The sequence below is a fragment of the Phyllobacterium sp. SB3 genome (assembly GCF_040009165.1).
Lineage (GTDB): Bacteria > Pseudomonadota > Alphaproteobacteria > Rhizobiales > Rhizobiaceae > Phyllobacterium.
Map to the genome: position 1 here is coordinate 1 of NZ_JBDYKI010000005.1, position 112,760 is coordinate 112,760.

114 protein-coding genes, 4 tRNA genes and 1 riboswitch (1 of these 119 running past the window's edge) are annotated in these 112,760 nt (G+C 52.6%); of the genes, 68 read left to right on the top strand and 50 right to left on the bottom strand.

Going from position 1 to position 112,760, the window contains the following annotated elements; translation table 11 throughout:
* Positions 1–124: 124 nt before the first annotated feature.
* The 3 genes from ABKW30_RS18750 to ABKW30_RS18760 all read right to left on the bottom strand — a co-directional run bounded on the left by ABKW30_RS18750 (position 125) and on the right by ABKW30_RS18760 (position 2,498).
* Positions 125–652 carry a hypothetical protein gene (locus tag ABKW30_RS18750; RefSeq protein ID WP_348600449.1) on the bottom strand — a complete coding sequence of 176 codons (528 nt, stop codon included), beginning with the start codon at positions 650–652 and terminating at the stop codon, positions 125–127.
* A 245-nt stretch (positions 653–897) separates the two neighbouring features.
* A tRNA-Thr gene (locus ABKW30_RS18755) sits at positions 898–973 on the bottom strand.
* 562 nt (positions 974–1,535) lie between these two features.
* A complete protein-coding gene (locus ABKW30_RS18760; RefSeq protein WP_348600450.1) occupies positions 1,536–2,498 on the bottom strand; it encodes a nitronate monooxygenase family protein in 963 nt (320 codons plus the stop codon).
* Positions 2,499–2,876: 378 nt separating this feature from the next.
* On the opposite strand from ABKW30_RS18760, the gene ABKW30_RS18765 reads away from it, so the two are divergent.
* On the top strand, positions 2,877–3,956 hold the full coding sequence (locus ABKW30_RS18765) for a hypothetical protein (protein ID WP_348600451.1): 1,080 nt from the start codon (positions 2,877–2,879) through the stop codon (positions 3,954–3,956).
* A gap of 5 nt (positions 3,957–3,961) precedes the next feature.
* Entirely contained in the window at positions 3,962–4,876 is a 915-nt protein-coding gene (locus ABKW30_RS18770; RefSeq protein ID WP_348600452.1) for a methyltransferase domain-containing protein, read from the top strand.
* Positions 4,877–4,879: 3 nt separating this feature from the next.
* Here ABKW30_RS18770 and ABKW30_RS18775 read toward each other — a convergent pair whose 3' ends face one another.
* From ABKW30_RS18775 to ABKW30_RS18785, 3 genes are all read right to left on the bottom strand, one after another.
* Positions 4,880–5,674: a TIGR02186 family protein gene (locus ABKW30_RS18775; protein ID WP_348600453.1), complete on the bottom strand. Its 795-nt coding sequence runs from the start codon at positions 5,672–5,674 to the stop codon at positions 4,880–4,882.
* Entirely contained in the window at positions 5,671–6,603 is a 933-nt protein-coding gene (locus ABKW30_RS18780) for a sulfite exporter TauE/SafE family protein (RefSeq protein ID WP_348600454.1), read from the bottom strand. The genes ABKW30_RS18775 and ABKW30_RS18780 overlap by 4 nt, the downstream gene beginning before the upstream one ends.
* Before the next feature lie 206 nt (positions 6,604–6,809).
* Positions 6,810–9,977, bottom strand: a complete 3,168-nt coding sequence (locus ABKW30_RS18785) for an SEL1-like repeat protein (protein ID WP_348600455.1) — start codon at positions 9,975–9,977, stop codon at positions 6,810–6,812.
* A 313-nt stretch (positions 9,978–10,290) separates the two neighbouring features.
* Here ABKW30_RS18785 and ABKW30_RS18790 point away from each other — a divergent pair, with 313 nt between their 5' ends.
* From ABKW30_RS18790 to ABKW30_RS18820, 7 genes are all read left to right on the top strand, one after another.
* Positions 10,291–12,126 carry a glycoside hydrolase family 9 protein gene (locus ABKW30_RS18790; RefSeq protein ID WP_348600456.1) on the top strand — a complete coding sequence of 612 codons (1,836 nt, stop codon included), beginning with the start codon at positions 10,291–10,293 and terminating at the stop codon, positions 12,124–12,126.
* A gap of 183 nt (positions 12,127–12,309) precedes the next feature.
* A complete protein-coding gene (locus tag ABKW30_RS18795) occupies positions 12,310–14,103 on the top strand; it encodes an acyl-CoA dehydrogenase C-terminal domain-containing protein (protein ID WP_348600457.1) in 1,794 nt (597 codons plus the stop codon).
* Between the two features lie 67 nt (positions 14,104–14,170).
* A complete protein-coding gene (locus tag ABKW30_RS18800) occupies positions 14,171–15,343 on the top strand; it encodes an acyl-CoA dehydrogenase family protein (RefSeq protein ID WP_348600458.1) in 1,173 nt (390 codons plus the stop codon).
* A gap of 27 nt (positions 15,344–15,370) precedes the next feature.
* Entirely contained in the window at positions 15,371–16,579 is a 1,209-nt protein-coding gene (locus ABKW30_RS18805) for an acetyl-CoA C-acetyltransferase (RefSeq protein WP_348600459.1), read from the top strand.
* Between the two features lie 11 nt (positions 16,580–16,590).
* Positions 16,591–18,810, top strand: a complete 2,220-nt coding sequence (locus tag ABKW30_RS18810) for a 3-hydroxyacyl-CoA dehydrogenase NAD-binding domain-containing protein (protein ID WP_348600460.1) — start codon at positions 16,591–16,593, stop codon at positions 18,808–18,810.
* A 170-nt stretch (positions 18,811–18,980) separates the two neighbouring features.
* A complete protein-coding gene (locus ABKW30_RS18815; RefSeq protein WP_348600461.1) occupies positions 18,981–19,622 on the top strand; it encodes a helix-turn-helix transcriptional regulator in 642 nt (213 codons plus the stop codon).
* Positions 19,623–19,635: 13 nt separating this feature from the next.
* Positions 19,636–20,514 (top strand): thermonuclease family protein, encoded by an 879-nt coding sequence (locus ABKW30_RS18820; protein WP_348600462.1) that lies wholly within the window; start codon positions 19,636–19,638, stop codon positions 20,512–20,514.
* Between the two features lie 5 nt (positions 20,515–20,519).
* Here the strand turns inward: ABKW30_RS18820 and ABKW30_RS18825 are convergent, their stop codons facing one another.
* From ABKW30_RS18825 to ABKW30_RS18835, 3 genes are all read right to left on the bottom strand, one after another.
* Positions 20,520–20,903: a VOC family protein gene (locus ABKW30_RS18825; protein ID WP_348600463.1), complete on the bottom strand. Its 384-nt coding sequence runs from the start codon at positions 20,901–20,903 to the stop codon at positions 20,520–20,522.
* 22 nt (positions 20,904–20,925) lie between these two features.
* Positions 20,926–22,581, bottom strand: coding sequence for a lysine--tRNA ligase (locus ABKW30_RS18830; protein ID WP_348600464.1), 1,656 nt, complete (start codon positions 22,579–22,581; stop codon positions 20,926–20,928).
* Between the two features lie 118 nt (positions 22,582–22,699).
* Positions 22,700–23,539 (bottom strand): transporter substrate-binding domain-containing protein, encoded by an 840-nt coding sequence (locus ABKW30_RS18835; RefSeq protein ID WP_348600465.1) that lies wholly within the window; start codon positions 23,537–23,539, stop codon positions 22,700–22,702.
* Positions 23,540–24,105: 566 nt separating this feature from the next.
* On the opposite strand from ABKW30_RS18835, the gene ABKW30_RS18840 reads away from it, so the two are divergent.
* Positions 24,106–25,668, top strand: a complete 1,563-nt coding sequence (locus tag ABKW30_RS18840) for a glycosyltransferase (RefSeq protein WP_348600466.1) — start codon at positions 24,106–24,108, stop codon at positions 25,666–25,668.
* Here the strand turns inward: ABKW30_RS18840 and ppk2 are convergent.
* Positions 25,661–26,566 carry a polyphosphate kinase 2 gene (gene ppk2, locus ABKW30_RS18845; protein WP_348600467.1) on the bottom strand — a complete coding sequence of 302 codons (906 nt, stop codon included), beginning with the start codon at positions 26,564–26,566 and terminating at the stop codon, positions 25,661–25,663. The two genes, ABKW30_RS18840 and ppk2, sit on opposite strands and share 8 nt — an antisense overlap.
* A gap of 93 nt (positions 26,567–26,659) precedes the next feature.
* On the opposite strand from ppk2, the gene ABKW30_RS18850 reads away from it, so the two are divergent.
* Positions 26,660–27,925 carry an ATP-binding protein gene (locus tag ABKW30_RS18850; RefSeq protein WP_348600468.1) on the top strand — a complete coding sequence of 422 codons (1,266 nt, stop codon included), beginning with the start codon at positions 26,660–26,662 and terminating at the stop codon, positions 27,923–27,925.
* A 67-nt stretch (positions 27,926–27,992) separates the two neighbouring features.
* On the opposite strand, the gene ABKW30_RS18855 is transcribed toward ABKW30_RS18850, so the two are convergent.
* Positions 27,993–28,514, bottom strand: a complete 522-nt coding sequence (locus ABKW30_RS18855; RefSeq protein WP_348600469.1) for a GcrA family cell cycle regulator — start codon at positions 28,512–28,514, stop codon at positions 27,993–27,995.
* 498 nt (positions 28,515–29,012) lie between these two features.
* On the opposite strand from ABKW30_RS18855, the gene ABKW30_RS18860 reads away from it, so the two are divergent.
* Genes ABKW30_RS18860 through ABKW30_RS18875 form a run of 4 tightly spaced genes read left to right on the top strand, consistent with a single transcriptional unit; the run spans position 29,013 to position 32,388 of the window.
* On the top strand, positions 29,013–30,218 hold the full coding sequence (locus ABKW30_RS18860; protein ID WP_348600470.1) for an aspartate aminotransferase family protein: 1,206 nt from the start codon (positions 29,013–29,015) through the stop codon (positions 30,216–30,218).
* Between the two features lie 10 nt (positions 30,219–30,228).
* A complete protein-coding gene (gene argF, locus ABKW30_RS18865; protein ID WP_348600471.1) occupies positions 30,229–31,167 on the top strand; it encodes an ornithine carbamoyltransferase in 939 nt (312 codons plus the stop codon).
* Entirely contained in the window at positions 31,112–32,164 is a 1,053-nt protein-coding gene (locus ABKW30_RS18870; protein WP_348600815.1) for an Hsp33 family molecular chaperone, read from the top strand. Before argF ends, ABKW30_RS18870 begins: the two co-directional genes overlap by 56 nt.
* 2 nt (positions 32,165–32,166) lie before the next feature.
* Entirely contained in the window at positions 32,167–32,388 is a 222-nt protein-coding gene (locus ABKW30_RS18875) for an alkylphosphonate utilization protein (protein WP_348600816.1), read from the top strand.
* A 10-nt stretch (positions 32,389–32,398) separates the two neighbouring features.
* Here the strand turns inward: ABKW30_RS18875 and ABKW30_RS18880 are convergent, their stop codons facing one another.
* From ABKW30_RS18880 to ABKW30_RS18890, 3 genes are all read right to left on the bottom strand, one after another.
* Entirely contained in the window at positions 32,399–32,695 is a 297-nt protein-coding gene (locus tag ABKW30_RS18880) for a hypothetical protein (RefSeq protein ID WP_348600472.1), read from the bottom strand.
* 29 nt (positions 32,696–32,724) lie between these two features.
* The gene (gene apaG, locus ABKW30_RS18885; protein ID WP_348600473.1) at positions 32,725–33,129 is read right to left on the bottom strand and encodes a Co2+/Mg2+ efflux protein ApaG; all 405 of its coding nucleotides are present in this window, start codon (positions 33,127–33,129) and stop codon (positions 32,725–32,727) included.
* Between the two features lie 207 nt (positions 33,130–33,336).
* Positions 33,337–34,545: an O-succinylhomoserine sulfhydrylase gene (locus ABKW30_RS18890; protein ID WP_348600474.1), complete on the bottom strand. Its 1,209-nt coding sequence runs from the start codon at positions 34,543–34,545 to the stop codon at positions 33,337–33,339.
* A gap of 60 nt (positions 34,546–34,605) precedes the next feature.
* Positions 34,606–34,685: riboswitch (SAM riboswitch) on the bottom strand.
* 82 nt (positions 34,686–34,767) lie between these two features.
* Between ABKW30_RS18890 and ABKW30_RS18895 the strand changes: the two genes are divergently transcribed.
* Both ABKW30_RS18895 and ABKW30_RS18900 read left to right on the top strand, forming a co-directional pair.
* Complete coding sequence (locus tag ABKW30_RS18895; protein ID WP_348600475.1) at positions 34,768–35,859, top strand: 2'-deoxycytidine 5'-triphosphate deaminase; 1,092 nt, start codon at positions 34,768–34,770, stop codon at positions 35,857–35,859.
* A gap of 61 nt (positions 35,860–35,920) precedes the next feature.
* Positions 35,921–35,994 (top strand) — tRNA-Gly (locus ABKW30_RS18900).
* A gap of 61 nt (positions 35,995–36,055) precedes the next feature.
* Here ABKW30_RS18900 and ABKW30_RS18905 read toward each other — a convergent pair.
* The 4 genes from ABKW30_RS18905 to ABKW30_RS18920 form a co-directional block, all read right to left on the bottom strand.
* Positions 36,056–36,685, bottom strand: coding sequence for a hypothetical protein (locus ABKW30_RS18905; protein ID WP_348600476.1), 630 nt, complete (start codon positions 36,683–36,685; stop codon positions 36,056–36,058).
* 116 nt (positions 36,686–36,801) lie between these two features.
* The gene (locus ABKW30_RS18910; protein ID WP_348600477.1) at positions 36,802–38,655 is read right to left on the bottom strand and encodes an adenylate/guanylate cyclase domain-containing protein; all 1,854 of its coding nucleotides are present in this window, start codon (positions 38,653–38,655) and stop codon (positions 36,802–36,804) included.
* A 6-nt stretch (positions 38,656–38,661) separates the two neighbouring features.
* Positions 38,662–39,192, bottom strand: a complete 531-nt coding sequence (locus tag ABKW30_RS18915; RefSeq protein WP_348600478.1) for a FecR domain-containing protein — start codon at positions 39,190–39,192, stop codon at positions 38,662–38,664.
* Between the two features lie 140 nt (positions 39,193–39,332).
* Positions 39,333–40,712, bottom strand: a complete 1,380-nt coding sequence (locus ABKW30_RS18920) for a peptidase S41 (RefSeq protein ID WP_348600479.1) — start codon at positions 40,710–40,712, stop codon at positions 39,333–39,335.
* Between the two features lie 190 nt (positions 40,713–40,902).
* Between ABKW30_RS18920 and ABKW30_RS18925 the strand changes: the two genes are divergently transcribed.
* The 3 genes from ABKW30_RS18925 (at position 40,903) to ABKW30_RS18935 (ending at position 43,196) form a co-directional block, all read left to right on the top strand.
* Positions 40,903–41,169, top strand: a complete 267-nt coding sequence (locus tag ABKW30_RS18925) for a DUF6460 domain-containing protein (RefSeq protein ID WP_348600480.1) — start codon at positions 40,903–40,905, stop codon at positions 41,167–41,169.
* 86 nt (positions 41,170–41,255) lie between these two features.
* Positions 41,256–41,750 carry a CAP domain-containing protein gene (locus tag ABKW30_RS18930; protein ID WP_348600481.1) on the top strand — a complete coding sequence of 165 codons (495 nt, stop codon included), beginning with the start codon at positions 41,256–41,258 and terminating at the stop codon, positions 41,748–41,750.
* Between the two features lie 93 nt (positions 41,751–41,843).
* A complete protein-coding gene (locus tag ABKW30_RS18935; protein ID WP_348600482.1) occupies positions 41,844–43,196 on the top strand; it encodes an MATE family efflux transporter in 1,353 nt (450 codons plus the stop codon).
* On the opposite strand, the gene ABKW30_RS18940 is transcribed toward ABKW30_RS18935, so the two are convergent.
* Together ABKW30_RS18940 and ABKW30_RS18945 are read right to left on the bottom strand one after the other, a co-directional pair.
* Positions 43,193–44,290 (bottom strand): quinone-dependent dihydroorotate dehydrogenase, encoded by a 1,098-nt coding sequence (locus ABKW30_RS18940; RefSeq protein ID WP_348600483.1) that lies wholly within the window; start codon positions 44,288–44,290, stop codon positions 43,193–43,195. The two genes, ABKW30_RS18935 and ABKW30_RS18940, sit on opposite strands and share 4 nt — an antisense overlap.
* A complete protein-coding gene (locus tag ABKW30_RS18945) occupies positions 44,287–44,634 on the bottom strand; it encodes a DUF952 domain-containing protein (RefSeq protein WP_348600817.1) in 348 nt (115 codons plus the stop codon). The genes ABKW30_RS18940 and ABKW30_RS18945 overlap by 4 nt, the downstream gene beginning before the upstream one ends.
* Before the next feature lie 132 nt (positions 44,635–44,766).
* Here ABKW30_RS18945 and ABKW30_RS18950 point away from each other — a divergent pair, with 132 nt between their 5' ends.
* Both ABKW30_RS18950 and ABKW30_RS18955 read left to right on the top strand, forming a co-directional pair.
* The gene (locus ABKW30_RS18950) at positions 44,767–45,207 is read left to right on the top strand and encodes a hypothetical protein (protein WP_348600484.1); all 441 of its coding nucleotides are present in this window, start codon (positions 44,767–44,769) and stop codon (positions 45,205–45,207) included.
* 124 nt (positions 45,208–45,331) lie between these two features.
* Entirely contained in the window at positions 45,332–45,775 is a 444-nt protein-coding gene (locus tag ABKW30_RS18955; protein ID WP_348600485.1) for a VOC family protein, read from the top strand.
* Between the two features lie 35 nt (positions 45,776–45,810).
* On the opposite strand, the gene pip is transcribed toward ABKW30_RS18955, so the two are convergent.
* Entirely contained in the window at positions 45,811–46,764 is a 954-nt protein-coding gene (gene pip / locus ABKW30_RS18960; RefSeq protein ID WP_348600486.1) for a prolyl aminopeptidase, read from the bottom strand.
* 223 nt (positions 46,765–46,987) lie between these two features.
* On the opposite strand from pip, the gene ABKW30_RS18965 reads away from it, so the two are divergent.
* Entirely contained in the window at positions 46,988–47,659 is a 672-nt protein-coding gene (locus ABKW30_RS18965) for a response regulator transcription factor (RefSeq protein ID WP_348600487.1), read from the top strand.
* Here the strand turns inward: ABKW30_RS18965 and ABKW30_RS18970 are convergent, their stop codons facing one another.
* Positions 47,660–51,142 (bottom strand): PAS-domain containing protein, encoded by a 3,483-nt coding sequence (locus tag ABKW30_RS18970; protein ID WP_348600488.1) that lies wholly within the window; start codon positions 51,140–51,142, stop codon positions 47,660–47,662.
* Positions 51,143–51,348: 206 nt separating this feature from the next.
* On the opposite strand from ABKW30_RS18970, the gene mscL reads away from it, so the two are divergent.
* Positions 51,349–51,753 carry a large conductance mechanosensitive channel protein MscL gene (gene mscL, locus ABKW30_RS18975; protein WP_348600489.1) on the top strand — a complete coding sequence of 135 codons (405 nt, stop codon included), beginning with the start codon at positions 51,349–51,351 and terminating at the stop codon, positions 51,751–51,753.
* Between the two features lie 194 nt (positions 51,754–51,947).
* Complete coding sequence (locus ABKW30_RS18980; protein ID WP_348600490.1) at positions 51,948–53,114, top strand: pyridoxal phosphate-dependent aminotransferase; 1,167 nt, start codon at positions 51,948–51,950, stop codon at positions 53,112–53,114.
* A gap of 14 nt (positions 53,115–53,128) precedes the next feature.
* Here the strand turns inward: ABKW30_RS18980 and hemA are convergent, their stop codons facing one another.
* A complete protein-coding gene (gene hemA / locus ABKW30_RS18985) occupies positions 53,129–54,406 on the bottom strand; it encodes a 5-aminolevulinate synthase (protein ID WP_348600491.1) in 1,278 nt (425 codons plus the stop codon).
* Between the two features lie 233 nt (positions 54,407–54,639).
* Here hemA and galE point away from each other — a divergent pair, with 233 nt between their 5' ends.
* Positions 54,640–55,632, top strand: a complete 993-nt coding sequence (gene galE / locus ABKW30_RS18990; RefSeq protein ID WP_348600492.1) for a UDP-glucose 4-epimerase GalE — start codon at positions 54,640–54,642, stop codon at positions 55,630–55,632.
* A gap of 11 nt (positions 55,633–55,643) precedes the next feature.
* Here the strand turns inward: galE and ABKW30_RS18995 are convergent, their stop codons facing one another.
* Positions 55,644–56,090 (bottom strand): MgtC/SapB family protein, encoded by a 447-nt coding sequence (locus ABKW30_RS18995; protein ID WP_348600493.1) that lies wholly within the window; start codon positions 56,088–56,090, stop codon positions 55,644–55,646.
* A gap of 193 nt (positions 56,091–56,283) precedes the next feature.
* On the opposite strand from ABKW30_RS18995, the gene ABKW30_RS19000 reads away from it, so the two are divergent.
* On the top strand, positions 56,284–56,469 hold the full coding sequence (locus tag ABKW30_RS19000; RefSeq protein WP_348600494.1) for a hypothetical protein: 186 nt from the start codon (positions 56,284–56,286) through the stop codon (positions 56,467–56,469).
* Positions 56,470–56,544: 75 nt separating this feature from the next.
* Here ABKW30_RS19000 and ABKW30_RS19005 read toward each other — a convergent pair whose 3' ends face one another.
* On the bottom strand, positions 56,545–57,162 hold the full coding sequence (locus tag ABKW30_RS19005; RefSeq protein ID WP_348600495.1) for an FMN-dependent NADH-azoreductase: 618 nt from the start codon (positions 57,160–57,162) through the stop codon (positions 56,545–56,547).
* Positions 57,163–57,273: 111 nt separating this feature from the next.
* Here ABKW30_RS19005 and ABKW30_RS19010 point away from each other — a divergent pair, with 111 nt between their 5' ends.
* Together ABKW30_RS19010 and ABKW30_RS19015 are read left to right on the top strand one after the other, a co-directional pair.
* On the top strand, positions 57,274–58,176 hold the full coding sequence (locus ABKW30_RS19010; protein ID WP_348600496.1) for a LysR family transcriptional regulator: 903 nt from the start codon (positions 57,274–57,276) through the stop codon (positions 58,174–58,176).
* Between the two features lie 4 nt (positions 58,177–58,180).
* The gene (locus ABKW30_RS19015; protein WP_348600498.1) at positions 58,181–58,333 is read left to right on the top strand and encodes a hypothetical protein; all 153 of its coding nucleotides are present in this window, start codon (positions 58,181–58,183) and stop codon (positions 58,331–58,333) included.
* 24 nt (positions 58,334–58,357) lie between these two features.
* On the opposite strand, the gene ABKW30_RS19020 is transcribed toward ABKW30_RS19015, so the two are convergent.
* Positions 58,358–58,432 (bottom strand) — tRNA-Thr (locus tag ABKW30_RS19020).
* A 155-nt stretch (positions 58,433–58,587) separates the two neighbouring features.
* On the opposite strand from ABKW30_RS19020, the gene ABKW30_RS19025 reads away from it, so the two are divergent.
* The 9 genes from ABKW30_RS19025 (at position 58,588) to yacG (ending at position 64,346) form a co-directional block, all read left to right on the top strand.
* Positions 58,588–58,773 (top strand): hypothetical protein, encoded by a 186-nt coding sequence (locus ABKW30_RS19025; protein ID WP_348600499.1) that lies wholly within the window; start codon positions 58,588–58,590, stop codon positions 58,771–58,773.
* Positions 58,774–58,987: 214 nt separating this feature from the next.
* Positions 58,988–60,277, top strand: a complete 1,290-nt coding sequence (gene murA / locus ABKW30_RS19030; RefSeq protein ID WP_348600500.1) for a UDP-N-acetylglucosamine 1-carboxyvinyltransferase — start codon at positions 58,988–58,990, stop codon at positions 60,275–60,277.
* 128 nt (positions 60,278–60,405) lie between these two features.
* Positions 60,406–60,843 (top strand): DUF2948 family protein, encoded by a 438-nt coding sequence (locus tag ABKW30_RS19035; protein WP_348600501.1) that lies wholly within the window; start codon positions 60,406–60,408, stop codon positions 60,841–60,843.
* A gap of 12 nt (positions 60,844–60,855) precedes the next feature.
* The gene (hisD, locus tag ABKW30_RS19040) at positions 60,856–62,148 is read left to right on the top strand and encodes a histidinol dehydrogenase (protein ID WP_348600502.1); all 1,293 of its coding nucleotides are present in this window, start codon (positions 60,856–60,858) and stop codon (positions 62,146–62,148) included.
* A gap of 7 nt (positions 62,149–62,155) precedes the next feature.
* Positions 62,156–62,632 (top strand): UPF0262 family protein, encoded by a 477-nt coding sequence (locus ABKW30_RS19045; RefSeq protein ID WP_348600503.1) that lies wholly within the window; start codon positions 62,156–62,158, stop codon positions 62,630–62,632.
* A 41-nt stretch (positions 62,633–62,673) separates the two neighbouring features.
* Positions 62,674–63,117, top strand: a complete 444-nt coding sequence (locus ABKW30_RS19050) for a low molecular weight phosphatase family protein (RefSeq protein ID WP_348600504.1) — start codon at positions 62,674–62,676, stop codon at positions 63,115–63,117.
* Between the two features lie 127 nt (positions 63,118–63,244).
* A complete protein-coding gene (gene infA, locus ABKW30_RS19055) occupies positions 63,245–63,463 on the top strand; it encodes a translation initiation factor IF-1 (protein ID WP_008122731.1) in 219 nt (72 codons plus the stop codon).
* 33 nt (positions 63,464–63,496) lie between these two features.
* Positions 63,497–64,123, top strand: coding sequence for a Maf-like protein (locus tag ABKW30_RS19060; protein WP_348600505.1), 627 nt, complete (start codon positions 63,497–63,499; stop codon positions 64,121–64,123).
* Positions 64,095–64,346, top strand: a complete 252-nt coding sequence (yacG, locus tag ABKW30_RS19065) for a DNA gyrase inhibitor YacG (RefSeq protein WP_348600506.1) — start codon at positions 64,095–64,097, stop codon at positions 64,344–64,346. Before ABKW30_RS19060 ends, yacG begins: the two co-directional genes overlap by 29 nt.
* A gap of 14 nt (positions 64,347–64,360) precedes the next feature.
* Here yacG and ABKW30_RS19070 read toward each other — a convergent pair whose 3' ends face one another.
* Entirely contained in the window at positions 64,361–65,485 is a 1,125-nt protein-coding gene (locus ABKW30_RS19070) for a Gfo/Idh/MocA family oxidoreductase (RefSeq protein WP_348600507.1), read from the bottom strand.
* A gap of 145 nt (positions 65,486–65,630) precedes the next feature.
* On the opposite strand from ABKW30_RS19070, the gene ABKW30_RS19075 reads away from it, so the two are divergent.
* Positions 65,631–65,706: transfer RNA gene (locus ABKW30_RS19075), tRNA-Phe, on the top strand.
* 898 nt (positions 65,707–66,604) lie between these two features.
* On the opposite strand, the gene ABKW30_RS19080 is transcribed toward ABKW30_RS19075, so the two are convergent.
* The 4 genes from ABKW30_RS19080 to ABKW30_RS19095 form a co-directional block, all read right to left on the bottom strand.
* Entirely contained in the window at positions 66,605–66,910 is a 306-nt protein-coding gene (locus ABKW30_RS19080) for a hypothetical protein (protein WP_348600508.1), read from the bottom strand.
* Between the two features lie 262 nt (positions 66,911–67,172).
* Positions 67,173–68,495, bottom strand: coding sequence for an LLM class flavin-dependent oxidoreductase (locus tag ABKW30_RS19085; RefSeq protein ID WP_348600509.1), 1,323 nt, complete (start codon positions 68,493–68,495; stop codon positions 67,173–67,175).
* 89 nt (positions 68,496–68,584) lie between these two features.
* A complete protein-coding gene (locus ABKW30_RS19090) occupies positions 68,585–69,226 on the bottom strand; it encodes a glutathione S-transferase N-terminal domain-containing protein (RefSeq protein ID WP_348600510.1) in 642 nt (213 codons plus the stop codon).
* On the bottom strand, positions 69,223–69,594 hold the full coding sequence (locus ABKW30_RS19095) for a metalloregulator ArsR/SmtB family transcription factor (protein WP_348600511.1): 372 nt from the start codon (positions 69,592–69,594) through the stop codon (positions 69,223–69,225). The genes ABKW30_RS19090 and ABKW30_RS19095 overlap by 4 nt, the downstream gene beginning before the upstream one ends.
* Before the next feature lie 235 nt (positions 69,595–69,829).
* Here ABKW30_RS19095 and ABKW30_RS19100 point away from each other — a divergent pair, with 235 nt between their 5' ends.
* Genes ABKW30_RS19100 through ABKW30_RS19115 form a run of 4 tightly spaced genes read left to right on the top strand, consistent with a single transcriptional unit; the run spans position 69,830 to position 74,701 of the window.
* Positions 69,830–70,690 carry an ABC transporter substrate-binding protein gene (locus ABKW30_RS19100; RefSeq protein WP_348600512.1) on the top strand — a complete coding sequence of 287 codons (861 nt, stop codon included), beginning with the start codon at positions 69,830–69,832 and terminating at the stop codon, positions 70,688–70,690.
* Complete coding sequence (locus ABKW30_RS19105; RefSeq protein WP_348600513.1) at positions 70,687–71,850, top strand: LLM class flavin-dependent oxidoreductase; 1,164 nt, start codon at positions 70,687–70,689, stop codon at positions 71,848–71,850. The genes ABKW30_RS19100 and ABKW30_RS19105 overlap by 4 nt, the downstream gene beginning before the upstream one ends.
* A 5-nt stretch (positions 71,851–71,855) precedes the next feature.
* Positions 71,856–73,679: a TRAP transporter large permease subunit gene (locus ABKW30_RS19110; RefSeq protein WP_348600818.1), complete on the top strand. Its 1,824-nt coding sequence runs from the start codon at positions 71,856–71,858 to the stop codon at positions 73,677–73,679.
* A gap of 17 nt (positions 73,680–73,696) precedes the next feature.
* Entirely contained in the window at positions 73,697–74,701 is a 1,005-nt protein-coding gene (locus ABKW30_RS19115) for a TRAP transporter substrate-binding protein (RefSeq protein WP_348600515.1), read from the top strand.
* A gap of 114 nt (positions 74,702–74,815) precedes the next feature.
* Here ABKW30_RS19115 and ABKW30_RS19120 read toward each other — a convergent pair whose 3' ends face one another.
* From ABKW30_RS19120 to ABKW30_RS19130, 3 genes are all read right to left on the bottom strand, one after another.
* Positions 74,816–75,463, bottom strand: coding sequence for a uridine kinase (locus tag ABKW30_RS19120; RefSeq protein ID WP_348600516.1), 648 nt, complete (start codon positions 75,461–75,463; stop codon positions 74,816–74,818).
* Positions 75,464–75,494: 31 nt separating this feature from the next.
* Positions 75,495–75,647 carry a hypothetical protein gene (locus tag ABKW30_RS19125; RefSeq protein WP_348600517.1) on the bottom strand — a complete coding sequence of 51 codons (153 nt, stop codon included), beginning with the start codon at positions 75,645–75,647 and terminating at the stop codon, positions 75,495–75,497.
* 170 nt (positions 75,648–75,817) lie between these two features.
* Positions 75,818–76,003 (bottom strand): hypothetical protein, encoded by a 186-nt coding sequence (locus tag ABKW30_RS19130; RefSeq protein ID WP_348600518.1) that lies wholly within the window; start codon positions 76,001–76,003, stop codon positions 75,818–75,820.
* Positions 76,004–76,171: 168 nt separating this feature from the next.
* Between ABKW30_RS19130 and msuE the strand changes: the two genes are divergently transcribed.
* Both msuE and cysE read left to right on the top strand, forming a co-directional pair.
* Positions 76,172–76,735, top strand: coding sequence for an FMN reductase (gene msuE, locus ABKW30_RS19135; protein ID WP_348600519.1), 564 nt, complete (start codon positions 76,172–76,174; stop codon positions 76,733–76,735).
* 119 nt (positions 76,736–76,854) lie between these two features.
* Complete coding sequence (cysE, locus tag ABKW30_RS19140) at positions 76,855–77,649, top strand: serine O-acetyltransferase (RefSeq protein ID WP_348600520.1); 795 nt, start codon at positions 76,855–76,857, stop codon at positions 77,647–77,649.
* Positions 77,650–77,654: 5 nt separating this feature from the next.
* On the opposite strand, the gene ABKW30_RS19145 is transcribed toward cysE, so the two are convergent.
* Positions 77,655–77,867, bottom strand: coding sequence for a hypothetical protein (locus tag ABKW30_RS19145; RefSeq protein ID WP_348600521.1), 213 nt, complete (start codon positions 77,865–77,867; stop codon positions 77,655–77,657).
* Between the two features lie 382 nt (positions 77,868–78,249).
* Here ABKW30_RS19145 and ABKW30_RS19150 point away from each other — a divergent pair, with 382 nt between their 5' ends.
* The 6 genes from ABKW30_RS19150 (at position 78,250) to ABKW30_RS19175 (ending at position 84,413) form a co-directional block, all read left to right on the top strand.
* Complete coding sequence (locus ABKW30_RS19150) at positions 78,250–79,293, top strand: amino acid ABC transporter substrate-binding protein (protein ID WP_348600522.1); 1,044 nt, start codon at positions 78,250–78,252, stop codon at positions 79,291–79,293.
* A 20-nt stretch (positions 79,294–79,313) separates the two neighbouring features.
* The gene (locus tag ABKW30_RS19155) at positions 79,314–80,525 is read left to right on the top strand and encodes an ABC transporter permease subunit (protein ID WP_348600523.1); all 1,212 of its coding nucleotides are present in this window, start codon (positions 79,314–79,316) and stop codon (positions 80,523–80,525) included.
* Positions 80,522–81,595, top strand: a complete 1,074-nt coding sequence (locus tag ABKW30_RS19160; RefSeq protein WP_348600524.1) for an amino acid ABC transporter permease — start codon at positions 80,522–80,524, stop codon at positions 81,593–81,595. The genes ABKW30_RS19155 and ABKW30_RS19160 overlap by 4 nt, the downstream gene beginning before the upstream one ends.
* Before the next feature lie 200 nt (positions 81,596–81,795).
* Positions 81,796–82,764 carry a taurine ABC transporter substrate-binding protein gene (gene tauA / locus ABKW30_RS19165; protein WP_348600819.1) on the top strand — a complete coding sequence of 323 codons (969 nt, stop codon included), beginning with the start codon at positions 81,796–81,798 and terminating at the stop codon, positions 82,762–82,764.
* A 30-nt stretch (positions 82,765–82,794) separates the two neighbouring features.
* On the top strand, positions 82,795–83,568 hold the full coding sequence (locus ABKW30_RS19170; RefSeq protein ID WP_348600525.1) for a taurine ABC transporter ATP-binding protein: 774 nt from the start codon (positions 82,795–82,797) through the stop codon (positions 83,566–83,568).
* Between the two features lie 53 nt (positions 83,569–83,621).
* The gene (locus tag ABKW30_RS19175; protein ID WP_348600820.1) at positions 83,622–84,413 is read left to right on the top strand and encodes an ABC transporter permease subunit; all 792 of its coding nucleotides are present in this window, start codon (positions 83,622–83,624) and stop codon (positions 84,411–84,413) included.
* On the opposite strand, the gene ABKW30_RS19180 is transcribed toward ABKW30_RS19175, so the two are convergent.
* The 4 genes from ABKW30_RS19180 to ABKW30_RS19195 form a co-directional block, all read right to left on the bottom strand.
* A complete protein-coding gene (locus tag ABKW30_RS19180; RefSeq protein ID WP_348600526.1) occupies positions 84,387–84,740 on the bottom strand; it encodes a GNAT family N-acetyltransferase in 354 nt (117 codons plus the stop codon). The genes ABKW30_RS19175 and ABKW30_RS19180 overlap by 27 nt on opposite strands.
* A gap of 47 nt (positions 84,741–84,787) precedes the next feature.
* On the bottom strand, positions 84,788–85,489 hold the full coding sequence (locus ABKW30_RS19185) for a polysaccharide deacetylase family protein (RefSeq protein WP_348600527.1): 702 nt from the start codon (positions 85,487–85,489) through the stop codon (positions 84,788–84,790).
* Positions 85,490–85,491: 2 nt separating this feature from the next.
* Positions 85,492–86,217, bottom strand: coding sequence for a glycosyltransferase family 25 protein (locus tag ABKW30_RS19190; RefSeq protein WP_348600528.1), 726 nt, complete (start codon positions 86,215–86,217; stop codon positions 85,492–85,494).
* A 137-nt stretch (positions 86,218–86,354) separates the two neighbouring features.
* A complete protein-coding gene (locus ABKW30_RS19195; RefSeq protein ID WP_348600529.1) occupies positions 86,355–86,642 on the bottom strand; it encodes a hypothetical protein in 288 nt (95 codons plus the stop codon).
* 201 nt (positions 86,643–86,843) lie between these two features.
* Between ABKW30_RS19195 and ABKW30_RS19200 the strand changes: the two genes are divergently transcribed.
* The gene (locus ABKW30_RS19200; protein ID WP_348600530.1) at positions 86,844–87,161 is read left to right on the top strand and encodes a hypothetical protein; all 318 of its coding nucleotides are present in this window, start codon (positions 86,844–86,846) and stop codon (positions 87,159–87,161) included.
* Positions 87,162–87,231: 70 nt separating this feature from the next.
* On the opposite strand, the gene ABKW30_RS19205 is transcribed toward ABKW30_RS19200, so the two are convergent.
* Positions 87,232–87,375 (bottom strand): DUF1127 domain-containing protein, encoded by a 144-nt coding sequence (locus tag ABKW30_RS19205; RefSeq protein ID WP_348600531.1) that lies wholly within the window; start codon positions 87,373–87,375, stop codon positions 87,232–87,234.
* A 182-nt stretch (positions 87,376–87,557) separates the two neighbouring features.
* Between ABKW30_RS19205 and ABKW30_RS19210 the strand changes: the two genes are divergently transcribed.
* The 8 genes from ABKW30_RS19210 to ABKW30_RS19245 all read left to right on the top strand — a co-directional run bounded on the left by ABKW30_RS19210 (position 87,558) and on the right by ABKW30_RS19245 (position 93,839).
* On the top strand, positions 87,558–88,856 hold the full coding sequence (locus tag ABKW30_RS19210) for an amidase (protein WP_348600532.1): 1,299 nt from the start codon (positions 87,558–87,560) through the stop codon (positions 88,854–88,856).
* A 102-nt stretch (positions 88,857–88,958) separates the two neighbouring features.
* The gene (locus ABKW30_RS19215; RefSeq protein ID WP_348600533.1) at positions 88,959–89,270 is read left to right on the top strand and encodes a Dabb family protein; all 312 of its coding nucleotides are present in this window, start codon (positions 88,959–88,961) and stop codon (positions 89,268–89,270) included.
* The gene (locus ABKW30_RS19220; RefSeq protein WP_348600534.1) at positions 89,267–90,547 is read left to right on the top strand and encodes a glycerate kinase; all 1,281 of its coding nucleotides are present in this window, start codon (positions 89,267–89,269) and stop codon (positions 90,545–90,547) included. Before ABKW30_RS19215 ends, ABKW30_RS19220 begins: the two co-directional genes overlap by 4 nt.
* 98 nt (positions 90,548–90,645) lie before the next feature.
* A complete protein-coding gene (locus ABKW30_RS19225) occupies positions 90,646–90,855 on the top strand; it encodes a hypothetical protein (protein ID WP_348600535.1) in 210 nt (69 codons plus the stop codon).
* Positions 90,856–91,301: 446 nt separating this feature from the next.
* Positions 91,302–91,661, top strand: a complete 360-nt coding sequence (locus ABKW30_RS19230; protein WP_348600536.1) for a hypothetical protein — start codon at positions 91,302–91,304, stop codon at positions 91,659–91,661.
* A gap of 315 nt (positions 91,662–91,976) precedes the next feature.
* A complete protein-coding gene (locus ABKW30_RS19235; protein WP_348600537.1) occupies positions 91,977–92,183 on the top strand; it encodes a hypothetical protein in 207 nt (68 codons plus the stop codon).
* A 113-nt stretch (positions 92,184–92,296) separates the two neighbouring features.
* Positions 92,297–93,319 carry an LLM class flavin-dependent oxidoreductase gene (locus ABKW30_RS19240; RefSeq protein WP_348600821.1) on the top strand — a complete coding sequence of 341 codons (1,023 nt, stop codon included), beginning with the start codon at positions 92,297–92,299 and terminating at the stop codon, positions 93,317–93,319.
* 136 nt (positions 93,320–93,455) lie between these two features.
* Positions 93,456–93,839 carry a hypothetical protein gene (locus tag ABKW30_RS19245; RefSeq protein WP_348600538.1) on the top strand — a complete coding sequence of 128 codons (384 nt, stop codon included), beginning with the start codon at positions 93,456–93,458 and terminating at the stop codon, positions 93,837–93,839.
* A 70-nt stretch (positions 93,840–93,909) separates the two neighbouring features.
* On the opposite strand, the gene proC is transcribed toward ABKW30_RS19245, so the two are convergent.
* The 3 genes from proC to ABKW30_RS19260 all read right to left on the bottom strand — a co-directional run bounded on the left by proC (position 93,910) and on the right by ABKW30_RS19260 (position 97,069).
* Positions 93,910–94,728, bottom strand: a complete 819-nt coding sequence (proC, locus tag ABKW30_RS19250) for a pyrroline-5-carboxylate reductase (protein ID WP_348600539.1) — start codon at positions 94,726–94,728, stop codon at positions 93,910–93,912.
* A 72-nt stretch (positions 94,729–94,800) separates the two neighbouring features.
* Positions 94,801–96,105 carry an O-antigen ligase gene (locus tag ABKW30_RS19255; protein ID WP_348600540.1) on the bottom strand — a complete coding sequence of 435 codons (1,305 nt, stop codon included), beginning with the start codon at positions 96,103–96,105 and terminating at the stop codon, positions 94,801–94,803.
* Positions 96,074–97,069, bottom strand: a complete 996-nt coding sequence (locus ABKW30_RS19260; RefSeq protein WP_348600822.1) for a glycosyltransferase — start codon at positions 97,067–97,069, stop codon at positions 96,074–96,076. Before ABKW30_RS19260 ends, ABKW30_RS19255 begins: the two co-directional genes overlap by 32 nt.
* Positions 97,070–97,168: 99 nt before the next feature.
* On the opposite strand from ABKW30_RS19260, the gene ABKW30_RS19265 reads away from it, so the two are divergent.
* Genes ABKW30_RS19265 through ABKW30_RS19275 form a run of 3 tightly spaced genes read left to right on the top strand, consistent with a single transcriptional unit; the run spans position 97,169 to position 99,947 of the window.
* A complete protein-coding gene (locus ABKW30_RS19265; protein WP_348600541.1) occupies positions 97,169–98,338 on the top strand; it encodes a glycosyltransferase family 4 protein in 1,170 nt (389 codons plus the stop codon).
* The gene (locus ABKW30_RS19270; protein WP_348600542.1) at positions 98,335–99,090 is read left to right on the top strand and encodes a WecB/TagA/CpsF family glycosyltransferase; all 756 of its coding nucleotides are present in this window, start codon (positions 98,335–98,337) and stop codon (positions 99,088–99,090) included. The genes ABKW30_RS19265 and ABKW30_RS19270 overlap by 4 nt, the downstream gene beginning before the upstream one ends.
* A complete protein-coding gene (locus ABKW30_RS19275; protein WP_348600543.1) occupies positions 99,087–99,947 on the top strand; it encodes a DUF6492 family protein in 861 nt (286 codons plus the stop codon). The genes ABKW30_RS19270 and ABKW30_RS19275 overlap by 4 nt, the downstream gene beginning before the upstream one ends.
* On the opposite strand, the gene ABKW30_RS19280 is transcribed toward ABKW30_RS19275, so the two are convergent.
* A complete protein-coding gene (locus ABKW30_RS19280) occupies positions 99,944–101,197 on the bottom strand; it encodes a lipopolysaccharide biosynthesis protein (RefSeq protein ID WP_348600544.1) in 1,254 nt (417 codons plus the stop codon). The genes ABKW30_RS19275 and ABKW30_RS19280 overlap by 4 nt on opposite strands.
* Before the next feature lie 191 nt (positions 101,198–101,388).
* On the opposite strand from ABKW30_RS19280, the gene ABKW30_RS19285 reads away from it, so the two are divergent.
* The gene (locus tag ABKW30_RS19285; protein ID WP_348600545.1) at positions 101,389–101,946 is read left to right on the top strand and encodes a type II toxin-antitoxin system RelE/ParE family toxin; all 558 of its coding nucleotides are present in this window, start codon (positions 101,389–101,391) and stop codon (positions 101,944–101,946) included.
* A 120-nt stretch (positions 101,947–102,066) separates the two neighbouring features.
* Positions 102,067–104,253 carry a GumC family protein gene (locus ABKW30_RS19290; RefSeq protein WP_348600546.1) on the top strand — a complete coding sequence of 729 codons (2,187 nt, stop codon included), beginning with the start codon at positions 102,067–102,069 and terminating at the stop codon, positions 104,251–104,253.
* A gap of 12 nt (positions 104,254–104,265) precedes the next feature.
* On the opposite strand, the gene ABKW30_RS19295 is transcribed toward ABKW30_RS19290, so the two are convergent.
* Positions 104,266–105,519: a sarcosine oxidase subunit beta family protein gene (locus tag ABKW30_RS19295; RefSeq protein ID WP_348600547.1), complete on the bottom strand. Its 1,254-nt coding sequence runs from the start codon at positions 105,517–105,519 to the stop codon at positions 104,266–104,268.
* A 197-nt stretch (positions 105,520–105,716) separates the two neighbouring features.
* Here ABKW30_RS19295 and ABKW30_RS19300 point away from each other — a divergent pair, with 197 nt between their 5' ends.
* Together ABKW30_RS19300 and ABKW30_RS19305 are read left to right on the top strand one after the other, a co-directional pair.
* A complete protein-coding gene (locus ABKW30_RS19300; protein WP_348600548.1) occupies positions 105,717–106,616 on the top strand; it encodes a bifunctional methylenetetrahydrofolate dehydrogenase/methenyltetrahydrofolate cyclohydrolase in 900 nt (299 codons plus the stop codon).
* A gap of 38 nt (positions 106,617–106,654) precedes the next feature.
* Complete coding sequence (locus ABKW30_RS19305) at positions 106,655–107,617, top strand: GlxA family transcriptional regulator (protein ID WP_348600549.1); 963 nt, start codon at positions 106,655–106,657, stop codon at positions 107,615–107,617.
* On the opposite strand, the gene ABKW30_RS19310 is transcribed toward ABKW30_RS19305, so the two are convergent.
* The 5 genes from ABKW30_RS19310 to zwf all read right to left on the bottom strand — a co-directional run bounded on the left by ABKW30_RS19310 (position 107,611) and on the right by zwf (position 112,422).
* Positions 107,611–108,045, bottom strand: coding sequence for a type II toxin-antitoxin system VapC family toxin (locus ABKW30_RS19310; RefSeq protein ID WP_348600550.1), 435 nt, complete (start codon positions 108,043–108,045; stop codon positions 107,611–107,613). The genes ABKW30_RS19305 and ABKW30_RS19310 overlap by 7 nt on opposite strands.
* On the bottom strand, positions 108,045–108,284 hold the full coding sequence (locus tag ABKW30_RS19315) for a type II toxin-antitoxin system VapB family antitoxin (protein WP_348600551.1): 240 nt from the start codon (positions 108,282–108,284) through the stop codon (positions 108,045–108,047). The genes ABKW30_RS19310 and ABKW30_RS19315 overlap by 1 nt, the downstream gene beginning before the upstream one ends.
* Positions 108,285–108,341: 57 nt before the next feature.
* Complete coding sequence (gene edd, locus ABKW30_RS19320; protein WP_348600552.1) at positions 108,342–110,168, bottom strand: phosphogluconate dehydratase; 1,827 nt, start codon at positions 110,166–110,168, stop codon at positions 108,342–108,344.
* 66 nt (positions 110,169–110,234) lie between these two features.
* Positions 110,235–110,939 (bottom strand): 6-phosphogluconolactonase, encoded by a 705-nt coding sequence (gene pgl, locus ABKW30_RS19325; RefSeq protein ID WP_348600553.1) that lies wholly within the window; start codon positions 110,937–110,939, stop codon positions 110,235–110,237.
* Between the two features lie 10 nt (positions 110,940–110,949).
* Positions 110,950–112,422, bottom strand: coding sequence for a glucose-6-phosphate dehydrogenase (gene zwf / locus ABKW30_RS19330; protein ID WP_348600554.1), 1,473 nt, complete (start codon positions 112,420–112,422; stop codon positions 110,950–110,952).
* Positions 112,423–112,587: 165 nt separating this feature from the next.
* On the opposite strand from zwf, the gene ABKW30_RS19335 reads away from it, so the two are divergent.
* Positions 112,588–112,760, top strand: the start of a protein-coding gene (locus tag ABKW30_RS19335; protein WP_348600555.1) for an aldehyde dehydrogenase family protein. Its footprint extends 1,303 nt past the window's final position; 173 of the gene's 1,476 nt are visible here — the first part of the coding sequence; its start codon is at positions 112,588–112,590; its stop codon lies beyond the right edge, outside the window.

A 112,760-nucleotide genomic window follows, 5' to 3' on the forward strand; every position in this document is an offset into this window, starting at 1 on the left:
CTTCAAAATGAAGGCGATCTGCGCTTCTGTAAACTTCGTCTTCTTCATCGGTTTCTCCTCAGCCCGTAACCGGGGCATTATTGGAAAATTCCAGTTGAGAATGGACTAATTTAACGGGAGCACGTCATCGCCAGCGAGACAATAGGAGGCTTACTAACCCTTTGTCAGAAGATTGCGCATTTATATCGTGAATTGGAATTTCGGGCGAGGTCTGCCCGTGAAACTTATCTAATCGATGAATGGCTTCAATTGCAGGCGTAATGGCAACCAATCGGTTCATGTGGGGAGAAAGCATCCAAGGGTAAAGTGAAAAGGAATTTGAGTATATCGGTCCGGCATTCCTTCCGTACCGAAGCGTCTTCTGACGAGCTTCCAAAATGCAGCAAATCGATATCACGTCGCGAAATCCTGCGACCATGTCCATGTTCAAATCATCCTTAGCGATCGATGAGTGAGCAATGATAACGGACGGCTTTCGCACAATCCCATGTGCATCAGTGAATCTAGACAAAAAATCTTTGAGTTCTGGTTGCGCTGAAATGCAATCGCCGATGCGTGCATCCGAGATGCCGGCTACCGCAAGTTTATCGTTCCCGATTGCCTCGATGACTTGGACGTTCGCAAGGATGGCAATGGGACGCCATTCGTTCATTGGTTCACCTCGTGGGGTAGATTAATTCAAAAATGGATTCAGAATTGTAAGTAACAGGGTAAAATGGTTCATTGAATCTATTGATGTATGGGAGGCATCATAGCAATTCAATTTATTATGGATATTTTGAATGCATCTGCGCGCGAGCCATGAATTTGTTTAATTTTGCAATCGATCACCTGCGATATTGTCGCCAGACTCTGCAATCAGGAGTGTGCTCGATTATGCTAACTTATTGAAGGAACTGGTGCCGCTTGCAGGACTCGAACCTGCGACCCCATCATTACGAATGATGTGCTCTACCACCTGAGCTAAAGCGGCGTACCAAACGCAGAGCAACCTACTATCGCCCTACTATTTTATTCCTATACCCGCCAACGCACTGGTTTTGAACATCATTCTCGGGCGGACCCAATACTTACGAATGATATGCTCTGCCAACTGAGCTAAAGCGGCGGGAACGCTGGTTTCCCTGATCCAAAAGCGGTCAAACTTGATGGCCGTGGATGACGCGCCTGATACCGTCATTGCATGATAATTGCAAGCGTTGAGAGATGGCGTTCAGATTAATGGTATTCAAAAGTTGTATGTTTGTTGTGCGTGGTTCGCCCTTCGACAAGCTCAGGATGCTCACCGTGAGGAAGGTGGCGTGATTGCAAGCCTGCACATGGCCGGGGGTAGTTATTACTCCGCCGTCATCCTCGGGCTTGACCCGAGGATTCATTAAATGGGCTCTCGGTTTGCTCCGCTACAACGTTTATGTGGGTCCTCGGGTCAAGCCCGAGGATGACGGAGAGGTAGGTGAACTGCGTCGAACCACGCGCAATGATTATGCAATTGCATCTTGCCACCATTCCATAGTCGCGATTAGTAGCTGGATAACTCAGGCAGCGCAGAGAGCTTTCTTGGCTTCGTCATATTCCCGCTCGAGCCGTGCGACGAGTTCACCTGCCGGAACCACCTGTTTGATTGCGCCGATGCCTTGACCGCAGCCCCAGATATCTTTCCAGGCTTTCGCGCCGGTGGTTGCAGCTTCAAAATCCATCTTGGAAGGGTCGGCTTCCGGCAGGTGGTCCGGGTCCATGCCGGATTTAGCGATGGATGGCTTCAGGTAATTGCCGTGGATGCCGGTGAAATAGTTGGAATAGACGATATCGGAAGAGGCACTGTCGACGATCATCTTCTTATAGTCGTCAACGGCGCGGGCTTCTTCTGTCGCGATGAAGGAAGAGCCGATATAGGCAAGGTCTGCGCCCATGGCCTGTGCGGCGAGTACGGCCTTGCCCGTGGAAATAGCGCCGGAAAGCAGCAACGGGCCGTCGAACCATTCGCGGATTTCCTGTACCAGCGCGAAGGGTGAGAGCGGGCCTGCATGGCCGCCTGCACCGGCAGCAACGGCGATCAATCCATCAGCACCCTTTCGTATGGCGGAGTTTGCGTGGCGGTTGTTGATGATATCATGCAGGACAATGCCGCCATAGGAATGGATCGCGTCATTGACTTCGGGCACAGCGCCGAGCGACGAGATGACAATCGGCACCTTGTATTTGACGCACATGGTGAGGTCATGTTCGAGTCGCTTGTTGGAACGGTGGACGATCTGATTGACGGCAAAGGGGGCTGCGGGGCGGTCCGGTTTTTTCTCATTATGGTCGCGCAAAGTCTCGGTGATCTCGGCCAGCCATTCATCAAGCTGTGCTTCCGGGCGGGCATTGAGCGCGGGGAACGAGCCGACAACGCCAGCCTTGCACTGGGCAATAACCAGAGCTGGATGGGAAATGATAAACAGAGGCGCTCCAACAACCGGAATGCGCAGGTTTTTCTTCAGAATTTCCGGCAATGCCATGGCTACCTCCCGATAGAACAATTTTGACGTTTGCGTAAACGTAAGTCTTTTTATCATGCCTTTGTTTTTGAGCAAGTGAAAGCTGTTTGATGCAATGAACAATCTAATCAAAAACTATGGTCTGGCCATCATTGCGCCGCCACTATCTTGAATAAGCAGTCAGATAGGTTATGGCTAGTGGAGTGAATTTGACATTTGTATTCCGTCCGGTCATTGGCTCTCAGGCAAATGACAAATTCATAAACTCCACTAGAAACATAAACTTACTGGTGGTCTTCTTGATTTTATTATTCGCTGCAAGCGTGATTGAAACGGTGGGCGAATGTTAGAATCAGGCCACTAGCCACTGATTATGGCTGTTAAGGGATATTCGCCGGTTTGGAAGCGATCGAACAAGCAATCCGTAATGCGTTGGCGAAGGCTGATGCCAAGAACCCTGCAATACGGCAGAAAGTCTATGAATCCGCATGGGGGGCGCATGAGCGTTCGCTGGCAGCAAATGGCGCGTTGGATGATGCAGAGCGCAACGAGCGCCGCGAACGGCTGAAGATTGCCATTACCAGAATTGAAAAAGAGGCGCAGGTGACAGGCTCCGTGGTTCCCGCTGCACCTGCGCCAATTGTAGAGCCCCGCGAGCCTTCGCTCTCCGCTTCACGTGCAGAACCGCGCCGCAATGATGCACGTATTGAGCCAACAATCGACGCTCCTGCTGCACCTGAACTTGGTGCGCCGGAACTGGCAGCCGACAGGCCCTTCACCGCCGGAAACGAGCGGCCGGACTATGTGCAGAAGGACCGTTACCGGCGCGAGAAAAAGGAACGCACGGAGCGCAAGAAGGCGAAGGGGTTGACCAAGCTTCTCATCATTCTCGCCCTGCTGGTCGTGGCTATCGCTGTTTTGTGGATGGTGGCGACGGGTATTATCAATTCGAAGCCTTCTAGCGTACCGCCAAGCACGGGAAATCCGGCAGCAAGCGGCAGCCATGAGCCGCTCAAAGAGGGGCAACTGCCAACGGAAGGAACATGGATAGGCATCTTTGATCCGTCTGATACAACGCAGGTGTCTGTCTCGGGACGGGCCACAGCCAATATTGATGGTGATCAGGTACAGAAATATCTACGCATTAAATCTCCAAGCGAAGCCGACGAGATCAGCTTTCAGGTCGGCGAGGGCGTCTTGCAGCAACTGGCTGGCAAGACAGCGTTGTTCGATATCGTGGCAAGGACGCCAGACGGCACCTCGACACAAATGGCGGTGAGCTGCGATTTCGGTAATCTCGGCGATTGCGGGCGCAAGCGCTATGATGTCTCCGACGCCAGCAAGGAATATCTGGTACAAGTCGATTTCCCGGCGGACAAAAAGCCGTCAGGCAATGGCGTCATCAGGATCAATTCGGATATTTCCCAAGCCGGCAAGGTTGTCGATATCGTCGCCATCCGCGTTCAGATCACAAACTGACAATCGTGGCGAGAGCGTTCCACTCATCGGGTGATCTGATAGCGGACCGCCGCGCTTCGTACGCCGATATGCTGTTCGATAGTGGTGACCATGCTGCCGCTGCCGATCTCATGGCACAGGCGCTGGAGCTGGTGCCCGGCTGGACTGCCGGGCGGTTTCGTCTCGGAGAATTGCTGGAAGCTGCAGGACAGGCGGATGATGCCGCTGCGGCCTGGCGGGATGTGCTGGAGCGTGATCCCGAGGATCGTTTCGGCGCGGGCCTGAAGCTTGCTTCAACCGGCCGTGTCCCCGCACCGGCGATGCCCCCACTGGCCTATGTTGAAACCCTCTTCGATGCTTACGCGCCAACATTCGAAACCGCTTTGCTCGACAAGCTGGAATATCGTGTGCCTGGACTGCTGGCAGAGGCGATAGAAAAGCACGGCTCCGGGCGGCGTTATACCTCAGTGCTTGATGTTGGCTGCGGCACGGGCCTTATGGGGCCTTATGTACGACCGGTCGCTGACTATCTCGCCGGCATGGACCTCTCCGAAGTCATGTTGCAGAAGGCCGCAGAAAAGCAGGTCTATGACGATCTCGCCAAGGGTAATGTCAACGAGTTCGAGATGACGCTCCAGAGCGTTGATCTGGTGATTGCTGCGGATGTCTTTGTTTATGTGGGTGATCTTGATCGCGCCTTTGCAGCCATTGCAAAGTCACTGACCGTTGATGGGCTGTTTGTATTCTCGGTTGAAAATCAGGAAGGCAGCGATGAGCCTGTTCTACAGCCATCACTCCGGTACACCCATTCACAATCCTATATAGAGCGGCTTTTGGCCGTCCACGGCATGGCGCTGATTTCGCTTGCACGGGAAACAATCCGGCTTGATCGCGGAGAACCTCTGCAGGGTTTGATTGTTGTTGCCAAATTGGCAAATTGAAGATCAATCCTTGCGGAAGATCAAGCGGCCAGCCCAGCCTGTGATAACAGCCAGAAACACTGCGAAAATGCCATAAAGCAGGCTGTACTGGTTCGCGGCGCGATAGATGCGAAACTCAAGGCCAGCTTTCACAATATTGAGACTGGTAGCGTTCTCGCGAAGGAACTCACCATTGCGGAAGAGGAAAGCACGCGCCACATGCTTGCCCACAGGCACATTGGCCGGCAGGGACAGGGTTGCGCGAAAGAGCGTGGCGGAGAGAAACTGAACATCGCCGGGGCGTTGACTGTAGAGCTTTTGCTTGAGCTTCAACCGTGGCAGCTCGGGCGTGAATTCCTTTAGTGTCTGGCTCGAACCAAAACCATCAGGCATTGGTTCATAGAACATATTGTTGACGCCAAGACCGAGTTGCGCAAAAACTTTCGGCGTAGCTATATCCTGAAGGTTACGCGTAGAGGCGAGCGAATAGGATGCTGGAATATGCTGGAACGAGACCGATTCCGCATTTATCCAGATACCCAGATAGCGGTCCTTGCGACGGACGACAAAGCTGCGCTCAGGCCCTTCAAGAACCACCACGATATCATAGCGACCCTGCCTTTGAATAAGCGGGTCTGCATTGTCCAAAGCACCGAATACTGTCAGGTCCGTGCCGCGAAAACCGGATGTGATCGCAATCGTATCCGTCGAGAGCCCGATCTCCACGGTTTCGGTATTAACCGGTCGCTGCTGGGCATTCGCAGATTGAACGGCAAGGCAGACTGCAAGCATAAAGATCAAGCGCAGGGCGAGTGTCATGTGCCACCCGTTACGACTGCAAGACTGATCGAATAAAGATCGTCCGGTGTAACAAAAAGCTCAATCGCAAGGCGCAACCCGACGGCAAGGACCAGCATTGCCAACAGCGCCCGCAATTGCTCGCCGCGCAATTTCTGGCCGATGCGTGCACCATATTGCGCACCGATAACACCGCCGGACATCAGCAGGAATGCCAGCACAATATCGACGGACTGGTTGGTCGTGGCCTGCATGACGGTGGTAAAAGCTGTCACAAAAACAATCTGATAGAGCGATGTGCCAATAACGACGTTGGTTGGCATTTTGAGGAGATAGATCATTGCCGGAACCATGATGAAACCGCCGCCTACACCCATGATTGATGATAGGAAGCCAATCGCTGCACCCAGCACCAGAATAGGTATAATGCTGACGTAGATCTTCGAGGCTCGAAACCGCATCTTGAATGGCAGCCGGTGCACCCAATTATGCTGGCCCGGCTTTTTCAACGTTGCCAGTTGTCCTGCCTTGGTGCGGCGCATGGCCTGGATGCTCTCATAGAGCATCAGGCCGCCGATTGTGGACAGAAAGACCACATATAGCAGAGAAACGATCAAATCGAGCTGACCCAACTCGCGCAGGAGCACGAAGACATAAATACCGACACCTGCACCCAGGACGCCGCCTATTACCAGCAAGGACCCGAGTTTAACATCAAGCGTACCACGCTTAAAATGCGTGAGGGCACCACTGAAAGAGGAAGCAATAACCTGATTGGCACCTGTGGCAACGGCGACTGCCGGCGGAATGTTGTAAAAGATCAGCAGCGGGGTGATGAGAAATCCACCGCCAACGCCAAACATGCCCGACAGGAATCCTACCGCAGCTCCCATGCCGAAAAGCACGAAAATATTGACCGAAATCTCGGCTATTGGCAGGTAAATACCCAACTTTATCCAAACCCCATTATGGCGCTCAAGCACCACGATGACAGCAATTCTTTAAGGTTTATTGCTCGCTTGCGGGCTTTGTCAGAGTTTAGACTGCCATACCGGGTTTATATAGATTTAAACGCGAAACCCTTTGTCGCAATGGATTTTTTCGTATGCTGCGGTAATTATATCACGACAAAACGGATGGGTTGAGCTTTGAAAGCTCAACCGTTCTTCTTCAGCAGGCTCTGCACCAGATCATTGTCGATGCTGCCTGTCGGCTTCAGCCCATTATCCTTCTGGAATGCCATGATTGCCTCGCGGGTTTTCGTACCGATTCGCCCGTCGGACCCGCCAGCATCGTAGCCATTCTTGTTGAGAATCAACTGAATGTTGCGAACGGCCTTCTCCATGTCGAGAGAACCGGTTTTCACGGGTACTTCCTGCCATTGTTCAGGAATGTTCAACGCGTTGGCATCAGGATCCATTGCCTTTGGCTTCCATAACGCGGTAGCTGCTTTTGCCCGTGCGAGCTGATCCGCGGTCATTGCATGTGCAACATCATCACGTTTTGAACCCGCATCCTTGTCACCAGCCTCAGCTGCTATGGCGAACCACTTATAGCTTTCTTCCAGGTTTTGCTGCAGCCCGACGCCCTTTGCGGAAAGTATTGCAAGGTTGAACTGGCTGTCCTTGACGCCAAGCTCTGCCGCATTCGTAAACCAGCGTGCAGCGCCTTCATTGTCAGGTGTACCGCCAGCACCGGATGCCAGAAGAACCGCGAGATTATGCATGGCACTTGCATTGCCTTGATTGGCTGCAAGCTCGTACCAATGCTTTGCTTTGACTGCGTCCCGATCAACGCCGAGACCTTTTTCGTAGAAATTGCCGATTCTGTATTGTGCAGGCGCAAAACCGCGCTCAGCAGCGAGCCTGTACCACTCTGCTGCCTTGGCGTAGTCGCTCGTGAAGCCACGGCCATCCATATAGCGGTCGCCGATTTCGAATAGAGCCTTGTTGTCTCCAGAGGCGACGGCAGCATGCAACTCGTCTGGCAATCCTTCGGTGGGGATAGCAGGAATTGCCAGAGGGGCTGGTTCGGCCGCGGGTACGGATTGCGTGGTCGTGCTGTCAACAGCATCATTGACGGTTGATGGCATCTGCTGCTGCGCTGCAATGACGCTCTCTACACTGACTGGAGCCGGTCGGACTGCTGCGAGTTCGCGCGCTGGTGCCACCAGTGCTGGCTTTTCTACTGCCTTGGCAGGTGCTTTTGTAGCAGGCGCAACCGTAGAAGCGGTTGCCTGTGGCTTGGTTGGCTGATCCACGAATGCTGCCTTCAATTGCAATCCAGCAATGGCAATCATGATCGCACCGATGGCCAGCAGGATAGGCTTGCGCTGACGTGCAAGGAAGCTGCGCTTTGGTTGTTCCTCTCCGCTCAGTTCATCATTTATGGACGATGAATTTTGCTGGCTTTCCATTTCAAGTGCCGCTGCCTGCGCAGCGCGGCGTGCCGCAGCGATAAAATCCGCCTTGCCATCGCCGTTGTTGCCGGCAAGCTGCATCTCGCGACGGTCATCACGCACACGCTTAAGAATGGAATTCAGATCAGGCATGCCCGAGCCGGGTTCAAGCGGGCGATTGAGCAAGCTTGGATCAAGGTCGAGCTTCATGTCTGGCTCGTCCAGTTCCATCCCGATATCCGGGTCTTGAGGTGCAACCTCTTTGTTGCGTCCCTTGAACCCTCGGGTCAGGCCGCCAAATATTGAAGCTTTAGCGCGTGGCTCGGCATTGATCATCTCGCTGTCGTCAGCAGGTGCGACTTCGAGAGCGGTCTCTTCAGCTTTGGAAAAGACCGGGGCCGCGAAAGCAGGCTCGTTTATAGCCGGTTGTTCCACCGCATTGTCTGGAATTGGGCGATAAACTGGGACCGGCCCACTTTCCAGCGATGCCAGACGATCCACAATCTTCAGCAACGTGTCGTGTATTGCTTCGAATGTCTTGGTATTACGGTCTTCCGACTTGCGCGCAAGTGCTTCTAGTGTTTTCAGATCACCGGCAAGCTCCCGCGCTACAGCACTGTCGTGACTATTGTTGAAGTCGGCCATGTTACGGATGGCATCTGCCGCAGCATTTCGTGCGGTTTCAACAATGAAATCGCGGTTGGACGCAATTGATTCTTCTATTGCGTCGAGACGTGGAGGAATAGCGGCAATCTCGGCATAATGGTCATTGGACTTTGCAAGATGTTCGGCAAGCCCGGCAATCTGCAATTCAAGATTGTGGATAGCGTCTGAAGTCTTGTCCGTTTGCGGCGTGTTTTCAGCAATAAATCGAGCCATGTCATCGAAGCGTGATTCAATGCTATCCGTCAACCGGATGTCGCTGTGCTCGTTCATCTGGTGATGTTCATCGAGCCGCTGGGTAAGCTCGGCAAACCGCTGATCAACTGTGGCGGTGAAGAGAGGGTCATTGGCAGGCTGTTGTGGAAGCGTCTCCAGCTTGTTGATGACTTGCAATACGCGGTCCTCAAGGTCGCGGAAGTCTGAAATGCTGATTGCTGCCGGTGCATTCTGCAAATGGCGCGCTACGGCAGCAAGATGTTCCGACAAAGCATCAATATTGATGGCTGGACGCTTTGCCTGCTCGGTTAGGTGGTCGACGCGCTGTGCCAGTTCACCCATCCGCTGCAGGATCACGTCCGAGGTGCGAGCTGGTGCGGAGGCTTCAACGCTGCTTGCCAGCGACGCAATGCGCGCCTCAAGCCGTTCAAACACATCGGCTTCGGCAAAGCGTGCCGGTGTTTGATGAGAAGTTGCGACAATCGCCCGGCTTATCTCGTCAAGGCGATCATCAATCTGCTGCATGTAACGAACAGGCATTGGTCCGCTGTTAACAGGTGCATCGTTGCGGCTGAGTTTATATACGGCCTGCTTCAGCTCGTTCAGGTCGCCACGCAGCATGGAAAGGGTTTGTATCTCGTTGTCCGTCTGCGAGTTGCCAAAGTAATTGGTTGGTGCAGCCGACTGCTGCAGCCGGTTCAAAGCAGTGTTATGCAAAATTGAGGAATTGGACGCTTCCATTTCGTCGCTCATCTCGGTGCGCAACTGCTTCAGCTGCGCCGCAACGGCTGAAAGATCATGCTTGCTATTCTGTGACGGGCTCTCACGGCGAGGTGCAGACGCCAAACCGGCCCGTGAAGCCAAAGCGGCAAAACGATCAGCTATGTCATTACCCGCTAGCTCTGGCTCCGGGTTTTTCGGCTTCATGGCATTGCGCAATTGGCTTTCGAGTGCCTCAAGCGTGCGATTGAGATTATCCAGCGACGTAGCATCACGGCGGGCGCGATTGACATTGACCTGTTCCATTAGTGACCTCTGGTTCGTCATGGACGTCTGCTGCTCAAGTTGACATGCCAGTTACCTGGCAATTCAGATTCGGGTGCTCAAAGGGAAAGCCGAGGGCGCGTAGCGCGTCGGGGCCAAACCGGAGAGCCGGGGCCTATGCCCCATGCGATCCGACAAGCCGTGAAAAACAAATCACATATAGACACGGTTCACCGTCACGCTGACATTGGCGAAACGTGGTAAACAAGTGGTTAAGACCTTGGTCAAACGGCTAAAATAACAGCTCATTTCGTCGTCGGCATCTGATACAAACAATGAAAGCCTTTACGCCATCGCGTACTGCGGAGAATATCGAATGATACATCGCTGTCTGTTGATGCTATTGGCTACGATATTCGTCTCCATGGCGCCAACAGTCGGTCGGGCAGAAGAAATCTCTGTGCGCGTCAATCAGCTTGGCTATTTGCCGGATGGTCCAAAATTGGCAACGGTTGTGTCTTCCTTGGACGAGCTGTTGGAGTTTCAGCTTATCGATGACAAGGGCACTCCCATATTCAAAGGCATGACAAAACCTTTCGGCCCAGACCCCATGTCCGGTCTCAAGACTCAGCAGGCGAACTTCTCCGAGTATGAAAAGACAGGTGAAAACTATCGTCTGGCCATAGGCGAGAATTTCAGCGTACCGTTTTCTATAAAGCCCGACATCTATGATCGTTTGAGCGTCGATGCACAGTCCTGGTTTTATCTTGCCCGAAGCGGCATAGAAATCAGGAAGGATATTGTGGGCTCAGCCTATGCGCGACCAGCCGGACATATTGGCATCGCGCCGAACCTCGGAGATATAGCAGTTCCGTGTCTGGACAGTGAAGCCGCTGTAAAAATCTACCCGGAATTCAAATGGGCTTGCAGCTATTCGCTTGATGTTAGCGGTGGCTGGTATGATGCGGGCGATCAGGGCAAGTATGTTGTCAACGGCGGGATTGCAGTTTCCCAGCTTATGGACACCGTGGAGCGAGGCAGGCTTTTCGCACAAAATGCCAGGACTGTCTTGAGCGACAAGCGGTCACGTTTGCCGGAGCAGGGCAACGCAACTCCTGACATTCTCGATGAAGCGCGCTGGGAACTGGAGTTCATGCTGAAAATGGTGGTTCCGCCGGGTGATCCGTTCGCCGGTATGGTTCATCATAAAGTGCACGATACAAACTGGACCGGCGTACCAATGATGCCCCACAGTGATCCGCAGCCACGTGCGCTCTATGCACCTTCTACGGCGGCCACTCTCAACCTTGTGGCTGCTTCAGCTCAAGGGGCACGCCTTTTTAAAGACTATGACGCGCTATTCTCGAAACGATTACTGCTCGCCGCAAAACAGGCTTGGGCTGCCGCACAGGCACACCCCGATCTTATAGCGCCGTCTGGAAATTTCGACGGTGGTGGTGCCTATGGGGACGGCGATCTTGGTGATGAATTCTATTGGGCAACCAGCGAGCTTTATCTGGCGACAGGAGAGGCGGCCTATCTTTCTTCAATCAAAAGCTCGCCGCATTGGCGCGGCGACGTGTTCAGCCGGGAAGGGCATGGTGCTTTCGATTGGGCTAATACTGCCGGATTTGCCCGCTTGCATCTGGCTCTTTACGGCGAAAAATTGCTTCCCGCGAAGGAGTGGCTGACAATCAAAACTTCAGTGGTTCAGGCCGCCGAGGGCTTTATACGACTTCAGGAAAAGGAGCCATTCGGACAAATCTACCGCCCCGAAAATGGCAAATACGACTGGGGTAGCAATCACGCGATACTGCAGAACATGATCGTAGTGTCTGCCGCCTATGATCTGACGCACAGGCCGGAGTTTCTGAAAAGCGTTCGTGAAAGCGTTGACTATCTCCTTGGGCGTAATGCTATGAACATCTCGTACATTACCGGATATGGGACAGCTTTTTCAAAGAATCAGCATAGCCGCTGGTTTGCGCATCAAATTGAACAAGCGCTTCCAAACCCACCGCCCGGTTCTCTCGCAGGAGGTCCGAATTCATCGCTTGTCGATGATATTTCCAAGGCACGGCTTGCTGGCTGTGCCCCGCAACAATGTTATCTCGATGATATCGAAGCTTATGGCTCCAATGAAATTACGATCAACTGGAATGCTCCGCTGGTCTATATCGCCAACTTTCTCGACAATACCCGCAAGAAATAGTGACAATCGAGATTTGACATTGCTGATTTGAAAGCATGACATACATGCTCTTTAATCCCAAAAACGCTACAACCACTAATTTTGACGTTTACGGAAACGTCAAAATTTGTTATGAAGGACGAAATTCTGCGGCACGGATGTTCTGCGTGCTGTTTTTGCTCGTTTTTGTTTTGGAGGAAGCTGATGCCGAGTTACCGCGCACCTGTTGAAGACACGCTGTTTGTTCTCAATGATGTCCTGGGGTTTGAACGTTACAACAATCTTGAAGGTTTTGCGGATGCATCGCCGGATATTGTCGAAGCGATTCTGGGTGAAGGCGCAAAGCTGGCCGAGAACACGCTTTTTCCGATCAATCAATCCGGCGATCAAGAAGGTTGCGTGCGTCACGATGACGGCTCGGTAACAACGCCAAAGGGCTTCAAGCAGGCGTTCGATCAATATCGCGAAGGCGGATGGGTTGGTCTGGCTGTGCCACAGGAGTTTGGCGGGCAGGGCTTGCCCTATGCGCTTCATGTAGCGGTTGGCGAATATATGGCCTCGGCCAATATGGCGCTGGTCATGTATCCCGGCCTGACGCAGGGCGCGATTGCAGCCATTCTTACCCACGGCACGGATGAGCAGAAGCAGGCTTTTCTGCCGAAAATGGTCGATGGCACATGGACCGGAACAATGAACCTGACAGAGCCGCATTGCGGAACTGATCTCGGTCTGCTGCGCACCAAGGCCGTGCCGAATGGCGATGGTTCCTACAAGATTTCCGGCCAGAAGATTTTCATATCGGCCGGCGAGCACGACATGGCCGAGAACATTGTTCATCTGGTTCTGGCCCGTATTGAAGGCGCGCCTGAAGGCGTAAAGGGGATTTCCCTGTTCATCGTGCCGAAGTTCAATCTCGACGAAAGCGGTAACCCCGGGACGCGCAACGGCGTATCGTGCGGTTCGATAGAAGAAAAAATGGGCATCCATGCCAACTCGACCTGCGTCATGAATTATGACGAAGCTCAAGGTTTTCTCATCGGTGGTGAAAACAAGGGTCTGCGCGCCATGTTCACCATGATGAACGAGGCACGGCTTGGTGTGGCGCTGCAAGGACTTTCCATTGGCGAGATTGCCTATCAGAACGCTGCAATCTATGCGCGTGATCGCATTCAGGGTCGCTCACTGACTGGACCTAAGGCTCCGGACAAGAAAGCAGATCCACTTATTGTCCATCCCGATGTGCGCCGTATTCTTATGACAATCAAATCCTTCAATGAAGCGGGCCGGGCATTCATCCTGTGGTCTGCATTGAAGTCCGATGTGGCGCATCGCTCGGCAGATGAGGCGGAAAAGCAGCTGGCTGACGATATTCTCAGCCTCATGACTCCTGTGCTTAAGGGTGTTCTGACGGATAAGGGCTTTGAGCATGCCGTGATGGCGCAGCAGGTCTTTGGCGGCCACGGCTATATCGAAGAACATGGCATGAGCCAGTATGTGCGCGATGCCCGTATCGCTATGATTTACGAAGGTGCCAGTGGTGTTCAGGCGCTTGATCTGGTTGGCCGTAAGCTTGGTGCTAATGGTGGCCGTGCTATCATGGCTTTCTTCAAGGAAGTCGGCGACTTCTGTGATGAAAATCGCGGTGACGAGAAGCTCACCTTCTACACCAAACATTTGAAGAAGGGCCTCAATGATTTGCAGGCCGCAGCAATGTGGCTGATGCAGAATGGTATGGCCAATCCAGACAATGCAGGTGCTGCCTCGACCGATTTCATGCATCTCTTCGGTCTCGTGTCACTCGGATATATGTGGGCACAGATGGCCAAGGCGGCCAATAACAAGCTTGGCAACGGCGCAGATAACAAGGCTTTTTATGAAACCAAGCTGGTTACCGGCAAGTATTTCATGGAACGTGTAATGCCTGAAACATCGGCCCATCTGGCTCGTATCCAGACGGGTGCCGAGACAATGATGGCGCTGCCGGCAGAAGCATTCTAAGCTGAATGCAACGCAGCCATGGGCCGCGGTAGCGCGGCCTGTTTCAGGAAATCTCGGGAGGATTGTAATGGGTGTGCGACCGGAAGATGTATTGGGCGTTCCTAAGCCTGAGTGGAAAACCGACGATGTAGTGATGCTTCAGGAAATGGCCGCAAAGTTCCTTGAGGCCGAGGTACTGCCGCATTATGACCGATTTGAAAAACAAGAGATTTTTGATCGTTCCGTCTGGGAACTGGCGGGCGAAAATGGCCTTCTCTGTGCATCTATGCCGGAGGAGTATGGTGGTGCAGGCGGCACCTACGCGCATGAAAGCGCAATCCTCGAAGCAATCAGCCATGTCGGTGTCGATGGTTTCGGCATAGCCCTGCACAATTCCATCGTTGCTCCCTATATCCTGCATTATGGCTCCGAAGAGCAAAAGCAGAGGTGGCTGCCGAAAATGGCAACTGGCGAGCTTATTGGTGCAATCGCCATGACAGAACCCGGCGCAGGCTCCGACCTTCAGGGCGTTAAGACGAGTGCGAAAAAAGATGGCAACCATTATGTCATTAACGGCTCGAAGACCTTTATTACCAACGGACAGCTCGCCAATCTCGTCATTGTCGTCGCCAAGACCGATCCGGCCCAAGGGGCAAAAGGCACATCGCTGCTGATCGTTGAAACTGACGGACAGGAAGGCTTTGAGCGCGGGCGCAACCTCGATAAGGTTGGTCTCAAATCCAATGATACGTCCGAGCTATTTTTCAACGAAGTTCGCGTCCCAACATCCAACCTTCTGGGAACCGAGGAAGGTCAAGGCTTTGTACAATTGATGCAGCAATTGCCACAGGAGCGCTTGCAGATTGGCGGCACTGCCATTGCCATGGCGGAACGCGCCATTGCAATTACGAGCGACTATGTGAAGGAGCGCAAAGCCTTCGGTAAGGCCGTGATCGAGTTTCAGAACACTCAGTTCAAGCTGGCGGAATTGAAGACTGAAGCAACGATTGGCCGTGTGTTCTACAATCATTGTGTTGAGCGTCATGTGAATGGCGGGCTTGATCCGGTGACAGCCTCCATGGCCAAATACTGGCTGACCGACCTGCAAAACAAGGTCGTGGATGAATGCCTGCAACTGCACGGCGGCTATGGTTATATGAATGAATATCCGATTGCCCGCATGTTCCGCGACGCTCGCGTCCAGCGCATCTATGGTGGCACCAACGAAATCATGAAGCTTTTGATCGCCCGCAGCCTTTGAGCCTGCGGTAGCAACAGGGAGTATATTATGGCCGACGCTTATATTTATGATCACGTCCGCACACCACGCGGCAAGGGCAAGAAAGATGGCAGCCTGCATGAAGTGCCTGCCGTTCGCCTTGGCGCGCATGTTCTGGAAGCATTGCGTGACCGCAATGGTCTGGATACGGGTCTGGTTGACGACATTATTTACGGCTGTGTTGATCCTGTCGGTGAAGCCGGCGCGGTTATCCCGCGCTCTTCGGCTTTCGAGGCGGGGTATGACTTCAAAGCGCCGGGTATGCAGATCTCGCGCTTCTGCGCTTCGGGTCTTGATGCCGTGAACTTCGCTGCTGCCAAGATCGTACAGGGCGCGGATGATATCGTTATCGCTGGCGGTGTTGAATCCATGTCACGCGTCGGCATGGGTATGTCGGGCGGTGCCTGGTATATGGACCCGTCAGTCGGTCTGCCGGGCTACTTTATGCCTCAAGGTGTTTCCGCCGATCTGATCGCTACGAAGTACGGTTTCACGCGCGATGATGTGGACGCTTATGCGGTCGAGAGCCAGAAACGCGCGGGCGAGGCTTGGAAGAAGGGTTACTTCAAGAACTCGGTTCTGAATATCAAGGATGTAAACGGTCTTATGATCCTTGATCACGACGAGCATATGCGCCCCACGACTGATATGCAGGCATTGGCATCGCTCAATCCATCATTCGTTATGCCGGGCGAGATGGGCGGATTCAATGCTGTTGGCATTCAAGCCCACCCGGAAGTTGAGACCATCAATCATGTCCATCATGCGGGTAATTCATCCGGAATTGTTGATGGTGCTGCCGGTGTCCTGCTTGGCTCCAAGAGCGCAGGCAAGGCATTGTCGGCAAAGCCGCGCGCCCGTATCCGCGCATTTGCCAATATCGGCTCTGACCCGGCTTTGATGCTGACAGGTCCGGTTGATGTGACCGAGAAGCTGCTGAAGCGCGCCAAGATGAAAATCTCGGACATCGACCTGTTCGAACTGAATGAGGCCTTTGCCGCTGTTGTTCTGCGCTACATGCAGGCTTTCGATATTCCGCGTGACAAGATCAACGTCAATGGCGGCGCCATTGCCATGGGACACCCACTGGGTGCTACAGGTGCAATGATCCTCGGTACCGTTCTCGACGAACTTGAACGCCGCGATCTGAACACTGCACTTGTTACGCTATGCATCGGTGCTGGCATGGGCACTGCAACCATCATCGAACGCGTTTGAGGAGAGAGAAGATGACTTACACAAACTTCAAATTCGACGTCGATGCCGATGGTATTGCTCTCGTCACATGGGATATGCCTGACAAGTCCATGAACGTCTTCACGGAAGAGGTCATGAAGGAGCTGGACGCTATCGTCGATAAGGTTGCTGGCGATGCGGCAATCAAAGGCGCAGTTATCACATCCGGTAAAGACACTTTTTCCGGTGGCGCCGATCTGACCATGCTCAAGCGCATGTTCCAGCTTTTTCAGGACGAGAAGGCAAAAGACCCGCAGAAGGCCGTTGAGCTGCTCTTCGAAACGACCGGCAAGATGGGCGGACTTTTCCGCAAGCTGGAAACTTCCGGCAAGCCTTGGGTTTCGGCAATTAACGGCACCTGCATGGGCGGCGCTTTCGAAATGTCGCTTGCCTGCCACGGCCGCGTGGTTTCAGACGATCCTTCGGTCAAGATGGCCCTGCCAGAGGTCAAGGTCGGTATCTTTCCGGGCGCTGGTGGAACGCAGCGTGTCCCGCGCCTAACGAACCAGCAGGATGCATTGCAGATGATGACGACAGGTTCCAGCCTGACCGCATCGCGAGCCAAGGCAATGGGACTGGTGCATGAGATTGCCCCTGCGAAGAAGCTGGTTGAAGTCGCCAAGAAAATGATCAAGGACGGCTTGAAGCCGGTTCAGCCTTGGGACGAAAAAGGTTTCAAACTGCCGGGTGGAGCGATTTATTCGGCTGCCGGTGCCAATCTTTGGCCTGCTGCCACGGCTATTCTGCGCCGCGAGACCTATGGCAATTATCCGGGTGCGGCATCGATTCTCAAATCTGTTTATGAAGGTCTGCTCGTACCTTTCGACACCGCCCTCAAGATCGAACAGCGGTATTTCACCAAGATATTGCAGACAACTGAAGCGAGCATGATGATCCGCTCGCTGTTTATCTCCTTGCAGGAGTTGAACAAGGGCGCTCGTCGTCCAGCAGAGGTGAAGCCTACAAAATTCAAGAAGGTTGGTGTAGTCGGTGCCGGTTTCATGGGAGCAAGCATTGCCTACGTCACTGCGAAAGCGGGCATTCCGGTGGTACTTGTCGACCAGAGCGTTGAAGCTGCTGAGAAGGGCAAGGCTCACTCCGCCGATCTGATCACCAAGGAAGTGCAGAAAGGCAAGGCAACTGCCGAGGATAAGGAAACGCTGCTCGGCTTGATAACTGCTTCAGCTGATTATGCTGACCTTGATGGTGCCGACCTCGTAATCGAGGCGGTGTTCGAGGATCGTGAAGTCAAACGTGTAGTGACAGAAAAAGTAGAGGCCGTGCTGAAGCCGGGCGCAGTCTTCGCTTCAAACACGTCGACCCTGCCGATTACCGGACTTGCAAAGGTTTCTGTGCGGCCAAAGAATTTTATTGGCATCCATTTCTTCTCACCTGTCGACAAGATGATGCTGGTGGAAGTCATCATGGGCAAGAAGACCTCGGATAAGGCGCTTGCTGTGGCACTGGACTATGTGCGTGCAATCAAGAAGACCCCAATTGTGGTCAATGATACACGCGGGTTCTACGTTAATCGCTGCGTCCTGCGTTACATGTCTGAATCCTACAATATGCTGATCGAAGGCGTTCCTCCGGCAATGATCGAAAATGCTGCCCGCATGGCGGGAATGCCGGTAGGCCCATTGGCACTCGGCGATGAAACGGCAATCGATCTTGCTCAGAAAATCCTCAAAGCAACATTGGCAGATCTTGGGCCAAAGGCCGTTGATCCACGTCATGTGGAACTGATCAACACTTTGGTCGACAAATATGATCGTCGTGGCCGTAAGAATGGCAAAGGCTTCTACGACTATCCAGCCAAGCCGGCGAAGAAGCATTTGTGGCCGGAGTTGAAGACGCTCTATCCGCAACAGGATGCTGACAAGATCGACGTGGAAGTGCTCAAGCAGCGTTTCCTTGTGACAATCGCCTTGGAAGCCGCGCGTGTGATGGAGGAGGGCATTGTTACCGACCCGCGTGAAGCGGATGTCGGTTCCATTCTGGCCTTCGGTTTTGCCCCTTATACGGGCGGAACACTTTCCTATATTGATGGCATTGGAGCTGCACAGTTCGTGGAGATCGCCAAGAATCTGCAACGGAAATATGGTGCCCAGTTCAAGGCTCCGAAGCTGTTGCTTGATATGGCCGAAAAGGGTGACACGTTCTATGAGCGTTTCAATCCATATCCTGCGGAGAGCGCAAAGAAAGCTGCCTGACGGAAATGCGGGAGTTGTCCTGGACAGTTTCCGCATTTTTCCAAGTGATAGAAATCTGGCAATTGGAACTAACAAAATAAGAAAGTTTTCCGCGATTCTTCTCGACTTTTGTTAAATTGCTGCTTAAAATCATTGCCAAGGTATTTTTTCCTTCTGTTTGGAATATGTCCATGTTTTCACATGACCGCATTTGGGCGGCCATCGACGCGCTGGCTCAACGTCATTCGCTATCCGTTTCCGGATTGGCGAAGCGTGCTGGCCTCGATCCGACAACATTCAACAAATCCAAGCGCTATGCTGCAGACGGACGTGCACGCTGGCCTTCGACTGAATCGCTTGCAAAGATCATGGAAGCAACCGGCGCTTCTCTGGATGAATTCACAACACTGGTTCACGGCAAGGTTTCCAATGCTGCTGGAACAGCCATGCGGTCAATTCCACTGCTTGGTTTCGCTCAGGCTGGTGCGGGTGGTTTTTTCGACGATGGAGGCTTTCCTGTCGGGCAGGGGTGGGATGTCGTGGAGTTCCCCATTGGTCCCGGCGATACTGTCTACGCGCTTGAAGTGTCCGGGGACTCGATGTTGCCTCTGTATCGGGATGGCGACACAGTCATCGTTGCTCCAGGAGCGCCTGTGCGCCGGGGCGACCGCGTTGTCGTTCGAACCAAGGACGGCGAAGTCATGGCAAAAATTCTTTCCCGTCAAACACCTCGCACGATTGAATTGCAGTCGATGAACCCTGAACATACAAACAGGACTTTTGACGCAGTTCATATTGATTGGATTGCGCGTATCCTTTGGGCGAGCCAATAGGGATTCGCATCGCATGCGCCAGATACGGCTCTATGTTCTGACCGTTTTGGTCGCGCTCGCTCTGGCCTATTCGTTTATTGCGCCGTTTCATGGTGGTCTTGAAGCAACGATTGCATCAGATCAGGACGTAAGTGTCGTAGCTGAAGATTTCGAGTTGCCTGCAGAGATGCAGGATGCGGCACCTGAAGAACCAGCCCCCGCGCCAGTGCGGGAAGAGCCTCCGGCAACCACAAACAGGCTTCCTTTGCGCCAGGTCGACCCGGATGATGCACCAGCGCCCACGCAATTGGGCCCATTGCAGCGGATAGACCCACGCAAGCCATTGAGTGAACTCGGACAGGCCACGCTTCCAACTCCACCCCCTGCACCAGCACCAGTTGATAATACAGCAAAGCCGGTTCTGCTTTACCGACCGGTTGCAACGAGTGCAGGAAGCATCGAAGCGTCTGGATACAGAATATCTATTGAAGGCATCAATGCGCCGGGCGTTGAGGAAACGTGCAAGGCCGATGGTGTCGATTGGCCATGCGGCATGGCCGCACGCACTGCCCTGCGTAACTGGCTGCGTTCGCGCGCTATCGAATGCAATGTGCCGGGCCAATCCTCGGATGAACTGATCGCCACGCAATGTAAATTGGGTACCATGGACGTCGCCAGTTGGCTCGTCTCCAATGGGTGGGCACGCGCTCGGGATGGGGCGCCGTTGGCGGACATGATGAAGAAAGCTGAGGAGCAGAAGCTCGGCATTTTCGGTGGTGCACCACCGTCTTTGCCGGCAAGCGATGAGCTGCCCTTGCCTCAAGCGACCGAGACACCGGATGTTATTGAAGAGCCGCTAGCGCCGCCGCCGGTAACTTCGCCTGACGCGCCGTTCCCGCCAGCTCCGCAATAATGTCTTTAGGCTTCGTGGCAGACCGCTTCGATATTATGGCCATCCGCATCGTGCACATATGCGCCATAATAATTGGGATGATAGCGCGGGCGTAACCCCGGCTTCCCGTTATCAGCACCACCCGCTGCTAATCCGGCTTTATAAAATGCGTCGACGACATCAGGGCTATTGACCCGGAAGGCTACATGAAGCAGCGGCTTGTTTGGCGTGCCGCTTATAACCCAAAAATCAGGCTTACCATTCTCGCCAAACCCTGCAACGTTGGCACTGCCGGTAACTGAAGCCGGAAACTCGACAATCAGACTGTATCCGATTGCCCCGAGCGTTTGAGAATAGAACTTCTTACCCGCTTCGAAATCGCTGACTATTATCCCGGTATGATCGATCATTCCGTTCCTCCGAGCTGTTTGCTCAGAGTAACTCGCCAGCCAATGCTTTTGCAATCAGAGCGCGTGTCTCGTCTATGCCATACAATGCTACGAACGAACCGAAGCGTGGCCCCCGCTCTTGACCGATAAGAACTTCATAAAGCATCTGGAAGAATGACACAGCCACACCCGGGCCACCTTCGGGGCTCTTCTTCGTATGGTCCTGATAACGTTCGATAGCGCGTGCAACGTCCAGAATGGCATTCTGAATTGTGTTGCCGTCGGCGTCTGCGGGCAATGTTGCCAGCTTGTCCGACACTCCTTGCAGTGCAACGCGTTCCACATCGTCAGGCATACGGAATTTCTTGGTCGGCTTTACGAAATCGTTGAAGTAACGAATTGCGTACTTCACCAGCGCATCAAGCTCCGGATTCTTTTCCGGTGTGGCACCTGTGGCGTAACGCGAAATGAAGCCCCAGAGAACGCCGCTGTTTTCAGCATTTGATGCGCTGACCAGATTAAGCAAGAGAGCAAAGGGAACTGGCATATCAACGGCGGGAGGATTGCCGCTGTGGAGGTGCCAGACAGGATTGTTCAGCCGGTCCTTCCATGACTGGCGCTCATAGGCTGAGAGATAGGTAAAATACTCGTCCACTGCCTTCGGAATGACATCGAAGTAAAGGCGCTTTGCAGTTCTTGGCTTCTGGAACATATAAAGCCCCAAGCTCTCAGTTGGAGCGTATGTCAGCCATTCATCGATGCTGAGGCCATTTCCCTTCGACTTGGATATCTTTTGACCGATATCGTCCAGGAACAGCTCATAGACGAAGTGCTCCGGAGCGCGGCCACCCAAAATTTCGCAAATCCGATCGTAGATTATCGCATTCGTCTGATGGTCCTTCCCGAACATTTCGAAATCGACACCCAACGCAGCCCAGCGCATGCCGAAATCCGGCTTCCATTGCAGCTTTACGTTTCCGCCTGTTACGGACAGGGTTGTTTCCGTACCGTTCTCGTCATCGAACGTTATTGTACCGTTCTTCGCGTCAACATTCTTCATCGGGACATAAAGAACACGACCGCTTGTCGGTGATATTGGCAGGAATGGGCTATAAGTGGCCTGACGCTCCTCGCCGAGTGTGGGCAGCATTACTTTCATAATGTCGTCATAGCGCTCGACAGCCCGCAGCAGGACTTCGTCAAAGCGGCCCTGCTGATAGTATTGTGTAGCGCTGGCGAATTCGTAATCGAAGCCGAACGTGTCGAGGAAGCGGCACAGCATCACGTTGTTATGGTCAGCAAAGCTCTTGTAATCGCCGCCATAGGGATTAGGCACCGCCGAAAGCGGCTTGTGCAGATGTGGCACGAGGGAAGCGGGGTCCGGTACATTATCCGGAATCTTGCGCATGCCATCCATGTCGTCAGAGAAGCACAACAGTTTGGTCTTGACCGTATCGTTTGTCAGAATGCGGAAGGCATGGCGCACCATGGACGTACGCGCGACTTCGCCGAACGTGCCGATATGCGGAAGACCGGAGGGGCCATAGCCTGTTTCGAACAGGATTGTCTCAGGATACCCTGTCTTCTGATATCGCTTGACGATTTTCTGCGCCTCTTCGAAAGGCCACGCTTTGGCCTCTGCTGCCGCCGCGATCAATTCGGGGGTCAGTTCGATTTGGTTATTTGGGCGCGAAGTCATTCGTTTTTCCTGCTGTCTTGTGGAGCCGGCGGACACTATGGCGGCAGATATCCCGCGTCAATCATATGTATCGCGGCAATGGCGGGTCAGGGCCGATTTTTGCAGTTATTCGTCTGCATCAATAGAAATCGATAGGGAAATATCTCAAATACAGTTCCGATATCGTACCTTTTGCTTCCATTGATTTCAGCGCGAAATTGAAGCCATCGGCAAGATCGCTGTTTTGAAGCGTCGTAGCGATCATCAACCCATCGCCGAGAAACTGCGGAGCCGTATATGGGCGTCCGGCAAACACGCAACACTTTTCAGCATCCGGACTACCAATCCAGAAAGACAAATCCGAGCCATCGCCAAATACGGCATCAATCTTCTTTGCCTTCAGATCCTTGAGCATAAGCTCGCGCGTGGGATAACCGATCCAATGGGCCTTGGGGAAGTAATCGGCAAAAATTGCCTGATGTACCGAATCTGAGATCACACCGACATTCTTGTTCTCCAAGGTTTTGTCGATAGGGTCTGTCAGTTGGTGATCATTCAATGTGAGGAATCGCGCTGTTAGCCGCATGTAGGGTGCAGTAAAAGCATATTTTTGTCTGAGAGCAGTGGTTGGGCGAAGTCCTGCAAGGATGGCTTCCGCTTCACCGCTCTCGAGTGTAGCCTGTAACTCATTCCAAGGACGCGCTTCTATTTGACAGATCGCAGTTACATCCAGTTCAGCGCATATGGCGCGTGCCAGGTCGATATTGAAGCCTGATATGCGGCCCGCATTATCGATGAAATTGAATGGAGGGTAATCAACTGTCGTAACAAAGCGGATGCGCTTTACCGCTGTCAGATCAGGTTTGGAAACCCGTTCTCGACCATCCCAATAACGTGGAAAATCTGCTGCATGCGTCGCCTGCGCCATCATGAGCAGAGCGAGACTTAATAGAAAAATAGTGGTGGACCGAAAATGCATGGAGGCTCAGTGTGCAATTGATTTGCACAGAGGCTAACGCATCAGGCAGAAAACGGAAACTGCTATTTGGCGCGTATTCCGATAAGCCGCATTGTGAAGACATTATCATACTGCAAGTTGTAATCGGTAGAAGTGTAAAATAATATTTACACGATAAAAATAATTATTGACACAATATAAATTTATTCTCATTTATAAATAAAGTTGTTTAGATGAATTAATTATTACTTTAAATTGCGGGTGTGTATTTTGCAACCAGAAATATACTGTATAAATATTTTATATAGAGCAGAGGATCATTATCACGCTACGTTTTGGCGATGATGGAGCGTCAGTTCGAAATTTCGATCGCAACGCGGCTTGCGTCTACTGGCGTGGAAAAATCTGAAATAGTAGCTGCATTCAAGCGTTACCGATTTAATTGCACGTCATTCATCGATGAGCTTTACGCCGCTGATGGCATAGACCAGTCGCTGCTTACCCGCTGTCTGGCTGAAGAGGCGGGTCTGGTCTTCGAGGACATACCACCCGATATTCATGTCATTGCTCCGAGCGGCAAAGACTTCGTGAAACTGCGTCAGATACGTCATGTCGTTGCTGTCACTGCCGACCTTGCGATAAAGAAGTATATAGTGCCGACGTTATCGGACATTGCTCGTATCAAGCAAAACTTTTCAAGGAGTGATGCGGATACGACTAGCCTTAAAATAATCTCACCCTCCTCCTTGAACGAACTTCTTCTGTCGAAACATTCGAACTATCTCGCGGGCAATGCCGTGAACATGCTCGAGAATGGGCCAATTCACTCGGCTCGAATCGTTGCAAATGGCCGACAGGGCGTCATCATTGGAGTGGCGATTACAGTCTTCATATTCCTTGCAATGATTGCTCCAGGCGTTCTCTGGCCGGTACTGCACGTGTTTCTCTCTTCGCTTTTTATTGGCTGTATCGTTTTACGCCTGTTGGCCAGTCGGCATGCGGGCATCGCTCAAACCCAAGTGCTGGATGACACATCTGCCAGCGTCCCGATATATACCGTTATGATCGCTCTCTATAAGGAAGCTGAGGTAGTTCCCCAACTTGTAGAGGCCATCAAAGCGATTGATTGGCCCCACTCTCGTCTTGAAGTCCTTTTCCTTTGCGAAGCAGACGACCAATTTACGCTTGCAGCCTTCGAGCAAGAACTGTTGCCCGTCAGTTTCAAGGTGATTTCCGTTCCCGGAGTTGGTCCACGGACAAAACCAAAGGCGCTCAATTTTGGACTGCAACTCGCGTTGGGTGAATTCATCGGAGTTTATGATGCTGAGGACAGGCCGCATCCCGGTCAATTGCGTGAGGCGTGGCAAAGATTTTCTGTAGCCCCCGACACGCTGGCCTGCCTTCAAGCTCCGCTCGTCATTGCTAATGGTAATGATAGTTGGATCAGTCGACAATTTGCATTTGAGTATGCCGCCCAATTCAGAGGTCTTTTACCTTGGTTGGCGAGCGGCAGATTTGTCATTCCACTTGGTGGAACCTCCAATCATTTTCGTCGTGAGTGTTTGCTGGAAATTGGCGGCTGGGATCCCTTCAACGTCACTGAGGATGCAGAATTGGGCTCCAGGCTTGCGCGGCGTGGCTACTATGTTGAAATGCTTAGCCTTCCGACAGTCGAAGATGCACCCAATGACGTAAGGGTGTGGCTGAAACAAAGGACCCGGTGGCTAAAAGGCTGGATGCAAACATGGCTGGTTGAAATGCGGCAGCCTGAGGAAATGCTGAGGCGCGCCGGCCTGAAGCGTTTTTTGGTCTATCACATCCTGACGGTCGGACTGCTGATGTCTGCTCTGCTTTTTCCTGCAATGGTGATCTTCATCACTTATGCTTTGTTGAAGATCACTTTATTTAAGGACACTGGTTTTTACAGCCGCATCCTCATATTCGACCTGCTGAGCATTATATCGGGCTTCTTGTCGTTTCACCTGTTGGGGCGCGCGGCACTCAAAAAGGAGAACCTGTCAGGCCAGATCCTGTTAGGTTTGCCGTTTTACTGGGCATTGATCTCCGCAGCAGCATGGCGGGCCTTATGGCAATTACAGGTTGCTCCATTTCTTTGGGAAAAGACGCCGCATCGCCCCTCCTTCAAATAAAATCGGGGCCATTTCCTATAATCAGGGAGTCTTCGTTGCCAATGATCGTCAGATCACGATCAGCGTAAGGCAAGTTAAGCAAAATCCGACGGATGACGGCAATTCGTGCGCGACGCTTGTCGTTCGATCTGACGATAGTCCAAGGTGCGTGTGCCGTATGCGTCCGAGCCATCATTCCGTCGCGCGCTTTGGTGTATTCGTCCCATTTCTCTGCACCAGCAATGTCGATAGGTGAAAACTTCCAGTTCTTGAGCGGGCTATGTCGGCGATCGTGAAAACGTTTTAGTTGCATCGTTTGGCCTATGTTCAGCCAGAACTTGAAAAAATAGATGCCATCCGCAACGATCATACGCTCAAATCCGGGCGTTTCCTCCAAAAATGACTCATGTTGCTCTGGAGTGCAAAATCCCATGACAGGCTCAACGCCCCCGCGATTATACCAGGAACGATCGAAGGTTACGAACTCGCCCGCGCTTGGGAAATGTGAAACATAACGCTGGAAGTACCATTGGGTGCGCTCGATTTCGCTTGGTTTGGGTAGTGCAACATTGCGCGCGGAGCGCGGGTTCATATACTGGCGCAGGTTGAATATTGTCCCACCCTTACCTGCTGCGTCTCTTCCCTCGAACACCGAGATGACACGTCCGCCAGTTTCCTGAAGCCAGCTTTGCATCTTGACGAGTTCGATCTGCAACTTTTCAAGCGTATCTGCATACTCGTCTTTTGGCATTTTCTCAGTATATGGAAAGCCGCCTGATGTCAGATCTCCATCATCAATCCAGTCTGGCAGTTTTGGATTATTGATATCGAACTGGCGTTTCTTGCCGTCAATTTTCAGTTTGAGTGGCGCAATATCCGATTTGGATGATGTTGATTTCTTTTTTGAATCTTTGCCCAATGTGAACGTCCTCAATTGACATAAATCCATGTTATTGGGACAGCAGTGTATCGTCTAGTGGCTAAAAACACAGGCGGATCGGGAGCTTAGTGTATGAGCGTATTCGGGCAGGGTGGCAGCGGACTTCGGCGCAGGGCGTTGGAGCGCATTATTCGTTCGCGCTTCATACTTGCTGCGGCTGCCTTTATCACCGCTCTGATACTCGGCGTCAGTGAATCCTGGTGGCTGAGTTTCGTTGTTCTCATGCTTGTTCTCCTGACTGTCGTCGCCGTATCTGCAGCGTTGCCGCGGCAGGAAAACCCTGCAACCGTAGATCCTGGTGATCCAGCAATCTTTCATTTGTCAGGTCAGCAACTGGCAGCCCAGTTACCAGACCCGCTGATTATTTTCGATCATGAAGGTACTATTCTCTATGTGAACCCTGCGGCGAGCGGCGCGTTCAGGTCGGTGGAGCGAGGTGGCGTCTTAATGCTGCATTTCCGTGCGCCTGAAATGCAGACGCTTGTGCATTCGGTCATGACAGATGGTGTAGCCCGCTCCGTCGATTATTTTGAACGGGTACCTGTGGAGCGCTGGTACAGTGCGACAGTGCTCCTGCTTGATCAGGCAACCGCTGGTGATCGTCAATACCTCTTGTCGTTCCGCGATCAGACGGAAGCCCGCAGACTGGAACGAATGCGCTCAGATTTTATTGCCAATGCCAGCCACGAGTTACGTACGCCGCTTGCTTCGCTTACGGGCTTTATCGAGACATTGAGAGGACCAGCGCGCAAGGACGAGACAGCCCGGGATAATTTTCTGGAGATTATGCAAAAACAGGCTGAGCGGATGGCTCGGCTCATTGACGATCTTTTGTCCTTGTCCCGCATCGAAATGAAGGCGCATATTGCCGTAAAGGATCAGGTCGATCTTACAGCAGTCCTTAATCATGTCGCGGATTCACTTCGTCCGGTTGCGACGGATCTGGGCATTACTATCGAACGCGTTATCAGTCCCGGCCCGATCAATGTGCTTGGAGATCGCGACGAGCTTACGCAAGTGTTTCAAAATCTGTTGGAAAATGCTTGCAAGTACGGTCAGTCGGGTAAACGCGTTATTCTGGAACTCAAGCAGACTGGCGATGTGACCAAGGCAACGGTGCAGGATTTCGGTCCCGGTATTCCCGATGAGCATATCCCGCGTCTGACGGAGCGCTTTTATCGAATTAATGTAGAAACGAGCCGGGCCCAAAAAGGCACGGGGCTGGGCCTTGCCATTGTAAAGCACATTCTGACAAGGCATCGCGCGCGCTTGGTAATTCGTTCGCAGGTTGGAGAAGGCTCTTCCTTCACCGTCGTCTTCGGTCCGCAAAAGGTCTAGGCACGAAATCTTGCTAAAAATAAAGGCGCCGTTTGGCGCCTTTATTTTTCCATTCCGAAGGCAACAATTAGCGGCGGCGGCGGTCTGAAGCCGGCTGATAAGCAAGACGTGAGTGGTATGTGCAATATGGGCCACCTTCGCCAACATCATTGCCGCAGAAATTAAAGCCTGGCAGCAATGGATCGCCTACCGGCCATTTGCAGGTGCGCTCGCTCAACTCGACCAATTCAAGCTTACGAGAGATAGGCACAACCACATCTGTAACCGTCCGAGTAACCACAGGTACGATATCAGTGCTGTATTCAGCTTGTAGTGCAGTCGCGCCCACGCTGCGGTTTACAACACGGCTCGACATATGGCCGATAGTTCCGCCGCTGCTGCGCTGGCTGCTGGATGCGGTGGTATTGACCTTCTTGCTGCGCGTCTGAGAAGAAGTCGTCTTTCCGCGTCCGGACAGCTTCAGCCGGTGCACTTTGCCGATAACGGCATTACGGCTCACGCCGCCCAGTTGTGCTGCGATCTGGCTTGCACTCAGACCTTCGGCCCAAAGTTTTTTCAGCTGCTCTACGCGCTCATCTGTCCAGTTCATTGTTCCCTAGCTCCATATGGGGCTCTGTTTTGTACGGCTTTCAGACTGAATCCTTCCTCGCATCTGGATTGCTCCAGATTGTATCAGTACTATATCTATTCAGATGACGAGGACGCCGTACGAAATCTAGCTATTTCGTTTCTCAAGCTACAATATGCGATGACTCCGTGACAAGAGTCAGGCTTGGTTTGCAGGGGTGCTTTTTTTGGTTTTCCCCAACTTGCACGTTAAACTGTTGCAAAAATGACGTTTTACGGCTTTGTCGACAAACCAAATAATGCCGGCTTTTGAATAAGCCGCTTGCAATCAAATTACAGCAATATTTGTGATGTATCACTTTCGAACTGTTTATTTGACAATTGGAAACTGAATGATGATATTAACACCGTGTGGCCGCCCCCAAAAATGGCATTGTGGGGCGGCTTTTTGATTTAATCATTGCCGATTTCCTTTAAGGATCAGCAGTTTGGCAAATAGGGTTTTGGAGGCCCAGGAAAAATGACGGACGCAAACGCGCAACCGCTATACGACACTTATGCTCGTGCGGATCTGCGCTTTGAGCGAGGAGAGGGCGTATGGCTGACAACCGAGAGCGGCGAAGAATATCTTGATTTCGCTGCCGGTATCGCCGTGAACCTGCTTGGCTATTCGCATCCGCATCTGGTCGAGGCGCTGAAGACCCAGGCCGAAAAACTTTGGCATCTGTCCAACATCTATGAAATTCCGGGCCAAAAACGCTTGGGGCAGCGTCTTGTAGACAATACTTTTGCCGACAAGGTGTTTTTTACGAACTCTGGCGCCGAGGCACTTGAGTGTGCCATCAAGACAGCGCGCCGGTACCACTATGTGAACGGCAATCCGGAACGTTTCCACATCATCACTTTCGAGGGTGCATTCCACGGTCGGACGCTGGCGACTATTGCTGCAGGCGGTCAGGCCAAATATCTGGAAGGTTTTGGCCCCAAAGTCGAAGGATTCGACCAGGTTCCATTCGGTGACGAAAAGGCCTTGAAAGCAGCAATAGGTCCTCAGACGGCTGCTATCCTTATAGAACCAATTCAGGGCGAGGGCGGTGTGCGTCCCGTCGCCGACGAAGATTTGCGCGCCTTGCGCAAGCTTTGCGACGAGGAAGGCATTCTTCTCATCCTCGACGAAGTACAGTCGGGTATGGGTCGTACCGGCAAGCTTTTTGCTCATGAATGGTCAGGGATTACGCCGGACATCATGGCTGTAGCCAAAGGCATCGGCGGCGGCTTTCCACTCGGGGTATGCCTTGCCACGGCAGAAGCTGCAAAGGGCATGACCGCCGGTGTGCACGGCACAACCTATGGCGGTAATCCCTTGGCAATGGCCGTCGGCAATGCTGTCCTCGACATCGTTCTCGCGGACGGTTTTCTCGATCATGTGCAGAAGATGGCTCTGTTTATGAAGCAGGGACTGGCTTCTATCTCGGATCGCTATCCCGGCGTTATTTCCGAAGTGCGCGGCCGGGGTCTTCTTGTCGGGCTGAAAGCGGTTGTTCCTAATACGACGCTCGTGCAGGCACTGCGCGATGAACATCTTCTGACCGTGGGCGCTGGTGACAATGTCATTCGTCTTTTGCCACCCTTGGTTGTGAGTGAAGAGGAAATGCGCGACGCTCTTTCAAAGATTGAAGCTGCAGCAGAGCGCCTGGCTCCTGCATCCAGACAGAAGATCGCGTGAGGGCAATCCAATGACAATCAAGCAGGATCTCCGTCACTTTACGGATCTCTCGGCGCTTTCTTCAGGCGATCTCCGTCTCATTCTTGACGATGCGCGTGCCCGCAAAACACGCCTCAAAGCTGGTAACATCGAAAAACCATTTGCAGGCAAGGTGCTGGCGATGATTTTCGACAAACCCTCTACACGTACCCGCGTATCGTTCGATGTGGGCATGCGTCAGCTCGGCGGTGAAACGCTCATGCTTACGGGGTCGGAAATGCAACTTGGTCGCAGTGAGACAATTGCCGACACCGCGAAAGTATTGTCGCGTTACGTCGACATTATCATGATGCGTACCACGACACATGAACGGCTCATCGAAATGGCCGAGAATGCGACAGTGCCGGTTATCAATGCATTGACCGATGATACGCATCCTTGTCAGATCATGGCTGATATCATGACATTTGAGGAGCACCGTGGACCGGTTAAGGGTAAAACCTTTGCCTGGACGGGTGATGGCAACAATGTCTTGCACTCGCTGGTGGAAGCTGCCGCGCGCTTTGACTTCAATCTTAATATCGCCACGCCCGATGGCAGCGAGCCTGAACGCAAATATCTTGATTGGTCGAAAAACGCTGGCGGCAAAATCAAACTGACCACTGACCCGATTGCGGCTGTGGAAGGTGTGGACTGTATTGTCACCGACACGTGGGTTTCAATGGGGCAGGAAAACCGCGCCCGTGGCCATAATGTATTTATGCCGTATCAGGTCAATGATGCATTGATGAAACATGCCAACCCTGATGCATTGTTCATGCATTGCCTACCCGCGCATCGGGGCGAGGAAGTTACGGATTCTGTCATTGATGGACCGCATTCGGTGGTCTTCGATGAAGCGGAAAACCGGCTGCATGCTCAAAAAGCCATCCTTGCATGGTGTCTTGAAGGAGGACGCCCGGGTGTCTGAATCGTCAAGTTTTCCGGATGAGTATGTTTTCGCAGGCGATGATGCGGTTGTGCCGTTTCAGGTTCAGGAATTGGACGCGCGCGGCCGTGCGGTTCAGCTTGGGCCGACGCTTCATGAAATACTGAGCCGCCATGACTATCCGGAACCAGTTGCGAAGCTGCTCGCAGAAGCCATCGTTTTGACGGTTCTGCTAGGCACTTCATTGAAGTTCGATGGCAAGTTCATTTTTCAATCACAGTCTGATGGCCCGGTAGACATGCTGGTTGTCGATTTTCGTACGCCAAATTCAGTGCGCGCCTACGCCCGTTACGATGAAGAGCGGCTTGCGGATGCGATTGAGGCAGGTGAGCTTTCTCAGGTGGAGCTGATGGGCAGCGGAACGCTGGCATTCACCGTGGATCAGGGCGAGTATTCCCAGCGCTATCAAGGTATCGTCGCATTGGATGGCTCAAATCTCGAAGAGGTTGCAAAGACCTATTTTCGCCAGTCGGAGCAGATCCCGACCGACGTGCGTCTCTCCGTAGCAAAATTGATTGAACGTGGCGCAGACGGCAGGCCGGTCGAGCAGTGGCGCGCCGGTGGTCTGATTGTACAGTTTCTTCCCGAGTCCGAATTGCGTATGCGTCAGCGTGATTTGCCTGGTGGCGATGGGCCTGAAACAGAGTTGGATGCCAACGGGGAAATTGTTGAGGATGATGAGTGGGCCGAGGTCAAGGCTCTGGTTTCGACAATCGAAAGTTCGGAACTCACAGATCCGCAGGTTGGTGCGGAACGGTTGCTCTATCGCCTTTTCCATGAGCGCGGTGTCCGGGTTTTTGATGCGGTAGCGGTCAATGATGATTGTGCCTGCTCGCGCGATAAGATCGCCAGTGTCCTTGCAAATTTCACTGCCGAAGAAATCAATGACAGCATCGAAGAGGGCAAGATCAGCGTTACCTGCGAGTTCTGCTCCACACAATATGATTTTGACCCGGCCGAGTTTCGGCCGAAGAACTAAGGATTTCGCTTATGGAGATCAGAGATAGTAATGGCACTGAGTTGCATGATGGCGATTCCGTGACCCTGATTAAAGACCTGAAGGTCAAAGGTACATCAGAGACCATTAAGCGGGGAACCTTGGTCAAGAACATCCGCCTGAATGGCCGGGATGGCGAAATCGAATGCAATACCAAGCAGGTTAAAGGCTTGGTCTTGAAAACGGAATTCGTCAAGAAAGCCTGACCAGAGGGGCTTAGGCCCGAAACCCGGCCGTCATTTCATGTGCGATTGTTACGACAATCAATATGATGATAAAGGCGCTGATGATCAGCCATAGTGGCCAAGGCCGCATTGATTTCTTAGCCAGCAGTCCGACGATCAGCCCTGGAACTGCCGCAAGTGCTACGAGTTGACTTGCTGCTTCCGCATTGGTGGTAAAGCTTGGAAGCCGAAATCCAAAGAAAAGCGCTGCTAGCCCGGCAAGCAGAGCAACTGCCGAACAACTGAGTGCTTTGATGTAAGGAGACTGGGTTCGGTTGGTTTCCTGCATCGTTTCCCCCATGATCAATTCCCCCATAATCAATTCAATGTCCGCAATTGATCGGGAAGATCAAGCGAAAAGGCAGGAATCTCGATGTTGAATCGGTCACCGCCATTCGTCTGCATAACATAGTGTCCTACCATTACACCCGACGCGGTTTTCAACGGGCAACCGGATGAATATTGAAAGCTATCACCAGGATTCAACACCGGCTGTTCACCGATAACACCGGCACCGCTTACTTCTTCAACGTGACCATGTGCGTCCGTTATCTTCCAATGGCGTGATCGCAATTGAACTGTACGTTCAGACTCATTGGCGATGGTTATACGATACCCCCACACATAATGGTTTGCTGCCGGATCGGATTGCTCCTCCAGATAAAATGGTTCGACACTGACCTCTATATCGAGTGTGGTCGCTTTATAGGTTCCCGCTCTCATCGCGTGAGCATTCTCCATCTCATCCGGAAAGGGCCACGGGCAATCCGAAACAGCTCGCAACAATTACATTCTGACTTATGTACTTGATATCACGAGTCAAAGCCGTGACGTCAACCGTCTCGATCTAAATCATTTGTGATCACAGTCCGGAGAGCGGAAAACGAGACAAACCGCGCCGGATTTATTCCCGGCGCGACAGTTTTCAGCTTAAAGGCTGGCCTTCAATGCAATATCGAGATCTTCGATCAGATCGTCGGCATCTTCGAGCCCGACAGACAAGCGCAGCAATCCATCCGAGATTCCAAGTTCCGCACGGGCTTCGTCCGTGAGGTTCTTGTGTGTCGTCGTGGTAGGATGCGTAATAAGGCTCTTTGAATCACCGAGATTGTTGGAGATCAGGATGACTTCAAGCGCGTTCTCAAATTTAAACGCAGCCTTCTTGCCTCCCTTTACTTCGAACGCCAGCAGCGTCGAGCCACCCTTCATCTGCCGGGAAATAATGTCGGCCTGCGGGTGGTCTGCCCGGCCCGGATAGATGACTTTAGATATGGCCGAGTGACTGGAAAGGAAATCTGCAATTTTCGCCGCACTTTCCGTCTGTTGCCGCACACGTACGGACAATGTTTCCAGTCCCTTGAGCATGACCCATGAATTAAACGGGCTGAGGCCGGGGCCCGTATGCCGGAAATACTCATGAAGGTTTTCGTCGATCCAGGCCTTGTCGGAAAGGATCATGCCGCCAAGGCAACGGCCCTGTCCGTCAATGTGTTTGGTGGTTGAATAAACGACGATGTGCGCACCAAGCTCAAGGGGCTTCTGAAAAAGCGGTGTTGCAAAGACATTGTCCACGATGAGCTTCGCGCCGACCGAATTGGCGACATCAGCCACAGCACTGATATCGATGACTTCCAGCGTCGGATTTGTCGGGCTTTCGAGGAACAGTACCTTTGTGTTGGGGCGGATAGCATTCTGCCAGTTTTCGATTTTTGAACCATCGATCAGCGTAAAGTCCACGCCATAGCGAGGCAGGAGAGTCTCGATGATGTAGCGACAGGAGCCAAACATCGCGCGCGCTGCCAACACGTGATCGCCGGCTTTCACCTGACAGATAATGGCCGCTGCAACGGCTGCCATACCCGATGCTGTGGCCCGGGCATCTTCCGCACCTTCAAGTGCACACATACGTTTCTCGAACATGTCAGTCGTTGGATTGGCGTAACGCGAATAGATGAAACCGGGCTCTTCACCTTTGAAGCGAGCTTCCGCAGCCTCAGCGTTCGGATAAACGAAACCCTGTGTCAGAAACAGAGACTCGGATGTTTCGCCAAAACTGGAACGGAGGGTTCCTGCGTGAACGAGTTGAGTAGCGGGGCGGAACGTACGGATAGTCTTTCCGATTTTTGTATCTTCTGGCATCGTCTTCTCAATCTGCCTCATCAGGCAATAAAAAACCGGCCTTGCGTGAATCGCAAAAAGGCCGGACGATACCGGGCCTCTTTTAGCAAATTATTTTACGTGGCTGCAAGCCGGCCGGCCAAATCACCACGGGATAAAACTGCTTTAATCCTCTCTGGCGCTTGCGTCAACGGGGTGAAACGCTAAAGCTTTTGTGAGATTTTACAGGATTGAACGGCCAACATGAGCAGACACCAAGCGGGCATTCTCGCCGATAACGGTATCAAGGCATTATATCAGGCGGGATCGCTGAAGACTGCGCGGGATTTTGACAGCGATCAAATTCAACCGGCAAGTCTTGATCTGCGGCTTGGAACCAAGGCCTACCGGGTCCGAGCCAGTTTCATGCCGGGTCCGGGAACGCCGGTTTTGGCAAAGCTGGAACGTCTGAAGCTGCATGAGATTGATCTGAGTGAAGGCGCAGTGCTTGAGACGGGCTGCGTTTATATCGTCCCGCTTCTCGAAAGTCTGGACCTTCCAGACAATGTTTCGGCTTCCGCCAACCCAAAGAGTTCAACCGGCAGACTGGATATTTTCACGCGCGTCATCGTGGATGGTGCGCAGGAATTCGACAAAGTTCCGGCTGGATATAAGGGACCGCTTTATCTCGAAGTCAGCCCACGCACATTTCCTATTGTGGCGAGAGCAGGATCGCGTTTGTCGCAAATACGTTTTCGCACGGGTAGGGCTCAGCTGGAAGAGGCTGAACTGACAGCGCTCCATGCCAATGAAACATTGGTCGCCTCGGAGGTACCGAATATCTCCGGCGGTGGTATCGCTCTTTCCATTGATCTGACGGGTGACGCAAACGGACTCGTTGGCTATCGGGGCAAACACCATACGGGTGTCGTTGATGTCGACAAGCGCGGCGCTCACGACCTTTATGACTTCTGGGAACCGATCCATGATCGGGGCGCTCGCGAATTGGTGCTCGATCCTGATGAGTTCTATATCCTCGTTTCCCGCGAAGCCGTTCATGTGCCGCCTCTATATGCCGCTGAAATGACGCCATTTGATCCATTGGTTGGTGAGTTTCGTGTTCACTATGCCGGGTTCTTCGATCCTGGCTTTGGTCATACGGCCGCTGGAGGTACGGGAAGCCGTGCAGTGCTGGAAGTCCGGAGCCATGAAGTTCCTTTCATTCTTGAACATGGCCAGATCGTCGGAAGGTTGATCTACGAGCACATGCTGGAACGTCCTGGTGCACTCTACGGTACGGATTTGGGTTCAAACTATCAGGCTCAAGGCCTGAAACTCTCCAAGCATTTCAAGTGAACTGAAGAGGCTAAAGTCCGGCTTGACAAAGCCGGGCGCAATTGGTCCTGATAGGCAGTATGCGGGTGTAGCTCAATGGTAGAGCAGCAGCTTCCCAAGCTGAATACGAGGGTTCGATTCCCTTCACCCGCTCCAACAATCTTTTCAATGGGTTAGTGCCGGTTTGACGGCGTGTCTGTGGAAAAACGGCTCGAAATTATTCGCAGCTTATCTCAGATGGGGATGAGACGTAGTGTTCTGAAATACCTACTTTCCCATCGTAGCTATGTAATTGGAGGTATCTCTTTTCGCCATTCGGGAGATCAAAATTTGCATCAATGTTCGCCATGCTTGGTCTTAAAGAGACTACTTGCAGTTTTGGTTCGCCGAATTTTATGCTACGGAAGTTTATCAGCAAGGCAAACTCTGCGATTCCACCCTCATGCTGTGTGTTCAAGCTGGCAACCTTGCCTCCGCAGACAAAAATCGAAAAAGATTTGCCTTCTACAATAAAATTTGAGTCTAAGGGGGCTTTCATCTGCGTTAGCTTTGTGCCCAGTGCTGCGGCAGCTTTCTCAGCATCGGGCAACGTCATTGCGGACCGAAACCCGTTATACTCGAAGGCATTTGCACTGGTGTGGATGGATAGTACTGCACCCGCCAATAGAACGAGTTTAAAAAATCTACAAATCAAAATCATTGCTCCTAAAAATTTGTCAAAACACGTGCCTAACTGCCCAAGAGTAGGTAGGCGGCTTTGCCAATGAAGCCGACGATCACCAAGCTGCCAGCAGCAAAAAACAAAATCAGTCCAGCGGCTAAGCTTCTTGGTCTCTCGGTCTGCCATTCTTCCACTCGTTAAGAACCGTCTCCCTTAAATGCAATCTCATTATACGACGGATCAGGAAAAGCAGCCTTGTTTTCATAAAGCGCATAAAGTTCGCCTTTACCCGCTCTAGCTTTTTAAGCGTTGCGCCAGAGCCAGATCGTTATTGAACCGGAGCGCCCGCGAATTTCCGTTTCAACAGGACCAGTAAGCTGGCCTGATTTATGGGGCGCACTTTCAGGGCCAGCCACATGCAGTATCTCGGTACTCAATGCGAGTTCCGCCTTGTTGGCTGCAGCGACCTCCATCAAGCGGCTCGCTACATTCACTGTATCACCCGTAGCAGTGATCTGCTGACGTCCGCTGCCACCGAGACGGGATGCGATGACCGTGCCAAAATGAGCACCTGTTTTAAAGCCTATTCGCGAATTCGTTGATAATGGTAACGATGCGAGCCATAGGCGGGTGCGGTTGCAAAGATTGACGCTGCAACGGGTAGCATTTAGCGCATCGTTTGGAGAAGGTTGCGGGAGGCCAAACAAGATCATAGCGCCATCACCCATGTAACTGGTGATGGTGCCATTACAGGCGGCAACCTCTTCATCAACGAGTTTATAGAATGCGTTGAGAAGCTCGCGTGTCGAGTTGGGGCCCAGAGTTTCGCTCAGGCCGGTGAAACCCGAAAGGTCGATGAAGACTATTGCAGCATCCTGCCGGACCGGTTCTGACAGAAAATCTGGATTGCGCGCCAGCCAATGTCCAAGGCCGGGAGCCTGGACGCTCTGTAGCATCTTGCTTTGATCAGCGAAATGTTGGGCACGCCTGCGACCTAGAAAAAGCTGGACCGCACCGAATAACAGTACTGGCGGCCCAGCGGCAGTGATGGGCAAGGATGCACTCAGCCAAGTGCCGTTATTGAAGGCGAGGATATTGAACGCAACCCAGAGAGCGACTACTGCGGCCATGGCGCAAAGGCCGATGACACTGCGCTGCCAGGCAAGCAGCCCCACCAGTATCAGTGGAATACAGAATGCAAAAACGGCGTCGAGCATATGTGTCGAACGGTCTCGCACCAGCGTATCCCCGGCGGCCATTTGGGTAATCGCAGTGGAAATCACCTCCACGCCGGGCAAGACCTGATCGAATGGCGTCGGGAAAACATCGCCCCCACCGGTAACGGTAGTGCCAAACACGATTATTTTGCCCGTTACATCTTCAGCGGTTAATTGCCCGTTGAGCACTGCTACACCGCTTATCGTTTTGATTGTCCCGCGTGGCCCATAGAAGGTAATCGGTAAGGTCTGGCCCGCATCGGTCCGAATGAAACGGTCGCTTAATGAAATACCGCTGGCTTCGAACACCGGCTCGGCACCGGATGCCAGTGCCACTGCCCGTAGTGAGAATGATGCCTGTATCTCATCACCACTCTTGAACAGCATCGGAATATAGCGGGGTGTGCCGGATCGATCAGTGGCCACATTGACGATACCGACTGGAGCTACATCCGAAAACTGTTTCTGCGGCAAAAGAAAGCTTGCAGCGTCGGGCACCCTTTCCAGCGCGTCGGCACTATCATCGACCATTTGCTTTCCCTCAGGAAAGACTGCAGCACCAGCTATGAGAGATGGAGTACCAGACAAAGCGGCTGCCAAAGCCTTGTCTCCATCTATGGCACCCGGGTCGACGAAAAGCATATCGAGGGCGATGAGTTTTGGTTTAAGCCGCGCCACTTCTTCAACCATTGCCGCCAGTTTTGCGCGCGCGAGCGGATAGTTCCCGGCTTGCGCAACAGTGGCATCGTCAATCGCGATGATCCTCACCATATCCGGAGCGGGTTTCGTGCCGCGGATGATAGTTCTCAGGTCAGTAAGCGTCGCTTCGACGCGTTCAAGGAACCAGACATTGCCTCTCATATGCATAAGTCCGAGGCTGGTTCCCCAGATGCAGGTCAATATCAACGCGGTCAACGTTAGTGTCAGACGCTTGTTCATTGAGGCCTATTGTCCGAGCCGCGCCAGCAAGGCGGATGCACGGGCGGCTGGCCACCGCTTTACAACCAGTGATCCACTGCCATTATCCACATCGACACCTTCACCGGGGCGGAGCACAACGCCTTTCCCTGCTTGTGGACGTGACACCTCAACTGCGCCTCTGATCACGAAAACAGCCGTTGTTCCAGCACTTGTATCAACGGCCCACTTCGTTCCACGAACTGCGGCGATGGCTTGCGGTGTGATGACTTCAAATCCGGATGGCAATTTCGGCGCGTCGAGCAATATCGCTTTGCTTTGCAGGCGTGCTGCATCGACTTTGCCATCGCGGTTCCGGTCGAGCAGAGTGTATTTCGCGCCACGTTCAGGTGTGATCGTCAGTCCGTCACCACATTTGAGAACTTGGCGGGAAGTGCCGCCGATCTGTATCAGTACACAACTCGGCCTGCTTGATTGAGCCGGGGCGCTCGTAATGCCAGAGGCGCAAGCCCAGCCGAAAGCCGCTACACCCAAAATTAATCTGGCCGTTGAAACCATAAAAGCTATCCCCGTTCACCGCACCTGCCGGTTTGGTGCGGGTCAGTATAGCCCTATTGTAATGCCGTTCAAAGCGCTGGCAGGTAATGATTACTATTAAGAAAGGGGCGGAAAAAGCCGTCAAAGTCTTTCTGGTGGCATCACTTTGCCAGAGACAATGCTGTCTCAAGCACGGGATCGCGTCCGGCTGCATAGTCCGCGAATGTCACGTCAAGCCTTACCTCTGGTGTGAGTGAAATGCCCTTTGGCCCAAACGCGACCACTGCCCAAAAACATGTTGCAGGATCGGTACAGCCATTCTCATAATCTTCGAACTGATTGCTGTACTCAACGCCAATTTTCGAGTTGGGCAGTGGGATTGTTTCACCTTCAGACCAGAACTGGCCACTATCTCCCATGGTTTCGCCAACGAGCGTCACATTATCCAGTGATGCACCTTTCAGCATGGCTGCCGTAGAGATGCCTGCCGAAAAAGTTGCGCGGCTGACGAGAACCAGAATACGTCCCTTCGGCGTAACAAGCCTTGGCAATGATTGTGAAAAAAGGATTGTGTTGAAGAAGTCTCCACCACTGTTCAGGCGAAGATCGATCACTATAAATTTCGGGATTGACGGTAGTAGCGATTTTCGGAAGATGTCCGCAAATTTTTGGTCAAGTGGCGTATCATCAATACTCGAGACCGTGTCGAGCCGAATATAGAATACCTTCTTGTCCTCAAGCCAGGACGTCGTCACATCCGTGCGTTTTGTATAAAGCGGCGAGCGCTTTTTGATCGGATCCAGAACATGGTTCCAGCGGCCTTCCAGACTGAGCTCGTCAGGAACAAGTACGGTATAACCCCTGTTGATATTTTTACCCTTGTCGCCCGGATCAGGTGTCGAAGCAGCACCCAATTTGACTTCTTTTGTACTCCCGTCCGCAAGCCGTAATGTAAGAGGGATTTCCGGCCCGGAAGCAACACCGACATGTTCCAGTATATCAGGGCTGGTCAAAAGATTGGCGCTTAGAAAACGGATGCGCTGATCAGTGCCGGAAATGAATGGTGCGACTTTCGCAAGCGCTTCGTCAGCAGTGAAAGTGCCCAGTTTTTCGATACGCGCACTAATGAGGTGTGCAAGTTCCGGTTGCGCTTTGACAATATAAAGCCCGTCGGCAAACCACCATGCTTTGACCGGCATAGCGTTCATCATGTTGGCCGCTCGTGCAACCGTATGCCCGTTGCGGGCAAGTGCCACCGCGCGCATCACTTCCAGTGCGAAAGCTTTCTCGGAGAGTTGATCGGCAGCGGTCGCCGTTTCATCGACAATGCGCTCAAACTCAAGGCGCTGTACAGTTGTGAAACTCTTATCCTGCCGTGCCCAATCGCCCTTCAGGAATTTCAGATCTTCGCGCATTTGTGCGGGCGCCAAATCCGGAAGAACACTGGTTGAAGGGGTTTGTGCAAAGGCTGAGATACTTAGCAACAGAAAACTGGCCAATGCCGGGGTGCGGGACTTCCAGCGCGCCAAAGTAATGCACATCGATATCTCTCCCCCGATGTTGCGTGGAGACAACAGCAAAAATCTCTGTGTCACTCAACAGTTGAATCACCCAGTTCCAAACCCAACCTTACATGGCATAGAACGACTATCACGAACAGGTCGTAGCTTGCTCACGGCCCACAAAGGCCATAAGGGTATCGGCGATAAACAGCTAGCACCGGGAGTAAACATGTCAGATCGCACAAACCGTTTCTTGGGAGATACGCCGGGAAGGGTATTGCTGAAACTGATCGTCATCTCGCTGGTTGTTGGCGTCGTCATGAGTGCTTTCAACTGGTCGCCAATGGATATTGTTTATGGGATCGAAAACTTCATTCGACGTATCTGGAACCTCGGGTTTGGTGCGATTGAGGGATTCGCTTCCTATTTGTTGCTTGGAGCTGCCGTTGTTGTTCCCTGCTTCATCATTTTGCGGATTTTGAATTACCGCAGATAGAACAAAATTATCCGGCAGTCCTGCCGTAACGTGAAGCAGCCATAATTGAGCGCTACCCGCATGCGTTCAATATTCAAGAGTTGCTCATGCCAATAACCAATTTCGAAATTTCTCGCCGACGCTTCATCAGTTTCGCTGCCGTTGCTACCCTGCTACCAATGGCGGCTTGCCAGACAATCGGATCGGCTGGAAATGGTATCGGCGCCTCTGGTTCTGCCAACGCAAATATCAACAATATACGCACTGGCAACGGTCTTTCCGGGTTGGTAAGCGATTCAACTCTGGAACGCGCTGCCGGACAGCAGGCCGCCTATATGGCGAAAGCGGGACGCATGCTGCACACTACCGGTTGGGGAAAAAGTTTCGAAGCGCGGGTCAAGGACAACGAAATCCACGGCGCCGCCGCCGAAAACATTGCAATGGGGCGCATGGATATCGACCGGCTTTTTGCGATGTGGATGGCATCTCCACCGCATAGGCGCAACATGCTGGACGCTCGCTTCAAACGATATGGTTTGGCTTATGCCGAGGCTAAACTTGGCAGCGACGAGCGATATTGGGCGCTTGTTCTGGCAAGCTGAATACAGTCGTTTCATTTATTCTGGCAAGCTTCGCCGCGTAGTGGCATAGAGAGTTGGCAACTATCTCGGTTGCACTTGCCGGTGCCTTGCATAATGATCGATAATTCACCCGTCCTCAATTCAAAAACGGTTCGTCCTTTTGAGGTAACGAACCGTCTGATGCTGGCTATTACCATCCCGGTAATGCTGGCATCGCTGACAACGCCGCTTCTGGGCCTCGTCGATACTGCTGTTGTTGGACAGCTCGGCGATGCACATTTGCTAGGCGGTCTTGCGATTGGTGCGCTGGTCTTCGACTTCCTGTTTTCCACCATGAACTTCCTGCGCGCCGGCACTACCGGGCTCGTGGCTCAGGCAATGGGCCGGCACGACAGCGTGGAGCAACAGGCAGTCTTCTGGCGTGCGATCGGTATTGCCCTGATTGCCGGTGTGATCTTTATCGCGGCAATGCCGCTCATCATCGGCGCTACGATCAGCTTCATGAATCCAGACAAGGCGGTCGCTGATGCAATGTCGACATATGTGTCGATACGGCTTTTGTCTTCTCCCATGGCACTTGGAAATTTTGTTGTCCTTGGCTTGCTGTTGGGGCAGGGCAAAGCAATGCAGGGACTCTATCTCCAGTTTCTCCTGAACGGCGTGAACATCATCATGACGATCTGGTTCGGACTTGTTCTGGGTTGGGGCGTGGTAGGTATTGCGTGGGGCACGGTGCTCGGTGAGAGCGTCGCGCTGCTAGTCGGACTGACTATGATTTACAAGCAATTTCGAGCAGTGCCTAATCCGTCCCGTGCCCGGGTTTTCGACGTGCAGGAGATACGCAGGATGTTTGCTGTCAACAGAGACATTATGTTGCGTTCGTTTTTCCTGTTGATCGCCTATGCTTACTTTACGCGGGCAGGGACCGAAGCAGGCGCAATAACCCTTGCGACCAACGCAGTCCTCATGAATTTCCTGCTTGTTTCCGGATATTTGATCGACGGGGTTACTACGGCCGCCGAACAGATTTCAGGACGTGCCGTGGGCGCGCATTATCGCCCGGCATTTGACCGGGGTATCAGGTTGTCATTCCTTTGGGGGATGGTGTTGGCGTCAGTAATGGCGCTGTTTTTCCTCGTTTATGGAGATGCTATAGTTGCGTTGTTGATCAAGTCCCCCGAGGTACAGGCTTTGGCTGCGATCTATTTGCCTTGGGCAGCGCTCGCGCCAGTCGTGGGCTTGCTGGCTTTTCACATGGACGGCGTATTCATCGGCGCAACATGGTCACGTGACATGCGCAACATGATGATCCTATCGTTGATAGGATACTTTGTTGCCTACTTCATCCTGCCGAAATATTTCGGCAATCACGGGCTTTGGCTGGCCTTGCATCTGTTTCTCGGGTTGCGCGGCATTTCGCTGTTATGCATTCTGCCCAGCAGAGCCCGTTTGCAGTTCGCCCGCTAGTCGGCGGTAGTTCTGGACGCCCAATCGTTCACGTCCCGATCACGCAGCTCGGCAATGTTGGTAATGCCGTCACGCCTTAATGTCGCCGACAGGTCTTTGACGATTTGCCCCGGGAGACCCGGTCCACGATAGATCATACTGGTATAAAGCTGGACAAGATCTGCACCAGCGCGAATCTTGGCGATCGCTGTGGTGGCGCTGTCCACGCCACCCACGCCGATGATCGGAAGATTACCACCGATGCGTTGGCGCATCTTGGCTAGCACGATTGTCGAACGTTCAAATATGGGCCGACCTGAAAGACCACCAGCTTGGCTCGCGTTGGCTCTATTCTTCAAGCCTGCGCGAGCCAATGTCGTGTTGGAAATGATGAGCCCGTCAAGCGGGTGCAAGGCAATTTCCGCAGCGATGTCATCAAGGCTGGCGTCAGGCAAATCCGGCGCAATCTTCAGGAAAACAGGTCGTCTGGTTCCCGAGCGAGCCGCCAATTCGTCGCGAGTGTCCAATACCTTGCCCAGCAGTTCTCTGAGGCTGTCTCTTGCTTGCAAATCCCGCAATCCCGGTGTGTTGGGTGAGGAAATATTGACGGTAAAGTAGCTGGCAAGGTCATAGAACTTGCGGATACCGGCAACATAGTCGGCGAAGCGATCTGGGGAATCCTTGTTGGCTCCGATGTTGACGCCCACAATACCACCACGACCAAGCCGTTCGTTCAGCCGCTGAAATGCAGCATCGTGCCCACCATTATTAAAACCAAGCCGATTGATCACAGCTTCGTCTTCGACAAGCCGGAAAATGCGAGGTTTTGGATTGCCTGCCTGTGCCAGAGGGGTAAGCGTGCCGACCTCAGCAAAGCCAAAACCGAGCTTGAGCAAGGAATCTGGAATTTCAGCATTCTTGTCATAGCCCGCAGCCATGCCAAGAGGATTGGGAAAATCGAGGCCGGCGACAGTAACCCGCAACGCCGGATCATGGATTGGAGCACAAGTAGGAATAAGCCCGGTTTTCAATGCATTTATCGAAAGCCCATGGGCATCTTCCGGATTGAGTATGAACAGAAGCTTGCGACCGATAGATTGGAATAGATCGCTCATACCGCTAGGTCCGGGAATAAATGTTTGCCGTCGTTGTCGAGAGGCAAAGGTTTCACCCATTCGACCGCATCAAGGGGCAGGAATGCATAAAGATGTGGGAAGAGGGCACCGCCACGCGATACCTCGAATTTGAGAGCTTGACCAAGTTTGTCTGCGCGTACGGCAACCAGAAGCAAATCATCTTGTCCGGTAAAATGTTTCTCTGCGGTTTCCCGTGCTTGTTCTGCCGTTGAAAAATGGATGTAACCATCGGCATGGTCGATAGGCGCACCATCGAAAACACCTTTACTCTCTGCGATTTGCCAGAGCGAGCGCGGTACGATTTTATAGATCATTTGTGTCATCGCAGATTTACTAGACGCAAAACCGCCATGCGCAAAGCGTAGACTGCGATCGATAACAGAAATATCGGTCTGTTCCGGATTTTTGGCGTATTGTTTCCACATCATGGCCGAATGCAATGTTGGAGTATTTCAATGACACGCACACTCGTACCATTCGCGCTTCTTGCTGCGGCATCAGTTCTGATTGTACCCGCCATAGCGCAGGAGACAACGAATTATTCACTCGAAAAAACCTCTGATGGTTATGTCCGGATGAATAACAAGACAGGAGAAATGTCGATCTGTCATGAAAAGCTGGGCCAACTCGCCTGCAAGGTTGCAGCTGAAGAGCGCACGCTCTATGAGGAGGATATAGCCGATTTGAAAGCGCGTGTTGCCAAGTTGGAAGATACGGTTGCCGGTATAGGTAAACTTCCCCCGCTTGTTCGCGATAATCTCCCATCAGACGAGGATTTCGAAAAAGGTCTAAGCTATATGGAAAAATTCATGCGACGTTTCATGGGTTTAGCCAAAGAGTTTGAAGGTGATAACAAGGACGCAACGCCAAGTCCTTCCATACCGCAAAAGACCTGAGACTTCAGCGCTTTTTGACAGGAACTTGGCAGGAGGGACTCAGTGGGAAAGAGTAATTGTTCTTGATTTGTTCTTAGTTTTGAGGCATGATTTTCGCTCAGGATTCTTCTCTGGGAGCGATGATATGTTTGCCGTACCAACATTGATTGGAGAGGTTTCGATCAGGCTATTTGTTCGCCACGGCGATCAGCAGGATGCCCTCGATTTTTACGAGAATGTATTTGGCGCTAAGCTTGCGGGGCGTCCGTATTTACACGACGGAGTTATGATCGCTGCCGAAATCCGGATGGGTGAATCGCTCATTATGATTGTAGGAGCCAACCCCAAACGCGATGCAGACGCATCTTTGGGTGGCCCGCGTTCGGCTCATGCGATAGGCGCTACGCCTGTCATGCTAGACATCCATGTGGATGATGCGGACCGGGTAATGCATCATGCAGTTTCTGAGGGCGGAAATGTCCGCAATGAAGTGGAAACGCTCGAAAGCGGTGATCGTGCAGGTGTTCTGGTTGATCCGTTCGGCCATATCTGGGTGATCAAATCCCGGCGGAAGCATTTGGCGGCCTGACTTGAAGAGGCGGCCACAAATAGCCGCCTATCGTTTTATAGTGCAGCGAAACGTTTGGTCGCAGCAACAAGCTCATGCACTATTCCCGGCTCGCTTACCGCATGTCCCGCATCTTCGACGATGCGAAGGTCAACTTCCGGCCAGACTTTTTTCAGATGCCAGGCGTTCAGGAGAGGCGTGCACATATCATAGCGGCCATGCACAATAATACCCGGAATATCGCGGATCAGATATGCGTTGCGCAGGAGATGATCGTCGGTATCGAAAAAGCCCTTGTTCTGAAAATAATGACATTCGATACGGGCAAAGGCGATAGCGAAATGATCAGCGCTAAAGGCATCCGCCCGTGCGGGATCAGGCAGCAAGGAAAGCGCAGACCCTTCCCAGCGTGCCCAGAGTTTCGCCGCAGCAAGACGTACATCCTCATCGGGGTCGGTGAGACGCTTATAATAGGCGGCAATCATGTCGCCGCGCTCATCTTCAGGAATATGCTCCTGATATGACTCGAAGCGATCCGGATAAATAATGCTGGCGCCGTTGGAGTAGAACCAATCAATCTCAAAACGACGAATAAGGAATATACCGCGCAGGATCAGCTCGGTTACTTTGTCAGGATGGGTTTGCGAATAGGCCAGAGCGAGCGTCGAGCCCCACGAGCCACCGAACACCTGCCATTTCTCCACACCAAGATGAGTTCTGATGCGCTCCATATCGGCAACCAGATCCCAGGTCGTATTCTCATTCAACTCGGCATATGGCGTTGATTTTCCGCAACCACGCTGATCAAACAGAATTATGCGGTAAAGTTCGGGGTCATGCAGTCGACGCATGGTGGGGTTTATACCGCCACCCGGCCCGCCATGAATCATGATGACAGGTTTGCCATCAGGATTGCCGCATTCCTCCACGTGGATCGTATGCAACTCGGAAACTTGCAACATCTGTTCCGAATAAGGTTGCGTCTCAGGGTAGAGAGTATGTGTGATCATCCAATTCTACTTTCAAACTATTCCCCACTAATGGATAATCGCTTGGGATTAAGATTTTAACAAGGCATTTCCTTGGCTGGTCTATAGCTAATGGGAGCTGTGTTTAGTGAAACTTTATCATGCGTCAAAATCTAGTTGATATATCAGGGAAATTGGCGTTAGTCGTTAGCATTAGATATTTAGGATTATATCTGCTTTATTTTAGTATTAGGGACTTTTACCTATGAAATATACATTTATCATTGTTGATGATCACCCGTTGTTTAGGGGTGCATTAAAATTGGCTCTTTCATCTTCCACGGATGATATCGACATCATTGAAGTTGGTGATCTTGATGGTGCCAAGCAACTTATCAAGTCGTCGAGCGATATTGATCTGGTATTATTGGATTTATCCTTGAATGGCATTGGCGGAATGACAGGACTTATTTCTCTCAGGTCGCTTCAACCACTTGTTCCTATTGCAATTGTTTCGGCGACGGATGATCCGATAACAATTCGTGCGGCTCTCGGACTGGGCGCTTCCGGGTTCATATCCAAAGCTTCAACTCCGGACGTTATCAAAGCGGCGGTGCAAACCATACTTGATGGGGGTATCTGGTCTCCGTTGATTGGTGAGGAAGAGGGCGAACTGGATGCGGATTTGATTGATCTGATAAAGTGCATCCGCAAGCTGACGCCGCAGCAAGGTCGCGTTCTGGATTTGATGGCTGACGGGATGCTAAACAAGCAGATAGCTCATGATCTGAATGTTTCAGAAGCCACAATTAAAGCCCATGTGTCGGCGGTTCTTTATAAACTTGGCGTGGAAAGCCGCACTCAGGCAGTTATTAGACTTGCGCGTTTCAAGGACGAAGCGGTGCCCGCCGAAATGCCGACTGTTGCTCTTCAGTAGTCATTGCGCAGCGATATCCTGACGAAAGTGCGAAAGTAATGCTCTTAGGATTGCGGGCCTCACCGGCTTGTTAATTAATGAGGCTCCCAGTGCCGCCGCTTGCTGCTGCACCTCTTCGGAACGATCAGCAGTGATCAAAGCGGCATTTATATCTCTGTTATAATTGTTTCTGAAGAACTGTATTAGATCGAGACCATTCTCTTCATCGAGGTTGTAATCAGCGAGGATTGCGTCTGGCGCAGCTTCGCCATCAAGACAATACTGCCGCATGGCATTGCCTGTTCGTAACGCAACTACAACGCAGCCCCAAGTGCTCAGGAGTTCTTCCAATCCAGACAAAGAGTCGGCGTTGTCGTCGACACAAACTATGCGCATACCAGTGAGAGAACTCGCTGGGCGTAGAACCGGACTGTTTTCGGAAGACAGCGCTAAAGCATTGGAAAGTGGTATCGTCACGGAGAATACCGAACCTTTGCCGACAACAGAATCTACGCCAACGTCCAGATCGAGAATCTTGCCAATCCGCTCTACAATCGACAAGCCAAGCCCGAGACCGTCGGACTCCTTCATTCCTTCCACCAATCTGGCGAACTCATGAAAAATATAGTCCAGTTTTGATTGTGCGATACCTATCCCGGTATCGCAGACTTTCAACTGGATGAACTCGCCGCGTTTTCGACCTCCAATCAGTATTCGGCCATTGCGACTGTACTTGATGGCATTGGAAACAAGATTTTGTATCAGGCGTCTTAAGAGATTCCGGTCTGTAGTGACGATTGCAGAACTTGCAACAATGCGAAGGTCCAAACCTTTTTCCCGAGCGGCAGGAGCAAAATCTCTTCCTATTTGCTGGAGAAGGGAATCCAGACGGAATACGGATATGACTGGTTTTAACGCGCCCGTATCCAGCCGGGAAATGTCGAGGAGTGCACTGATTATTGACTCGACGGCTTCCAGTGATGAGTCGACGCTTTGCACGAGTTCTTTCTCACGCAGATCGCCCAGCCTTTCAATCAATGCGGAGGAGTATAGTCGGGCAGCATTGAGCGGTTGAAGAATATCGTGGCCTGCATCTGCAAGAAAACGTGTTTTCTCAATATTGGCCTCTTCAGCACGTTTTTGAGCCTTGGCCAGTTGCTGATTTGCCAATGTCAACTCGGTCGTGCGATCACGGACACGCTGCTCCAGTGACTCATTCGTTTGCCTCAGCAATTCGTCAGCATCAACGATCTCGCTTATATCAGTAAATGTCGTAACCAACCCACCATCGGGCATGGCATTGGAACGAATTTCGATTGTCCTGCCATTTTTTCTCAGCTTCACCCGCAGCGGCTCTGAAGAATTGATGAACACTGCTTTGGTTATTGGATGTCGCCGGTTGGAGACATCTCCATGGCGAAGCAGCGCAACCAGAATTCGGTCGAGTGACGTACCCATTCTCTGCTGTTCTCTGGGCAGTTCCAGAATGAGTTGAAATTGCAAATTCCAACAGCTGAGTCGATAGTTGCTATCGAAGACACCGATCGCCTGATCCATCTGATCTAGAGCAGTCTGCAAAAGTTGCCGGTTTTGTGAGAACGCGTCGGTGGCATGATCCAGCAGGATTTGCGCCTGCCGCTGTGCCGTACTGGTCGGGCCCATCGCAAGAGACAGGATCAGCCGTGCAGATGGGGGCCCAACAATACCTGATAGGAACTGTTCCGAAAAATGCACTGTATTGAAATCTGCAGGGTCGTCATCATTCGGGGTTATATTCGATTGTTTGTAGAAGTTATTGAATGCGAGTTCTGTCTGTGCACTGCCAATGTACTTCGCCAGCGTGGTTTTCAATTGTCTGACTGTTACATTGGCCTCCAGATTTTTTATAGCATTTTTTGATAGCGATTTATCCGTCAGGAATATTGATGCCTGAATACGCTCGCTGGGAGTAGCTGTGCGGGAAAGCGAGCCCACTACGAAAAGCGAGACGTTTACCAATAACGTCCAAAAAAGACCATTCACGAAATTTGACGCCTCAAGGCCAAACAAGGCTTGTGGCCGCAGTGCAGTCACCCCCAATGGTCCGATGGCAAGAAAGCTGGAATCAATTGGCACCAGACTTGGCAGAACCATTGTGTAGAACCACACAACCATGCCCCCGAATGTGCCGAGGAACACACCCCTTGCATTGGCGCCGCTCCAGAACATTCCGCCCAAAAAAGCTGGTGCCAGCTGTATCATCGCTGTAGCGGATATCAGGATCAGCGATGCAAAATCGACATGCACGGATATAACAAACTGATAACCGAACGCGGTCAGAAGGATTGCGAAAACAGCGGCACGGCGAAGCGTCAGGATAACTTTTGTGAAGTCTTTGGGCGGGCCTGTGCGAACGGACGTTCGTCTCAAAAGAATTGGTAGGAGCAAATCGTTTGAAATCATCACCGACAAGAGAATTGCCGGAAAGAGCATCATCGTAGCCGCCGCCGCCAATCCTCCGGCAAGGCCGATCATTGCCAACCAGGATTGCCCGGCAACAACAGGTAGAGCAAGGAAATAGAAGTCGACTGAGGTGTCCGATGGGAGAACGAGAGAGCCAATGACTGCCACAGGAAAGATAAGAATTCCAAGGATCAGCATAGTTGTTGGAATGAACCAACGTGCCATGCGCAGTTCGTTATCGTTCCGGTTTTGAACAACTATGAGATGAAATTGACTGGGTAGAAGAAATACAGACGAGATTCCGAGTACAACGAGGCTGGAGAAGTCTCCCAGGGAAAAATCCTGTTGAAGTGCAGGTATGCGATGTCGATTTGCTGAAATTGATTCAAGAATGTCTGACGGAGAGCCAAACAGCCAAGTGGCAGTCGCAATTCCAATACATGAAATCGCTGCATACTTGATCACGGTATCTAGCGCCAGGCTGTGAAAAATTCCGTTATAGCGCTCTGCCGAGGGATTGGACCGTCCGCTGTAAAAGACAATGAATATCGCAAACAGCCCGATAAACAGAAATGGAATTGCAAAGTGCCCGGTGTGATCATGTTCTGCATGCGGTGTATAAGCCCCAGCCAGAATATCGAAGAGGTAATGGATAGACGTCATCTGCAAGGCAAAATAGGGGATTAACCCTATGGCCATAATCGACGTCACGATGGCAGCTACCATAAAGCTCTTGCCGTACCGTGCACCAATCATATCGGAAATAGAAGTAATGCCCTCCGTCCCCGCCAGTTGGCGTAGTTTGAGCAGGAATGGAAAGCCGATCGTAAAGAAGAGAAGAATCCCCACGTAAAGGCCAATGAACTCAATGCCGTGAAGCGCAGCGTAACCTGTGGAGCCGTAATAGAGCCAGCTGCTACCGCTGGCTGCGATTGCAAGTGAATACAGTAATGGTCGCGGTCGGTTTATCGTGGCTTTGTTCTGTCGATCTGCAACGTGGATCGTCCAGAACTGGGTTGAGAAGTAGAGAAACGCGACGATTATCGCGATCCAGCTTGCCATTCGCTATATCCTCGCAGTTCGACCTGCCAATCAAATTGTCTGAATGGCTTCAAGCTGGAGCAAGCGCTGCAACGGGCCAGGCAACTGTATAAACATTTAATCGGTCTATTAATTAATGCAAAAATTCTGTTAGTGTCGCACGTGGACTACAGGCCATCTGGGACGGATGGTTCGCATTATCACACAATACTGGAGAGTGGTATATCATGCTAAAGGAATTCAAGGAATTTGCCTTAAAGGGAAACATGGTTGATCTTGCAATCGGTGTGATCATCGGTGGCGCTTTTGGCAAACTGGTAGAATCCATTGTGGCTGATCTATTAATGCCGGTCATCGGTCTTTTGACTAACGGCACGGATTTTTCAAATCTTTATATACAGCTATCAGGAGCCGCGGCACCAAACCTTGCCGCTGCACGCGAAGCCGGTGCCACCATTGCCTACGGTAATTTCATTACCCTGCTGATTAACTTCCTCATCATCGCATGGGTGTTGTTCATGGTTGTCAAGGCCATGAACCGCTTCAAGAAGAAGGAAGTCGCGGCTGATCCGGCACCAGCCAAAGAAGAGGTTCTCCTCACCGAAATCCGCGATCTGCTCGCGAAAAAGTAAGCTGACCAAAAAACCCCGGCCAACGAGCCGGGGTTTTTCTTTGTCAGGCACTGTCAGCAGCCCATCATTTGGACTGATGGAAACATCACAAATATCCGCGTGATAAAGGGCTGGCATTGCGTTAGGCCTTCTACTCAATGGTTTCTGCGGATAATCCGCAGGAAGCCTGCAAATATTGAGTGGGAACGCAACGCATGAGTTTGATAGAGCATCTCCGTCACGAAGCTGCGGTGGCGCCGGAAAGTGGCATCGTTGCCGTTATGAATCACGGCAGGAAGCAAGAAGGAGTTATTCCTCTTTGGGCCGGCGAAGGTGATCTCCCAACACCGGAATTCATCCGCAATGCGGCGGGTGAGGGGCTGGACAATGGTGAGACCTTTTATACGTGGCAGCGTGGTATTCCGGAACTGAGGCAAGCGCTGTCCGATTATTACAGGCGGCATTTTGCTGTTGATCTTCCCGTAGAGCATTTTTACGTCACGGGTTCCGGGATGCAATCCATCCAACTGGCCGTTCAAGCAACAGCCGGAGCAGGCGATGAAGTTATTTACCTTTCGCCTGCATGGCCAAATTTCGCGGCAGCCGCAGCAATCGCCGGAGCAACGCCTGTTGCGGTGACGCAGGATTTCACTGGAAATGGTTGGACTTTCGACCCGCAGAAAATTCGCGATGCCATTACGCCGAAAACCAAAGCATTATTCATCAATACGCCTTCCAATCCGTCCGGTTGGACCGCCGATATCGAGACATTGAAAGAGATACTCCATATTGCCCGCCAACACGGGCTGTGGATAGTGGCAGATGAAATTTACGCACATTTCTATTATGGCGCGCGGCGCGCCCCGTCGTTCCTTGATGTCATGGACCCGGATGATCGTATTATCTTCGTCAATAGCTTTTCAAAGAACTGGGCCATGACGGGGTGGCGGGTCGGCTGGCTTGTGGCGCATCCGTCTCTTGGTCAGACAATCGAAAATCTGATCCAGTACTCCACATCAGGCGTTGCCCAGTTCATGCAGCGTGGGGCCGTCGTCGCTTTGAATCAGGGCGACGACTTCATTCGTTCGCAAGTCGAGCGGGCACACAAAGCCCGGGATATTCTTTGTGCCAGGCTGGCAGCAACTGGCCGAGTGCATCTTTCGCCACCCGCCGGAGCGTTCTATCTCATGTTTGGAATTGAAGGCATCAGCGACTCTTATCGCGCCGCGTTCGATATTGTCGATCAGGCCAAGGTCGGACTGGCACCCGGTACCGCATTTGGTGACGGAGGAGAGGCTTTCCTGAGACTCTGCTTTGCACGTCGTCTGGATCAGGTCGAAGAAGCTGCGGGAAGGTTGGCAGAATGGATCAGCAAACGCTGATCCGAACACTTATCTCAGCCGCCTGCTTTCGAGACAGCGAGCGTAACCACGCGATTATTCGATTCGATGACAGGTGCGCTGTCCTTCGAAAAGGGAATGCCGAGCGCAGTCCACACTTCAACCAAGGCATCTTTCAACTCGACCACAAGCTCGTTTGAGTGGAAAGGCGTTGGCGTGATTCGTAGACGTTCTGTCCCACGAGGTACGGTCGGGTAGTTAATCGGCTGTATGTACAGGCCATGCTTCTCCAAAAGCCGGTCGCTGGCTTTCTTGCAAAGCTCCGGATCGCCGACGTGAACAGGCACGATGTGCGTTTCCGATGGCATCACCGGCAAATTTGCCTGCGCCAATACATCCTTGGTCAGTTGAGCCTGACACTGGTGCATTCGGCGTTCTTCTTGAGACACTTTGAGATGCCGGATCGACTCGGTCGACGCAGCTGCGATCACCGGGGGCAATGCCGTAGTGAAGATAAAGCCAGGGGCATAGGAGCGAACGGCATCGATAACGCTTTTCGAACCGGTAATATACCCCCCCAGCGTGCCGAAAGCCTTGGCCAGGGTGCCTTCGATAATATCGATCCGGTGCGACAGGCCTTCGCGGTCCGTAATACCACCACCACGATTGCCGTACATGCCAACGGCATGAACTTCGTCGATATAGGTCATGGCATTATACTTTTCAGCAAGATCGGCTATTGCTGCAATCGGCGCGATATCGCCGTCCATGGAATAAACAGATTCGAACACGATCAATTTGGCGCGTTCTTTACCAGCGGCCTTTAGCAGTTCCTCAAGATGGACGAGGTCGTTATGCCGGAAAATCTTCTTTTCGGCGCCCGAGCGGCTGACACCCTCAATCATGGATGCGTGATTTAGCTCGTCAGACAGAATGAGGCAGTTCGGCAGCAACTTGGCGATAGTTGAAATCGAAGCTTCATTGGATACGAAACCCGAAGTAAAAACGAGCCCGGCTTCCTTCCCGTGGAGGTCAGCCAACTCGGCTTCAAGTTCTACAAGCGGGTGGTTGTTGCCCGAAATGTTTCGCGTGCCGCCAGCGCCTGAACCCATCCGGCTCGAAGCGTCGTGCATTGCTGCAATAACTTTCGGATGTTGGCCCATGCCCAGGTAATCGTTCGAGCACCAAACCGTAATTTCACGCGTCTCATCCGCCGTGCGCCAAAGCGCACGCGGAAATTTTCCCACGATCCGTTCCAAATTAGCGAAGACCCGGTAGCGCTTTTCAGCATGCAGCTGGTCAATCGCGTCCTCGAAAAACCGACGATAGTCCATGAATTGCTCCTGTATCATGAACGTATTAGCTTTTTTGACTGTCGAAATCCATGACGGGAGCATGGGCAATTTGCCACGCTTGGTCACATTGCCGAGATGAACACATTGAGCCTGACACTGGGGAGCGAAGACCTGCTGGCGGTATATGTTTGATTTGTGGGGTTAAATTTTGCATACGGGTTAATGCGGTAAAATAACTGCTGATGAAACGGAATCTGTTGAGGGCTTCGACTATGACAGTGCTTGTGACCGGGGGAGCTGGCTATATTGGTAGTCATATGGTCTGGGATCTGCTTGACGCAGGTGAATCTGTTGTAGTTATCGATAAGCTGTCTACGGGTTTTGATTGGGCATTGCCAGCCGAAGCAAAGTTGGTTGTAGGCGATATTTCTGATCAAAGCTTGGTACGCCAGACAATCGAACGCAATTATGTAGATGCCGTCATCCATTTTGCCGGTTCTGTAGTGGTTCCGGACTCTGTCAAGGACCCGCTGGCCTATTACGAAAACAACACATCCAAATCGCGGGATCTCATCGATGCCGTGGTGAAGTCAGATGTAAAGAATTTCATTTTTTCCTCGACGGCAGCAGTCTATGGGGATGGTGGCATGATTCCGGTAACCGAGGACTTTGCCACCAGCCCGCAATCACCCTATGGCATGTCAAAGCTCATGACCGAGCGTATGCTTCTGGATACCGCTGCGGCGCATAATTTTCATTACACCGCCCTGCGCTATTTCAATGTCGCAGGCGCTGATCCGAATGGCCGTACAGGGCAGTCTACACGGGGCGCTACTCATCTGATCAAGGTCGCCTGTGAAACGGCGCTGGGCAAACGGCGCTACATGGAGATCTTTGGAAACGATTATCCCACACCGGATGGGACATGCGTGCGCGACTACATTCATGTGACCGATCTTGTTTTGGCGCATCGACTGGCGCTTGACCGTCTAAGGTCGGGTGGAAGCAGCATGGTTGCCAATTGCGGCTATGGGCGGGGTTTTTCCGTCAAGGAAGTTATAGCCAGTGTGGAACGTATCCATGGCGCTCCCATCGATGCACGCCCAACCACCGCACGTCCCGGCGATGCTCCTTCAATTGTTGCCGATAGCAGCAAGGCTCGCAATGAATTGGGCTGGGTGCCGAAGTTGGACGATCTCGATAGAATTGTCGAATCCGCGATGAAATGGGAAATTGCATTGCAGAAGCGGAATTCAAGTCGATAGTCCAAGGATAGTTATTTCTCTTTGGGTTCTTTTTTGAGCGGCAGCATCAAGCGCAGAGTCAGGAACGTAAACAGCGAAATGATGAAAGCCACATCATAACTTTCGAGTCCTACGGCAACACCGATTGCTCCTGTCGCCCATATGCTGGCAGCAGTTGCAGTTCCCCGTACTGAATCCTTCAGTTGCAGAATTGCGCCACCACCAATAAAACCAACGCCGGTTATCAGTCCCTCAACTATGCGGGCCAGAGCTTCGGGATTGTCGGTCACCAGCTGTTCTGCCCCTTGGATGAATCCGCAGCTAGCCATCGCAACAAGGGGGAAAGTTCTCACACCGGCGCTTCGCTCTTCGGCTTCCCGCTCCATCCCGATTGGGAATGCCAGAACGTAGGCAATGATCAGCGCAATCGCGTGAGGCACGACCGGCAAGGAATTGAGATAGTGAAACGTCTCTACCAATGAATTTCCTCTTGAAATGATTTGGCGGGTAACGTTCGGCACGACAAGACGTTCCGTAAACAGTTGAAAACTGACCGAGACTTTAGACTGCGGCGCAGCGACACATTGCGTTAACGGGTTGGAATGTAGGAGAAGAGGAACCTTCTTCGTAGAGAGCGGGTTTACAAGGACAAGTAAGTTGGAGTCTAAAACAATGGACGGCAGCAACCGGACCTACGAAAAACAGCTATCTCAAATATTGCGACGACATATATCGCAGTCATGTTACCGCTCGGCTATTCGCGCAGCCGGAATATACAAAGTAGAAGAAACCGTTCCTGAAAGTTTGCTTGATCAGTTGAAACGTCTGGATGATGCGGAACGGAACCGTCAGGAATAATTGCTTTACTCACATTAATTAAAGACCAAACAAAAAGCGGGCCATGGCCCGCTTTTGTTTTTTGTGGTTTGCCTATTACGCTGCGAGGGCAAAACCGTTGGTTTGTTCAATAGCTGACGAAATGGCTTTTGCCTCTGCATCAGGACCCATCGCGACACCTTCGATACGAATGAATTCAAGGTCGGTTATTCCAATGAAGCCGAGCGCCGTTTTCAGATATGGCGTTGCATGATCAAACGGTGTTGCAGGTCCCTCGGAGTAAACACCGCCGGAAGCGAGCACAACATACACCTTCTTGCCAGTCACGAGACCCTTCGGACCTTCTGCGCCGTAGCTGAACGTCTTGCCAGCCCGCATTACATGGTCGAGCCACGACTTAAGAGTCGATGAAATATTGAAGTTGATCATGCCTGTAGCAAGAATGATGGTATCCGCAGCAAACACTTCATCGATCACAACATCCGACACACCTACAACCTTGGCTTGAGGTGCGGTGCGGGCTTCATCCGGTGTGTAAATGCCGGCTGTATAATCAGAATCGATATGCGGAAGTGAATTGGCGGCCAGGTCACGTGTGACTAGAGTATTGCCCAGCTTGGCTGAAGCCAGCTTCTTGGCAAATTCAGTAGCAACGCGCGTGGAATGGGATGCTTCACCACGTGGGCTGGAAGTGATCAGAAGAATAGATGACATTTAATTGGTCCTTTCAGGAATGAAACTGATGGCCAATATTTGGTCCTAGACATCTATTAGGAAAACTGGGAAAATATCTATTGGACCCATCGATAAAGTAGATATTAAGTCATGCAGCCAAATCCGACGCTGGATCAACTACAAGTCTTTGTGGCGGTAGCCGAAACGGGGAGTTTTTCGGCTGCCGCTCGCCGGATGAACCGCTCGCAATCCGTCATCAGCTACACGATTGCCAATCTTGAAGCCCAGCTTGAACTCCAGCTCTTTGAGCGGGGTGGAACGCGGGAACCTCGTCTCACTGCGTCCGGTACTGCCATGCTGGAGGATGCAAGGCGCATGATATCAGTGCTCCAGAATCTGCGTTCGCGTGCCGAGGGATTGAAGCAGGGGCTTGAAGCAGAAATTGCTGTTGCGGTAGATGTCACATTGCCGTCTCCTGTGCTGATCGCAGTCCTTACTGCATTTCAATTGCAATTCCCGACAGTCAGCCTGCGGTTGCATGTTGGAGCTTTGGGCGTCGTATGGGATCTTGTACTCAAGAAGCGCGCTGATATCGGAATTGGAGGGCAGCCACTTGAGGCCTATGACGAGTTGATAATGTGCCGTTTAGGGCAGACTGCAATGATTCCGGTTGCTGCGCCGGAGCACCCTTTAGCCTTGTATGAAGGGCCTGTGCCGCTGGCCGTTATACGCGACCATATCCAATTGGTGATAACGGATCTGAGCGAACAGACAAAAGGCCGGGATTTCGGCGTTTTTGCTTACCGTACGTGGCGCTTGACTGATGTGGCAACGAAACATTCCCTGATGCTGGCTGGCCTTGGTTGGGGTGGTTTGCCCAAGTGGATGGTCAAGGATGATATTGCTGAGGGCAGACTTGTCCCGCTCGATCTGGAGCCCTATCCCGAGCAGGCTTATAATCTGGTGGCGCTTCATCCCGTTGAGGAAGCGGTGGGGCCAGCGGCCACGTGGATGATTGAGCGTTTTAAAGAGGAACTGGAGAAGTTCGGCTAGAAATATGACCGGCAACAAACCATTGAGCATAGGCGTTGGTGTTGCGATCGGGACAGCAATCGGAGTTGTCCTCGGCAATATAGTGATGGGTATTGGCATCGGGATAGCAATAGCCATTGCTATCAGCCTCATCCCAGACAAATCCGGGGACGAATGACTATCAATTGAATTGTTTGGGAACTGGTGCTGCGAGAGAGGATTGAACTCTCGACCTCTCCATTACCAATGGAGTGCTCTACCACTGAGCTACCGCAGCCGATTTGCGAACGCGGCGGACTTCTGGCATATCATTGCTTAAATCGCAAGCAAGCATTCGTAATCTCTTGGGTAAAATATCCAACAAGAGCAAAAAACACAGGTCAGCTGCCGGGAAAATGCCGGAACCGCTGGCAGAAATACCGGATAAGTCCAATGCCTTCTTCTTCAAAAAATCCCAGTCGGGAACAAGAGGAGCGTGAGAAACGCCGCTCGGAACAATTGCGCGCAAACCTTGCTCGCCGCAAACAACAGTCACGATCACGCCGGGCAGGCGCTGCCGATGATCGCGATGACGGATTAAAGGCGGCCGGCACGAACCCGGCTGGCGCTGAAGAATAAAGTGCATATTTACTGCGTGCAGTCGTTTTGACGTAGAATCGACGCACTCGCATTCAAGAACAAGAGAAACTGGCACGGCCGATTCGCAAAACTATTGTTATGCACAGTCAGCGAAAGCCTTTCTTGAACCAGAAGACGTGATGGTTTACATCAACCCGCTCTGCAAAGGGCCTTAACGACAGGACGGGTATATTCCCCGCGAAAGTGACAGATTATGGATCGCATCAAGATTGTTGGCGGTAATAAGCTTAATGGCATAATTCCGATCTCGGGTGCCAAGAATGCGGCCCTGCCGTTGATGATTGCGTCTCTTTTGACAGATGACACGCTGACGCTCGAAAATGTGCCGCATCTGGCAGATGTCGAGCAGCTTATTCGCATTCTTGGCAATCACGGTGTTGATTATTCGGTCAATGGCCGCCGTGAACGGCAGGATGGGGCTTATTCGCGTACGATCCATTTCACCGCCCGCAATATCGTAGACACCGTAGCTCCTTACGAACTCGTCTCGAAAATGCGTGCCAGTTTCTGGGTCATAGGCCCGCTGCTTGCCCGCATGGGTGTGGCTACGGTTTCGCTGCCGGGTGGTTGCGCGATTGGCACACGTCCGGTCGATCTGTTCATCGATGGTCTGCGCGCGCTGGGTGCCGATATCGAGATCGAAAATGGTTATGTCAAAGCCAGCGCCAAGGGCGGTCTGATCGGCGCTCGCTATGTGTTCCCCAAGGTTTCCGTTGGTGCGACGCATGTTTTGATGATGGCTGCGACGCTGGCCAAGGGCGAAACGATCATTGAAAATGCTGCTCAGGAGCCGGAAGTTGTCAATCTCGCCGAGTGCCTCAATGCTATGGGCGCCAAGGTCAGCGGTGCCGGTACGGCAACGATCACGATTGAAGGCGTAACCAGCCTTTCGGGCGCGCGTGTGCGTGTCATTCCGGATCGTATCGAGACAGGCACCTATGCCATGGCGGTTGCCATGACAGGTGGCGACGTCATTCTGGAAGGCGCTGATGCCAGCCTGTTGACTGCTGCACTTGCAACGCTCGGTCAGGCCGGTGCTGAAATATCGGAAACCAATTCAGGCTTGCGTGTTGTTCGTAACGGCCATGGTATCATGCCGGTCGATGTTACAACACAGCCATTCCCGGGCTTTCCGACTGATCTTCAAGCCCAGTTCATGGGCCTGATGACCAAAGCCAAAGGCACATCGCATATCACGGAGACCATTTTCGAAAACCGCTTCATGCATGTGCAGGAACTGGCACGCCTTGGTGCAAAGATTTCGCTGTCGGGGCAGACTGCAAAGATCGAAGGTGTTGAGCGCTTGCGCGGTGCGCCGGTCATGGCAACCGATTTGCGTGCATCGGTCTCGCTGGTGATCGCCGGTCTCGCGGCAGAAGGGGAAACAACGGTCAACCGCGTTTACCATCTCGACCGTGGTTTTGAACGTCTTGAAGAAAAGTTGACCCGCTGCGGTGCGGTGGTTGAACGTATCAGCGACTGAGAGTTCTGAATTTCCCCGTCGATTATGCGTTATGCATAATTCCATTTGGCTTCGCTTTCCTCTAACAGGGAGGGAGCGGGGTCTGCGAATGGAAACCCCGATCCTGTAAACTGAGGCAAAGGGCAGACATGGACACTCTCAAACTCATCGCCCTTGATGAGGAAGATCTTCAAATTCTGTCTGCGCACCTGCAGGATTCCGTGTTGAAGGTCGGTGATATCGACTATCTGGCAGCGGAAAAGAAATTGGTGCTTGGTGTCAATCGGTTCGTCTGGGAACAGGCAGCTGATGGCAAACGCCATCGCAGTTTCGAGCGCCGCCGTACAGCACTGTATTTTGGTCAGGTATCAAGTGTTAAAGCAACGGGTGTCGATCGGCACTACAAGGATGATATTCTTTCCATTCTGGCAATCCGCTTTATTGTTTCAGATGCCCCATCCGGCACCATTGAATTGGTGTTCTCGGCTAATAAAGCCCTGCGTCTGGAAGTTGAAGCCATCGAAGCACAGATGGCCGATCTGGGTCCTGCTTGGGAAACGCAATCCCGCCCGGAACATGAAGACTGAGGAATAAGTATTATGACATCGGTACTTAGACAGACCGACTCGGATTTTGAGCAAAAATTTTCAGCATTTCTTTCAACCAAGCGCGAAGTGTCGGAAGATGTGGATCGCGTGGTTGAAACCATCATTAGAAATGTACGCGCAAACGGTGACGCGGCTCTTGTCGATTATTCAAAGCAGTTTGACCGTATCGACCTGACAGAACATGGCATCGCTATTTCTGCCGCCGAGATCGATGCTGCCATGGCATCAGCGCCGCAAGCGACAGTCGAGGCTTTGACGCTCGCAAGGGATCGCATCCACTCGCACCATGCACGGCAAATGCCCAAGGATGACCATTATACGGATGCACTTGGTGTTGAACTCGGCTCACGCTGGACGGCAATTGATTCCGTAGGGCTCTACGTTCCTGGCGGCACGGCAAGCTATCCCAGCTCAGTGCTGATGAACGCAGTCCCGGCACAGGTGGCTGGTGTCGAACGTATCGTCATGGTGGTTCCATCTCCGGACGGCAATCTCAATCCGCTGGTTCTGGTGGCAGCGCGGCTTGCCGGTGTGTCCGAAATTTACCGCATTGGCGGTGCGCAGGCCATTGCAGCACTGGCCTATGGTACTGAAACCATTGCCCCGGTTGCCAAGATCGTCGGCCCCGGCAATGCCTATGTGGCGGCAGCGAAGCGACGGGTCTTCGGCACGGTCGGGATCGATATGATTGCCGGACCATCTGAAGTGCTGATCCTGGCCGATGCCGACAATAATCCGGAATGGATCGCCGCTGATCTGCTTGCGCAGGCCGAGCATGACAGCGCGGCGCAATCAATTCTCATAACTAACGATGAAGCGTTCGGCACGGATGTAGCTGCGGCCGTCGAACGTCAGCTCAAAACACTACCGCGCGGTCAGACCGCAAGCGAGAGCTGGCGGGATTACGGTGCGATTATTCTGGTCAATGACCTGCAATCAGCCTTGCCTCTGGTCAATCGCATCGCTCCGGAACACCTTGAGATATCGGCTGCCGATACAGACCAACTTCTGGCTGGCGTTCGCAACGCAGGAGCGATCTTTCTGGGCCGCTATACGCCTGAAGTCATCGGAGATTATGTTGGCGGTTCGAACCATGTATTGCCGACGGCGCGCTCAGCACGCTTTTCGTCGGGACTTTCCGTGCTTGACTATGTCAAACGAACCTCCATTCTGAGGTTGGGTGTCGAGCAACTCCGTGCTTTGGGACCCGCTGCGATTGAACTGGCTCGCGCAGAGGGACTTGATGCACATGGTAATTCAGTCGCAATCCGGTTGAACCTTTAGGATTCTGATGACGGCAAGCGATGCGAGATTGATAGATGTGGAGCTGGACGACACGATCGGCCGTTCGACACCCGACGTCGAGCATGAGCGTGCTGTCGCGATTTTCGATCTGATCGAAGAAAACCGTTTCCGTCCTGTCAGTGATGATGGCGCGGGCCCCTACAAGCTCAAGATTTCGCTGGTCGAATCGCGTTTGATTTTTGGGATTTCACGCGAAAGCGGCGATGAAGTCGTTACGCATATCCTCTCGCTCACGCCCTTGCGCAAGGTCATTAAAGACTATTTCCTCATCTGCGAAAGCTATTATGAAGCCATTCGCGCCTCCAGTCCCAGCAAGATCGAGGCTATCGATATGGGGCGGAGAGGGCTGCACAATGAGGGATCGCAAGCCTTGATGGATCGTCTTGGCGGCAAGATCGAGGTCGATTTCGATACCGCCCGCCGGTTGTTTACATTGGTATGTGTGCTGCATTGGCGGGGGTAGGCGCACCAGTGCCCGGATTGCCCGATTCCCTCCCAGATGAAATGGTAGGGGACAAACCGAGGATTCCGGGTGCAGTCCTGTTCATATGCGGCATGAACTCCATTCGCTCTCCCATGGCAGAAGCGATAGCGCGAAAAATCCTGCCGTCAAAGGTCTATGTAGCCTCAGCAGGTGTCGAGAAGGGTGAGCTTGATCCATTCGTTGATGCGGTTCTTGATGAAATTGGTCTGAAGCGGCTGTCGGCAACGCCGCGCACCTTTAAAGAGCTTGAGGATGATTATTTCGACCTGATCATTACATTATCCCCCAAGGCTCACCATATGGCGTTGGAGTTGACCAGAACAACGTCCGTACATGTCGAATATTGGCCTACTCCCGATCCAACACTCGTACGTGGCCGCCGAGATCAGATACTGGGTGCCTATCGCGACGTGCGCGATCATCTGAAACAACATATTGAGGATCGTTTCGGTCCATTGACTTGATACTCTTGTGCGCCCGCACAATTGGATCGAACTCCCTTGTTCACAAATGCCGCGCAATACTATAGGTTCCGCGCAAAATTGCGGTCGAACACGGCCGCAAATTCAATTTCTGGAGATAGAACTACGCATGGCGAAAGAAGAAGTACTGGAGTTTCCTGGCCTCGTGACGGAGCTGTTGCCCAACGCGATGTTCCGGGTAAAGCTCGAAAACGATCATGAAATTATTGCTCACACGGCTGGACGTATGCGCAAGAACCGTATTCGCGTTCTTGCCGGCGACAAAGTTCTTGTCGAAATGACCCCATACGATCTGACCAAGGGTCGCATCACCTACCGTTTCAAGTAAACGGCCCTCAGCCTGTCCGCAGGAATTCTCTTTATGAGCGATCAGCACAAATTAGTTCTTGCATCCGGTTCGCCGCGCCGCTTGTCGTTGCTCGGCCAAATCGGCATTGAACCGGATAGCTTGCTGCCTGCCGACGTGGACGAGACGCCGTTGCGGGCGGAGCATCCGCGTTCGCTGGCGCGTCGGCTTTCGCGTCTGAAAGCTGAAAAGGTTGCTGCGGAGTTGAAGGGTAGTGCTGACCTTGGGAAAGCCTATATTCTCAGCGCCGATACGGTTGTGGCCGTTGGACGACGCATTCTGCCAAAAGCGGAAATACTTGATGAAGCAACTGCCTGTTTACGGCTGTTGTCCGGCCGTTCGCACAGGGTTTATACCGGCCTTTGCCTGATAACGCCTGCCGGAAAACTGCGTCAGGATTTGATCGAAACGCGTGTTCGTTTCAAGCGGCTTTCGCGCGAGGAGCTTGAGAGCTATCTTGCTTCCGGCGAATGGCGCGGCAAAGCTGGTGGCTATGCGATTCAGGGTCTGGCCGGTAGCTTCGTGATCAAGCTGGTCGGCTCCTACAGCAATGTGGTGGGCCTGCCGCTTTACGAAACCTTGAACCTTTTGCAGGGAGAGGGGTTTCCTGTCTATGCCAATTGGCAAGCTTCAGGACAATAAACGGACTACGATTTTGACAGACGACAGAAACAATATGGCGAATGTCACGCCCCTGCGGCCGACACGCCCTTGCCCCGAATGCAAGCGACCCTCACAGCGTGAGCATTACCCTTTCTGCTCGTCGCGTTGCCGCAATGTTGATCTTAACAGGTGGCTGACAGGCGCTTACGTGTTGCCTGCCGTGGAAAGCGCCGAAGACAGTGACGGCGAAGAGGACATGTAGGCCTAAAGCCTACATTAAAGCTTTATCACGCGCTGTGTCGCGGCCTGCGCCAGTACAATATTGATGGCGCGCAATGCGCTGATACTATCAGCAATCGGCATCACATCAGAGTTCGTTTTGCCTTGATGTATCGCGTCCATGACCGCAATTGCCTCAAATTGCAGGCCGCTGCCTTCAAAGTCATATTCTTCGAAAGACCGGCCCGGTACGGGCAAATTATCCAACATTCTGCCGAGTGTTCCGCGTGGGCCTGACAAAGGACCGAAAAACGTTTGGCGCGAGAATCCCTTGTAGATGGTTAGTTTCTTGGCTTTCAAAAATGGCGCATCCAGGCGAATCGTACCGGTTGTGCCTTCAATGATGAAATGATTGGCTCCATCCCGATCAAAACCGCAGGAGAGCTCTGCTTGAGCATCATCGTAATGCAGCATTATCTCCGAACTCATGTCCACGCCGTTGGGAGCCGCATACCACAGGCCTGAAACCTTCTGCGGCTGACCGAGGAAATACATGGCCAGAGAAACGCAATAGATGCCGAGATCCAGACTGGCACCTCCGCCCAGGGATCTGCTGAAGAAGCGGTTTTTGGGGTCGTATGGGTGCTTATATGCCAATTCTGCGGTGATTTTACGAATTTCGCCGATTTCTCCTTTATTGATTTTTGTTTTCGCGGCGGTGACTGCGGGTAGGAACCTTGTCCATAGCGCTTCCATGGCAAAGACGTTTGCACGAGTGGCTTCTCGCTCAATGACAGAGGCTTCCGTATGGGAAGGGGCCAGCGGTTTTTCAGTCAGAATCGCCTTGCCAAAGCGGATGGCTTTCAGGGCCTGTGCCAAATGCATTGAGTTCGGTGTTGCGATGTAAACTGCATCAATCTGCGGATCGGCTACAAATGCATCGAGATCGGAATACGCGCGTACGGTGCCAAAGTTTTCATGAAACCGTTTTGCATTGGCTGCGGTGCGCGAGTAGTTGGCTAAAAGTGCAGCTCCCGGCGCCAGCGCCAGATCAGCGGCAAATTGTCCGGCGATTTGTCCGCTGCCAATGATTCCCCAGCCAAAAGACTTTGCTTTGGCGGCTTTATCCCCCGTATCAACCATATAAACCGAATCCTGTCTGTGACCCCACCAAGAACGCATCTATCTGTGCCCTTTGCAAGAGGCAGAAAAACGGCGAAAAATTCGTTAGTTGATGCTGGACAGCAGGATTTTTAGTGTTATAACCCACCCGCTTCCAACGAAAACCAACACGTCGGAATGGTCTGCCGGTCTGGCAGCCAAAAGTGCCCAGATAGCTCAGTTGGTAGAGCAGCGGATTGAAAATCCGCGTGTCCGTGGTTCGAATCCGCGTCTGGGCACCACTTCTTTTTCTCAGCATTTCTTTTGTGTTTTCATGGCATCTCACAAAAATGCCGTACGGAACGCGGTTGTAAGGTGGGCAAATGCAGGCTTCATTCCTTGCGCCACGAGCGTCCGCAAGGCTAACCTCCGGATAAGTGCCTACGGTCAGCGTCAGCCCGTGTCCGTGAAAAGGTGTAGTCATACCGCCATGACCGTTTTCAGGAAGGGCTAACGTTCGGGTAAAGACCGCCCATGTCTGTTATGCGATACGCAGCATCTTTTGCTTTGAGGGCTCGTAATCTGGGGTCAGTCAACGGCAAATAAAGCCAAGCATATCCGAGTTGTTGTAATGTTCGCGAGTCATAAATGTGACGAATCCAGAATGTTATTCTTAATCTCCCCTCGACTAGCGCGTCCTAACGGACTGGGCTGTCATTAATGGAGCCTGCGCCTGACGGGTTGTCTCCCGCCCTCCGGCTTTCCATCCCTCGCGCATTTCAACGCTGCCGGACGGCAGCCTCGGTGCTCTGCCCCGGGCGCGGTTCAAGGGTATCCTCGGTTTTCACGCTCGTCAGACCGGGTAATCCCACTCCCTTGAGTTATTGTACCCGCTTTCGAGCTATCACTAGAGCCCTTGGGTGCAATGGAGAGACCATCACGCCGCGACCTGCAGACGAACACTTACCAGACAGGTCAATGCCGCTATCGATGCCGACTCTCAGCGGACTGGCAGTTCTCGGAGAATCGCGAGCGCGGCTTCAAGGGCGGGAGTGACGGCCTCAAGCACCCATTGAGCCATTCATTCTATGATCGCCTGTCTAAGCATCATCTCCCAAAAAGTAGTAAGCCATAGTTCGTAGGTTAGTATTTGAGAAGCCGAATTCCTTCGGATTAGAATTGATGCCTACGAGGCGGGTCTTAAATTCCTGAACCGTCGAGCTGCTTGTCGTCTTTGCCTTCCCAAGGTGGGGGCATAAAGGTACGATCCAGATCAGCTGATGGCATCGGCATCCAGCACTTCAATTCCGGCTCGGCATACTCAATTATGCGGCCGGGTGAGGAATCAGAGGCGCGCCAACCCTCGGCCCCGAACTGGTCGCCACTAGACCAATATGCAAGATCAACTTCTGCCTGCCCCTGTTCGGATGGCCGGATGGTTACAAGAATTCGGCTGCCGTCTTTCGGCGCGCTCGCCATGTGGCGCCAGCGGCTTGACTCGTCCATGGTTTTTCCTCTTGCATTGCTATGGATTGAAATGTCGTCTCACCTTTGAAAGCCGTCAACACAAACTTTTTCGCAGCCATCCGCGAATTCGCTGCATACCGCAATTCAGCATTATGCGACTTCTGCCGCTTGGTGGTCTGCTGGTTTGCAGACCTTACGAATGGCTACTTGTAACACTCGCAGTACATTGCAATTGACATTTTGAGAAGTGTGTTCGACGCCTCGATGTTTAGAACTGCGCTGACGTCGCTATGCCGACGGTTCAAAAGAAGCGGTTATCAGGTCGGGGAAGTCCCAGGTTTTCACGCAATGTCGTACCCTGATACTCAGTTCTGAAAATGCCACGGCGCTGCAGTTCGGGAACAATCTTCTCAACGAAATCATCAAGACCGGCAGGTAGGTAGGGAAACATAATATTGAACCCGTCCGAACCTTCCGTATTAAGCCACTCCTCCATTTCATCAGCGATTGTGGATGGTGTGCCGACAAAGGCGAGGCCCGAATAACCGCCAAGTCTTTGGGCCAGTTGCCGAACCGTAAGGCCTTCACCTCTGGCCATGGTTACCACTCGTTCGAGCGCACTTTTGCTGGCATTTGTATCAGTAATCTCCGGAAGCGGTCCATCTGGATCAAAGAGCGAAGCATCTTGACCAATGGCAATGGATAGAGAGCCAATCGCGTTGGCGTAATGTACCAAACCGTCGAGAGCATCACGCTTTTCCCGCGCCTCCTCGACGCTGTCGCCTATCACCACAAATGCGCCGGGCAAGATTTTGAGATGATCGCGATTCCGGCCAATCTTTTCCATACGGCTTCTAACGTCAGCATAGAACATTTGGCTTTCGGCGAGATTTGACGATGCTGCAAAAACCACCTCGGCCGTTTCTGCGGCCAACTGTCGTCCGGGCTCGGACGCACCTGCCTGAACGATAACGGGCCAACCTTGTACAGGACGGGCAATATTCAGCGGACCCCGAACGGACAGAAACTCACCTTTGTGGTTGAGTGCATGCATTCGATCAGGATCGAAAAAAATGCCGCTTTCCGCATCGCGAATGAATGCGTCATCCGCGAAACTGTCCCAAAGCCCTGTTACCACATCATAGAATTCCCGCGCGCGCCTGTAGCGGTCACTATGGTCCATGTGATCATCAAGCCCGAAATTGAGTGCAGCATCCGGGTTGGAGGTCGTGACGATGTTCCATCCCGCACGACCGCCGCTGAGATGGTCAAGGGAGGCGAAGCGGCGCGCCACATGGTATGGCGCATCGAATGTCGTAGATGCTGTGGCTACAAGGCCGATATGTTCCGTCACGCCGGCAAGTGCGGAAAGTAACGTGAATGGTTCGAAGGAGGTGACGGTGTGGCTGCGCTTCAACGCTTCGATGGGCATATTCAGTACGGCGAGGTGATCGGCCATGAAGAACGCGTCAAACTTGCCTCTCTCAAGCGTCTGCGCAAAACGTTTTAGATGAACGAAGTTGAAGTTTGCGTCGGGAAATGCACCCGGATAGCGCCACGCACCGGTATGAATGGTGGACGGGCGCATGAATGCCCCGAGATGCAGTTGCTTTTGCCGGTTCATATGACAGACCTCAAACTTTTAAGACGTATTCGGGTTCGTGTTCTCGAGATGCAGCAGTTTTCTCTATGATGCCAAGCCACTTCAGCATTCTAGGGAACGGGAATTTCTCCGGTGATCACCGGCACGCGATAGCCGCGCTGCACTGCATCCCGCTTTGCAATATCGAGATACCAGCGGCGCACTTCCGGATAGTCATTCAGATCAATTTTATGGCGCTCGAAGCGAGAGACCCAAGGCCAGATAGCTATGTCAGCTATAGAGTAATCGTCTGACAGATAGCGGCGATCGCGGAGCGCTGCATCCAGTGTCCGATAAAGCCGCTGCGTGTCTTTGGCAAAAAGTTCCTCGGCAAAAGGTGCTTTGCCTGCATGATAAGTGAGGAAATGGTGCGCGTGACCAATTGTTGGTCCAAAGTTTCCTGTCTGCCAAATAAGCCACTCAAATGCGCGATACCGGCTTGGTCCATCCTTGGCGAGAAACCGTCCAGTTTTGTCTGCGAGATAAATCAGGATGGCAGAGGATTCTGTCAGGGTCATACCTGTACCGTGATCGACAATCGCCGGGATTTTGGCGCCGGGATTGATGGCGAGATAGGAAGGAGTGAACTGATCGCCTCTGGTTATATCAATAGTATGGGCCCGATATGGCAACCCAAACTCTTCGAGCGCAATGGACACCTTCAGCCCATTAGGCGTGATCCAGGTATAAAAATCGATATCGAGTGTGCTCAATCGAACATCATTTCGTCAACGGGAGTACCGTGAAAATTCATGCCGCGCTTGCTGGTTACATCGTCCAATCCGTTAAACAGATCACGCAATGTTTCGACTATCCGTTCAATTTTGTAATCCGCGACCTTGTAGATAACAGTCTTACCGTCACGGCGGCCCTCGATAACGCCTGCATCCCGTAATTCACTCAACTGTTGTGAAAGAGTCGGTTGCCGAATTCCAAGCTCTTCTTCCAGCGCATTGACGGAACATTCCTGTTCCATGAGGTAACATACAAGGGAAAGCCTGTTTGGATTTGCGATTAGCTTGAGCATCTCGCTTGCGTCCCTGACGCTGCGGCAAACCTTTATGGACATGGCTTTGGTCACATAAATCATCCTGCATTGTTTATAAAAACATAGATTGACCGTGAGTGTGTTTCAATGAGGAAACCGCTGCCAACCGAACTTTGAAAAGCCGTTCTCTTTTGAACGGATTATTCAGAAATCCAATGCGCTGGAATGCTGCCTTTTGGGATAGTCCTGTTTCCATAACAATTTATAAAAAAGTAAATTGATGTTCAAGTCCTTCATTCGTAGGGCTTGTTTCATGCGGGATAGTGGAATGAAAATCGGGGTTCATCCAAGCAATCTTCATTTGCGGTTGGCACAAGTCTGGCCGGGGGCATTTGCATTGCTTGATCCGGAGTTCGTCAATTACCCGGAAGGTCGTGATACAGCCCGGTTGCTAGAGAGCAAAGCGATTGACTTCGGCGGCACTGGCTCGACACCGCCTATTACGGCAGAAGCTGAGGGGCTAAACGTCGCTTATCTGGCTGCTTCCGCTCCGCGCCCCGCCAATGGCGGAATCATTGTTGCGAAGGACAGTCCGATCCGGAGTGTAAGCGATCTGCGAGGAAAGCGAATATCACTGATAGACGGTTCGTTTCACACATATCTGCTTGCCCGCAGCTTGGAAAGTGACGGTATTTTTCTTCCGGATGTTCATCGTGTCGAAACTGGAGCAAGTGACGGTTTGCCAGCGTTGCTTGAAGGGCGCGTAGATGCGTGGATCGCTATGGACCCTCGTCTGGAAAAAGCCCTTGGACGAAGTGATATCCGTCTGATTGTGCGTTGTGGCTCAACAATTCCGAACAGGTCATTGTTCTGGACACTTGATGAGAACGGTTTGGGCGAGGATATCCGGCAGCATATCGCAGCAGAGCTGAGCCGTATCGGAACCGAAGTTACAGCTGATCCCCGTCTTGCAGCATCCCGGCTTGCCGAAAGTGGCGGCGGCGATGCGGATATTGATGCATGGGAAAAGGTGGTCCGGTCACGCGATTTTTCGATTTTCCCCGCGGATGGCAACATTCTTTCCGAGCAGCAGGAAGAGGCCGACACGCTGTACCGCCACAAACATTTCAAGGCCCCTTTGCGACTGAAGCAAACAGGGCAAAGCATCCCGGCGGAGATTTTGCCATGAACGTTTTATGGTACATGTGCGCACCGGATGGGGCTTATCCGTGGCAGCCGGAAGGTTCACGACAGGTCGACTACAGTTATTACCGGCAATTGGCGCAGGCCTATGATCATCTTGGCTATACCGGTGCGCTGTTCGCCACCGGGGCTCATGATGTTTGGGTGCTTGCGGGGGCGCTTTTGCCCTATACCGAACGCATGAAATTCCTGGTGGCGGTGCATCCGGGTTTGATAGCACCGACCCTACTTGCAAAAATGGCAGCGACGTTTCAGGAGTTCTCCAAAGGCCGACTGCTGGTCAACATCGTTTCCGGCGATGCCAAGATGCTCGGCGCGTACGGTATGACGCTGCCACATGACGAACGATATGATATGGCTGACGAATATCTCAGTCTTTGGCATCGGCTGTTTTCCGGTGAAAGCGTTACATATCAAGGCAAATATTTTTCCACGGAAGGAGCAAAGCTTGCACTTCCCGTCGGAAGCAGTATTGCACCGCCGCCGCTATGGTTTGGCGGGTCGTCAGACAAGGCGCTAGACGTTGCTGCCAAGCATGTGGATGTCTATCTGTCATGGGGCGAGACGCCGGATCAGATTAAGCAGAAGATTGATGCCGTAAAGGAACGCGCTGCCCGTCTGGGTCGCACGCTGGAATACGGAATCCGGCTTTATGTCATTGTCAGGGACACTGACGCCAAGGCGTGGGAAGCTGCAAACGACCTCTACGCTCGGATGGACGAGGCGGCCATAGCCGCCAATCAACGGTTTGTATCCAAGAGCGACTCCGTAGGGCAGCAACGCATGAGTGCATTGCACGGTGGTTCGAAGCCCGATGATCTCCGTGACCTTGAGATCGCTCCCAATCTCTGGGCGGGAATAGGTTTGGTCCGCCCCGGACCAGGAACGGCCATTGTCGGTTCTCCCGATACGGTTCTTCGTACTCTCGAAGCTTATAAGCAGGCGGGCGTCTACACGTTTATATTGTCCGGCATGCCGCTTCTTGAAGAGGCTTATCGCTTTGGTGAAACTGTGCTCCCGCGCCTTGATGTCAATCGGGAGATTTCTCAAGCGAAACATTTCACATGGTCGACTTTGTTCGACAAGGATTTGTCCGGCTCCGACTCCAATGCCGCTGGTGTGATACCGGCAGGCGGTGAGCGGTGAGTGTCCTGAATGCTTCTGCCGGATTGGCGCTGCCCAGCACACTTGCCCGGACGGCTGCCTGCATACTTCGAAAACTAGAGGGCGGGCTCGGTGTTTTATGCGCGCTAATACTTGGTGTTCTGCTTGTCGTCGTGCTCACTACGGTCGTTATGCGTTATCTATTCAGCGCCGGGTTTATGGGATCGGAAGATTTGTCTGTATGGCTCAATGTGGCATTGATCGCATTTGGTGCCCCTCTCAGCCTCAACAGCACGCTTGCCATGCGCCTTGATGTATTCGCGCGCCTGCTTCCTCGGCGCGGGCAAGAGATAACCAGCATTACTGCGGATGTTTTTACCATTCTGTCAGGGTTGATCTTGAGCTTTGGCGGTGTGGAGATCATGACGATGCTTGGGGGAGTTTCGCCTACACTGGGTCTGCCGGAATGGATCCGGTTCGGCTTTCTGGGCGCAGGCGGCGCGCTTCTTATCATTGTACTTGCTTTACAGCGTCTATCTGAAGGGCGATCCCTTCAGATAATGGCCGCCGCCATCTTAGGATCAGGGTTATATTTCAGCATTCCCCATCTCGCCCTGTCGGCTGACTGGCCCCCAAGCATCGTGCTGGGATTGGTTGCAGCTCTCGGACTTATTGTTGCGGCGCCCTTGCCTCATGCATTTCTGGCCGCAGCCTATGTGGTCATTGCATTCGGCAGCACATTGCCGGAACCAGCAATTGTGGCATCAACAGTAACCGGCATGTCCAAATTTCTGTTGCTCGCCATTCCGTTCTTTCTGCTCGCGGGCGGACTGCTGACATCATCCGGCGTCGCCAATCAACTGGTTCGCTTTGCTTCGGCTCTCGTCGGCCACCGGCGGGCCGGGCTTGCGCAAACGACCTTGCTCACAAGTGTGCTGTTTTCCGGTGCATCCGGCTCGTCGGTTGCCAATGCTGCATTCGGAGCATCAACCTTTCAACCTGAACTCGTCAAACACGGTTATCCGCCCGCGCAAGCTGCGGCGATCATCGCCTCAACATCAGTCCTTGATAATATTATCCCACCTTCCGTCGCGTTCCTGATTCTAGCCGCCGCTACCAACCTGTCTGTCGGCTCGCTTCTCGTCGGCGGTTTTTTTGCAGGCGGCGTCATGGCTGTGTGTCTCGCCGTCGCGATCCATTTGACGGTGCACGAACAAACGCCATTGCCTCGGGCTGGAAGCCGTGAACGCTGGCGTTCCGCCGTGGCTGCCATTCCCGCTTTTGGCCTCGGCGTTATTGTCGTCGTTGGCATCAGGATGGGCGTGGTGACGACCACCGAGGCAGCTGCTCTGGCTGCCGCCTATACATTGGCTCTCGCCATCAGTGCACGGCTGCGCTTCAACACACTCTTTGCGGCATTCCGGCAGGCGGCGGCCGAAGCTTCGGCAATCGGGCTTTTGATTGGAACAGCCGGACCTTTTGCATTCCTGCTTGCGGTAGACAATGTATCCGGTTTCGTGACGGAATTAACCACTGTGCTTGGCGGAAGTGCGCTGGCGGTTCTCCTGCTTTCAAACCTCATTTTGCTGGCTGTGGGACTGGTTCTTGATATCGGCGCAGCAATTCTGCTCTTCGGTCCAATATTGCTGCCAGCCGCCGTGGCTGCGGGTATTGATCCGATTCATTTTGGCGTCATCATTGTCGTCAACCTGATGATCCATGGCCTGACACCGCCACTCGGAGTGCTGATTTTCGTCGTTAGCGGTGTCACCCGGTTACCTGCATCGGCGCTGTTTCGCGCTGTCCTTCCCTATCTCTTCGCGCTTCTGGTTTCCCTCGCAATCATATGCGCATGGGCCCTCATCTTCTAACTGACAGGAACAACGCCATGACCATTTTGCACCGCCGAGCCTTTCTGAAAACAGCAGCTATTGCCGGAACTACGGCATTCGCACTGCCGGCACTCGTCCGGCATGCATCGGCCCAAACGCGAACGCTGACCGTTGCCTCGCTTTTCGGAGATGACAAGCCGGAGACAAAAATCTGGTTCAAGATACGCGATCTCGTCGAAGCCAAACTGCCCGAGCAGTTCAAATTCAACATCGTCAAAAATGGTGCACTCGGCGGCGAAAAAGAAGTGGCGGAAGGCGTGCGGCTTGGCTCAATTCAAGCCAGTCAGTCCACCGTATCATGGCTGTCCGGATGGGTTCCTGAATTGCAACTGCTCGATCTGCCGTTTCTCTTCCGGGATGCGGGTCACGTGCAAAAAGTCGTCGAAGGAAACGTTGGTAGCGACCTGCGGCAAAAACTGTTGGCGCAGAATTTCGTGGTCGGCGGATACATAAATTATGGCGCTCGGCACCTTTTGACGAAAGAGCCGATTACACGGCCTGAGCAACTCAAAGGGAAACGAATTCGCGTGATCCAAAGCCCTCTCCATACCAAGCTCTGGAGTGCGTTTGGCACAACGCCGATCGGCATCCCGATCACTGAGACTTATAACGCCCTATCGACCGGCGTTGCCGATGCGATGGATTTGACAGAATCGGCTTATGCCGGTTTCAAGCTTTACGAAGTCGTGCCCTATCTTACGGAGACTGGACACATTTGGGCTTCGGGTGTCGTTTATTACTCCACAGCGTTCTGGGATGGTCTCAATGATGAACAGAAGGCAGTCTTTCTGGAGGCCTCGGAAGAGGGAGCCCGTTATTTCAGCCAGCTGATTGTAGAGGATGAAGCAGGGTCAGTTGCGATTGCATCCCAGCATGGAGGCCACGTATTGCAGCCGGAAGAAAGAGACAAATGGGAAGCCGGAGCGCATGGAGTTTGGAACGAGTTTGCCCCAATCGTTGGCGGGCTTGAAAAAATCAAGACGATCCAGGCAACCGTTTAGATATTGTCGATCTGATCGGATAGTGTGTCCATTCAGCAGCCGGTGAACGTCTGGATCAATATGGCTGTAATGGATTTGGCCGCTCCAGCGTGACGTTGTTATCCAACGGCATCGTCATAAAATACGTGGTACATCAAGACTGGAATTGTCGATCACAAGCGTAGCGCGAGCTTTCGGGCTACACTCTCTTAGATAAAGGTGCTGTCCTTTGAGGTAGCGGTGATTCTCTGGTGCAAAGGGATCTATATTCGAGCCATCCCGAACGGCCATTCGCGCATAGGTAATATGGAAAGCAACATCGAGGAACAGGCTCAAATCCCATAAGCCATACAGTTCATCGCGATGAAGGAAAATACCGTCGAACACCAGTATCGTGCGCTTTTCCGAAACCGTGAAGGTTGATAGGATTTCCTGATCCGTCCTGTGATCGAAATGCGCGGTGTTTATCTGATCCCTTCCTGAGAGAAACGGTATCAGCAAATCATTTTTGAGCGTTTCGTAGTTGTAAGAATCAAGGAAATAACCTTCCGGATTATCTTTGCCTCGCAGATACCGGACATTCCTTGGGTTATGAAATCCATCCACGCTGGCTCTGATCACCGCCTGTCCCTGAGCTTTCAGGGTTGCTGCCAGTTCATTGGCAAATATTGTCTTTCCGCTGCCATCAACGCCATCAATCGCGACGATGGTACGGTCATTTTCAAGACTGGATGCCGCGCGTGCTATGCGTTCCAGAAGCTGAATTCTCCCAGATTGGTTCATGAATTACCCTCGATGGTTTTCGTGGAAAAACTCAAGCTCCGCACCGATTTATTAGTTCAACGATCATCACAGCAAGCGCAAAGCCCAGAGCGATGACAGTCAGGTATCGTATCGGACATGAGTGACAGTGCCACGCTGCCTCATCATCCTCGCTCAAATCATCGTAAGTTGATGTATCGTTCATGCGCGGCTTCGTTCATCGGGAGTTTGCCAAATGAATATTCCTTCAAGATTCGATATGACGAGGATAGTTTTGATTGGAAGGACTACAACGCAGGCAGTTCTTCGAACCGGCAAAGGCTGCGATAATTGTTTCAAAGATCAGCGCTTACCCGCAGCCATTTTCTACAGAGGTCATTTACGGTTCGATGGGGATGGAAGGCGCGGAAGTGCGTCAAGCAGTTTGCGCGTGTACTCCGACCGGGGAGCATCAAACACGCTCTCGACACTACCGCTTTCAACGATCACACCGTCTTTCATCACGGCTATGCGATGACTGATATGCTGGACGACGCCGAGATCATGCGAAATGAAAATCATGGCGAGCTGCAAGCACTGCTTGACCCGTCCCAGGTTGTGTTTGTCGAAATCGGAGAAAAATATACTACAATCATGACGCACTTCAGCGTCAGTTTCCTTTTTTATGGTGGCAGCTTTGGTAACGTTTGCTGATAGCCGCTCAATGCGAACTTACCAAGGATCTTGATGATGTCCAATCCGACCGTTGTTGGCCTCTCGGGCAACTTTTCCCGCCCTTCAAAGACAAAGTCTCTCGTCACAAGCGTAGTCAGCCGCATCAGCGATAGTTACGGTCTGACGCACGAAGTTTACGATCTTATAGACATCGGCGATTCACTTGGTGCTGCGAGGCATATAAATGAACTCAGCCCAGCCGCGAGCAACATTCTGGAAAACGTACTGGCCGCTGACATTCTTGTAGTCGGAACTCCAACCTACAAGGGCAGCTATACCGGTTTGTTTAAACACTTCATCGATTTGATCGACGCTCGTGCCCTGCAGGGAAAGCCTGTTGTCTTGACAGCCACAGGAGCGGGCGACCGGCACGCTCTCATCATAGAACATCAGCTACGACCACTCTTCGGATTTTTCGCGGCGCACACCTTGCCGACCGGCATTTATGCGATAGATCGAGATTTTCAAAACCACGAAGTTGCAGCGGCACACATCAATTCGCAAATTGACCAGGTCGTAAGTGAAGTACGACCATTATTGGTCAATCAAAAGCCGACCGTTGCAAGCGCTGCGGAATAATAAGCACTCTCGTGATACGGGTGCGGTAGTTTTCAGTCTCTGCAGGCTGGTTTAAAATCCTTGAACTGTTTCATGTGATGTCTGCTACACATCTGTCCGATAGTTTCAAAGGTTAAACCATGCCTTCCACCACTGGAGTAATTTGGCGACAGATAGTCGCCCACGCCGAACAAGTGGCAAATTCGGAACCATGGCTTGCGTCATTTCTTGAGGAAGCTGTATTTCAGTTTGATAATCTGGAAGATGCACTTTGCCGCGTGTTGTCAGAACTACTGGCGAACGGATCCTTATCGAGCAGCCGATTAATAGAGCTGTTTGATAGTATAAGGGCTGAGGAGCCACGGCTTCTTCACGGGCTTGCGCGCGATATCCGGGCAGTACTTGAACGAGACCCTGCTGCCACCCGACCGCTTCATGTTCTCTTATATCTCAAAGGCTTTCACGCTATCCAAATTCACCGTTTCGCAAACCATCTTTGGCAAACGGGGCGGCTGGATCTTGCAATGTATTTGCAATCACGATCTTCCCGAGTTTTACAGGTCGATATACATCCCGCTGTTAAACTGGGCGTTGGAGTTTTCTTTGACCACGCCACAGGCATTGTCATCGGGGAAACTGCAGTCATTGAGGATAATGTTTCAATTCTGCAAGGCGTTACCCTTGGGGGCACCGGAAAAGATACCGGCGATCGTCACCCGAAGATAAGACACGGTGTTCTCATCGGTGCGGGAGCCACCATTTTGGGAAACATTGATATCGGCATCAACTCACGGATTGGCGCAGGTTCCGTCGTACTGAAAGCTGTGGAAGCCCGCAAAACGGTTGCTGGGGTGCCTGCTCGGGTCGTTGGAGGCGTTAAAGAGAAGGAACCAGCCAAGACTATGAATCATATGCTCTTTGATGTCGGTCTGTAAGCCCGTCAGGGACCCAGTCTTGGGTCGAGCAGGGGTGGATTGTCGTTAGCTGTCGGTGTGGCCTCTGTGTAACGCAGCCGCGAGATAGAGAACTCCAGTGTATTTCGCACGATGTCAAGCTCGCGTTGACCAGCAAACGTATCGCCGTCGGCCTCCTTGATTACGTCGAGGATATGCCTGAACTGCGCGATTATTTCCGTCCGGGTAAGCATCGTCATTCAAATATCCATTACAACGTTCCTTGGCTGGATTCTGACTAACGAATTAGACCCGCGCAACGCACGCTAAAGTATGGTTTTGGCGCTGAAACGAAAAGCTTTGCTCTTGCTTTCGAAAAAAGAAGAAACGTGTTCCGCTGACGCAGTATTATAGTCTGCCGCACATCACTTTGACGACTGGAGAGGAAGAATTTCCGTTGAGAAATTAAACCGCCAATGCACTTTATTTGAGCAAGATACTACAAACTCCCTCTCGCATTAGCAAAACGATGTCTCCTTTAAGTCTGCCAATTCAATAGTCTTTTCGTGGGGCTAGCAGGGGGATCGCACGATCCAGACTTATCTGACCCGTGGAACGAACTTCATCAGGAGAATTTGGATTATGCGAGCAGAAAAAAACCGGCCACATGGCTGGAGAACCAAGATTGCTGCTGGTCTTGTGGCCGCCGCGACACTGTTCACGGGCTTTGCCCACGCCGGGCCAACACTCGACAAAATCAAGCAGCGCGGCACCATCAAGGTTGGAGTTGGCACCTCGCCAGGCTTCTTCGCGCCAGACGGAAGCGGCAAATGGCAAGGCTTCTTCGTTGAGTTCGGCAGGGCACTCGCCATCACTGTTTTCAACGATCCGGATAAAGTCGAGTTTACCTCTTCTTCGCCGCAACAGCGATTGCCTGCACTTCAGTCCGGCGAATTCGACATCCTGCTTTCTGGCGTGACCGTAACGATAACACGCGCGTTTAAGCTAGGATTTCACTTCGGACCGACGATTTTTTACGACGGACAGGGTCTGCTCGTGAATAAATCACTGGGAGTAACCAAGGGCAGCGATTTGGATGGCGCAACCATCGGTGTTCAGAGCGGAACGACAGGCGAGTTGAATATTGCCGACTTCTTCCGCAAATCTGATCATAAATTCACTCCAGTCACAATCGAAGACAGCAATGAGTTCCTCAAGGCACTCGAATCCGGCCGTGTTGATGCGTTGACTCAAGATGCTTCGGATCTGGCATTGAGACGCACCCTTTTGAAAAATCCTGACGACTACATATTGCTGCCGGAACGCCTGTCAAAAGAGCCGTTGGCTCCAGCAATTGCTGCCGGTGATGACCGTTGGCTCGAAATCGTCAACTGGACAGTCAATGCGACCATCCAAGCCGAAGAATTCGGGATAACCAAGGACAATATCGATACGTTCCTGACGAGCGAAGACCCGGCCATCAAGCGGTTCCTTGGCACGGACCCATCGCTCGGTGAAGCGATCGGGCTGGATCCGAAGTTTGCCTATAATATCGTCAAGACACTTGGCAATTACGGCGAAATATTCGAACGGACAATCGGTAAGGGATCACCAGTTGGCTTCGAGCGCGGTTACAACCAGCCTTGGACGCAGGGTGGTCTGCTTTATTCGCCACCATTCCGCTGAGGCTAACGGTTTCCGGTGAAATGTCCGTGAGTGGAATAACATCAAAGCCGTTACCAATACCGGGCTCACCAAAGCCCGGTATTGGTTATTTCATACGTGAATGGTGGGGAAGCTATCCTGTCACACAGCTGGCAGTGCTGATCGGTCTGATCGGTATATTTTGGGTTATGGGATCGAATATGGTGCAAACCATGCACCGGCTTGGAATTCAGCCGGGCTTTGCATTCCTGAGCCAGAGTGCCAATTTCGCTATTGGCGAGAGTCTGATCGCCTATTTACCCAGCGACACGTTCGGAAGAGCAGCAATAGTAGGCTTGCTGAACACGATAGCGATTGCTGTTTCCGGCTGTTTTTTGGCAACGCTTCTTGGCGTTTCTCTGGGAATAGCACGCCTTTCCGGAAACATGCTGCTTTCAGGCTTGGTGCGCTGGTATATCGAAATCATTCGCAATACGCCTCTGCTTCTGCAATTGTTTTTCTGGAGCGCTGTTACGCACGCGCTTCCGGCTCCGCGTCAGGCGTTCAATCCAATCGGAATTCTTTATCTGAGCAATCGCGGTGTCTCGATTCCCGCATTGCGGTTGCATGAATTGTCATTGACTACACTGGCCATATCAGGCGTGTGCATTGCCGCAATCTTCGCGTTTTATATGGTGCGCCGCAAACGGGGCATACAGCATGGCATTACTGAGTTTTCCGCAATGGGCCTGCTTGCTGTTCTGGGAATTGGCCTCGCGCTGCGCCTGAGTGGGGCGAGTGTTGCGCTTGAACTGCCATTGCTGCGCGGATTCAATATAGCTGGCGGATTTAACCTGACACCTGAATTTGCAGCATTGCTGATCGGTCTGGTTGTCAATTCATCCGCAACTATAGCTGAAATCGTCAGAAGCGGTATTCAATCCGTGCCGTCCGGGCAGTGGGAGTCGGCGCGGTCTCTCGGGTTGCAACCCGGGCGTATTATGCGGCTGGTAATTCTACCGCAGGCTTTGCGGGTCATCGTGCCGTTAATGACTTCAAGCTACCTTGATCTGACTAAAAATTCGAGCCTTGCCGTGGCAATCGGGTTCCCCGACCTCGTTAGTGTTCTGAACACCACAGCAAACCAAAGCGGTCAGGCTCTTGAAGCGCTGGCGATAATCGTTTTGTCTTATCTGGCACTTAACCTGTCTGTGTCAGCGGTCATGAATAAATACAACAAACGTATCGAACAACGTGGATTTCTGCCGCGATGACTGCATTATTTTATACTGGAAGCGCTCGCCCGGTATCCCCGGAGCATTGGCAAAAATGGCGTCACGGTCTGTTTGGAACGCGATTGAATACGTTCATTACGTTGGCCACCGCTGGCTTCCTGCTTTGGATAATTCCCCCCTTGTTTCGTTGGCTTTTACTTGATGCGACATGGACCGGAAGTGCCAAGGATTGTGCAGCAGCAACCGGCGCATGCTGGGCATTTATCGGGGCAAAGCTGCGCTTCATATTGTTTGCACTCTATCCGCCGGAACTGGATTGGCGTCCCGCGCTCACAATTGGACTGATAGCACTTTTACTTGTGATCACGGGAACGCCCAGATTTTGGTCTCGGCATCTCGTTCTGTTGTGGATCGGGACAGTCGTAACTGTCTGGATGCTGATGGCCGGGACTATCATTGGACCGTCAGTGCCAACGGGGCGCTGGGGAGGATTGGCGCTGACTTTACTGATTTCGGTTGTCGGCTTTGCCTGTGCTTTTCCTGTCGCTGTGCTTCTTGCTTTGGCCAGACGTTCGAAGATGGCAGGTCTTCGGACTGTGTCGATCATCTTCATCGAGGTGGTGCGCGGCGTGCCGATGATCGCGATTCTTTATGTTGCCATGCTGCTTGTGCCCATGATGCTGCCCGGACTTTCGCCGGAGGCCTTTGTCCGCGCACAGATTGGCCTGACGCTCTTTGTCTCGGCTTATCTGGCAGAGGTCATACGTGCAGGGCTTCAGTCTGTGGCGTATGGTCAGGCGGAAGCTGCCGCATCGCTAGGATTTGGTTATTGGACCACATTGCGGCTGATTATATTGCCGCAAGCGCTACGCTCGGTGATTCCTGCACTCGTTAATTTGGCAATCGGGATATTATTGAACTCCACCTTGATAGCAGTGATTGGAATTTTTGATCTGCTGAACGCCGCAAAGAATGCTGCAAATGACCCGGTCTGGCTGGGCTTCTACGACGAGAGCTATGTCTTTGTCGGTCTGATTTATTTTGCACTTTGCTATTCGGCATCGCGCTACAGCCTCTGGCTTGAACGGCACTTGCGCGCAGCAAAGTAAGTCTCGACAATGTCATTGAGCTTCCAAAAGTATCTGGTAGCGTCCATCGTAGACGCCGAAATTAAATTCCGGTCTTTTGCCTAAACTTGGCAGAACATATCTCTACAATCCGGTTGAGATGGCCAAAATTGGTAGCAGGTTTCAACAAGGATCGGCTCTCAATGCTAAATCGTCGCCAATTGTTTCTTGCAAGCACCGTCATGCTGGTTGTCGGAGGGTTCGGCCCTGCCCAGGCCGAAGATCTAAAATTTACCATTGCCTATCAGACAGTCGTAGAGCCATCAAAAGTGCCGCAGGCTGATGGCAGTTATGAGAAAGTCACCGGCGCAAAAATCGACTGGCGAAAGTTCGATTCCGGCGCGGATGTTATCACGGCTGTAGCTTCGGGCTCGGTTGACATCGGATATGTCGGGTCCAGTCCGCTGGCTGCTGCCGCCAGTCGTGAACTGCCAATTCAGACAATTCTCGTAGTTGGGCTAATCGGCGAGTCTGAAGCGCTGGTCGCGCGCAATGGTTCCGGTGTTTCGAAGATTGCTGATTTGGCTGGAAAGAAAGTGGCGGTACCGTTTGTCTCCACGACGCATTACAGTCTGTTGGCCGCCCTGAAACATGAGAATGTTGATCCGAAAACTGTAGATATTCTCAATTTGCGTCCGCCGGAAATTGCCGCAGCATGGGAGCGCGGTGATATCGACGCCGCATATGTGTGGGACCCCGCGCTGGGGCAAATTCGCACAAATGGCACCATCATAGTGGATTCCGCTAAAGTCGCGGAGTGGGGTGCGCCTACCTTTGATGCTTGGATTGTCCGGACAGAATTCGCAGAGAAACACCCGGATGCAGTCCGTGATTTTGTCAAGACTACAGGTCAGGCATACGCCGATTATCTGGCAAAGCCGGAAGCCTGGTCGGCTTCCTCTCCTCAAGCTGAAAAGATCGGCCGTTTGACGGGAGCGAAACTGGATGAGGTACCGTCGCTGCTTAAAGGTTACGTTTTCCCGACCTTGGCAGAGCAGGCATCGGACAAGTTCCTTGGAGGCGATACCGTAAAGGCTATTGCGGCAACGTCGGAGTTCCTCAAGGAACAGGGCAAGATCGACGCTGTCCTGCCTGACTATAGCGGCTATGTCACAACGAAATATGTCAAAGAGGCAGCAGTTTCCAATTAATGGAACCGCGAGCGGGTCAATTGGAAAATTATGCCTCATCTTGCCGTTGAGAATATTTCTGTTCATTATTCCGGCCAGCAATGGCCGGCTCTGGTTCATGCGTCCACTTCTGTAAAGTCCGGCGAATTCGTTGTGCTGGTCGGTCGTTCCGGTTGCGGAAAGACTACACTGCTCAATGTCGTTGCAGGCTTGATGAAGCCAACAGATGGCACCGTCAGGGTCGATGGCAAACTTGTAACCCATCCCGGTGCGGACCGGGCCTTGGTATTCCAAAACGACGCCCTCTTTCCTTGGCTCAATGCTCGCGAGAATGTGGCGTTTGCACTCAAACTACGTGGCATCTCCCGCAAGGAGCGCGGCGAGATTGCAGACAGACTGCTTGGTCTGGTCAAGCTCGACGGGTTTGGAGACAAATCGATCTGGGAGTTGTCGGGCGGTATGCGGCAACGGGTTGGGCTTGCCCGGGCTCTGGCGGCACAGCCTGCTTTCCTGCTCATGGATGAACCTTTAGGTGCCCTTGATGCATTGACAAGGGAGCGCATGCAAACGCTGCTTCTGGACATATGGGTAGAAAGTAAAACTGGCGTTCTCATGGTCACGCACGGGATTGATGAAGCACTATTGCTTGCTACGCGTATTGTGATTCTGGCACCGGGACCCGGCCGCATCGTTCGCGAGATCGAAGTCGGGTTTGGGCGGCGCTATGCTAAGGGCGAAACAGTGCGATCAATCAAAGCCGATCCCGCTTTTGCGCGAGCGCGCGCAGAGATTGAAGACTCAATCTTCGATGGAGAAACAGTGTGACGCTCTCCATTGAAACCCAACACGACATCGCTGAACTTAAACCGGCGTCGCCGGTGACGCCGCGCGCAAAGGTGAACGAGCTTTGGAGCACACGGGCAATCAGCATTGCCACTATACTCATATTCTTCCTGGCATGGTCCCTTAGCGCATATTTCAAGCTTGTGTCTCCGGTTTTCCTTCCTTCGCCGCTGGCCGTGCTCTGGAAGTTTTATAGTGTAGCCGTGAACGGCTTTGTCGATGCAACGCTTTGGCAGCATTTAAGCGCAAGCTTGATCCGGGTGTTCGCTGCCCTGTTCTTTTCGCTGCTGGTCGCTATCCCCATTGGTATCGCCATTGGCGTGAGTAGTATCGGGAGAGGTATTTTCGATCCCATACTTGAATTCCTGAGACCAATCCCTCCACTCGCATATCTGCCTCTGGTGATCATCTGGTTCGGTATTGGCGAGTCGTCTAAAATACTTGTCATTGCGATTGCCATGCTGGCGCCCATTGCCATCTCGACTGCATCAGGTGTTCGCGGCGTTTCGCATGACCGTATCAACGCAGCAAAGACGCTTGGCGCCAGCCGCATTCAACTGGTGCTGAATGTCATTCTACCCAGTGCAACTCCCTCAATTCTGACTGGGTTGCGCATTGCGCTGGGTACGGGCTGGACAACGCTCGTCGCTGCCGAACTCGTAGCAGCGACGCGCGGCTTAGGATTCATGATTCAATCGGCCGCGCAATTTCTTGTCACCGATGTGGTGATCATGGGCATATTCACCATTGCCATTATAGCTTTCATTCTTGAAGTCGGGCTGCGACGGCTTGAGCGTTGGCTAGTGCCTTGGTCTGGCCGTGAGTAATGCTTTATAGTCGTCGGCTATCCAAATTCCACCACCACCGGTTCCGGCTTTCCAGTCTATCTTATTGAGACTGACGCCTCCGATCACTTTTCGCTCGGGTTTGAGTTCAACCGCAAATTCGTAGGCAACCGGCCGACTGCCTGCATTTGAAATTTCCTGGCATCGCTTGACCCAGTCTTTGACGTTTGATGTCGAGTAGGGGTGAGGGACGAAAGCCAGCCATTTTGCGAGCTTGAGATCGTTCAAGCCTAGCGTGAGTTGTTCGATGTCTTCCTCACGCCAAGGTCGGAGGGTAAGGCGCGAAGTTTCGATTTTGATGTCCGCCACGATACAGCCTCCTTCGTCCCGAAAGCATCACAAGCAGCCGCCAAGACTCAGCGCAGCAGGCACTTTGCTACGAAATGCAGCCACGTATCATCCCGGCGGATCGTCAGCCTCGGCAGGTTCATCAAATCGTCTTGGCTTGTTGCGCGTCGCCGTTCAGTGCCGCCAGCTACGGTATAACCTGCCTGACGCACGAGTTCCCGTACTTGGTCGTTATGATCGCCGTAAGGGTATGCAAAGGAATCGACAACATCGCCAGTGATCGCTTGCAACGCTTCCTTGCAAAGCGAGAGCTGCTCAAATGCCTGCTTTTCCGAAAGCTGGCTTAAATGCACATGGTCCATCGTATGCGCGCCCACTTCGTGGCCTGCCGAAAGCCATTGCCTGACCTGATCCATATCCATGCAGGGCGCTGGTAAAACGCCGAGTGGCTGATCCCATTCGTTCGATCCGCCGATTTGGTTGCTGACAAAAAAGTTTGTCGCGGTAAAGCCAAACTCGTGCAGGATGGGCATGGCGTTCTGATAAACATTGGTGAAGCCGTCATCGAAGGTTATAGCGGCTACCTTCCCGGTTTTCCGGCCGGTGATGTATGGCATGCATTCGCGCATCGAGAGCCCCTGAAAGCCAAGTCGTTTGAGCCATGCCATCTGACGTCTGAATGCTTCCGGACTGACGAGCATGCTTCGATAGGGAGTCTTGTGGCCCGGGGGTGTCGCGATCTGGTGATAGAGGAGGATAGGGACGGCCATGGTCACTTCCCCTCCTGACGGGAATAAGCTTTGACCCGCATGCGGTAAATCGGCCGCAATATCTCGCGCTGCAGTTTTTCAAGCAAAGGTTTTTGCTGCTGGATCGTACTGCCGCCAAGTTGCGACGAAACTTCTTTGACACCGCCGGGAACAACCGCAAGTGGCGATAGTCCGGTTATCCAATTCATCTGCAATGTCGTGTCTACCGGACGGTCAAAGGTTTCGGTGACCGCCAGCAATTGTTTGGCCGCATCGTGGCCGACAAGTTGCATCACCATTCCCAGTCCCACAGGTTTGGCCCGCAATATTCGCGTACTACCTGCGGCAAATATCTCTGGTCCGTTTTCCCGGTGCGGGCGGAAAGGGAAGCGGATAAAATCCTCGGGCCGGACAAACTCGGCAGCAGCGGCGTAAGCCTTGGCAAAATCCGGCGTTAAAGCGACATCATCTTCAAGCACCAGCCCCGCCGTGAGCTTCTGATCCACGATAGCTTGCCAGGCTTTCCGATGAGACAGGAAGCATGCGATCTCCCTGATATTGAGAGCAAACGGATAGCGCGGCGCATACAGCCCGGGCTTGTAGACACGTTGAACATCCTCGTCGGTCAAGTTTCGGGCATCCACAGCGTCGATCACGTCTGTCGGAACAGGAAGCGTTTGACTGAGCAGATCGACCTGCTGCTGCCTGTCCTTGGATCGCGACAGATGAATGATGAATGCTTTGATCACTTTGTAATCTTCACTTTAGATTTGGATTCTGCTGAATCATGGTGCCGCGACCGCAGCGCAGCCACATGGTTAGTATCGGTTTGGAAAGCTCCGTGCAACGTGAGGCTGGAGTGTTGGAAGTGTGCATTGTCGTCAACTCACTGCGGCGATGTACCGTCATCTTTCCATTCAAGGGGCGGGGTGAAAGCAACTTCAATGCCGCGCAGTGAGAATTCTTTACGCAGCCGCATCGCTTCCATTGCAGTTAGGTCTTCGGCTATGGGTTTGCCCTCATTCATCCGCTCTCTGGTATCGGCGACGCTAATGTTCAGAACTGCCGAAAGGTCAATGATTGCCTCCTTTCGGAGGAAGGGCATTGGTACCAGACGCACGGTATATTCTGTTTGGTCGAAAGCGGCGTGATCCTGATTTGTAGTCGAAACCATCCAACTGCAATTACTGCAAGTCACGTTCAGGCTCAGGCCTTGAACTGTACTTGTTAACGTATGACCGCATTCTGGACAGGACATGGTTGGAAATGTGCCATCTATGTCTTGTCAGTCAAGTGTGGCATTTGCCTGCAATCAGGCTGTATATATGAATTTCATGGGATACAGACCGCAACGCCCATACTCCGAGGTATTTTGTTGAACAACCCGATCGTCCTTTCGCCAGCGGAAAGTCGGAGCACCAGTTCCCCTGCTTTGGCGATTTTATCGCTTCTCGCTCCGATAGGCGGCGTATTGGCCGCCGTGTTGTTTGCGAGCGTAGCTGATGGCCTCGCTGTTATTGGAGGGATTGTCATTGCCATGGTCGGATCAGGCGTCTGCGGTGCCGCGCTCGCTGTCGGTTCACTTATCCGGAAAGAGCGCTGGCGCCTGTTGGGCGTTCTTGGGTTGCTGGTAAACACCGTTCCATCAATTGGGCTTTTTATCGCGATTTTGATTCAGCGGTCGCAAATGTGAGCAGGCATTCCACAAACGAAAAAGCGCCGGAGCAAAGCTCACGGCGCCTTTCTTGAATTATGCAGTCTGATCAGTTGCAGGCCGTCCAGGCAATCTGGCGGATATCTGCGCGGGAAATTCCAAGATCAGCAAGGTTGCGATCGCTGCAAAGACGCAGCTCGTGGAGATTCTGGCGGTACTGACGGTATTTCTGGATGCGATTGCGAAGGCTCATGGTTTTTACCCCTTTTATCGTGATCCTCCCTGTGACACAGCTTGCTTCAAATAATATCGATTTAAAACTGCGAATGTTGCAACGCACCATTGCGCCCACTGCATGGCACGTTACCGGGCTTTAATCGTTAATGCCTTCGCGCTATAGAAGTGTAACTGCAACATTTCCAGCGGGATACTCTCTTGTCAAAGCCAAACCTGACAACCCTGCAAAGGCTTGAGCAAATACTTGCGCATTTGAAGGAACGCCAGTCGGATGAGCGGGTTTTTACGCGGGTCTACGCTAATTCTGCGCGCCGGGAAGCTGAAGCTTCCGACAAGCGAATTCGAGGGAATAAAACACTCGGTCCGCTGGATGGGCGAATTGTTTCCATCAAAGACCTTTTCGATATTACCGGCGAGGTCACATTGGCCGGCTCCGTTATACGCAATACGGCTTTAGCGGCGGGCGAGGACGCGCTCATTGTACAAAGATTGCGTGCTGCGGGTGCCGTGATTGTCGGTAAAACACTGATGACCGAATTCGCGTTTACTGCCGTTGGTTTAAACCCGCATCATCCGGTTGCCGGCAATGCAATTGATCCTTTGCGCATTGCCGGAGGTTCTTCGACAGGCGCTGGAATATCTGTTGCCGAAGGTACGAGCGAAATTTCAATTGGCTCAGATACCGGCGGCTCGATCCGAATTCCCGCAGCTTTGAACGGCGTTACAGGTTTCAAGCCAACTGCCAAGCGTGTGCCTTTGCAAGGCGCTTTTCCGCTTTCGCCCAGTCTGGATTCCGTAGGGCCTTTGGCACGCAACGTGTCGGACTGCGCGATCACCGATTCGGTCCTGGCTGGCGAGCATCCACGGATGCTCGATAGTGTTTCCCTGGCAAATCTCCGTATCGGCGTGCCCCATGGTGTTTTGTTCGAAAACATGGAGCCGGAGGTTGAAAAGGCATTCGCCTCAGGCCTGCGGGCTTGCGAGAAAGCTGGAGCGGTTATCGTCGAGTGCTCGATAGATGATCTGATTGACGCAATGGCTCAGGCAACGTCGATAGGCTCGATTGCCGGCATTGAAGCCAGCAGGATTCATGCGGGATGGTTGCATGACAATACGCTGGATGTAGATCAGCGCGTGCAACGTCCGCTGGTGCGAAGGCTTGAGATATCCGAGTCTGACTACATAGAAATCATGATGAAGCGCCAATTGCTGGTGCGTGACATGGACCAGAGGATCAAGGCGTATGATCTCCTGGCCTTGCCAACCGTTCCGATCTTGGCGCCAACTGTCGAAGCTGTCGCCGAGCAGGAATTCTATCGCGAAACCGAGTCATTGCTTTTGCGCAATACGCAGGTTGCCAACCAGTTTGATTTGACTGCCATAAGTCTTCCGATGCCGGGATTGGCGATACCCGCAGGACTAATGTTGATGGGACAGCACGGCACGGACCGGCGTCTTCTCGCTATGGCGCTGTCTGTTGAGCGTATTCTGAGCTGATGTTTGCGGGAAGAAATACTATAAAATGAGCGGAAATATTACTCGCAATTTTCAGCGATCCAGTCAGGATGCGCATCCAATATCTTGAAGGAAGGCTTCGCCATGATCCGGCATTGTGTGTTTATTCATTTTCGTGACGACGTGCCCACGTCCGAGCGACAGGCTTGTTATGATGATCTAGACAAACTCTGTAAGCGCTTGCCGGGCGCTCTAAGTTTCAAATCCGGTGTCAATGTCAGTCCCGAGGCTGGGATGGATAAGGATTATTCCGAGGGTTTCATTCTCGATTTCACGGATGGTGCAGCGCGGGATGCATATCTCGTTGATCCTGAACATCAGGCAATTGGCGGACGCATCGTATCTTCAGCTGTCGGTGGCCCGTCCGGTGTTTTCGTATTCGATCTGGAAGTTTGACACCTATGTGCGACAGGGAATTTTTCACGAAGCTATTTGAGGCAGCGGTTAATGCTGCCGATCCCGAACGAACGATTGCATCGCACCTTCCGCCAAGACCGAAAGGCCGGACAATCGTCATCGGTGCGGGTAAAGGCTCTGCGCAAATGGCGAGTGCTTTCGAAAAGGCTTGGGCAGTTAAACACCCCGGAGCGGATGTCGAGGGTCTCGTGGTGACCCGCTATGGTTTTGGCGCTGCCTGCAAACACATCGAGATCATCGAGGCTTCCCATCCGGTGCCTGATGCTGCCGGACTTATCGCCTCGAAGCGACTTCTGGAAAGCGTATCCGGTCTGACCGCAGATGATCTCGTCATTGCACTTGTATCGGGGGGCGGGTCTGCATTACTGCCTTCACCGCCGAAAGGCATGACCATTGATGACGAGATTGCCGTCAACAAGGTGCTTCTGGCTTCGGGCGCGCCTATTTCTGCGATGAATGCGGTGCGCAAGCATCTTTCCACGATCAAGGGCGGGCGTCTTGCTGCCGCTGCGTATCCAGCCCGTGTCTATTCGCTTATCGTGTCCGATATTCCGGGCGACAACCCAGCTTTTGTGGCTTCCGGCCCAACGGTTCCTGATGAGACAACACGTGAAGAAGCGCTGGCAATTGTCAAACGTTATAGTCTCGACTTACCGCCAGCGGCTCTTAACCATCTGGGCTCCCCTGCTGCGGATGCTCCAAAGCCGGGTGATGCAGTTTTCAACAATCACGAACGCCATGTTATTGCCTCTGCCGGCGTGTCGCTGGAAGCGGCTGCCAATGTGGCCAGAGAGAATGGTGTAGCCGCGGTTATCCTTTCTGATGCCATCGAGGGGGAGGCGCGGGAGGTTGCCCATGTTCATGCAGCGTTGGCAAAGCATGTGCTTGCAAAAAACCAGCCCTTTACAAAGCCGGTGGTGATCCTTTCCGGCGGCGAGACTACGGTTACGGTGCGTGGCAAGGGCAAAGGCGGTCGCAACACCGAGTTTCTGCTGTCACTTGCGATGGATATAGACGGTGCGACCGGTATCACTGCCTTTGCAGCCGATACGGACGGTATCGATGGCTCTGAAGACAATGCCGGTGCATTTGCAGACAGTACGAGCGTAGAACGCCTGCTACGTAAGGGACATGACGCATCAGCCTATCTCAATGGCAACAATGCCTGGACGGCATTCAATGCAATAGACGATTTATTCGTGCCGGGACCGACTGGAACAAACGTCAATGATTTGCGGGCAATTCTTGTCCGTTGACGCGCTATCGCCATTATTCGATGGTCAACCGCTATCATAATGCGTCGCGTTTGATCGCCCGGCGCTGCTCAACGGCGTTTCATGCAAAGGAAAGTTGAATGCGAGTTGCATCTACCCTGATTATCCTGTCAGCAATCGTCGTAGCCGGTTGCACTAGTCCGACAAGCAGTGTTCCTGCCAACTCGCCGGTCAAGGATTTCTCTTTCGTGCCGCCGCCAAAGTCACTGACCGAACGTGCCAAGCCAGAAAAGAAGCTGACGCTCGAAGAAAGCGTGGCAAGACGCAAAGTAGAAACAGGCAAACAATAATTCGCCTGACGTTTCAATAATTTCAATGCCGTTTCATTTCGCAAGGAGTGAAGCGGCATTTTTGTTTTCGGTAACGAAAGAGGCCTTGAAACAACAAAACCCACCGCGGGAGGAGGTGCGGTGGGTTTCGTTGGTTATGGAGGGCCTTCTGGGAGGAGAAGAGACCGTCCGTTTCGACAGGGTCGGGAGGAGGTGACGCTGTCGAAAATTCCTGATTTGAAGATAACTCAACCGCCGTGATTTAATACAGACAATATTGCATAGCAGCATTGCAATTGGTGCAATGCAGCATTTCCCTTTCACTTGATCGTCAAGTGAGACTGCATCACAGCCAGTTGAAGAGGATCACGGAACACAAGCGGGCGATTATCGTTTATAATGCATTAACGAAGCTGAAAACGGCGAAAATCGCCGCGCTTTGAAAGAATGGTTGGAAAGGGCGTATCATGCACTTTTTAAGATCATCAATGATTGTTGCAACAGTCGCGTTCGTTATGCTCGCTCCCGTAACCGCTGGTCACGCTTTCAGCATAAAGGGAGCGGTCGAGACGGAAGGTGAGAGCGCCGATATCAGCAATAAGAAGTTCCAGAAAGCGGCCGTTTTGGAGGCCAAAGCTTATATCTGCGGTACCGGTACAGAGGGTAGCGAAGCGGCTATGCGGGCAGGAATGGCTGAAACCGGGTTACCTGAAGATATCGCCATCGAAGTCGTTTCAGATCTTGCATCGGGTATTATCGATCATGCAACAAAGACTGGATCAAAAAAGATGTGCGGAAAGCCAGAAGTGCAGATGTCCAGCTTCTAGACAAGAAAAGTAAGTTATTGAATGAAGTCACAGGGTTGCATGTATTCCCATAAAAATTTAAATTAATTTTATGTTAAAGCGTATATATTGAAAGAAGATCAGGCAATTTTTGATCTTTTCAAAACGTTAAATTTGGTATTAGTGTCCCGCTGGAAAATACCATCTGATTCAATGCGATAAATTTACAATTAATGACAGGTCCGCGACAGTATCGTTGGATCAATTGCTATGCTGGCAGCGGGATGTTCAATTTCTGCTGCGGTCGAGGGTTAATAGAACGTCGTGACGTTCTCTGAGATTGTGGGAGAGGAATGCATGAACAAGAGGACCAAGACATTGGAAGTTCTTAAAACAGAACTTTCCAGATTGTGCGCTCTTGCCGATGATGAAGGCTTTGAAATGATTGCTTATTTCATCGAGACTGCTATCCGCGAATCCGACGAACAGCTTTCGCAGGAAATGCGCCCGGTTGTCGGTATGGAATTACGCTTGGCTACCTCACGTACCGGGACGGCCGGATAGTTTCCTCCATCTACAGAACGACAAAATCCAAATTCAATCGACGTTCAATTTTTGTGAATCGTGAAACTACATAGCCTCATTGTGCGCCGCCTGCGGCTGCCTATATGAAGAGCATGATCCCATTATCCGTACTCGACCTTTCACCGATTGCAGCAGGCAGCAACGCTGCGCAGTCCCTTAGTAACTCACTCGATCTCGCGCAGAATGCCGAGCGCCTTGGCTATAACCGCCTCTGGCTTGCCGAGCATCACAGTATGCGTGGCATAGCCAGTGCGGCGACGGCTGTTGTCATAGCGCATGTTGCGGCGGGCACTTCGAAGATTCGCCTCGGTGCCGGGGGCATCATGTTGCCCAATCACTCGCCGTTGATGGTGGCTGAGGCTTTTGGCACGCTTGCCTCGTTGCATCCGGGCCGCATTGATCTTGGCGTTGGGCGCGCTCCCGGTACGGACCAGATCACGGCTCAGGCGCTGCGCCGCAATCTCAATCAGGACATTAATGGATTTCCGCAGGATGTGGTCGAGTTACTGGGTTATTTCAGCGAACCTCAGGTTGGACAGCACGTTATTGCGGTTCCGGGCGCCGGGCTTGAAGTCCCTGTCTGGATATTGGGTTCCAGTCTTTTCGGTGCGCAGCTTGCTGCTGCATTGGGTCTGCCTTACGCCTTCGCATCGCATTTCGCTCCAGCGGAAATGGAGCGGGCTATCGAGATTTACCGGGCGCGTTTTGAGCCTTCCCGATATCTCGACAAGCCCTATGTGATGCTCGGTCTGAATGTATTCGCTGCCGATAGTGATGATGAAGCGCGGCTTCTGCAAACATCCCAGCAGCAGGCATTTGTAAATCTGCGTACCGGAAATCCCGGTCCATTGCCTGCTCCTGTTGAAAATTACGAAGAAACTCTGGATTTGCATGCGAAGGCAATCTTGCGCCAGTCCTTATCGTGCTCGGTAGTCGGTGCAGCTCCCGCAATAAAAACAGGGGTCGAGGAGTTTATTCATCGTACCGGAGCGGACGAACTTATGATCACAGGTCATATTTTCGATCATACGGCACGCGTTCGATCATATGAAATTCTGGCAAATACAATGATCGGGCAGAGTGCAGCTTCTGCGGCCGTGAGCATGCCGGTGTGAATGTGTTTGCCACATTTATGCCATTATATTGCCCTGAAAAAACCCGATCATCGACCGGTTGAGATCGAATTTCGCAGGTGAAGTGGCGCGCATCATCAGTAGATGATCGTTCGCCAATCATCTGAAAGGAAAAACGATGCGAAAGATGATAGTGCTCGCGCTCTGCGCGGCATTCCCCTTGGCCACTTCGGCCGCCTATGCCCAGACTGCCCCGCAGACACCTCCAAGCGCTGCAGAAACAACGCCGTCTGGTGAAGCTCCGGCTCAAACCGGTGCACCGCAGATCACGACGATCAATATCGTCGATATCAATGAATTGCCCGATGCAACCAAGACACAGGTTAATGATGCGGTTGCCCAGCGAAGCGATGGCGACGTAGAGAAACTGCGTTCTTCCATCGACAAGTCGCCGGAAGTAACCGCCGCCTTGAAGGAAAAGGGCCTGACATCTGAGGCGGTGGTGATTGCCAGCCTGGATTCAAAAGGCCTTCTGACACTCGTTACCAAAAAGCCGAGTTAAACAGTTCCAGAGAATGTTCTTTGCCTCCAGCAAAGCAAGTAAATGCGGCCGGTAGTTTCCGGCCGTATTTCTATGCCTGATTGCCGAGTTCGACAGCCCGTCTATGTGCAGCAGCAACCGCTTCTGATACCAGCTTTTTTAGCCTGTCATCGCCCATCAGCACATCCAATGCAGCGGCGGTTGTTCCCTTGGGACTTGTCACCTGTTCGCGAAGCCTGGTTGGTGTATCCTCGCTCGAAGCAGCCAGTGCACCGGCACCGAAAACGGTCTGCATCGCCAGTATTTCCGCAGTCTTTCGCTCAAGGCCGGCATCAACAGCTGCTTCGGTCAAAGCTTCGATGAAATGGAACACGTAAGCCGGTCCAGATCCTGAAACGGCCGTGGCAGCATCAATCAGGCTTTCATCATCTACTGCGGCAACAGCCCCGCTGGTTTCAAGCAGCTTGTCGACAAAAACTGCATCACTGTCTTTCACGTGCGCGTTGCGGAATGTGACGATCATCCCTTTGCCAATTGCAGCCGGTGTATTGGGTATCGTGCGAATGATCGCCGCGTTAGCGCCAAGATGCTCTTCGAAGAACGCAACCTTTATGCCTGCGGCTACGCTGACAAATGTGGAAGTGCCAGTAAATCGCTCATAGGCCGGGAGCACGTCGCGCATCACTTGAGGCTTTACTGCGACTAGAATAATGCGCGGTGCCAGATCATCTTCGATCCTTGACGCATCGGCTACGGCATTCACACCGAGCGTTGCGGCGCGCTCAAGCAGTGTTGGCGTGGGCTCGACAACAGTGACTTGGCCCGGTTGCAATATACCAGCGTCCAGCCAGCCCTTGAGCATGGCAAAACCCATATTGCCGCAACCAACCAGAACCACATTGTCAACCATTGTCTCTCTCCATTTGAACAGGCGGCACTTTGATCCGGTCGCAAGCGCCGGGTCAACAGTCTTCAATCAAAATCAGGTGCGTGAGGGCAGTGGAATCCGTGCTGTCATGCGCAGGCCAAAACACGCCATGACCACCAGCAACCAGACCGGATCGGCCCGGCGAAAGAAGAAGCTTTCAAGAAACGCGTTCATCAGCGAGAAAGTCAGGCACATCATGAAGAAGTCGGAGAGGTAGATATTCTCACGTTTTCTCAATGTTCGGACATAGTCCACAAGCGGCAGCAATACGAGGACGATTATCGCGCAGACCAGTGCGGGGACACCCATTGCAATGGCAATATCGAGATAACCATTATGAGCATGCACGATACCGCGCACGTCCCAATCAAGATAATATGGTGTTTCCGCCTGCCGCACGACTGGTGCTTCCCAGAAACTTTCGAGACCATAACCGCGCCACGGCGTCTCACTGAGCTTCTCAAGCCCGAATTGCCAGATTGATGTACGCCCGGTGAAGGTCGCATCGGCACCCATTTGCAGCAATAGGTCGTGTGTAGGAGGAAAAAACAGCGTTCCAATGGTGAAAAAGAAAAATCCGGCAAGTGCCGCCGCAATGAGCAGGGCAGTCAATATCCGTAACCCGAACAGGCCGGGCAGCATGACAAGCAGAATGACCATTGGAACGAGTGCCGTCGAGGTCTTCGACCCGGTATGAGCAACGAACAACAATGCGAATGCAAGAATAGCAATGCCGCTGTTTCGCCAGCCACGCCGGATGAGATAAATGCCGCCAAACGAAAATGCAGCCATCACTGGCCCGGCAACATTCTTATGGGCGAAAATGCCCCGCCACAGTCCGGCATGTTCTGATTCAATTTCACTGGCGGTGTGCTTGGCCAGATCGGGGAAGATGACGAGGCCTATGTAGGAAAGGGCAAGAACGGCTGTCGCGGCAATGACCAGCGCCAGCGAAAATCCGTCCATGTCAGGTGGTAGCGAAAGAACCGCTATGACACAAAGGACGCCAATCACCGTAAAAATCACAGCGCGTTGTGCAGCGCCGGGATCAACGGCGACCATGGTAGAGAGAAACAGGAAGCCGAACATGACGATCCACATAGGGCTTAATAGCGCCCAGAGACGTTGCGGATTGGCGAACAGGATCATTGCAAGGATCGAGATGCCTCCCAATGCTCCGAATCCAAGCTGATTAACGACGTCGCCGCCGCCGCCCGCTATGGCAGTGCTTGCCGGCTGGAAAGGCCGGAATGAAACGAGCAGGATGCATAGGATAAGCGCGGCGAGCAGACTCGCCGCCAGTCGTGTCGGAATCACCAAAGAGGTATCAGTTCTTTTCAGGTTGCCGATATTGCTCATTCGAATATCCGAATTCTGCCAAAACGCGGCCAAGCCCAATGTAAATCTGATAAACGCCGATGGACAGAGAACCCGTTTGCACCGTCTTCATCACTGCACGAAATGGCGAAACAGCGAGAAGAGCCAAGCTCTTCAAAACCGTCTTCAATTTACCGAAAGGCTCATTGGCGCGTTTGCGTTTTTCAATAAGGCTTGAAATAACGCCGTTACGCAAAGCCCTTGCTCTGATCCAGTTGGCTTCGACGCGCCGCGCAGGGACGGTCTCGTACACCGGCGCTTCCGCGCACCAAGCGATTTTAAAGCCCTTTACCACGCTGCGACTGATGAAATCTGAATCGCCGCCGCCCATGAAGTTGAAAGTGAGGTCGAGAAAAGGGAAAGGCATTGCCTCAAGCACATTGCGCCCAACCAGCAGGTTCCCCGATGAGTAGATGATTGGCACACGTCCGGTAGTGTCATAATGCGGGCTGAACACAGGGTGACTGGCCCATATCTGATGTTCCGGCTTCGCGAACATCGGGATTTGAGGGCCGCCAACAAAATCGACGCTGTATAGCTCACGTGTCTTGCAGAGATTCTCAAGCCAATGCGGGTCCGCGATCTCATCATCGTCGATCACCACCAATGATTTGAAGTTCGGAAATATTTGGAGCGCTGTCTGCCACCCTGCATTGTAAGCATTACAATTGCCGCGATCATGGGCAATGATCAGCAAACCACGATATTCACCGCTTTCGAACAATGGCGCGGCAGCCGCTGCACCTTCGCGCTTCTCAGCCTCGTTCTCCATGACGATGATCGCAAAAGCCCGATCTGTGATCTGTGCTTTCAGCGAAGTCAGGGTCTTCAGCAGATGATCGGGCCGCTTGAATGTTGGCAGCGTGACAACAACCTCGACCGCTTCCGGCGATAGGCCGGGCGACTGTGTAACGATGGTTATGTTGTCGTGGCCGCTTAATTTCATCACAGAACTATTTATCCGTTAATTACTATAAGAAGATATAGAGGACACTTGTTCAATATTTCATTACGTTTGGGACAGAAAACCCGATAATGAGTCTGCATGCACATAGTTTTTGTCACCTCTATCGTCCCCGACGGTAAACCGGCCACTGGATACGAGATCGCCAACAAGGCAATTATCGATGGGCTGAGGCGTGCTGGTGTGAAAGTCACTGTAATAGGCTTTGTCTGGCCCGGAAGCGCACCTCTCGACCCGGAGAATACCATCCTTTTAGGTGAGGTCGACGTCCGCAACGACACGGCAAGTTTCAGTCAGAAACTGCGTTGGCTGGGTAAAGCCGTGCTCGCTGGCTTGACCGTATCTTCAGTCAAGTTGCGCATTATCACCAAAGAAAAATTCAAGGAAGCACTGGCTTCGGCTGAGCCGTTTGATGCCTATGTGCTGAATGGCGTTGCTCTCGCAGGTGCTTTCGAGGATTGCTTTACGGGTAAGCCGCAAATATTCATCGCACATAATGTCGAGCACCGCTCGGCACGCGAAAATGCCGATGCAGCTACAAGTATTGTGCAGAAATATCTGTTCAGTCGTGAGTCCCGGCTTTTGGCCGGATTGGAAAAGCGCCTGTGCGACAGCGCATCATTTGTCTTTACCTTGGCCGACGAAGACATCACGGCGTTGCAACTTGAGACAACCGGACGTGCAACAGCCCTACCGCTGGTGACAGAAGCAGACACCACCAAAATGTCAGATCGCAAGATTGAACGTGATCTCGGATTGATCGGCACATGGACATGGCAACCCAATCGGATCGGCCTGGAATGGTTTTTGCGCGAGGTTGCACCGCACCTCGACAAGGATATTGGCATAACGGTTGCAGGTAGTACTCCAGCCGATCTTAAAGCTGCATGGCCAAAGGTCAATTTTGCGGGACGCGTGCCGGATGCAACGGATTTCGTTCGCAGTTGTGCGGTGATCCCGCTCATCAGCCGCGCGGGGACCGGCGTGCAGTTAAAGACAATCGAAACTTTCGAACTTGGCCTGCCAAGTGTTGCAACGGCGCTTTCCGTGCGCGGTATTGCCGATGTGCCGGATAATTGCGTTGTGGCGGATGATCCGGTTGCCTTCGCCAAAGCTGTCAATCAAATGGTTGATAGAGTTCGGGGTGGTGAGGATATGACCCGCTCCGGTGAGGCCTTCCGGGCGGCACAGCGTGCGCGGTTTGATCGCCAGATCAAACTTGGCCTCGACCGGGTTCAGACGGGGAAATGAGCGAAACCGCCCCGCTCATCCGCCGCTCCATTCTCGGCGTTCCTGTCGTTGCTCTGCCATGGCAGGATGCCATTGATCTGATGCGCAATCGTATTTCAGACAAGAAATTCACACTGGTCACCTGGCTTAATGCCCATAACGCAAATGTTGCCCAGACGGACGCCGGGTTTCGCAAAGCGCTGGAAAGTTTTCTGGTTCTTCCCGATGGTATCGGTGTCGATATCGCTTCAAAAATTCTGCATGGCTCGTCGTTTCCAGCCAATTTGAACGGTACGGATTTCACCCCCGCCATATTGCAAGCCGAAACCAATCCGCTGCGTGTCGGGCTTATTGGTGCGAAACCGGATGTCGTTCAAAAAGCAGCAGACAGGTTCAAGGAAATTGCTCCACAGCATGACATTCGCGTGATTAGCGACGGGTTTTTTAGTGCGAACAATGAGTCGGATGTTCTGCAATCATTGAAAGACTTCGCTCCTCACATCCTTCTTGTGGCGATGGGCGTTCCGCGTCAGGAAATGTTCATGGCGCAAAGGCTTTCGCCAGAGCACTGCACGCTTGCCTTTGGCGTTGGTGCATTGTTTGATTTCATGGCTGGTGTCGTGCCGCGCGCGCCACCTCTTGTCCAAAAACTACGCTTTGAATGGCTTTATCGTCTGGCTCAGGAGCCGGCACGTTTATGGCGGCGCTATATTGTAGGCAACCCGCTTTTTCTGTTACGCGTTATGCGAGCAAAATTGAGGGGTCGCAATTGAAGAATGCATTGGTCACAGCAAGTTATGCGCCGGATTTTCGGCGCTGCCAATTGCTGTGCGAGACCATTGACCGTTTTGTGACGGGCTATACCAAGCATTACATTCTTGTCGAACATCGCGATGTTGCCTTGTTTAAACAACTCGAAACGTCCAATCGCATCGTTATTGACGAAAGTGATCTGTTGCCGGGTTGGATAAGGCCATTTCCAGACCCGACGAATTTCGGTCGCCGGCGTATCTGGCTGTCGCCAAGAACCATGCCACTACGCGGCTGGCACATGCAGCAGTTCCGGCGTATCGCAATCGCCAAACATACGGACGACGATGCACTTATCTACATCGATTCCGATGTGACTTTTCTCAAGCCATTCGATTGCTCGCAATTCTGGCATGAAGAAGAAATGCGTCTGTTTCGCCGCGATGGCGACCTCCTGCGACCGGTTCCCGGTGATCAACTCATCTGGTCGGGAAACGCCGGAAATCTGCTCGGGATTACTCCAGTCAATCCTGCCGGGCACGATTACATCGGAACGTTGATTGCCTGGCGGCGCGATTCCGTAATTGGCATGTGTGATCTCATAGAAAAGCGTAGTGGCAGGCATTGGGTGGCTGCCATCGGCCGCACACGCAAGTTTTCAGAATGCATGATTTATGGCCGCTATGTAGATGAAGTATTGAAGGTCAAAGGCCATTATCATGATGGCAGGGAGTTCTGCCGAATCCATTGGTCAGCACCTGCACCGACCGATGCCGAATTGGTAAAGTTCGTTGAGGAAATGGCGCCTTATCAGGTTGCCATTGGCATCCAGTCATTTCTCGGTGACGGCACGGATCGTATACGCAAGCTGTTCTTCTAAACCCGGCGTGCTGGTTTTTTGATAGCTCTGTAGGTGAGTAGCGTAGAAGCAAAGTAGATGACAGCAAACATGGCGTTCAGCCAGATCAGCCAGTCATTTACCTCCAGAAATGTCACCAATAGCCAGGATAACAGCCCGGCTTTTATAATTCCGAGCACTGCAAGATTGATAGCCCGTAAACCAGACTGACCGCGCGCGTACAAAATTTCGGCTTGATATTCGATGAGATTGCGCAAGCCGGGCACAAGTAAAACCAGCGGCAGAAGGGCAACGACAGATGCAACATTGTCGCCCAACGCTCGCGGAAAAATATGCAGGAAGAGCGCAAGCGCTGCCAGCCCCAAAGTAGACACAAGAAATACACCGAATTCCAGCCCGCCCCGGATCTTCATCGATTTCAGCATGTCTGGCGTGCGCATGAGCTTTTGTACAAGCATCATGTTAAACGAACGCACGGGCAGGGCGGTCAGATCGACGAGACGCATGATGATTGCATAAACGCCCGCCGTCTGTGGTCCACCGACAGCCAGTACCAGCAGTTTGTCCATTTCAGACTGAACGTAGAAAAGTACTTCTGCTCCGGTGACTGCAAACGAGTCGCTGAGCCTGCGGCGGTAGAGTTTTGGCACCAGCCGCAACCGCACTCTTGGATAGAAAAAAAGTACTGCGATGATCAAGGCAAAGCCATTCGCGCCTGCATACCACCAGCTCCAGATGGCAAGATTGGTAACGCTGGAAAAGGCGAACAGAACAGCTGCCGCAGCCCTTAAAGCAGTACCGATAGTGACGAGCAGTGCTGCACGACCAAAACGGTTCAGCCCGTTGTTGACGACGACCACTACTTCAAGCGAGCGCCATAGCAAGGCTTCGGCGGCCACGATTACCGCAAAAATTCCAAGGGGCAGGTCAGCGCCGAAGAATACAAGATGAGCTAGGTAAGCTGCCAGCAGGAATACCGGCAGGGATATAACAACAGCGGCGAGAAACCCGCCGGTATATGCGCCGATAAGTTGTGGCTTGACTGTGGAGATACGATAAAGCGGCGAGACAAAACCGAATGATACAAGCCGCGAAAGTACGACACCTGTGGCAGATGCGGTGGCGAATAGTCCAAACTCTGCAATCGTCAGCGTGTTTGCCAGCGCTACGAAATAGGCGAGCGATATAACCAGCCGCCCCGCCGATCCGCTGATCACCGAGAAATAGTCGCGGATGAGCCCCGCATTGGCTTTGATGTGCCGAACGACCAATTTCATATCCTGCGTAAAAACGTTCGCATCATCTATCGTAAAAGGTTTAACGGCTGGTATTGTACTGGTTGTAAATGCTCATTTGTCATTTTAACTTCCTATTTTTCTCGGCTGCATATTCTCAAATTATATCATATAGGCTATATTTAATGAATTGGACTGTGGAAGTACTAAGCTCGGCGGAAGCGGAGTTGGACGCATTGCCACCCGGTTTGCAGGCGCGGTTAATCCGCCTGATGGAAATGGTCGAAAGCATTGGGCTCGATAGTATGCGAGAGCCACATGTGAAACATATTGATGGAAAATTGTGGGAGCTTCGCGCCAAGGCAGCGGAAGGAATAGCTCGGGGTCTGTATATAGCTGTCGCGGGAAGACGAGTTGTGATTTTACATGTGTTCGTAAAAAAAAACGCAGCGGACACCACGAAGTGCTCTGGCTCTAGCCTATCAACGGATGAAGCAGGTGGAAATATGAAAACTCTCGGGGAACTGAAGAAGAAATATGTAAAAGATCCCGAATTTCGCAAACATTATAAGCAGGCAGATCGGGAATATGCAGTGATAGAGCTGCTTATCCGTACGCGAACCCAAGCAAAACTATCGCAAGCCGAACTTGCCAAACGGATGGCTACCACGCAGTCTGCGATTGCAAGATTGGAGGGAGGCAAAGTTTCCCCTTCAATTGCAACATTGCGACGATATGCTGAAGCTACGGGATATGAATTGCGTGTCGATATGACTCCCCTATAAGCTTGGAGTCGTCATGATCATTAACGATTTATTTTCCATAGAAGTTTAATCTGGATTAACCGTGGATGTCGCATCCGCGATTGATCGCATTTGAGTCGGGATGTTGGAGTTCAGTTGCGGATGACTAGTCGTGAAAACGAGACGGTAAAGCGGCGCTCGCTTCTCTCGTTTGCCAGCGAGCAGGGCCCGGAGGCGCAGACAACGCCTGTCGAGCCGACTTCGTCGGTTCGCAACGAGACCAACCTCGACCATTATCACAGAATGCGCACTTTGCGTCTCGCTGCGGAAACGGACGTTTTACCTCCGCCGGTTGATACCTCTGAAGATCTCGGCGATGAGGAGGCACAGCAGGACGCTATAAACCGTATGCGTGCGGACATGGCTGCGATCAAGGCAGAGCTTAATCGCCGTGTCGATGCCGCCGAGAGTGAAGTCCGCATGCCCGCCGCTGCCTATGAAGATCTGTTGCCGAAAGACGAACCTGCCCCTGCAGCCTCCATCCCCATAATCGCCGAGCCCTTACCCCCAGAGCCAGTGATGTTCGAGAAACCAGTATCGGCTCCTTTACGGCGGCCACAACCAGTTCGGGCAGAGCCTCAAAAAACTACCTATCAGGACGATGAGTGGAGGCCATTGGTCGATCCACGTATTGTCATCAACAGGGTTGGCCGTTCCAAGTCGTTGATTGTCGCAACAACAATTATCGGAACATTGCTGGGCGTTGGTTATGCGATGACGCTGCCGAAGCTTTATTCATCAACAGTTGAGGTGCTGGTTGATCCACGCGACCTGAAGATTGTCGACAAGGAAATATCATCGAACCAGTTGCCTCTGGATGCCTCGCTTGCCGTCGCTGAAAGTCAGCTGCGTATTATCCAGTCAAGCAGTGTACTAACCAAGGTCATTGACAGGGCCGGGCTTGCCCAAGATCCGGAATTCAATGGCGATCTGAAGGAACGCGGATTCATTGCTACCATACGCGAGCTGTTTTCGACCGATAGCACTCCCGATGCGACGACACGCGAAACATTGCTCCTGCGCAATCTGTACGAGCATCTCAATGTCGAGCGCAGTACGAAGAATTACATCTTCAACATCACCGTGGATTCGCGCGATCCTGAGAAATCCGCGCTTATTGCCAATACTGTGTCAGATGTCTTCCGCGAGGAGCAGAACAATATTCAATCGGATACTGCACGACGCGCGACCGAGGCGCTGACGGGTCGGTTGAATGATCTGCGTGCCGGTGTCGAAGAGGCCGAAAATGCCGTGCAGAAATTCAAAGCGGAGAATGATCTCGTCGATGTGCAAGGCCGGCTTATCAGTGATGATGAAATCTCGCGTACCAATGACGAACTGACCGCAGCACGCAACCAGACAATCCGGCTGAATTCGCAGGCGGCATCTATCCGCAGCACATCTGTCGATGGTGTACTCGGCAATACATTGCCGGAAGAGTTTCGCTCTGGCGTCATAGTGGCGCTTCGCTCTCAGTATGGCGCTTTGAAACAGCAAGCCGATGGCTTGGCTACCAAACTGGGACCCCGCCACCCGCAGCTTATTCAGGCGCAGTCGCAGGTTAGCGGCATTCGCACTGAAATCCGTAACGAGTTGCAGCGGATTGCTTCCTCGGTGCAGACGGAACTCAAGCGTTCCCAGCAGCAGGAACAGGAATTGACTGCCCGGTTAAACCAGTTGAAAGCCCGGACGGCTTCAAACAATGAAGACATGGTCAAGCTGCGCGAACTGGACCGCGAAGTTGCGGCCAAGCGCGAAGTTTACGAGGCTTTTCTTCTGCGAGCCAAGGAAACGGGCGAGCTTGAAAGCGTAAACACCGCCAATATTCGTGTGATATCGCCAGCGCGACCAGCGCTTGAAAGTAGTGGCGGATCGCGCAAGATGGTTGCCATTGCAGGGCTGTTGGGCGGCCTTTTTGCCGGTCTTGGCATAGCCGTCCTGCTTGGCATGATAGAGAGTTTCCGTGCGGGAAACCGTAGCGAAACTTCGCCTACGGACCCGTCTCCTGAAAGTAATGGAAAGCGGACAACTCCGGTTGCCAATGATACGCCTTCGCCAGAGAAATCTCGCCTTCGCGCCGCGATCCAGCGTGCGCAAAACCGCAATGCTTCTGCGGCGCTCGATGAAATTGCGGAAGACGAAGCGGCTGTTGCAGAGTTTCTCTATGCCTATGCCGACGCTCATCTTGCACCGCGCCAGCACGATAATTCCAACATAGAAGATATGCTGGCGGACATCGCGGTCTTGCGGGAAATACTGCGCGAAGAGGCTGAGCGGCAAACTGCCTGACCGCTTCCGGCTCTAATGCAGTCTCGGCGTCGGGCCTTGCCCTTTATCGTCTATGACATAGCCGCGATAGAAGCGATCAAGCGTAAACGGTACGGATAATGGGTGTGGTTCATTCTTTGCAATTGTCCAAGCAAAGCATTTGCCGGAAATAGGCGTTGCCTTGAACCCGCCATAGCACCAGCCGGTATTCAAATACATGCCTGGCAATGGCCCCGTTGTTATGATGGGCGAACCATCCATGCTCATATCCATGATCCCGCCCCACGAACGGAGTAGTTTGACCCGAGCAAGGGCCGGGATAAGCGCAACGAATTCGCTCATCACATCTTCGACGACTGGAAGATTGCCACGTTGCGCATAGGAGTTGTAACCGTCAATATCGCCACCGAAGACCAGACCACCCTTGTCGGATTGACTGAAATAAAGGTGCCCGCCACCGAAGGTGGCAACCGTATCGACGACGGGTTTCAGTGCTTCCGATACGAAGGCCTGCAACACATGTGATTCCAGCGGCAGCCGGTCGATACCGGCCCTGCGCATCAGTTCGCTGGTGTTACCTGCTACGGCACAGCCAACCTTCTTGGCATTGATCGGACCCCGCGTTGTCATGACGCCGGTAACAGTGTCGCCGTCTTTCAGAAAGCTCGTTACCTCACAGTTTTCGATGATATCAACGCCAAGCTGGTCGGCAGCACGCGCATAGGCCCAGACGACTGCATCGTGGCGGGCAGTACCTGCGCTACGTTGCATCAACCCGCCAATAATGGGGAAACGCGCAGAATTGCTGATATCAAGACCGGGTATCAATTTCTTGATCTGGGCCGGGTTCATCAATTCCGCATCAATACCATTCAACCGCATCTGGTTGCCGCGTCTTGCATATACATCCAGTTGCGGCAGGCTATGGGCGAGGTTGACGACCCCACGCTGTGAAAACATCACATTGTAATTGAGATCATGAGACATGGTTTCCCACAACTTCATCGATGCTTCGTAGAAATGCTGGTTCTCGGAAAGAAGATAGTTGGAACGTATCGCGGTGGTATTGCGGCCGATATTGCCTGAGCCGAGCCAGCCTTTTTCCACGACAGCGATGTTGCGAATGCCATGTTCCTTGGCGAGATAGTAGGCTGTTGCAAGTCCGTGGCCACCACCAATGATGACCACATCATAGGCAGGCTTCGGATCAGGTTTGCGCCAGGCGGGTTTCCAGTCCTTGTTGCCATTGAGGGCATTCTTGAGAAGGCTGAAGGCTGAATAGCGCATTTGGATTCCCGGATTCGAATTTTCAGTAGATCATGCTTGGATTCATCCCTTTAGCCAAGCCCTGCTGCGTATCATCGCATTGCGGTTCTGCATCGCTTTCGCTATTGCGTCAGGGAACGCCGTTCTGACGGTATTGTTCGGGCGCAAAATCAAGAGAATGGCGCTCAATCCGCGAAGTACAGTTCCAGGAGCAGCACATGGCAGTGACGATCAATGGCAGGGAAATTGCCGAGGACGTGGTATCGAAGGTCAAGCTATTTGCTGCCGAACTGATCAAGGATAGTGGGATAACGCCGGGTATTGCGGTTGTGATTGTCGGCGAAGATCCTGCAAGTCAGGTCTATGTTGCATCGAAGGGTCGCAAGGCGCGCGAGTGCGGATTTCACTCCGAACAGCATACATTATCGGCCGAAACCTCCGAGGAAGATCTCGTGGCACTGGTGGAGAAGCTCAATGCCGATCCGCAGATACATGGCATTCTCGTACAACTTCCTTTGCCAAAACACATAGATTCCGGCCGGATCATCCAGACGATTTCGCCTGATAAGGATGTGGACGGATTTAATTTCATCAATGTCGGAAAACTTGGCACGGGTGAAATTGGCACGGCTTTCGTCCCTTGTACGCCAACCGGCGTGATGCTGCTGATAGAGCGCATCAATGGCAGAGACCTGTCAGGATTGAATGCGGTTGTTATCGGGCGGTCGAACATTGTGGGTAAGCCCATCTTCAATCTCCTGTTGGCGCATAACGCGACAGTGACCATAGCTCACAGCAAGACGCAGGATTTGGCCAGCATTTGCCGGACTGCAGACATTCTGGTCGCAGCTGTAGGCCGATCGCAAATGGTCAAAGCCGATTGGGTGAAACCGGGCGCAACCGTCATAGACGTTGGCGTGAATCGTATTCCGGCACCGGAGAGAGGTGAAGGAAAGACGCGGCTTACCGGCGACGTCGATTTTGAAGGCGTATCGGAAGTTGCAGGCGCAATCACACCCGTTCCGGGCGGTGTCGGCCCAATGACAATTGCCATGCTGATGGTAGCGACGCTTGTTGCTGCCTATCGCTCAGTGGGCAAAAATCCGCCACGTTTCTGATCAGTTTGCTCAAATAGGGAATCCCGTTACAACAGCGCATGGCCGAAGCACTCAAGGTCGGCAGAACCTTTGCCTTTCTGCTCGTTGACAAATTTCCGATGTTCAGCCTTGCCGCTGCCATCGATACAATGCGCACGGCCAATCGCATGTCCGAGGAGCTATTTTATTCGTGGATAACGGTTTCGGCGACCGGGGCTGCAGTGACGGCATCAAACGGTCTGCAGATCAACGTGGAATATGCACTCGCCGATCTTCCGGCTGCCGATATCTTCTTTATTTGTGCAGGATTGACCACCGAATTCGACGATAAACCGAAAGTTATTGCAACTCTTCGCAATCTCGGGCGGCGCGGAGCATCGCTTGGAGGGCTGAATATCGGCAGCTATATTCTGGCCGAAGCGGGTCAGTTGGAGGGGCATCGCTGCACGATCCATTGGGAAAATCGCGCCGGTTTTCAGGAGCGGTTTCCCCAGATCGAATGCACAGGCAATGTCTTCGAGATTGATCGCAAACGCTACACCTGCGCAGGCGGCACAACCTCTATTGATCTCATGCTTGAAATCATAAAGCAGGATTTCAGTCCGACGCTTGCCAACGAAGTGGCGAACCAGTTCCATCATGAACGCATCCGTTCACAGACGGATCGCCAGCGCATCGGGCCGGAACGTGACCTCACGGGCAAGTCAGAAAAACTGCGCAAGATCGTTGAACTTATGGCTGATAATCTTGAGCAGCCTAAATCGGCTGTACGTCTGGCCAAGGCGGTTGGATTATCCGTGCGACAGGTGGAACGGTTATTCCTGCGCCATCTCAATATGACACCCGGCCGTTATTACATGAGCCTGCGCCTTGAGCGTGCACGCGAACTTTTGCGCCAGACCCATTCGCCAATTTTGGACGTGGCGCTGGCGACCGGTTTCACATCGCATTCCTATTTCGCGCAGAGCTACCGCGCTCAATTCGGGCGCTCACCTTCCGACGAACGCCGCACCAATTATTGATTTTTCGCAACGCCAATGGTCTCGAGATCGGTGAGCGTAAAACCAGCATCTTTGGTCAAAATTGGTGCGCGATGGGATTTCGCTGTGGCATAGTGGAAGCAATCAGCTAGATTGAGCGAACTGTTTCTATCGTTGATGGGGTAGCGATGCCGTCCGTATTGATCAAACGCCTCCAATGCTCGGGGTAAGTCGTCATTAGTTACGGGCAACGTTTGTATTTTGGTAAGGGCAAGAAACTTGCTGACCCTAGCCTGTGAGTCGGTCATGGATATCCCCGTCTTTTTTAAAAGTGCGACGGTAGTTTCCCATACGGCAATGACCGACGTAATCAGTTTTTCTGATTTTGTACTGTCAAGCTTTGCAACAAAATCTGTATATCCAGGTTCTTTGGTCAAGATAGCGACCATGACCGAGGCATCCACGAACATCAGTAATCGCCACTTAGTTCGTCAAAAAATGCTTTGTCTAGTTTGACGCCAGTGTCGGGATAGGCTGCAATTTCATCAAGCAATGGCTGCAGACGTTTTAGCAAAGGAGTTTCTTTTTCCGTTCTGAGCAACTCTTTTTCCAGAGCGATCTTCACCGCCTCGGTCTTGCTAATATGTTTGCGAGCCGCGAGCTTTGTCGCGAGCTGATTGACTTCCTCATTGCGAATGTTGAGTGGCATAGCGATTCCTCGTGTGTAGACATAATATAGTAGTGTCTACACATTCATGCAATGCTACTAAAGTCCAAACACCGAAGCGCCTGCGTCTGCACGTCCAACAACATTGCGGAACGATGCGAACAACTCACGTCCCATGCCGTATCCATTATGGCTCATATCGCCTACCGCAGCGGGGCGTGCTGCCAGAACTGCCGGGTCTTCAAGCACATCCAGCGTTCCGATCTCTGCGTCCAACCTTACAATGTCGCCATCGCGGATTTTGCCGATGATTCCGCCGTCCAGCGCTTCCGGTGTCACGTGAATTGCCGCCGGCACCTTGCCGGATGCGCCCGACATGCGACCATCGGTTACAAGCGCAACCATATGGCCACGATCCTGTAAAACGCCGAGCGCAGGGGTTAGCTTGTGCAATTCGGGCATACCGTTGGCACGCGGCCCTTGAAAGCGGACGATTGCCACGAAATCGCGGTTGAGTTGTCCAGCCTTGAAGGCATCCTGCAATGCCGCCTGACTGTCAAACACCAGAGCAGGCGCTTCAATAATGTGGCGGTCAGCCTTTACAGCTGAAGTCTTGATCACGGCTGTGCCGAGATTGCCTTTGAGCATCTTGAGGCCGCCAGTCACCTGAAATGGCGCTGCACAGGTCGAGAGGACTTTCTTGTCGGCGCTCTCGGCGGGAGTAGGGGCGCGGACAACGGTACCATTCTCGCCAAGCTTGGGTTCGATTGTATAAGCGCGCAATCCATCGCTGCCGCCCCAGACCGTCTTGACGTCTTCGTGCAAAAGCCCACCATCCAGCAATTCGCGGATGATGTAACCCATGCCGCCTGCCGCATGGAAATGGTTCACGTCCGCGAGGCCGTTCGGATATACGCGGGCAAGCAGTGGCACCACATCGGAAAGGTCGGAAATATCCTGCCATGTCAGCTTGATGCCCGCTGCTGCCGCCATCGCCACAAGATGCATCGTGTGATTGGTGGAGCCGCCGGTTGCATGCAGGCCGACCACACCATTGACGATCGTACGCTCGTCGATCATTTCGCCGACAGGCGTGAATTCATTGCCGAGCGCCGTTATCGCCAGCGCACGCCTTGCGGCTTCGCGGGTCATTGCATCGCGCAAGGGAGTGCCCGGATTGATGAACGATGAACCCGGCATATGCAGGCCCATGATCTCCATCAGCATCTGGTTGGAATTGGCCGTGCCGTAGAAGGTGCAGGTGCCGGGTCCGTGATAGGATTTCGACTCCGATTCCAGCAGCTCCTCACGTCCGACTTTACCTTCCGCATAAAGCTGGCGGGTCTTGGCTTTCTCATCATTCGGGAGACCTGTGGTCATTGGGCCAGCGGGAATGAACACGGCTGGCAGATGACCAAAGGTCAGCGCGCCGATGACCAGACCCGGCACGATCTTGTCGCAAACACCAAGATAGACCGCAGAGTCGAACATATCATGCGAAAGTCCTATGGCGGTTGCCATTGCTATAACGTCGCGTGAAAACAGCGATAGTTCCATACCGGGCTGGCCTTGTGTCACGCCATCGCACATGGCTGGCACACCGCCTGCAACCTGCGCAACGCCGCCCGCTTCCTTCACCGCCTGTTTGATCAGGTTCGGATAGGTTTCGAAAGGCTGATGTGCGGAAAGCATGTCGTTATAGGAAGTGATGATGCCAACGTTTGGCACGACATCACCTGCCAGCGCTTCCTTGTCAGAAGGGCTGCAAGCTGCAAAACCATGCGCAAGGTTGGCGCAGGCGAGTGCGGAGCGCTTCGGCTTGCGCGAGGCGGCCTCACGCAGATGATCGAGATACACATCGCGCGTCGGCTTTGACTGTTCGCGGATGCGATTTGTAATGCTTTTCACCCGTTGCATGACGGTCATGTGTTCTCTCCTTGTAGCGCTTGCCGGGGAGTTTGGGAGCCTCCCGGCGATCACGCATCCGGACGCTTACGGCGCCCAGAAAATCTCAAGATCGATCGGCTCATAGCGCAGCACGGCACGGATTGGCATATCTTCGATCCTGCCATCGCCGAGCGCTGATTCCAGTGTTGTCATCTTGCCTGCGCCTTCGATATGCAGCGCAACAAAACCGGCTCTCACAATGACCGGCAATGTCAGTGTCAATCGCGGCTCGCCTGCATTTTCTGCCGACATCGGCAAAACCAATGCCTTCTGCTCTTTGAAAATTGCTTCTTTCAAATTGTCGCCGCCCGGGAAGAACGATGCCGTGTGTCCATCGCCGCCCATGCCGAGAACAACCACATCGAAGGGCTGTCCGAGCTTGGCGATTTCCTTCGCGGCAATTTCTGCCCCTTCGTTGGCATCGCCAGCTTCATGATAGAGACCGACAAAATTAGCCCCTGCCGCCGCATTCTGCAGCAAGGCTTCGCGTACCAGACGCTCATTAGAGCGCTCGCTGGTGGGCGGAACAAATCTCTCGTCCACCAGCGTTATCATAATCTTTTCCCAGGGCAGATTTTTGGCCGACAATGCATTGAAAAAGCGGGCAGGGGTCGTGCCGCCTGAAACCGCCAACACAGCCTTTCCGTTGGCCGCGCAGCCAGCCGCAAGGCGGTCCGCAACAGCAGTAGACAACGCCTCGGCTAATGTCTCTCCATTGTCGAAACGGTTTAGTCTTTGATCTGTCACCATGGGATCATGCCTATTCCGGCTCGTGCCATGTGCGGCCATCACGCTCAATAAGTGCGATGGCAGATGACGGCCCCCATGTTCCGGCAGTATAGCCGGAAGGTGCCTGTTCGGTCTCCGCCCACGCTTTCAGGATCGGATCGACCCAGCGCCATGCCGCTACCACTTCGTCGCGCCGCATGAACAATGTCTGGTTGCCGCGAACCACATCCATCAGCAGGCGTTCATAGGCGTCAGGGCTGCGAACTTTGAACGATTCGGCAAAGCTCATATCCAGCGGAACGTGACGCAGGCGCATGCCGCCCGGACCCGGGTCCTTGATCATCATCCACTGCTTGACGCCCTCATCCGGTTGCAGGCGGATAACCAACTGGTTGGCAACCACGCGTCCAGCCGTCTCACCGAAGATGGAGTGGGGGATAGGCTTGAATGAAACAACAATTTCAGATGCGCGTGCACCAAGGCGCTTACCAGTGCGCAGATAGAATGGCACGCCTGCCCAGCGCCAGTTGGCAATCTCCGCCTTGATTGCGACGAATGTTTCGGTGTTGCTTGGCGTGCCGAGTTCATCCAGATAGCCCTTCACGGCACCGCCTGATGATGCTCCGGCGCGGTACTGGCCACGAACGGTAAGTTCATCGGCATTCTGCGACGTGATGGGGCTGAGCGAACGCAGCACTTTCAGCTTTTCATCACGCACTGCATCGGCATCCATCGATGCCGGCGGCTCCATTGCCACAAGGCATAGTAGCTGCATAATGTGGTTCTGCACCATGTCGCGCAGCGCGCCCGCCTTATCGTAGTATCCGGCGCGGCCTTCAAGCCCCACCTGTTCGGCAACTGTGATCTGCACGTGATCGATATGCGCCGAATTCCACAGCGGCTCATAGAAGGCGTTGGCAAAGCGCAGCGCCATGAGGTTCTGCACAGTTTCCTTGCCGAGATAGTGATCAATTCGGAAAATTTGCTGTTCATTGAACACATGGCCGATTGTATCGTTGAGAGCGATAGCACTGTCCAGATCGCGGCCAATCGGCTTTTCAACGATAATGCGCGTGTGATCGGTAACGAGCTTGTAGCTTTTCAAACGGCTGGCGATATCGCCGAAAAGGGAGGGGCTGACTGCGAGGTAAAAGGCGCGAATACGCTTGTGGTCGGTGCCGATCTCGGTCTTGAGTTCTTCCCAGCCGGTTTCTGATGTCGCATCGACAGCTACATAGGACAGGCGTTCCAGAAACTGCTCGACCTGCTTCTTGTCATACTCATCGGCCTTGACGAATTCCTTGATCGCGCTTGCCGCAAACTTTCGGTAGTCTTCATTTGACATTGCCGAACGGGATGCACCGATGATGCGGGTAGGTTCGGAAAGCTGGCCATCGCGCTGACGCTGATAAAGTGCCGGGATCAGCTTGCGTTCGGCAAGATCGCCGGTACCGCCAAAAACAATACAATCAAATGGTTCAACCGGGATAATCTGACTTGTCATGGGATCGAGTCTCACTATGCCTAATTGCCGGAAGGGAGATTTCACGGCGCATGGTTTCTATAATCTAATCGATTTAAAATGACCAGTCCTGAAGTGCAAACTGCGTCAAATTGCATTTCCAATCCGCTGAAGTTCCGTTACGACTACACCGAACGGGAAACAGTCATGTTACAGAATCTCTCGCGAATTGTCGCACAGGATAAGAATTTCCTTGGCATCATCAATGGCAGACGCGTAGCCGCAGCGGATGGAAAAACGATCCCTGTTGCATGTCCTTCGGATGGGTTGGAATTTGCCACGATCCCGGCTTGCGATGCCAGCGATGTCAATCGTGCAGT

Bases quoted from the DNA above. Each gene is read 5' to 3' on its own strand.
- ABKW30_RS18750 (WP_348600449.1), bottom strand. From the start codon at position 652: ATGAACGAATGGCGTCCCATTGCCATCCTTGCGAACGTCCAAGTCATC.
- ABKW30_RS18760 (WP_348600450.1), bottom strand. From the start codon at position 2,498: ATGGCATTGCCGGAAATTCTGAAGAAAAACCTGCGCATTCCGGTTGTT.
- ABKW30_RS18775 (WP_348600453.1), bottom strand. From the start codon at position 5,674: ATGACACTCGCCCTGCGCTTGATCTTTATGCTTGCAGTCTGCCTTGCC.
- ABKW30_RS18785 (WP_348600455.1), bottom strand. From the start codon at position 9,977: ATGACGAACCAGAGGTCACTAATGGAACAGGTCAATGTCAATCGCGCC.
- ABKW30_RS18790 (WP_348600456.1), top strand. From the start codon at position 10,291: ATGATACATCGCTGTCTGTTGATGCTATTGGCTACGATATTCGTCTCC.
- ABKW30_RS18795 (WP_348600457.1), top strand. From the start codon at position 12,310: ATGCCGAGTTACCGCGCACCTGTTGAAGACACGCTGTTTGTTCTCAAT.
- ABKW30_RS18800 (WP_348600458.1), top strand. From the start codon at position 14,171: ATGGGTGTGCGACCGGAAGATGTATTGGGCGTTCCTAAGCCTGAGTGG.
- ABKW30_RS18805 (WP_348600459.1), top strand. From the start codon at position 15,371: ATGGCCGACGCTTATATTTATGATCACGTCCGCACACCACGCGGCAAG.
- ABKW30_RS18810 (WP_348600460.1), top strand. From the start codon at position 16,591: ATGACTTACACAAACTTCAAATTCGACGTCGATGCCGATGGTATTGCT.
- ABKW30_RS18815 (WP_348600461.1), top strand. From the start codon at position 18,981: ATGTTTTCACATGACCGCATTTGGGCGGCCATCGACGCGCTGGCTCAA.
- ABKW30_RS18820 (WP_348600462.1), top strand. From the start codon at position 19,636: ATGCGCCAGATACGGCTCTATGTTCTGACCGTTTTGGTCGCGCTCGCT.
- ABKW30_RS18825 (WP_348600463.1), bottom strand. From the start codon at position 20,903: ATGATCGATCATACCGGGATAATAGTCAGCGATTTCGAAGCGGGTAAG.
- ABKW30_RS18830 (WP_348600464.1), bottom strand. From the start codon at position 22,581: ATGACTTCGCGCCCAAATAACCAAATCGAACTGACCCCCGAATTGATC.
- ABKW30_RS18835 (WP_348600465.1), bottom strand. From the start codon at position 23,539: ATGCATTTTCGGTCCACCACTATTTTTCTATTAAGTCTCGCTCTGCTC.
- ABKW30_RS18850 (WP_348600468.1), top strand. From the start codon at position 26,660: ATGAGCGTATTCGGGCAGGGTGGCAGCGGACTTCGGCGCAGGGCGTTG.
- ABKW30_RS18855 (WP_348600469.1), bottom strand. From the start codon at position 28,514: ATGAACTGGACAGATGAGCGCGTAGAGCAGCTGAAAAAACTTTGGGCC.
- ABKW30_RS18860 (WP_348600470.1), top strand. From the start codon at position 29,013: ATGACGGACGCAAACGCGCAACCGCTATACGACACTTATGCTCGTGCG.
- argF (WP_348600471.1), top strand. From the start codon at position 30,229: ATGACAATCAAGCAGGATCTCCGTCACTTTACGGATCTCTCGGCGCTT.
- ABKW30_RS18870 (WP_348600815.1), top strand. From the start codon at position 31,112: ATGCTCAAAAAGCCATCCTTGCATGGTGTCTTGAAGGAGGACGCCCGG.
- ABKW30_RS18880 (WP_348600472.1), bottom strand. From the start codon at position 32,695: ATGCAGGAAACCAACCGAACCCAGTCTCCTTACATCAAAGCACTCAGT.
- apaG (WP_348600473.1), bottom strand. From the start codon at position 33,129: ATGAGAGCGGGAACCTATAAAGCGACCACACTCGATATAGAGGTCAGT.
- ABKW30_RS18890 (WP_348600474.1), bottom strand. From the start codon at position 34,545: ATGCCAGAAGATACAAAAATCGGAAAGACTATCCGTACGTTCCGCCCC.
- ABKW30_RS18895 (WP_348600475.1), top strand. From the start codon at position 34,768: ATGAGCAGACACCAAGCGGGCATTCTCGCCGATAACGGTATCAAGGCA.
- ABKW30_RS18905 (WP_348600476.1), bottom strand. From the start codon at position 36,685: ATGGCAGACCGAGAGACCAAGAAGCTTAGCCGCTGGACTGATTTTGTT.
- ABKW30_RS18910 (WP_348600477.1), bottom strand. From the start codon at position 38,655: ATGAACAAGCGTCTGACACTAACGTTGACCGCGTTGATATTGACCTGC.
- ABKW30_RS18915 (WP_348600478.1), bottom strand. From the start codon at position 39,192: ATGGTTTCAACGGCCAGATTAATTTTGGGTGTAGCGGCTTTCGGCTGG.
- ABKW30_RS18920 (WP_348600479.1), bottom strand. From the start codon at position 40,712: ATGTGCATTACTTTGGCGCGCTGGAAGTCCCGCACCCCGGCATTGGCC.
- ABKW30_RS18925 (WP_348600480.1), top strand. From the start codon at position 40,903: ATGTCAGATCGCACAAACCGTTTCTTGGGAGATACGCCGGGAAGGGTA.
- ABKW30_RS18930 (WP_348600481.1), top strand. From the start codon at position 41,256: ATGCCAATAACCAATTTCGAAATTTCTCGCCGACGCTTCATCAGTTTC.
- ABKW30_RS18935 (WP_348600482.1), top strand. From the start codon at position 41,844: ATGATCGATAATTCACCCGTCCTCAATTCAAAAACGGTTCGTCCTTTT.
- ABKW30_RS18940 (WP_348600483.1), bottom strand. From the start codon at position 44,290: ATGAGCGATCTATTCCAATCTATCGGTCGCAAGCTTCTGTTCATACTC.
- ABKW30_RS18945 (WP_348600817.1), bottom strand. From the start codon at position 44,634: ATGACACAAATGATCTATAAAATCGTACCGCGCTCGCTCTGGCAAATC.
- ABKW30_RS18950 (WP_348600484.1), top strand. From the start codon at position 44,767: ATGACACGCACACTCGTACCATTCGCGCTTCTTGCTGCGGCATCAGTT.
- ABKW30_RS18955 (WP_348600485.1), top strand. From the start codon at position 45,332: ATGTTTGCCGTACCAACATTGATTGGAGAGGTTTCGATCAGGCTATTT.
- pip (WP_348600486.1), bottom strand. From the start codon at position 46,764: ATGATCACACATACTCTCTACCCTGAGACGCAACCTTATTCGGAACAG.
- ABKW30_RS18965 (WP_348600487.1), top strand. From the start codon at position 46,988: ATGAAATATACATTTATCATTGTTGATGATCACCCGTTGTTTAGGGGT.
- ABKW30_RS18970 (WP_348600488.1), bottom strand. From the start codon at position 51,142: ATGGCAAGCTGGATCGCGATAATCGTCGCGTTTCTCTACTTCTCAACC.
- mscL (WP_348600489.1), top strand. From the start codon at position 51,349: ATGCTAAAGGAATTCAAGGAATTTGCCTTAAAGGGAAACATGGTTGAT.
- ABKW30_RS18980 (WP_348600490.1), top strand. From the start codon at position 51,948: ATGAGTTTGATAGAGCATCTCCGTCACGAAGCTGCGGTGGCGCCGGAA.
- hemA (WP_348600491.1), bottom strand. From the start codon at position 54,406: ATGGACTATCGTCGGTTTTTCGAGGACGCGATTGACCAGCTGCATGCT.
- galE (WP_348600492.1), top strand. From the start codon at position 54,640: ATGACAGTGCTTGTGACCGGGGGAGCTGGCTATATTGGTAGTCATATG.
- ABKW30_RS19000 (WP_348600494.1), top strand. From the start codon at position 56,284: ATGGACGGCAGCAACCGGACCTACGAAAAACAGCTATCTCAAATATTG.
- ABKW30_RS19005 (WP_348600495.1), bottom strand. From the start codon at position 57,162: ATGTCATCTATTCTTCTGATCACTTCCAGCCCACGTGGTGAAGCATCC.
- ABKW30_RS19010 (WP_348600496.1), top strand. From the start codon at position 57,274: ATGCAGCCAAATCCGACGCTGGATCAACTACAAGTCTTTGTGGCGGTA.
- ABKW30_RS19015 (WP_348600498.1), top strand. From the start codon at position 58,181: ATGACCGGCAACAAACCATTGAGCATAGGCGTTGGTGTTGCGATCGGG.
- ABKW30_RS19025 (WP_348600499.1), top strand. From the start codon at position 58,588: ATGCCTTCTTCTTCAAAAAATCCCAGTCGGGAACAAGAGGAGCGTGAG.
- murA (WP_348600500.1), top strand. From the start codon at position 58,988: ATGGATCGCATCAAGATTGTTGGCGGTAATAAGCTTAATGGCATAATT.
- ABKW30_RS19035 (WP_348600501.1), top strand. From the start codon at position 60,406: ATGGACACTCTCAAACTCATCGCCCTTGATGAGGAAGATCTTCAAATT.
- hisD (WP_348600502.1), top strand. From the start codon at position 60,856: ATGACATCGGTACTTAGACAGACCGACTCGGATTTTGAGCAAAAATTT.
- ABKW30_RS19045 (WP_348600503.1), top strand. From the start codon at position 62,156: ATGACGGCAAGCGATGCGAGATTGATAGATGTGGAGCTGGACGACACG.
- ABKW30_RS19050 (WP_348600504.1), top strand. From the start codon at position 62,674: ATGGTAGGGGACAAACCGAGGATTCCGGGTGCAGTCCTGTTCATATGC.
- infA (WP_008122731.1), top strand. From the start codon at position 63,245: ATGGCGAAAGAAGAAGTACTGGAGTTTCCTGGCCTCGTGACGGAGCTG.
- ABKW30_RS19060 (WP_348600505.1), top strand. From the start codon at position 63,497: ATGAGCGATCAGCACAAATTAGTTCTTGCATCCGGTTCGCCGCGCCGC.
- yacG (WP_348600506.1), top strand. From the start codon at position 64,095: ATGCCAATTGGCAAGCTTCAGGACAATAAACGGACTACGATTTTGACA.
- ABKW30_RS19070 (WP_348600507.1), bottom strand. From the start codon at position 65,485: ATGCGTTCTTGGTGGGGTCACAGACAGGATTCGGTTTATATGGTTGAT.
- ABKW30_RS19080 (WP_348600508.1), bottom strand. From the start codon at position 66,910: ATGGACGAGTCAAGCCGCTGGCGCCACATGGCGAGCGCGCCGAAAGAC.
- ABKW30_RS19085 (WP_348600509.1), bottom strand. From the start codon at position 68,495: ATGAACCGGCAAAAGCAACTGCATCTCGGGGCATTCATGCGCCCGTCC.
- ABKW30_RS19100 (WP_348600512.1), top strand. From the start codon at position 69,830: ATGAAAATCGGGGTTCATCCAAGCAATCTTCATTTGCGGTTGGCACAA.
- ABKW30_RS19105 (WP_348600513.1), top strand. From the start codon at position 70,687: ATGAACGTTTTATGGTACATGTGCGCACCGGATGGGGCTTATCCGTGG.
- ABKW30_RS19115 (WP_348600515.1), top strand. From the start codon at position 73,697: ATGACCATTTTGCACCGCCGAGCCTTTCTGAAAACAGCAGCTATTGCC.
- ABKW30_RS19120 (WP_348600516.1), bottom strand. From the start codon at position 75,463: ATGAACCAATCTGGGAGAATTCAGCTTCTGGAACGCATAGCACGCGCG.
- ABKW30_RS19125 (WP_348600517.1), bottom strand. From the start codon at position 75,647: ATGAACGATACATCAACTTACGATGATTTGAGCGAGGATGATGAGGCA.
- ABKW30_RS19130 (WP_348600518.1), bottom strand. From the start codon at position 76,003: ATGATTTTCATTTCGCATGATCTCGGCGTCGTCCAGCATATCAGTCAT.
- msuE (WP_348600519.1), top strand. From the start codon at position 76,172: ATGTCCAATCCGACCGTTGTTGGCCTCTCGGGCAACTTTTCCCGCCCT.
- cysE (WP_348600520.1), top strand. From the start codon at position 76,855: ATGCCTTCCACCACTGGAGTAATTTGGCGACAGATAGTCGCCCACGCC.
- ABKW30_RS19145 (WP_348600521.1), bottom strand. From the start codon at position 77,867: ATGACGATGCTTACCCGGACGGAAATAATCGCGCAGTTCAGGCATATC.
- ABKW30_RS19150 (WP_348600522.1), top strand. From the start codon at position 78,250: ATGCGAGCAGAAAAAAACCGGCCACATGGCTGGAGAACCAAGATTGCT.
- ABKW30_RS19155 (WP_348600523.1), top strand. From the start codon at position 79,314: ATGTCCGTGAGTGGAATAACATCAAAGCCGTTACCAATACCGGGCTCA.
- ABKW30_RS19160 (WP_348600524.1), top strand. From the start codon at position 80,522: ATGACTGCATTATTTTATACTGGAAGCGCTCGCCCGGTATCCCCGGAG.
- tauA (WP_348600819.1), top strand. From the start codon at position 81,796: ATGCTGGTTGTCGGAGGGTTCGGCCCTGCCCAGGCCGAAGATCTAAAA.
- ABKW30_RS19170 (WP_348600525.1), top strand. From the start codon at position 82,795: ATGCCTCATCTTGCCGTTGAGAATATTTCTGTTCATTATTCCGGCCAG.
- ABKW30_RS19185 (WP_348600527.1), bottom strand. From the start codon at position 85,489: ATGGCCGTCCCTATCCTCCTCTATCACCAGATCGCGACACCCCCGGGC.
- ABKW30_RS19195 (WP_348600529.1), bottom strand. From the start codon at position 86,642: ATGGTTTCGACTACAAATCAGGATCACGCCGCTTTCGACCAAACAGAA.
- ABKW30_RS19205 (WP_348600531.1), bottom strand. From the start codon at position 87,375: ATGAGCCTTCGCAATCGCATCCAGAAATACCGTCAGTACCGCCAGAAT.
- ABKW30_RS19215 (WP_348600533.1), top strand. From the start codon at position 88,959: ATGATCCGGCATTGTGTGTTTATTCATTTTCGTGACGACGTGCCCACG.
- ABKW30_RS19225 (WP_348600535.1), top strand. From the start codon at position 90,646: ATGCGAGTTGCATCTACCCTGATTATCCTGTCAGCAATCGTCGTAGCC.
- ABKW30_RS19230 (WP_348600536.1), top strand. From the start codon at position 91,302: ATGCACTTTTTAAGATCATCAATGATTGTTGCAACAGTCGCGTTCGTT.
- ABKW30_RS19235 (WP_348600537.1), top strand. From the start codon at position 91,977: ATGAACAAGAGGACCAAGACATTGGAAGTTCTTAAAACAGAACTTTCC.
- ABKW30_RS19240 (WP_348600821.1), top strand. From the start codon at position 92,297: ATGATCCCATTATCCGTACTCGACCTTTCACCGATTGCAGCAGGCAGC.
- ABKW30_RS19245 (WP_348600538.1), top strand. From the start codon at position 93,456: ATGCGAAAGATGATAGTGCTCGCGCTCTGCGCGGCATTCCCCTTGGCC.
- proC (WP_348600539.1), bottom strand. From the start codon at position 94,728: ATGGTTGACAATGTGGTTCTGGTTGGTTGCGGCAATATGGGTTTTGCC.
- ABKW30_RS19255 (WP_348600540.1), bottom strand. From the start codon at position 96,105: ATGAGCAATATCGGCAACCTGAAAAGAACTGATACCTCTTTGGTGATT.
- ABKW30_RS19260 (WP_348600822.1), bottom strand. From the start codon at position 97,069: ATGAAATTAAGCGGCCACGACAACATAACCATCGTTACACAGTCGCCC.
- ABKW30_RS19265 (WP_348600541.1), top strand. From the start codon at position 97,169: ATGCACATAGTTTTTGTCACCTCTATCGTCCCCGACGGTAAACCGGCC.
- ABKW30_RS19270 (WP_348600542.1), top strand. From the start codon at position 98,335: ATGAGCGAAACCGCCCCGCTCATCCGCCGCTCCATTCTCGGCGTTCCT.
- ABKW30_RS19290 (WP_348600546.1), top strand. From the start codon at position 102,067: ATGACTAGTCGTGAAAACGAGACGGTAAAGCGGCGCTCGCTTCTCTCG.
- ABKW30_RS19295 (WP_348600547.1), bottom strand. From the start codon at position 105,519: ATGCGCTATTCAGCCTTCAGCCTTCTCAAGAATGCCCTCAATGGCAAC.
- ABKW30_RS19300 (WP_348600548.1), top strand. From the start codon at position 105,717: ATGGCAGTGACGATCAATGGCAGGGAAATTGCCGAGGACGTGGTATCG.
- ABKW30_RS19305 (WP_348600549.1), top strand. From the start codon at position 106,655: ATGGCCGAAGCACTCAAGGTCGGCAGAACCTTTGCCTTTCTGCTCGTT.
- ABKW30_RS19310 (WP_348600550.1), bottom strand. From the start codon at position 108,045: ATGTTCGTGGATGCCTCGGTCATGGTCGCTATCTTGACCAAAGAACCT.
- ABKW30_RS19315 (WP_348600551.1), bottom strand. From the start codon at position 108,284: ATGCCACTCAACATTCGCAATGAGGAAGTCAATCAGCTCGCGACAAAG.
- edd (WP_348600552.1), bottom strand. From the start codon at position 110,168: ATGACCGTCATGCAACGGGTGAAAAGCATTACAAATCGCATCCGCGAA.
- pgl (WP_348600553.1), bottom strand. From the start codon at position 110,939: ATGGTGACAGATCAAAGACTAAACCGTTTCGACAATGGAGAGACATTA.
- zwf (WP_348600554.1), bottom strand. From the start codon at position 112,422: ATGACAAGTCAGATTATCCCGGTTGAACCATTTGATTGTATTGTTTTT.